At 62.6% G+C, this 113,954-nt stretch carries 101 protein-coding genes and 1 pseudogene (2 of these 102 only partly in view); 60 read left to right on the top strand and 42 right to left on the bottom strand.

All coding sequences use genetic code 11. From position 1 onward, the window contains the following. The 8 genes and pseudogenes from gspD to PSH66_RS19470 form a co-directional block, all read left to right on the top strand. Positions 1-935, top strand: partial view of a type II secretion system secretin GspD gene (gspD, locus tag PSH66_RS19505; protein ID WP_305427478.1) — the 3' portion only. It extends 1,288 nt beyond the left edge of the window; 935 of the gene's 2,223 nt are visible here — the last part of the coding sequence; its start codon lies beyond the left edge, outside the window; it ends in the stop codon at positions 933-935. A gap of 591 nt (positions 936-1,526) precedes the next feature. Beyond that, positions 1,527-1,791, top strand: a pseudogene (locus PSH66_RS30230) (DUF6124 family protein). A 580-nt stretch (positions 1,792-2,371) separates the two neighbouring features. Next, on the top strand, positions 2,372-4,765 hold the full coding sequence (locus PSH66_RS19495) for a TonB-dependent siderophore receptor (RefSeq protein ID WP_141063180.1): 2,394 nt from the start codon (positions 2,372-2,374) through the stop codon (positions 4,763-4,765). A 16-nt stretch (positions 4,766-4,781) separates the two neighbouring features. Next, positions 4,782-5,747, top strand: coding sequence for an amino acid ABC transporter permease (locus tag PSH66_RS19490; protein ID WP_003174945.1), 966 nt, complete (start codon positions 4,782-4,784; stop codon positions 5,745-5,747). Next, positions 5,740-6,513, top strand: coding sequence for an amino acid ABC transporter ATP-binding protein (locus PSH66_RS19485; protein WP_003174944.1), 774 nt, complete (start codon positions 5,740-5,742; stop codon positions 6,511-6,513). The genes PSH66_RS19490 and PSH66_RS19485 overlap by 8 nt, the downstream gene beginning before the upstream one ends. Positions 6,514-6,531: 18 nt before the next feature. Beyond that, on the top strand, positions 6,532-7,458 hold the full coding sequence (locus tag PSH66_RS19480; RefSeq protein WP_003174943.1) for an ABC transporter substrate-binding protein: 927 nt from the start codon (positions 6,532-6,534) through the stop codon (positions 7,456-7,458). A gap of 12 nt (positions 7,459-7,470) precedes the next feature. Next, complete coding sequence (locus PSH66_RS19475) at positions 7,471-9,054, top strand: FAD-dependent oxidoreductase (RefSeq protein WP_305427477.1); 1,584 nt, start codon at positions 7,471-7,473, stop codon at positions 9,052-9,054. 11 nt (positions 9,055-9,065) lie between these two features. Continuing rightward, positions 9,066-9,488 carry a RidA family protein gene (locus PSH66_RS19470; protein ID WP_003174941.1) on the top strand — a complete coding sequence of 141 codons (423 nt, stop codon included), beginning with the start codon at positions 9,066-9,068 and terminating at the stop codon, positions 9,486-9,488. Between the two features lie 114 nt (positions 9,489-9,602). On the opposite strand, the gene PSH66_RS19465 is transcribed toward PSH66_RS19470, so the two are convergent. The 4 genes from PSH66_RS19465 to PSH66_RS19450 all read right to left on the bottom strand — a co-directional run bounded on the left by PSH66_RS19465 (position 9,603) and on the right by PSH66_RS19450 (position 14,136). Then, positions 9,603-11,066: an aldehyde dehydrogenase family protein gene (locus PSH66_RS19465; RefSeq protein WP_305427476.1), complete on the bottom strand. Its 1,464-nt coding sequence runs from the start codon at positions 11,064-11,066 to the stop codon at positions 9,603-9,605. Positions 11,067-11,457: 391 nt separating this feature from the next. Continuing rightward, positions 11,458-12,606, bottom strand: a complete 1,149-nt coding sequence (locus PSH66_RS19460) for an FAD-binding oxidoreductase (RefSeq protein WP_305427475.1) — start codon at positions 12,604-12,606, stop codon at positions 11,458-11,460. After that, positions 12,603-13,010, bottom strand: a complete 408-nt coding sequence (locus tag PSH66_RS19455; RefSeq protein ID WP_003174938.1) for a RidA family protein — start codon at positions 13,008-13,010, stop codon at positions 12,603-12,605. The genes PSH66_RS19460 and PSH66_RS19455 overlap by 4 nt, the downstream gene beginning before the upstream one ends. Next, positions 13,000-14,136: a DSD1 family PLP-dependent enzyme gene (locus tag PSH66_RS19450; protein WP_003174937.1), complete on the bottom strand. Its 1,137-nt coding sequence runs from the start codon at positions 14,134-14,136 to the stop codon at positions 13,000-13,002. Before PSH66_RS19450 ends, PSH66_RS19455 begins: the two co-directional genes overlap by 11 nt. A gap of 95 nt (positions 14,137-14,231) precedes the next feature. Here PSH66_RS19450 and PSH66_RS19445 point away from each other — a divergent pair, with 95 nt between their 5' ends. Then, positions 14,232-15,116 (top strand): LysR family transcriptional regulator, encoded by an 885-nt coding sequence (locus PSH66_RS19445; protein ID WP_305427474.1) that lies wholly within the window; start codon positions 14,232-14,234, stop codon positions 15,114-15,116. Position 15,117: 1 nt separating this feature from the next. Here the strand turns inward: PSH66_RS19445 and PSH66_RS19440 are convergent, their stop codons facing one another. Next, complete coding sequence (locus PSH66_RS19440; protein WP_305427473.1) at positions 15,118-15,831, bottom strand: cupin domain-containing protein; 714 nt, start codon at positions 15,829-15,831, stop codon at positions 15,118-15,120. A 22-nt stretch (positions 15,832-15,853) separates the two neighbouring features. Continuing rightward, positions 15,854-16,705, bottom strand: coding sequence for a GNAT family N-acetyltransferase (locus PSH66_RS19435; RefSeq protein WP_305427472.1), 852 nt, complete (start codon positions 16,703-16,705; stop codon positions 15,854-15,856). Between the two features lie 754 nt (positions 16,706-17,459). Between PSH66_RS19435 and PSH66_RS19430 the strand changes: the two genes are divergently transcribed. The 12 genes from PSH66_RS19430 to PSH66_RS19375 all read left to right on the top strand — a co-directional run bounded on the left by PSH66_RS19430 (position 17,460) and on the right by PSH66_RS19375 (position 31,488). Next, positions 17,460-18,128, top strand: a complete 669-nt coding sequence (locus PSH66_RS19430) for a haloacid dehalogenase type II (protein WP_003174933.1) — start codon at positions 17,460-17,462, stop codon at positions 18,126-18,128. Between the two features lie 19 nt (positions 18,129-18,147). Next, positions 18,148-19,422: an FAD-binding oxidoreductase gene (locus PSH66_RS19425; protein WP_003174932.1), complete on the top strand. Its 1,275-nt coding sequence runs from the start codon at positions 18,148-18,150 to the stop codon at positions 19,420-19,422. A 95-nt stretch (positions 19,423-19,517) separates the two neighbouring features. After that, positions 19,518-21,155 (top strand): ABC transporter substrate-binding protein, encoded by a 1,638-nt coding sequence (locus PSH66_RS19420; RefSeq protein ID WP_003174931.1) that lies wholly within the window; start codon positions 19,518-19,520, stop codon positions 21,153-21,155. Positions 21,156-21,168: 13 nt separating this feature from the next. Then, the gene (locus PSH66_RS19415) at positions 21,169-22,125 is read left to right on the top strand and encodes an ABC transporter permease (RefSeq protein WP_305427471.1); all 957 of its coding nucleotides are present in this window, start codon (positions 21,169-21,171) and stop codon (positions 22,123-22,125) included. Then, positions 22,122-22,997 carry an ABC transporter permease gene (locus PSH66_RS19410; protein WP_141063168.1) on the top strand — a complete coding sequence of 292 codons (876 nt, stop codon included), beginning with the start codon at positions 22,122-22,124 and terminating at the stop codon, positions 22,995-22,997. The genes PSH66_RS19415 and PSH66_RS19410 overlap by 4 nt, the downstream gene beginning before the upstream one ends. A gap of 1 nt (position 22,998) precedes the next feature. Further along, positions 22,999-24,840 (top strand): ABC transporter ATP-binding protein, encoded by a 1,842-nt coding sequence (locus PSH66_RS19405; protein WP_305427470.1) that lies wholly within the window; start codon positions 22,999-23,001, stop codon positions 24,838-24,840. Further along, positions 24,837-25,145 carry a (2Fe-2S)-binding protein gene (locus PSH66_RS19400; protein WP_141063166.1) on the top strand — a complete coding sequence of 103 codons (309 nt, stop codon included), beginning with the start codon at positions 24,837-24,839 and terminating at the stop codon, positions 25,143-25,145. The genes PSH66_RS19405 and PSH66_RS19400 overlap by 4 nt, the downstream gene beginning before the upstream one ends. After that, positions 25,127-26,506 carry an NAD(P)/FAD-dependent oxidoreductase gene (locus tag PSH66_RS19395; RefSeq protein WP_305427469.1) on the top strand — a complete coding sequence of 460 codons (1,380 nt, stop codon included), beginning with the start codon at positions 25,127-25,129 and terminating at the stop codon, positions 26,504-26,506. Before PSH66_RS19400 ends, PSH66_RS19395 begins: the two co-directional genes overlap by 19 nt. After that, the gene (locus PSH66_RS19390; RefSeq protein WP_305427468.1) at positions 26,503-27,657 is read left to right on the top strand and encodes an FAD-binding oxidoreductase; all 1,155 of its coding nucleotides are present in this window, start codon (positions 26,503-26,505) and stop codon (positions 27,655-27,657) included. The genes PSH66_RS19395 and PSH66_RS19390 overlap by 4 nt, the downstream gene beginning before the upstream one ends. Then, positions 27,654-28,811: an acetylornithine deacetylase gene (gene argE, locus PSH66_RS19385; protein ID WP_141063164.1), complete on the top strand. Its 1,158-nt coding sequence runs from the start codon at positions 27,654-27,656 to the stop codon at positions 28,809-28,811. Before PSH66_RS19390 ends, argE begins: the two co-directional genes overlap by 4 nt. Positions 28,812-28,928: 117 nt before the next feature. Further along, positions 28,929-30,389, top strand: coding sequence for an NAD-dependent succinate-semialdehyde dehydrogenase (locus tag PSH66_RS19380; protein ID WP_141063163.1), 1,461 nt, complete (start codon positions 28,929-28,931; stop codon positions 30,387-30,389). Positions 30,390-30,402: 13 nt separating this feature from the next. After that, complete coding sequence (locus PSH66_RS19375) at positions 30,403-31,488, top strand: tartrate dehydrogenase (protein ID WP_305427467.1); 1,086 nt, start codon at positions 30,403-30,405, stop codon at positions 31,486-31,488. Positions 31,489-31,567: 79 nt separating this feature from the next. Here the strand turns inward: PSH66_RS19375 and PSH66_RS19370 are convergent, their stop codons facing one another. Next, positions 31,568-32,494 (bottom strand): glyoxylate/hydroxypyruvate reductase A, encoded by a 927-nt coding sequence (locus tag PSH66_RS19370; protein ID WP_305427466.1) that lies wholly within the window; start codon positions 32,492-32,494, stop codon positions 31,568-31,570. 195 nt (positions 32,495-32,689) lie between these two features. Between PSH66_RS19370 and gabT the strand changes: the two genes are divergently transcribed. From gabT to PSH66_RS19355, 3 genes are read left to right on the top strand one after another with little or no spacing between them, the layout of a single operon-like run. Next, complete coding sequence (gabT, locus tag PSH66_RS19365; RefSeq protein WP_141063161.1) at positions 32,690-33,982, top strand: 4-aminobutyrate--2-oxoglutarate transaminase; 1,293 nt, start codon at positions 32,690-32,692, stop codon at positions 33,980-33,982. 48 nt (positions 33,983-34,030) lie between these two features. Further along, a complete protein-coding gene (locus PSH66_RS19360) occupies positions 34,031-34,675 on the top strand; it encodes an HAD family hydrolase (RefSeq protein WP_003174919.1) in 645 nt (214 codons plus the stop codon). A 44-nt stretch (positions 34,676-34,719) separates the two neighbouring features. Then, positions 34,720-35,208, top strand: coding sequence for an Lrp/AsnC family transcriptional regulator (locus PSH66_RS19355; RefSeq protein ID WP_003174918.1), 489 nt, complete (start codon positions 34,720-34,722; stop codon positions 35,206-35,208). A gap of 12 nt (positions 35,209-35,220) precedes the next feature. On the opposite strand, the gene PSH66_RS19350 is transcribed toward PSH66_RS19355, so the two are convergent. Then, the gene (locus PSH66_RS19350; RefSeq protein WP_305427465.1) at positions 35,221-36,429 is read right to left on the bottom strand and encodes a DUF1835 domain-containing protein; all 1,209 of its coding nucleotides are present in this window, start codon (positions 36,427-36,429) and stop codon (positions 35,221-35,223) included. 151 nt (positions 36,430-36,580) lie between these two features. Then, positions 36,581-36,823: a hypothetical protein gene (locus PSH66_RS19345; protein ID WP_305427464.1), complete on the bottom strand. Its 243-nt coding sequence runs from the start codon at positions 36,821-36,823 to the stop codon at positions 36,581-36,583. Positions 36,824-37,246: 423 nt separating this feature from the next. Between PSH66_RS19345 and PSH66_RS19340 the strand changes: the two genes are divergently transcribed. Genes PSH66_RS19340 through PSH66_RS19330 form a run of 3 tightly spaced genes read left to right on the top strand, consistent with a single transcriptional unit; the run spans position 37,247 to position 39,014 of the window. Beyond that, entirely contained in the window at positions 37,247-37,564 is a 318-nt protein-coding gene (locus tag PSH66_RS19340) for a helix-turn-helix domain-containing protein (protein ID WP_003174915.1), read from the top strand. Then, positions 37,557-38,843, top strand: coding sequence for a type II toxin-antitoxin system HipA family toxin (locus PSH66_RS19335; protein WP_003174914.1), 1,287 nt, complete (start codon positions 37,557-37,559; stop codon positions 38,841-38,843). Before PSH66_RS19340 ends, PSH66_RS19335 begins: the two co-directional genes overlap by 8 nt. 42 nt (positions 38,844-38,885) lie before the next feature. Further along, positions 38,886-39,014, top strand: a complete 129-nt coding sequence (locus tag PSH66_RS19330) for a PLDc N-terminal domain-containing protein (protein WP_269745208.1) — start codon at positions 38,886-38,888, stop codon at positions 39,012-39,014. On the opposite strand, the gene PSH66_RS19325 is transcribed toward PSH66_RS19330, so the two are convergent. Together PSH66_RS19325 and PSH66_RS19320 are read right to left on the bottom strand one after the other, a co-directional pair. After that, complete coding sequence (locus PSH66_RS19325) at positions 39,011-40,063, bottom strand: L-idonate 5-dehydrogenase (RefSeq protein WP_003174912.1); 1,053 nt, start codon at positions 40,061-40,063, stop codon at positions 39,011-39,013. The genes PSH66_RS19330 and PSH66_RS19325 overlap by 4 nt on opposite strands. 13 nt (positions 40,064-40,076) lie before the next feature. Continuing rightward, positions 40,077-40,850: a glucose 1-dehydrogenase gene (locus tag PSH66_RS19320; protein ID WP_305427463.1), complete on the bottom strand. Its 774-nt coding sequence runs from the start codon at positions 40,848-40,850 to the stop codon at positions 40,077-40,079. Positions 40,851-40,997: 147 nt separating this feature from the next. On the opposite strand from PSH66_RS19320, the gene PSH66_RS19315 reads away from it, so the two are divergent. After that, positions 40,998-41,870, top strand: coding sequence for a LysR family transcriptional regulator (locus tag PSH66_RS19315; RefSeq protein WP_003174910.1), 873 nt, complete (start codon positions 40,998-41,000; stop codon positions 41,868-41,870). A 45-nt stretch (positions 41,871-41,915) separates the two neighbouring features. On the opposite strand, the gene PSH66_RS19310 is transcribed toward PSH66_RS19315, so the two are convergent. Then, positions 41,916-42,215, bottom strand: a complete 300-nt coding sequence (locus PSH66_RS19310) for a hypothetical protein (protein WP_141063156.1) — start codon at positions 42,213-42,215, stop codon at positions 41,916-41,918. A gap of 826 nt (positions 42,216-43,041) precedes the next feature. Between PSH66_RS19310 and PSH66_RS19305 the strand changes: the two genes are divergently transcribed. After that, positions 43,042-43,785 (top strand): ABC transporter permease, encoded by a 744-nt coding sequence (locus PSH66_RS19305; RefSeq protein WP_141063155.1) that lies wholly within the window; start codon positions 43,042-43,044, stop codon positions 43,783-43,785. Continuing rightward, positions 43,785-44,495 carry an AAA family ATPase gene (locus tag PSH66_RS19300; protein WP_003174908.1) on the top strand — a complete coding sequence of 237 codons (711 nt, stop codon included), beginning with the start codon at positions 43,785-43,787 and terminating at the stop codon, positions 44,493-44,495. The genes PSH66_RS19305 and PSH66_RS19300 overlap by 1 nt, the downstream gene beginning before the upstream one ends. Here the strand turns inward: PSH66_RS19300 and arnT are convergent. Together arnT and PSH66_RS19290 are read right to left on the bottom strand one after the other, a co-directional pair. Continuing rightward, positions 44,467-46,149, bottom strand: a complete 1,683-nt coding sequence (arnT, locus tag PSH66_RS19295) for a lipid IV(A) 4-amino-4-deoxy-L-arabinosyltransferase (RefSeq protein WP_305427462.1) — start codon at positions 46,147-46,149, stop codon at positions 44,467-44,469. The genes PSH66_RS19300 and arnT overlap by 29 nt on opposite strands. A gap of 188 nt (positions 46,150-46,337) precedes the next feature. Further along, a complete protein-coding gene (locus PSH66_RS19290) occupies positions 46,338-47,012 on the bottom strand; it encodes a histidine phosphatase family protein (RefSeq protein ID WP_141063152.1) in 675 nt (224 codons plus the stop codon). A 276-nt stretch (positions 47,013-47,288) separates the two neighbouring features. On the opposite strand from PSH66_RS19290, the gene PSH66_RS19285 reads away from it, so the two are divergent. The 5 genes from PSH66_RS19285 (at position 47,289) to PSH66_RS19265 (ending at position 57,741) form a co-directional block, all read left to right on the top strand. Then, entirely contained in the window at positions 47,289-47,957 is a 669-nt protein-coding gene (locus tag PSH66_RS19285; RefSeq protein WP_042944977.1) for an ABC transporter ATP-binding protein, read from the top strand. Between the two features lies 1 nt (position 47,958). Continuing rightward, on the top strand, positions 47,959-50,421 hold the full coding sequence (locus PSH66_RS19280; RefSeq protein ID WP_305427461.1) for an FtsX-like permease family protein: 2,463 nt from the start codon (positions 47,959-47,961) through the stop codon (positions 50,419-50,421). Further along, complete coding sequence (locus PSH66_RS19275) at positions 50,411-51,472, top strand: lipocalin-like domain-containing protein (RefSeq protein ID WP_305427460.1); 1,062 nt, start codon at positions 50,411-50,413, stop codon at positions 51,470-51,472. Before PSH66_RS19280 ends, PSH66_RS19275 begins: the two co-directional genes overlap by 11 nt. 114 nt (positions 51,473-51,586) lie before the next feature. Then, positions 51,587-53,053: an acid shock protein gene (locus PSH66_RS19270; protein ID WP_141063149.1), complete on the top strand. Its 1,467-nt coding sequence runs from the start codon at positions 51,587-51,589 to the stop codon at positions 53,051-53,053. A gap of 416 nt (positions 53,054-53,469) precedes the next feature. Further along, the gene (locus tag PSH66_RS19265) at positions 53,470-57,741 is read left to right on the top strand and encodes a hypothetical protein (RefSeq protein ID WP_305427459.1); all 4,272 of its coding nucleotides are present in this window, start codon (positions 53,470-53,472) and stop codon (positions 57,739-57,741) included. 24 nt (positions 57,742-57,765) lie between these two features. Here PSH66_RS19265 and PSH66_RS19260 read toward each other — a convergent pair whose 3' ends face one another. Further along, a complete protein-coding gene (locus tag PSH66_RS19260; RefSeq protein WP_003174895.1) occupies positions 57,766-58,629 on the bottom strand; it encodes a LysR family transcriptional regulator in 864 nt (287 codons plus the stop codon). Positions 58,630-58,760: 131 nt separating this feature from the next. Continuing rightward, complete coding sequence (locus PSH66_RS19255; RefSeq protein WP_141063148.1) at positions 58,761-59,507, bottom strand: alpha/beta fold hydrolase; 747 nt, start codon at positions 59,505-59,507, stop codon at positions 58,761-58,763. Positions 59,508-59,839: 332 nt separating this feature from the next. On the opposite strand from PSH66_RS19255, the gene PSH66_RS19250 reads away from it, so the two are divergent. The 3 genes from PSH66_RS19250 (at position 59,840) to PSH66_RS19240 (ending at position 63,294) form a co-directional block, all read left to right on the top strand. Further along, positions 59,840-61,177, top strand: coding sequence for a lysine N(6)-hydroxylase/L-ornithine N(5)-oxygenase family protein (locus PSH66_RS19250; RefSeq protein WP_141063147.1), 1,338 nt, complete (start codon positions 59,840-59,842; stop codon positions 61,175-61,177). A 66-nt stretch (positions 61,178-61,243) separates the two neighbouring features. Next, positions 61,244-62,464, top strand: coding sequence for a putative DNA modification/repair radical SAM protein (locus tag PSH66_RS19245; RefSeq protein ID WP_003174892.1), 1,221 nt, complete (start codon positions 61,244-61,246; stop codon positions 62,462-62,464). After that, the gene (locus tag PSH66_RS19240) at positions 62,461-63,294 is read left to right on the top strand and encodes a TIGR03915 family putative DNA repair protein (protein ID WP_305427458.1); all 834 of its coding nucleotides are present in this window, start codon (positions 62,461-62,463) and stop codon (positions 63,292-63,294) included. Before PSH66_RS19245 ends, PSH66_RS19240 begins: the two co-directional genes overlap by 4 nt. A 121-nt stretch (positions 63,295-63,415) precedes the next feature. On the opposite strand, the gene PSH66_RS19235 is transcribed toward PSH66_RS19240, so the two are convergent. The 7 genes from PSH66_RS19235 to ctlX all read right to left on the bottom strand — a co-directional run bounded on the left by PSH66_RS19235 (position 63,416) and on the right by ctlX (position 69,312). Beyond that, positions 63,416-63,913 carry an Lrp/AsnC family transcriptional regulator gene (locus PSH66_RS19235; RefSeq protein ID WP_017527026.1) on the bottom strand — a complete coding sequence of 166 codons (498 nt, stop codon included), beginning with the start codon at positions 63,911-63,913 and terminating at the stop codon, positions 63,416-63,418. A gap of 5 nt (positions 63,914-63,918) precedes the next feature. Then, the gene (locus PSH66_RS19230; protein WP_042944974.1) at positions 63,919-64,749 is read right to left on the bottom strand and encodes an ABC transporter ATP-binding protein; all 831 of its coding nucleotides are present in this window, start codon (positions 64,747-64,749) and stop codon (positions 63,919-63,921) included. A 3-nt stretch (positions 64,750-64,752) separates the two neighbouring features. Next, positions 64,753-65,466, bottom strand: coding sequence for an ABC transporter permease (locus PSH66_RS19225; protein WP_305427457.1), 714 nt, complete (start codon positions 65,464-65,466; stop codon positions 64,753-64,755). After that, positions 65,463-66,164: an ABC transporter permease gene (locus PSH66_RS19220; protein WP_003174887.1), complete on the bottom strand. Its 702-nt coding sequence runs from the start codon at positions 66,162-66,164 to the stop codon at positions 65,463-65,465. Before PSH66_RS19220 ends, PSH66_RS19225 begins: the two co-directional genes overlap by 4 nt. Positions 66,165-66,289: 125 nt before the next feature. Further along, on the bottom strand, positions 66,290-67,069 hold the full coding sequence (locus PSH66_RS19215; protein ID WP_305427456.1) for an ABC transporter substrate-binding protein: 780 nt from the start codon (positions 67,067-67,069) through the stop codon (positions 66,290-66,292). Between the two features lie 258 nt (positions 67,070-67,327). Then, a complete protein-coding gene (locus PSH66_RS19210; protein WP_003174885.1) occupies positions 67,328-68,374 on the bottom strand; it encodes an ornithine cyclodeaminase in 1,047 nt (348 codons plus the stop codon). 11 nt (positions 68,375-68,385) lie between these two features. Next, positions 68,386-69,312, bottom strand: coding sequence for a citrulline utilization hydrolase CtlX (gene ctlX, locus PSH66_RS19205; protein ID WP_141063143.1), 927 nt, complete (start codon positions 69,310-69,312; stop codon positions 68,386-68,388). A 239-nt stretch (positions 69,313-69,551) separates the two neighbouring features. Between ctlX and PSH66_RS19200 the strand changes: the two genes are divergently transcribed. After that, positions 69,552-70,445, top strand: a complete 894-nt coding sequence (locus PSH66_RS19200; protein ID WP_305427455.1) for a GNAT family acetyltransferase — start codon at positions 69,552-69,554, stop codon at positions 70,443-70,445. A 67-nt stretch (positions 70,446-70,512) separates the two neighbouring features. Here PSH66_RS19200 and PSH66_RS19195 read toward each other — a convergent pair whose 3' ends face one another. The 5 genes from PSH66_RS19195 to PSH66_RS19175 form a co-directional block, all read right to left on the bottom strand. Beyond that, positions 70,513-71,532 carry a branched-chain amino acid aminotransferase gene (locus tag PSH66_RS19195; RefSeq protein ID WP_003174882.1) on the bottom strand — a complete coding sequence of 340 codons (1,020 nt, stop codon included), beginning with the start codon at positions 71,530-71,532 and terminating at the stop codon, positions 70,513-70,515. Between the two features lie 103 nt (positions 71,533-71,635). Beyond that, positions 71,636-73,015 (bottom strand): dihydrolipoyl dehydrogenase, encoded by a 1,380-nt coding sequence (gene lpdA / locus PSH66_RS19190; RefSeq protein ID WP_305427454.1) that lies wholly within the window; start codon positions 73,013-73,015, stop codon positions 71,636-71,638. A gap of 4 nt (positions 73,016-73,019) precedes the next feature. Beyond that, the gene (locus PSH66_RS19185; RefSeq protein ID WP_305427453.1) at positions 73,020-74,276 is read right to left on the bottom strand and encodes a dihydrolipoamide acetyltransferase family protein; all 1,257 of its coding nucleotides are present in this window, start codon (positions 74,274-74,276) and stop codon (positions 73,020-73,022) included. Further along, the gene (locus PSH66_RS19180; protein ID WP_065903963.1) at positions 74,277-75,335 is read right to left on the bottom strand and encodes an alpha-ketoacid dehydrogenase subunit beta; all 1,059 of its coding nucleotides are present in this window, start codon (positions 75,333-75,335) and stop codon (positions 74,277-74,279) included. It lies immediately after the preceding gene. Position 75,336: 1 nt separating this feature from the next. Beyond that, on the bottom strand, positions 75,337-76,572 hold the full coding sequence (locus PSH66_RS19175; protein ID WP_003174878.1) for a 3-methyl-2-oxobutanoate dehydrogenase (2-methylpropanoyl-transferring) subunit alpha: 1,236 nt from the start codon (positions 76,570-76,572) through the stop codon (positions 75,337-75,339). Positions 76,573-76,766: 194 nt separating this feature from the next. Here PSH66_RS19175 and bkdR point away from each other — a divergent pair, with 194 nt between their 5' ends. Next, positions 76,767-77,255, top strand: a complete 489-nt coding sequence (bkdR, locus tag PSH66_RS19170) for a Bkd operon transcriptional regulator BkdR (protein ID WP_003174877.1) — start codon at positions 76,767-76,769, stop codon at positions 77,253-77,255. A gap of 60 nt (positions 77,256-77,315) precedes the next feature. Here the strand turns inward: bkdR and PSH66_RS19165 are convergent, their stop codons facing one another. Continuing rightward, positions 77,316-78,179, bottom strand: coding sequence for an MBL fold metallo-hydrolase (locus tag PSH66_RS19165; protein WP_141063140.1), 864 nt, complete (start codon positions 78,177-78,179; stop codon positions 77,316-77,318). 94 nt (positions 78,180-78,273) lie between these two features. Between PSH66_RS19165 and PSH66_RS19160 the strand changes: the two genes are divergently transcribed. From PSH66_RS19160 to PSH66_RS19135, 6 genes are all read left to right on the top strand, one after another. Continuing rightward, positions 78,274-78,609, top strand: a complete 336-nt coding sequence (locus PSH66_RS19160) for a helix-turn-helix transcriptional regulator (protein WP_003174875.1) — start codon at positions 78,274-78,276, stop codon at positions 78,607-78,609. A 51-nt stretch (positions 78,610-78,660) separates the two neighbouring features. Continuing rightward, positions 78,661-79,905 carry an FAD/NAD(P)-binding oxidoreductase gene (locus PSH66_RS19155; RefSeq protein ID WP_003174874.1) on the top strand — a complete coding sequence of 415 codons (1,245 nt, stop codon included), beginning with the start codon at positions 78,661-78,663 and terminating at the stop codon, positions 79,903-79,905. Beyond that, a complete protein-coding gene (locus PSH66_RS19150) occupies positions 79,906-80,718 on the top strand; it encodes a sulfite exporter TauE/SafE family protein (RefSeq protein ID WP_305427452.1) in 813 nt (270 codons plus the stop codon). Between the two features lie 157 nt (positions 80,719-80,875). Next, entirely contained in the window at positions 80,876-82,051 is a 1,176-nt protein-coding gene (locus PSH66_RS19145; protein WP_305427451.1) for a porin, read from the top strand. Between the two features lie 171 nt (positions 82,052-82,222). Beyond that, positions 82,223-83,368, top strand: coding sequence for a nitric oxide-sensing protein NosP (gene nosP, locus PSH66_RS19140; RefSeq protein ID WP_305427450.1), 1,146 nt, complete (start codon positions 82,223-82,225; stop codon positions 83,366-83,368). Then, positions 83,310-85,253, top strand: a complete 1,944-nt coding sequence (locus PSH66_RS19135; protein WP_370694811.1) for a NahK/ErcS family hybrid sensor histidine kinase/response regulator — start codon at positions 83,310-83,312, stop codon at positions 85,251-85,253. Before nosP ends, PSH66_RS19135 begins: the two co-directional genes overlap by 59 nt. A 129-nt stretch (positions 85,254-85,382) precedes the next feature. Here the strand turns inward: PSH66_RS19135 and PSH66_RS19130 are convergent, their stop codons facing one another. The 6 genes from PSH66_RS19130 to PSH66_RS19105 all read right to left on the bottom strand — a co-directional run bounded on the left by PSH66_RS19130 (position 85,383) and on the right by PSH66_RS19105 (position 90,410). Then, the gene (locus PSH66_RS19130; protein WP_003174869.1) at positions 85,383-86,048 is read right to left on the bottom strand and encodes a response regulator transcription factor; all 666 of its coding nucleotides are present in this window, start codon (positions 86,046-86,048) and stop codon (positions 85,383-85,385) included. Between the two features lie 27 nt (positions 86,049-86,075). Beyond that, a complete protein-coding gene (locus tag PSH66_RS19125; RefSeq protein ID WP_305427449.1) occupies positions 86,076-86,615 on the bottom strand; it encodes a PQQ-dependent catabolism-associated CXXCW motif protein in 540 nt (179 codons plus the stop codon). A 107-nt stretch (positions 86,616-86,722) separates the two neighbouring features. Continuing rightward, positions 86,723-87,514, bottom strand: coding sequence for an ABC transporter permease (locus PSH66_RS19120; protein WP_003174867.1), 792 nt, complete (start codon positions 87,512-87,514; stop codon positions 86,723-86,725). Beyond that, entirely contained in the window at positions 87,511-88,251 is a 741-nt protein-coding gene (locus tag PSH66_RS19115; RefSeq protein ID WP_305427448.1) for an ABC transporter ATP-binding protein, read from the bottom strand. The genes PSH66_RS19120 and PSH66_RS19115 overlap by 4 nt, the downstream gene beginning before the upstream one ends. Next, on the bottom strand, positions 88,248-89,207 hold the full coding sequence (locus PSH66_RS19110; protein ID WP_003174865.1) for a YVTN family beta-propeller repeat protein: 960 nt from the start codon (positions 89,205-89,207) through the stop codon (positions 88,248-88,250). Before PSH66_RS19110 ends, PSH66_RS19115 begins: the two co-directional genes overlap by 4 nt. 30 nt (positions 89,208-89,237) lie before the next feature. Beyond that, entirely contained in the window at positions 89,238-90,410 is a 1,173-nt protein-coding gene (locus tag PSH66_RS19105; protein ID WP_305427447.1) for an ABC transporter substrate-binding protein, read from the bottom strand. Positions 90,411-90,578: 168 nt separating this feature from the next. Here PSH66_RS19105 and PSH66_RS19100 point away from each other — a divergent pair, with 168 nt between their 5' ends. After that, positions 90,579-91,841: a histidine kinase gene (locus PSH66_RS19100; RefSeq protein ID WP_305429632.1), complete on the top strand. Its 1,263-nt coding sequence runs from the start codon at positions 90,579-90,581 to the stop codon at positions 91,839-91,841. Beyond that, a complete protein-coding gene (locus PSH66_RS19095) occupies positions 91,838-92,464 on the top strand; it encodes a response regulator transcription factor (RefSeq protein ID WP_003174862.1) in 627 nt (208 codons plus the stop codon). Before PSH66_RS19100 ends, PSH66_RS19095 begins: the two co-directional genes overlap by 4 nt. 125 nt (positions 92,465-92,589) lie before the next feature. On the opposite strand, the gene PSH66_RS19090 is transcribed toward PSH66_RS19095, so the two are convergent. Together PSH66_RS19090 and exaA are read right to left on the bottom strand one after the other, a co-directional pair. Beyond that, positions 92,590-93,237, bottom strand: coding sequence for a pentapeptide repeat-containing protein (locus tag PSH66_RS19090; protein WP_003174861.1), 648 nt, complete (start codon positions 93,235-93,237; stop codon positions 92,590-92,592). 74 nt (positions 93,238-93,311) lie between these two features. Further along, positions 93,312-95,216: a quinoprotein ethanol dehydrogenase gene (exaA, locus tag PSH66_RS19085; RefSeq protein WP_305427446.1), complete on the bottom strand. Its 1,905-nt coding sequence runs from the start codon at positions 95,214-95,216 to the stop codon at positions 93,312-93,314. 253 nt (positions 95,217-95,469) lie between these two features. Here exaA and pedF point away from each other — a divergent pair, with 253 nt between their 5' ends. The 12 genes from pedF (at position 95,470) to PSH66_RS19025 (ending at position 109,478) form a co-directional block, all read left to right on the top strand. Continuing rightward, entirely contained in the window at positions 95,470-95,931 is a 462-nt protein-coding gene (gene pedF, locus PSH66_RS19080; RefSeq protein ID WP_003174859.1) for a cytochrome c-550 PedF, read from the top strand. Between the two features lie 3 nt (positions 95,932-95,934). Beyond that, positions 95,935-96,810, top strand: a complete 876-nt coding sequence (locus tag PSH66_RS19075; protein WP_305427445.1) for an ABC transporter substrate-binding protein — start codon at positions 95,935-95,937, stop codon at positions 96,808-96,810. A 9-nt stretch (positions 96,811-96,819) separates the two neighbouring features. Then, entirely contained in the window at positions 96,820-97,569 is a 750-nt protein-coding gene (locus tag PSH66_RS19070; protein ID WP_003174857.1) for a quinoprotein dehydrogenase-associated SoxYZ-like carrier, read from the top strand. A gap of 16 nt (positions 97,570-97,585) precedes the next feature. Beyond that, the gene (locus PSH66_RS19065) at positions 97,586-98,518 is read left to right on the top strand and encodes a quinoprotein relay system zinc metallohydrolase 1 (protein ID WP_141063131.1); all 933 of its coding nucleotides are present in this window, start codon (positions 97,586-97,588) and stop codon (positions 98,516-98,518) included. Between the two features lie 115 nt (positions 98,519-98,633). Then, the gene (locus PSH66_RS19060) at positions 98,634-100,409 is read left to right on the top strand and encodes a PQQ-dependent methanol/ethanol family dehydrogenase (RefSeq protein ID WP_003174855.1); all 1,776 of its coding nucleotides are present in this window, start codon (positions 98,634-98,636) and stop codon (positions 100,407-100,409) included. A gap of 121 nt (positions 100,410-100,530) precedes the next feature. Then, a complete protein-coding gene (locus PSH66_RS19055) occupies positions 100,531-102,051 on the top strand; it encodes an aldehyde dehydrogenase family protein (RefSeq protein WP_003174854.1) in 1,521 nt (506 codons plus the stop codon). A gap of 179 nt (positions 102,052-102,230) precedes the next feature. Then, positions 102,231-102,302, top strand: coding sequence for a pyrroloquinoline quinone precursor peptide PqqA (pqqA, locus tag PSH66_RS19050; RefSeq protein ID WP_074750225.1), 72 nt, complete (start codon positions 102,231-102,233; stop codon positions 102,300-102,302). A 103-nt stretch (positions 102,303-102,405) separates the two neighbouring features. After that, entirely contained in the window at positions 102,406-103,569 is a 1,164-nt protein-coding gene (ercA, locus tag PSH66_RS19045; protein WP_042944966.1) for an alcohol dehydrogenase-like regulatory protein ErcA, read from the top strand. Continuing rightward, positions 103,553-104,923: a hybrid sensor histidine kinase/response regulator gene (locus PSH66_RS19040; RefSeq protein WP_305427444.1), complete on the top strand. Its 1,371-nt coding sequence runs from the start codon at positions 103,553-103,555 to the stop codon at positions 104,921-104,923. Before ercA ends, PSH66_RS19040 begins: the two co-directional genes overlap by 17 nt. Before the next feature lie 77 nt (positions 104,924-105,000). Then, entirely contained in the window at positions 105,001-106,464 is a 1,464-nt protein-coding gene (locus tag PSH66_RS19035; RefSeq protein WP_003174851.1) for a DASS family sodium-coupled anion symporter, read from the top strand. Positions 106,465-106,692: 228 nt separating this feature from the next. Beyond that, positions 106,693-108,336, top strand: coding sequence for an MFS transporter (locus PSH66_RS19030; RefSeq protein ID WP_003174850.1), 1,644 nt, complete (start codon positions 106,693-106,695; stop codon positions 108,334-108,336). After that, positions 108,333-109,478 (top strand): HlyD family secretion protein, encoded by a 1,146-nt coding sequence (locus PSH66_RS19025; protein ID WP_305427443.1) that lies wholly within the window; start codon positions 108,333-108,335, stop codon positions 109,476-109,478. Before PSH66_RS19030 ends, PSH66_RS19025 begins: the two co-directional genes overlap by 4 nt. Positions 109,479-109,573: 95 nt before the next feature. Here the strand turns inward: PSH66_RS19025 and PSH66_RS19020 are convergent, their stop codons facing one another. From PSH66_RS19020 to PSH66_RS19000, 5 genes are all read right to left on the bottom strand, one after another. After that, entirely contained in the window at positions 109,574-110,440 is an 867-nt protein-coding gene (locus tag PSH66_RS19020; protein WP_003174848.1) for an aldose 1-epimerase, read from the bottom strand. Continuing rightward, the gene (locus PSH66_RS19015) at positions 110,440-111,720 is read right to left on the bottom strand and encodes a TRAP transporter large permease (RefSeq protein ID WP_003174847.1); all 1,281 of its coding nucleotides are present in this window, start codon (positions 111,718-111,720) and stop codon (positions 110,440-110,442) included. The genes PSH66_RS19020 and PSH66_RS19015 overlap by 1 nt, the downstream gene beginning before the upstream one ends. Position 111,721: 1 nt before the next feature. Continuing rightward, positions 111,722-112,249, bottom strand: a complete 528-nt coding sequence (locus PSH66_RS19010) for a TRAP transporter small permease (RefSeq protein WP_003174846.1) — start codon at positions 112,247-112,249, stop codon at positions 111,722-111,724. 62 nt (positions 112,250-112,311) lie between these two features. Continuing rightward, complete coding sequence (locus PSH66_RS19005; RefSeq protein WP_305427442.1) at positions 112,312-113,283, bottom strand: TRAP transporter substrate-binding protein; 972 nt, start codon at positions 113,281-113,283, stop codon at positions 112,312-112,314. A gap of 51 nt (positions 113,284-113,334) precedes the next feature. Beyond that, positions 113,335-113,954: the 3' portion of an SMP-30/gluconolactonase/LRE family protein gene (locus PSH66_RS19000; RefSeq protein WP_003174843.1), read on the bottom strand. 256 nt of this gene lie beyond the right edge of the window; 620 of the gene's 876 nt are visible here — the last part of the coding sequence; its start codon lies beyond the right edge, outside the window; it ends in the stop codon at positions 113,335-113,337.

Here is a 113,954-nt window from a genome sequence, read left to right as displayed (position 1 = left end):
CCCCGGCCAAAAGCCTCGACGCCGGCACTCGCATCACCGCGCAAAAAAGCAGTAACCAACTGCTGGTGCGCACCCGCCCGGTGCAGTGGAAGGAGATCGAATCGGCGATCAAACGCCTCGATAATCCGCCGCTGCAAGTGCAGATCGAAACTCGCATCCTCGAAGTCAAACTTACCGGCGAACTGGACCTGGGCGTGCAGTGGTACCTGGGCCGCCTGGCGGGCAATTCCACCAGCACCACCGTGGCCAACGCTTCCGGCAGCCAAGGCGCGCTGGGCCGTGGCGGCGCCGGGTTGGGCGCGGCGGATTCGTTGTTCTACTCCTTCGTCAGCTCCAACCTGCAAGTGGCATTGCATGCGCTGGAAACCAACGGCCGCACCCAGGTGCTGTCGGCGCCGTCGCTGGTGGTGATGAACAACCAGCCGGCGCAGATTCAGGTGGGGGACAACATTCCCATCAGCCAGACCACGGTGAACACCGGCACCTCTGACACTACGTTGAGCAGCGTCGAATATGTGCAGACCGGGGTGATCCTGGATGTGGTGCCGCGTATCAACCCGGGCGGGCTGGTGTACATGGATATTCAGCAGCAGGTCAGTGATGCCCAGGACCAGGCGTCCACCAACGGCGACACGCCCGCCAATCCCCGTATTTCCACGCGGTCGGTGTCGACCCAGGTGGCGGTGCAGAGCGGGCAGACGGTATTGCTGGGGGGGTTGATCAAACAGGACAACGCCGACACGGTGAGCGCCGTGCCGTACCTGGGCAAGATTCCGGGGTTGCGCTGGTTGTTTGGGAGCACCAGTAAGTCCAAGGACCGTACCGAATTGATTGTGTTGATTACGCCGAGGGTCATCACCAGCAGCAGTCAGGCAAGGCAGGTGACGGATGATTATCGGCAGCAGATGCAGCTGTTGCGGCCGGAGAAAAACTGAAGGAATGCGGTTGGAAAGGTGGGCGGGGGGCCTGATGCCAGTCAGTTAAGCGATAGAGCGGGAGAACACTGTACCTGTGGCGAGGGAGCTTGCTCCCGTGACGGCCTGACAGCCGACCTGGATGTTGGATCAGATCGAGTACATAACCATTTCTGCGGTAACGGCCACTTAGGGTTACGCCCTTACGGGGCGCCTGATATCAAGATCAAAAGCCAGAGCAACAGCAACAACAGCGCGGGAGCAAGAGCAAGCAGATCGCAGCCACCTACGAAACGGACTTCCGCATTTCCGAGTCTCGGATTTTTCCGACAAAGCTTTCAGGTTGTCGCTCGGAACTGCGCCGAATAACCTCCTGGCCGTCGCTGCCAATTCAGCGACCGGATTTGACCGTCCGACCTTACCAGTGCGTTACAGCACCCAGACCTATATCAGGCGTTTTTTCTACGCTTGATGTATCGTGTCGCGGCAGCTGTGCGCGGGATACCTTAGGGTATGCCGGGTTCCTGGTACCGGTCGGTCAACCCGCGTACAGCTGCCACCCCACTTCGTTTGACCGCGAGTGATGGCGGCTCCACTATCAGGAGTTACACCATGATCAAAGACAGCCCAACCCCCCCCAAGCTCTCCAAACGCTAGCACCCGTGACGGGCTCTTCACCGTACGCGCCGATCTGGACACGGAAACCTTACTGGTCAATGCCACCCAGGACTTGGCCTCTATCAGCAACATCGCCACCCATCTGGCCTTTGAAATCGACGGTGCCCAACGCAATGTCGCACTGGGCATGTGTCGAATGCTTGAAGGCGTGCAACTGTTGGTGGACAGGGCATTGGATAAGACCCACCCGGCTGTATGAGAGGTGGGAGCGGCTGCTGCTTGGCGTTGATCCTGATGGTTGCCCGGGCGATCCTCAGATGCAGCTTTTACGCCCGGCGAAATACTGAAGGAACGCGGTTAAAAATGTGAGAGGGGGCTTGCTCCCGATGAGGGAGTTGTCAGTGATGCATCTATGACTGACCCACTGCCATTGGGAGCAAGCCCCCTCCCACACGTTGATCTGCACAGATCAGGTAGGCCTCCGTCTAAGCTAAAGGCCAATATCAAAATATATTATTTATATCAATAAAATAATAAAAGTAGAGAATATTAGCTTATACCAAAACAGCATTATATTTTCAAAACCCATTCCGTTATGTTTGATCGCAACAGCCTACCCCTGACCTCGGATGGTACCCAGCGTAATCAAGATTCTGCGCGCCATAACCGGGTGATCATCCCCGCGGCAGAATCGTTGGAAGGGAGCTCAACGTATGTTGCCGATTCAACCCCCACGCCACACCTAGCGCCAAATCGCCGCAACACCCCTGAAAAAAACCGAGCACCGCGCACGCCCGTGTGCCTGCCCGACTTCGCGATTTGCAATGCTGGGAGTAGCTATGAAGCAAGTCTTGCAACCCACCACCGTATTGGCACTGGCGATCCTGGCGAACACCGCGCAGGCCCAGGACGACAGCACGCTGTCCACCGTCGTCGTCACCGGTAACCGAGGCGCCGAACAACGTACCGTCACCAGCAGCCCGGTACCGATCGATGTGGTCAGCGTCCGGCAATTGCAAAGCACCGGCAAGCCCGGTTTGATGGAAGCCTTGAGCGCGGTGATCCCGTCGCTGACCCTGCCGGAAAAGACCGGTTGGGACGCCAGCGGCATTGCCCGGGCGCCCAACCTGCGCGGCTTGAGCGCCGCCGAGGTGCTGGTGCTGGTCAACGGCAAGCGCCGCCACACCGCTGCCACCTTGAACATTAACGGTATCAACACCGGTGCGGCGCCGGCCGACCTGGACCTGATCCCCATCAGCGCCATTGACCATGTGGAAGTGCTACGCGACGGCGCCGCCGCGCAATATGGTTCCGACGCCATCGCCGGTGTGATCAACGTGATCCTCAAGGCCGACACCAGCGGCACTTCGGTGACCAACGCCGGCCTGGGCTATGACGGCAAAAAGCAGACCGTGCAACAAAGCCTCAACAAGGGCTTCGAGATCGGCAACGGCGGCATCGTGCAACTGGCGCTGGATGCGCGCAGCCAGAACGATGACAACAAGGCCAGTGCCAACGGCTACACCTACGCCCAAGCCTATGAACAGGCCGGCCGTGCCACCTATGGCGGCTACGGCACGCCCAAGACCAACCTGCTGACCCTGGGCTACAACGCCGAGCTGCCCATCGACGACAGCTTCAGCCTGTACTCCTTCACCACTTACTCCCGACGCAAGGCCGAGCAGGGCCAGAATTTCCGCCTGCCGACCATCACCAACACTATCACCACCGGTCCTAATGGCTACCCCGGCGGCTATACGCCGACCTGGTACATCGACGAGGACGATTTCCAGGCCGCGTTCGGCGGCAAGGGCACGGTCGGGGCGTGGGACTGGGATTTGTCCACCACCTACGGGCGCAACGAAGCGGAGCAGGGCACTACGCATAACCAAAACCCGTCCCTGGGCGAGGCCACGCCGAACAGCTTTACCTCCGGCACCTGGATCAGCACCGAGCTGACCACCAACCTCGACTTCAAGCGCGGCTTCGATGTGGGCCTGCAAAAGCCGTTGGACCTGAGCTACGGCTTTGAGCATCGGCGGGATACCTATGAGGTGCAGGCCGGTGACTACGCGTCCTATGCCGATGGCGGCTACTGCGTGGCGCCGGGCAATTGCGCGTCGTCCGGGGCCCAGGTCACCAACGGCATTTCGCCGGAAGAAGAGAGCAGCGCCTCGCGCAACAGCCTGGCCAGTTACGTGGATGTGGGCTTCAACCCGCTGCCGGACTGGTACGTGGGCACCGCGTTTCGCTACGAACACTACAACCAGGGCGTCGGCGCCACCCGCAGCGGCAAGCTGACCACCCGCTACGACTTCACCCCGCAATTTGCCGTGCGCGCTACCGTCAGCAATGGCTTCCGTGCGCCGTCCCTGGCCAACAGCCTGTTCAGTGCGCGCTCCACCACCTATGGCGTGGTGAACGGGGTGTATCAGTCGATCAACTACGGGGTGCTGCCGGTGGGTTCGGCGGCCGCCAAAGCGCTGGGCGCCGAGGAACTCAAGCCCGAGCGCTCGACCAACTTCAGCCTGGGTTTGACCCTCACGCCCACCGACCGCCTGAACTTCACCGCCGATGCCTACGTGATCAACCTGCGTGACCGCATCACCCTGACCGGCACCTTGCTCGGCCCCGAAATCACCCAGGTGCTGCAAGGCAACGGCATCACCTCCACCTCCGGCGGCCAGTACTTTATCAACGGCGCCGACACCCGCACCAAAGGTCTCGATGTGGTCGGCAACTACAGCCAGGACCTGGGCCAATACGGCGCGCTGAAGTGGACCGCGGCGTTCAACTGGAACCAGACCAAAATCCTCAACTACAAAGCGTCCACCACGATCCTCGGCACCGCCTACGACCTGATGGACCGCCAGGCGCGCAACCTGATCACCGGCGTGCAACCGAGCACCAAGCTGATCCTCGGCGGTGACTGGCGCATCGACCGCTTCAACCTCAACCTGGCCCTGACCCGCTATGGCTCGTACAAGGAGGTCAACGCCTCTGCCGACCGCAGCCTCGACCGGGTCTACAGCGCCAAGTGGATCACCGACCTCGATCTTGGCTACGACCTCACCAAAGACCTCAATGTGGCCGTCGGCGCCAAGAACCTGTTCGACATCTACCCCAAGAAACAAGGCGTGCCCAGCAGCACCATGCTCAGCAGCTACGGCACCTATTCGCCCTACGGTTTTACCGGCGGGTACTACTACACCCGCCTGACCTATGCCTTCTGAGGCCGAGGAATACAGCATGCCTATCGTCGCCAAATCCTATGACCTGATCGACACGCCCAGCCCGGTCCGCCAGGCGCGTATCTGCACACCGATCAAAGCCCTGCAGGTGGTGCCGGCCCGGCATCCGTGGCGCTGGGCCGGGTCGATCTTCGCCGCGCTGGTGCTGCTGGCCATCGTGCATTCCCTGGCTACCAACCCGCGCTGGGAGTGGGGCGTGTTCGGCCAGTGGTTCTTCTCGCCGTCGGTGCTGCGCGGCCTCGGCCAGACCTTGTTGCTGACCCTGCTGAGCACGCTGTTCAGCGTCATCCTCGGCACTGCGCTGGCCCTGGCGCGGCTGTCGGGCTCGCCGCTGCTGGCGGCCCTGGCCTGGGGGTACATCTGGTTTTTCCGCTCGATGCCGGCGCTGCTGGTGCTGATCATCCTGTACAACTTCGCCTACCTGTATGACCACATCGTGCTCGGCGTGCCGTTTACCGAGGTGGTCTTCGCCGAGTGGTCGACGGTGGATGTGCTCAGCCAGTTCACCACGGCGGTGCTGGGCTTGAGCCTGATGCAGGCGGCGTACGCGGCGGAGATCATTCGCGGCGGCCTGATCGGTGTCGACGCCGGCCAGCATGAAGCGGCAGCGGCCCTGGGGCTGCCGGCCTCGCGACGCATCTTCCGCATCATCCTGCCGCAGGCGTTGCGCTCGATATTGCCCTCGGGTTTCAACGAAATCATCGGCCTGGTCAAGGGCACCTCCATCGTTTACGTGCTGGCCTTGCCGGAGCTGTTCTACACCGTGCAGGTCATCTACAACCGCACCCAGGCGGTGATTCCGCTGCTGATCGTGGCCACCGTGTGGTACCTGATCATCACCACCGTGCTCACCAGCGCGCAGTACTACGTCGAGCGTCATTTCGCGCGGGGCACCGCACGGGTGCTGCCGCCCACGCCGTTGCAGCGCGTGCGCCGCTGGCTCAAGGAGAAACACCATGGGTGAAGCACGCGCCGGGCGCATCCAGATCCAGGGCGTGGGCAAGCGCTTTGGCAACCAGCAAGTGCTCAAGGACATCGACCTGACCATCGACCCCGGCAAGGTCACGGTGATTCTCGGGCCGTCCGGCTCGGGCAAATCCACCTTGCTGCGTACCATCAACCACCTGGAGAAGATCGACAGCGGGCACATCACCATCGACGGTGAATACGTCGGCTATCGACGCAAGGGCGACCTGCTCTTTGAGCTCAAGGAGCGCGAGATTCTCAAGCGGCGCATCGACGTGGGCTTCGTGTTCCAGAACTTCAACCTGTTCCCGCACCTCACGGCCTGGGAAAACGTCGCCGAAGCGCCCCTGGCCCACAAGCGCTGGCGCAAGACCGAGGCGCAGGCCAAGGCCGGCGAGCTGCTGGCCAAGGTCGGCCTGGCGGACAAGATTGATGCCTACCCTCGCCAACTCTCCGGCGGCCAGCAACAACGCGTGGCCATTGCCCGTGCTCTGGCGCTGGACCCGAAAGTGCTGCTGTTCGATGAACCCACCTCAGCCCTCGACCCGGAACTGGTGGGCGAGGTGCTCGACGTAATCAAGGGCCTGACCCAGCTGGGCGTGACCCTGGTGATCGTCACCCACGAGATCGGTTTTGCCCGCGAGGTGGCCGACCACGTGGTGTTTCTCTGCGACGGCCAATTGATCGAAGAGGGCCCGCCCGAACAGATCTTTCGCCAACCCCGACATCCCCGCACCGCCGCCTTTCTCGGCAAGGTGCTTTAGTTAACGGAGTGACTGTCCATGTCTATCAAAACCGCCCGCGTGGCCTTGCTGACGCTGGCCCTGAGTGCCGCGCACAGCGCATTCGCCGCCGTGCAACCGGTGGATCTGAGCCCTGACCGCGCGCGCATCCACGCGCCGCGCAACGAGGCGGCCATCGCGCAGATCCCGCCGGGCTTCAAGTTCGCCCAGCCGGGCAAATTCACCGTGGCGGTGTCCGGCGTGGCCGGGCCGCCCCTGGCACTGCTGGCCAGTGACGACAAAACTACCATCGGCAGCGAAGCCGACACCGCGCAGTTGATCGCTGACAGTCTGGGCTTGCAACTCAACGTCGTGCAAACCAGTTGGGAAGACTGGCCGCTGGGCGTCAGCTCGGGCAAGTACGACGCAGTGATCAGTAACGTCACCGTGACCGAGGCGCGCAAGAAGCGCTTTGACTTCGCCACCTATCGCCAGGATGTGCTCGGCTTCTACGTCAAGAGCACCAGCAAGATCGTCGAGATCAAACAGGCGGCGGACATCGCCGGGCTGAAGATCATCGTCGGCTCCGGCACCAATCAAGAGAAAGTCCTGCTGGCCTGGAACGACGCCAATGAAAAGGCCGGCCTCAAGCCCGCGTTATTGCAGTACTTCGACGACCAGGCCGCCGCGCAACTGGCGGTGCAGTCCGGGCGCAGCGATGCGCTGTTCGGGCCCAACTCGGTGTACGCCTATTCGGCGGCGATCACCGGCGGCATCAAGCGTGTCGGCACGGTCAATGGCGGCTGGCCGTTGCAGGCGGATATCGCGGTGACCACGCGCAAGGACAATGGTCTGGTGCAGCCGATCCACACCGCGTTGCAAGGCACGATTGCCGGCGGCCAATACGACCAGGTGCTGCAACGCTGGGGCCTGGACGTGGAGCGCGTCGACGCGTCGTTGATCAACCCACCCGGCCTGCCGGACTGAGGAGTAACGAACATGGGACTGACACGACGTGAAGCGCTGTCGAGCATCGCTGCGGTCGGCGGTGAACAGGCGGTCAAGGATGCACTGGCGGCGTTGGGCCTGGGGCCGTCATCGCACCGCCGGCCGCAACCGTTGCAACTCAAGGAGGGCCTGGGGCAGGGGACCCGTGTGCTGGTGTTGGGTGCGGGGATTGCCGGGTTGGTCACCGCCCTGGAACTCAGTCGCGCCGGGTTCGACGTGCAGGTGCTGGAGGCGCGCGACCGCGTCGGCGGGCGCACCTGGACCCTGCGCCAGGGTGATCGCGTGGACTACACCAACGGCCGCACGCAAACCGCGGCCTTCGATCCGGGCCTGTATTTCAACGCGGGCCCCGCCAGGATTCCCAGCCAGCACCGCACGCTCCTCGACTATTGCAGCGAACTCGGCGTGCCCCTGGAAGTGCTGGTCAACAGCAGTCATGGCGCCCAGGTGCGGCCCGACCTGCAGCAACCGGCGTTCACGGTCGGCCAGGCGATCAACGATGCGCGCGGCCATGTGTCTGGCTTGCTGGCCAAAGCGGTGCAACGCGATGCCCTCGACGATGTACTGAGCGGCGAAGAGCGCACGCGCTTGCTGGGGTTTTTGCAGGTGTACGGCGACTTGTCCCAGGAGCTGGCCTTTGAGGGCACGATTCGCTCGGGGCACCTTGAGTCGCCCGCGCATCCCGGTGCCTTGCCGGCCAGCCGCGCACCGCTGGGGCTGGATCAGTTGCTGCATCCCGAGCTGTGGGGCGCGTTGCTGCACACCGAGTTCCCGGAATTTTCCGCCACCATGTTCCAGCCGGTCGGCGGCATGGACCGCATCACCGACGCCTTCTACCAGCGCGTGCGTGACCACGTGCAGTTAGGGGCCGTGGTTCGCCAGATCCGCCAACTGGACGACGGCGTGGCGGTGACCTACCACGACCGCAGCAGCGGCCGCGAACAGGTGGTACGCGCCGATTACCTGGTCTCGACCCTGCCGTTGCCGCTGCTGGCCAGGCTCGACACCGACTTCAGCGAGCCCATCAAGACCGCGCTGCTCAGCACCCGCAGCGACCAGGCGACCAAAGTGGCCTGGCAGTCTCCGCGCTTCTGGGAAACCGACTACCGCACCTATGGCGGCCTGTCGTGGATCGAACACCCGGCGCGCCTGCTGTGGTACCCCAGCAACGACCTCAACACCCGCGAAGGCGTGCTGGTGGCGGGCTACGTGACCGGCGAAGGCGCCGATGCGTTCGGCGTCAAACCCTTTGCCGAGCAATACGCTAGCTCCAAGGAAGCCGTGGAGCTGCTGCATCCAGGCTATTCAAAACACCTGCGCAACCCGCTGGCCGTGTCCTGGGAACAGATCCCCTACAGCGAAGGCCCCTGGCTGCAACGCGAACACTTCCCGGCCGATGCCAGCACCTTGCTCGAAGCCGGCCACGGCCGCGTGTACTTCGCCGGTGACGGCCTGGTGCAAAGCGGCGTGGGCATCTGGCAGGAGTCGGCGGCCAACTCGGCGCGGCATGTGATCGCGCAATTGGCTGAACGGGTTACCCAACAACGACAGATCGCGGCATTGGCCGCTTCTTAAGGAGATTGATCATGAGCGATAGCATCCAACGTACCAGTGTCGGCACTTTCCCGATCTCGCAGACCGTCACCGTACCGGCATCCGCCAGCCTGATTTTCGTCAGCGGCACCTTGCCGGACCTGGCCGATCCAAACGTGCCAGGGGTGTTCGGCGATACCGAAGTGCAGACGGTGTCGGTGTTCAACAAACTGCGCCAGATCCTGCGGCAACAACACCTCGACCTGGGCGATATCGTGCAGTTACGGGTGTTTCTGGTGGGGGCCGAAGAGACCCAGGGCAAGCTGGATTTTGCCGGGTTGCAGCGTGGCTATACGCAATTTTTCGGCACACCCGAGCAGCCGAACAAACCGGCGCGCACGGCGTTGCAAGTGGTGGCGCTGCCGTTGCCGGGGGCGTTGGTGGAGGTCGAAGCCATCGCCGCCCGGACTGCCTGATTCAGCGAGGGGCGACGCTTGGACTTGCCCGCTATCGCGGCGTGGTCTCTACACATCGTTAGCGAACCCCCTCTAGGCATTATCCTGTTGAAGGTGTTTGGATACCCATTTGGCTCAGTCACCAAACCCCACAATAGCCTTGGTCTCCAGATACTCCTCGAAACCCACCACCCCATACTCCCGACCATTCCCCGAGCGCTTGTAGCCGCCAAACGGCGCCAGCGGGTTCCACGCGGGGTAGTTAAGGTGCACTTGCCCGGCGCGAATCCGCGATGCCACGGCACGTGCCTGTGTCAGGTCGTGCCCCTGGACGTGGGCGCCCAGCCCGTAGACGGTGTCGTTGGCGATGGCGACCGCTTCGTCCAGCGTCTCATAGGCAATGATGCACAGCACCGGGCCGAATATTTCTTCCTGGGCAATGCGCATGGCGTTGTCCACGTTGGAGAAAACAGTCGGTCGGGTATAGAAACCCGTGTCAAACCCCGCCACACGCCCAGGCCCACCGCACACCAGTTTGGCGCCCTCGTCGAGGCCGGCCTGGATCATGGCCTGGACGCGATGGAACTGGGCCTCGTTGGCAATCGGGCCCAACTGGGTGTCCGGCGATTGCGGGTCGCCGACGATGAGTGCATTAGCGGTGGCTGCGGCCAGGGTTTCGACTTCGGCCAGGCGGTTTGCGGGCACGATCATTCGGGTCGGCGCGCTGCACGATTGCCCGACGTTGCGAAACGCCGACATCACGCCCAGCGGCACGGCCTTGGCGAAGTCGGCGTCGGGGAGCAATACATTCGGCGATTTGCCGCCCAGCTCCTGGGTCACGCGCTTCACCGTCGGCGCGGCCGCTTGTGCAACCAGTGCGCCGGCGCGGTTGGAGCCGGTGATCGAAATCATGTCGATATCCGGATGGGCTGCCATCGCCGCGCCCACCTCGGCGCCGCTGCCATTCACCAGGTTGAACACGCCAGGCGGCAGGCCGGCGTCATGCACCAGTTGGGCAAACAGCAGGGCGCTCAGCGGTGACAGCTCGCTGGGTTTCAACACCACGGTACAGCCGGCGGCGATGGCCGGGGCGACCTTCGCGGTGATCTGATACAACGGCCAGTTCCACGGCGTGATAAGGCCGCACACGCCGATGGGCTCGCGCTCGATGGCAGTGCCGCCTTCGACGGTCTGGAAACGATAACTGGACAGCAAGTCGCGGGCGACCCGAACGTGTTCGGCGGCCAGCGGCACCTGCATCGCCCGAGCAAAACCGATGGCGGCGCCCATTTCCAGGCAGAGCGCCTGCGCGAGCTGCTCTTTGCGTTCAAGGATCAACTCATAGATTTTCCCCAGCACCTGCGCTCTTGCGGCGGCGGGGGTGGCCGACCAACCGGCAAACGCTGCGCGCGCGGCTGCCACGGCCCGGTCAACATCCTCGGCAGAACCGCGCGCAACCTGGGCCACCACCTCCTCGGTCGCCGGATTGACCACCGGTAAACTGGCCGCAGTGGCCGGGTACACCCAGCGGCCGTCGATGTAAAACTGCTGCGACGTTGGCGAATCAAGGCTGTCGCTGAGCGATGTGTGAGTGGTCATCCAACTGGCTCCCTGGAGCGGTAATAGGCGCTGCGCGCGGCACGGCCCGGTGTCTGGCTAAGCTAGCAAAAGGTGTCAGGCCAAAGATGCCGTTATTCAACCCTGCAAGGGAGAATCTGCTGAATCCGGCCGGCTGCCATACTTCTTTGTGGCAACCGTGCAGTTGTGGTGAGCGGGGCTTGTCCTGATGCCAGTCAGTTAAGGGCGAACACTGTACCTGTGGCGAGGGAGCTTGCTCCCGTTGGACTGCGCAGCAGTCCCATTCTTTGTAGACAAAGAGCGGGGCCGCTTCGCGGCCCAGCGGGAGCAAGCTCCCTCGCCACAGGTCACTTTTTACCCTTTCAACTTCTTAACTGACAGGCATTAGGGCTTGCCCCGCTCACTACGACCGCTAGCTGATCCATGTCTTCGACGGTTGGGTAAACCGCCGGATATCGAACGGGCTGATCAGGGTACGGGTGCTGCCTGTACTGATCAGTTCGGCCATCACATCCCCCACACCGGGGCCCAGCTGGAAACCGTGGCCGCAGAAGCCGAAGGCGTAAAACAGCCCATCCACGACGCCGCTCGGGCCCATCACCGGCAGGGAGTCCGGGGTGTAGCTTTCGATGCCGCTCCACACGCGGATGATGTTCAGTTTTTCGGCGCCCGGCAGCAGTCGCTTCATCTGGCGCATCTGGTTGAGCAGGCTCTCAGGCTTGAAAAACGCGCGTCGGTTGAGCATGTCCGGTGTGCAGCGGGCACCGCCGCCGATGATGATGTTGCCGCGTGGGATCTGGCGGAAGTAGATCACCTCTTCCTTGATCTTGGTGAACACGCCGATCACCGTCTTCAACGCGTAGGGCACCGGTTCCGTAACCGACATCTGCGGGCCGTTGGGCTCCAGCGGCACCGGTTCGCCAAAGCGCTCGGACAAGCGCGCGGCCCAGGCACCGGCGCTAATCAACAGCTGTTCGGCGACGAACAGTTGCCCATCGGTGGTGGTGACGTGGAACAGGCCGTTGACCTTTTCCACGTCGGCGACTTCGATTTTTTCCTTGATTTGCGCACCGAGGCGCCGAGCGGCGCGGGCAAATGCCGGTGCGGCCAGGCGTGGGTTGGCGTGGCCGTCGTGGGGCGCGTAGGAGCCGCCCTTGACGTCCGGGCCGAGGAAGCCGAAACGCTGATGCAGCTCGGCACCGCGATAAATCTTCAGGTCCAGTTGCGCGGCTTCCGGCGCCGCGGCGTAGGCCTCAAGCTCGGCGATTTCATCGTCGCGATAACACACGCGCATGTGGCCGCTGGGGATAAATTCCAAGTCATCGTCGATCAGTTCCGGCAAGCGTTTCCACAGCGCCCAGGAACGATTGGCCAGCGCCAGTTGCCCCAGATAGCGGCCCTGGCGGCGCACGTTGCCGAAGTTGACGCCGCTGGCGTACTGACCGATCTGGTCGCGTTCCAGCAGCGTGACCGAGCAGCCGCGCCGCCGCAGGAAAAACGCCGACGAGGCGCCCATGATGCCGCCGCCAATGATCAGCACGTCGCTTTTCTGTGGGGTCATGGGCACTGCTCCTGTGCAATACGGGCCACGGCGTCGATTTCGATCAGGTAACCATGATGCAGCGCCGGCACAGGCACCACGGCGCGCGCCGGTTTGTGCTCGCCCAGGTAGCGCGCGTAGATCCGGTCAAAGGCCGGCCAGTGTTGTATGTCGACGACGTACACCGTCACTTTGAGCAGGTCGCGCTGGCTCAGGCCCGCTTCGTCCAGGATCGCCAGCAGGTTATCCAGGGCAATCGATGCTTGAACCTCGAACGGCTGCCCGCTGCTGTGCTCGCCATTGGCGCGCACCGGCAGTTGCCCCGAAACATACAGCACGCCTGCGTGCGCGACCGCCTGGGTATAGTGCCCGCCCGGCGCTGCTGCGTGGGCGCTGAAGATCGTGTGGAGGTGATTACCAGCCATGCAGGCGACTCCAGGTATGCAGCGTGCCATCGGCGGCCACGGCGTGATAGTCCGGGAACTGCGCACCGGTGGCGCAGGCGTGATTGGGCAGGATGCGCAGCCGACTGCCGATGGGGAATCGCGTGACAAGCGTCTCGTGTTCGGCTGCACCCAGGCTGATGATGCCGTGCTCCTGGTTGGCGCCGCTGAACTGCGCGCCTTCGATCCAATCGCCCGCTTCGTTGCACACCTGGCCATAACCGAAGTCGTGGCGCTGGCGCTGCGTGCCGCGGTCACGGCTCATGGCCATCCAGCCGGCATCGGTGATGATCCAACCTTTGTCCGGTTGATGGCCGATGACGCTGGTTAATACGCTCAGCGCCAACTCGTCGGCCTGGCACACACCGATGTTGTGCATGACCAGGTCGAAGAACACGTAGACGCCGGCGCGTACTTCCGTGACGCCGTCCAGGTTCAAGGCCGAGAGGGCGGTAGGGGTCGAACCGATGCTGACCTCAGCACACGCCACCCCGGTGGCGCGGATGTTTTCTGCCGCGCGTACGCAGAGCCGGCGTTCCTGTTCGGCCAGCGCTTGCAGGGCTTGCGGGTTGTCCAGCTCGTAGCTGGAACCGGCGTGGGTCATCACGCCACGCAGGTGCATGCCGCCGTTGCTGAGCGACTGCGCGACCTCCAGCAGTGCAGGGGCGTCGGCGGCCAGTCCGGAGCGATGGCCGTCGCAGTCGATTTCGATCCACATGTCGAAGCGTTCATCCTGCTGCTGTGCAAACGCGACGATAGCCTCGGCGCCTGCAACACTGTCGGTCAGCAGGCTGAGGTTGCAGCCTTGGCGGCGCAGGGCCAGGGCCTGGGGCAATTTGCCCGGTGCGATGGCGACGGCATAGAACACGTCGCGGATGCCGGCGGCGAAACAATGCTGCGCTTCCTTGAGGGTGGACACCGTAACGCCGCTGGCCCCGGCGGCTATCTGTGCGTGGATCACCGGCAGGCATTTGCTGGTCTTGATATGCGGGCGCAAACGCACGCCCAGGTCGTTCAGGCGCTGTTGCATACGCTGGATATTGCGCTGCATTCGCGGGATATCGATAAGTGCGGCGGGCGTGTCGAGGGAAGCAATCGGCGTGGACATGGCGAAGCTCGCGTGGCTGGGTACTGGTTGCACTCTACTCAGCTGTCGTTAACCTGTGGTTCAATCAGGTTTAATCAATCCTTAAGTAAAATTGAATGATTTCCATCGAAGACCTGCGCCTGGCGGTCACCCTGGCGCGCTCCGAGTCATTGAGTGCCGCGGCCAGAACCCTGAATGTCTCGCCGCCGGCGCTGTCGATGCGCTTGCGTAAGCTGGAGACGCTGCTCGGGCTGACCCTGGCCAATCGCGATGCGCGCCGCCTCAGCCTCACGGCAGAGGGTGAGCGCTTCTCGCGGGAAAGCGCGCTGTTGCTGGAACAGTTGGAGGCGCTGCCGGAGTCGTTCCGGCAGAAGGATGAAACACTGGTGGGCACTTTGCGGCTGGCGGCACCCTTTGGTTATGGTCGGCAGCGCATCGCACCGCTGTTGGCGCGGTTTGCCAAACTGCATCCGCAGCTGTGCCTGCACCTGGATTTGCGCGAGACACCCTGGCCGGATCGGCATGACAGCGATGCGGTGATTCACATCGGCCATCTCAATGACAGCCTGTGGACCGCGCGGACACTGACGCTCAACGAGCGCTGGCTATGCGCGAGCCCGGCCTACCTGCAAGCGCACGGCGTGCCGTCTTCGCCGGACGAGCTGGCGTCCCATCGCTGCATTTGCATTCGTGAAAATGATGAAGACATCACCCTGTGGCACCTGCGCAAGGGGCAGGGCCGCAAGACACTGCGCGTGCAGCCGGCGTTGTTGAGCAACGACGGCAGCGTCGCCCGGCGTTGGGCCGAGCAAGGCTTGGGGTTGGTGCTGCGTTCGCAGTGGGACGTGAGCGACGCGGTGGCCAGCGGTAGCCTGGTGCGCGTGTTGGCGCACTGGAGCTTTGATAGCGCGCCGATCCTGCTGCTGGTGCCGTCGCGCAAACTGCGCAGTCCGCGTGTCCAGGCGTTGGTGGCGTTTCTGGAAGAGGCACTGAAAACCTGAGTTACTTCACGGCGTAGACCTTGCGCACATACACCCTGCTGGTCCAGGCACACGGCGCGCCTTTGGCCACGAACACCGTGTCGCCGGTATTGACGGTGACCTCGCCACCCGCGTCGTCATGCAGAGTGACGGCACCTTCGAGCAGGTGCATCAATTCATGCAATTTGTGCGGCCGGCCGTGGCGGGCGTAGGGCGTCGAATCCCAGATGCCGACGCGCAGTTCGGTCACGGCATCGTCGAACAGATTGAGCGCGCGGCACTGTGGGGCGGGGCCGATCAGGATGGCCGGTTCCGGTGCGGCGGACGGGTTGAGCTGGGGGTAAGGTTCGAGCAGGGTCAGCCCCGGGCAGGTGGGGGCATCGGCTTGGTCGACGGCACAGAACGCCCATCGGCTGCCCGCACTCGCCTGCACCTTGAGGCGGGTGCCACGACCGATCACGGCGCTGCCGCCGACATCCAGTTTCAGCGTCTGTTCCGCACTGCTGAGCAGCACCTGCCCTGCGTGCACCACCAGGGTTTCGCTGTGGGGGAAATCGTCGATCACCGCTTCGCCGCTGAACGGCACCAGGCCTGCGCACACGCCATCGTCGCCGCGCCAGGCGAGTCGGCGGCTGTCGCCGAACGGGTCCGACGCGCTCAGGGCACCGGGGGTGAACGACGTCGCAACGCGGCTGCCGTCGGCGCGTGCCAACAGCAGGATACGGGGAGATGACATGGGCAATGCTCCGGGAGAAAAGTCAGCCGATCGCCTGGGTGATCAAGGCAAAGGGGTATACGCCTTGGCTGGGCTGGGGCGGTGTGCCCATGGCCATCTGCGCGACGGTGTCGATGTTTTTCAGGCCCGCGTTTTCCAGCCAGTCGTTCAGACCGCAACTGACGGGAATGTCGATGCGGACAAAGGCGTCCTGCAGCGGGGCCAGCAATGTGCCGATCAGACACTTGGCCTGCTCGATGTTTTCGGCCACCACCGGGCCGATGCAGCGCCCACGCCCAAACGGTCGCAACAGCGCGAAGCCGCGTAGCTGACCATCGCGCTCGATCCCCACGGCGTGCTCCACCTGCACGTCACGCAGCACGTCACGGCGGTCCAGCCCGCTGGCGGCCTTGGCCAGTGCAAGCAGGGCGGTGTGGTCGTTCGCGTCAAGCGCGCGGCAGCTCTCGCCCTGGGCCAACGCCGACAACGCGGGAACCTGCACCGGGCCCTGATGTTGTTGCACATGACCGAACTCGACAAACCCCTGGCTGGCATACAAGGGCGCACCGGCTAGGGTCGCATTGAGCACCGGCGTGCGCGAGCCGCAAGCGGCAATGGCCTTCTCCATCAAGCGGCGGCCGATGCCCTGGCCTTGATAGTCATTGCTGACGATCACCAGGCCGATGGTGGCGTAATCGCCCTGGGGGCAGGTGAAGGCACTGCCGATCAGCCGCTCGCCGTCCATCACCACGAAGCCATCGCTGACCCGCTGCAACATCGCCCAGTCTTCCTGGCGGTGGGGCCATTTGAGTTGCACCGACAAGTCGTGAGCGGCGGGCAGGTCGGCCGGGGTCATTGGGCGATAGATATAAGAGGGATGTGGCAGGGCGGACATGGCGAGCCTCCATAAATCGGTGTTTTTCAGAGCGAGGAGGCTTGTATCCCATCTGGTTTGAAGGCTGGCAAGAGGGACATGAATATTCGGTAGATTCCTGGGGCCGTGAGGGGGTGAGGCCACAGGTACTACTTAATTTTTGTGGGGCGGCGGCAGTAAATGCCATGAGGCCTTTCTGATAACGCGGCGGCCTTGGAACCTTCAAATGAGGGAGGGACTTGCCCCGATGAGCATGGGTATCTACACGACTGCCTGCTGTTGCTCTGGCCGTGGCTCTGCTCTGGCTTTTGATCTTGATCTAAGGCGGCCCCCCAAATCAATGTCGGATTACGGGCACACCGAGCCTAAGCGAGGTGCCGAGTGTTGGGGCAAGAGCGTTTTGCTTACTTTTGACTGGGCCGGCATTCCGGCTGTTCAAAAGTGAGCCGCTGTAAAAGCGGAACCAATAGCAGCCGTTACCGCAGAAACGGATATGCACTCAATACTTTCTGCCGCCCACACCCCCCATCCTTGAGCCTCCCCACCTCGTAAGCCCTCTAAAAGCGCACAAACAAAGGCTCTGCCCAAGCCTGGCGCGCACCGCAAAGTCTGCTGAGCCCAGCCACCAAAACGGTGGTTTGTATTGAGCGCGGGTCGTTTTAGACGGCATATGCTGATTTCACAGTGGTGTAATGAAGCTGTGCTGCAACGAGGCCGACGCGCCGCCAGGGCAGCGAACGCTTGTCTCCTTAAACGACCTTCAGGACCGCACTCCATGAGCTTTCTTCGTCCCAAATTCATCACGTTCGACTGCTACGGTACGCTGACCAACTTCCATATGGGCACCATGACCCGCGAGCTGTTCGCCGATCGCATCAAGCCTGAACAGATGGATCAGTTCGTCAAAGACTTCTCGGCCTACCGCCTCGACCAGGTCATGGGCGACTGGCGCCCCTACGATGAAATTCTCAAGACCGCCCTGGCCCGTACCTGCAAACGCTGGGGTATCGATTACCGCGAGGAAGGCCAACTGTATTACGACGCCGTGCCGACCTGGGGCCCCCATGCGGATGTGCCGGCCGGTCTGTCGAAGATTGCCGACAAGATTCCTCTGGTGATTTTCTCCAATGCCAGCGACAGTCAGATCATGTCCAACGTCGACAAGCTCGGCGCGCCGTTCCACAAGGTGTTCACCGCCGAACAGGCCCAGGCCTACAAGCCGCGCCTGGCGGCCTTCGAGTTCATGCTCGACAACCTCGGCTGCGGCCCGGAAGACATCTTGCATGTGTCGTCCAGCTTCCGTTATGACCTGATGCCGGCCCATGACATGAAGATCAAGCACAAGGCATTCGTTGCCCGTGGCCATGAAGTCCCGGGCAATGCCTTCTTCGGTTACCAGCAGATCACCGATATCGGTGGGCTGCCGGCGCTGGTCGGTCTGTAACACACACAAGGGGCACGACATGGGCAGCGAATCCTATTGGCTCGACACCGCACCGGCGTTTACCGGTGCCCAGCTGGGCGGCTTGCCCAAGCAGGTCGATGTGGCCGTGGTCGGTGGCGGTTTCACCGGCCTGGCGGCGGCGCGGGCGCTGGCGCTCAAGGGCGCCAGTGTGGTGGTGCTCGACGCCGGTCGCGTGATCGGCGAAGCCTCGGGGCGCAACGGCGGACAGTGCAATACCGGCGTCGCCCAGGATTACGCCGGGTTGCATGCCAGCCTCGGTGCCGCCAGGGCGCGTGCCTATTACCAGGCCTATGAAAGTGCCGTGCAGACGGTGGTGTCGCTGGTCGAGCAGGAAGGGATCGCCTGCGACCTGGTGCGCAACGGCAAGCTCAAGCTGGCGGCCAAGCCGATGCATTACGAAGGCCTGGCCCGCACCTGCGAGCTGATCCGCCGGGAGGTGGATGCCAACGTCGAGTTGCTCAGCGCCGAACAGACCCAGACGGAAGTCAATTCGGCACAGTTCCACGGTGGCTTGCTGCAACGCAACGGCGTGCAGATGCATGTCGGTCGCTTTGGTGTCGGCTTGGCCGAAGCGGCGGCGCGGCGTGGGGCGATGATTTACGAACACACCCAGGTCAAGGACTGGCAGGCCAGGGCCGGCGGCTATCAGGTCAACACCGCCAAAGGCTCGCTGCATGCCGGGCAAGTGTTGCTGGCCACCGGCGCTTGCCAGCATGGCGACCTCGGCTGGTATCGCCGGCGCATAGTGCCGGTGGGCAGTTTTGTCATCGCCACCGAAGTCTTGCCACAGGCCCTGATCGACCAGTTGCTGCCCCAGCACCGGGCTTATGTGACCAGCCGCATGATCGGCAATTACTTCCGCCTCACCCCGGACAACCGCCTGCTGTTTGGCGGACGTGCACGGTTTGCGATGTCCGACAGCGTCTCCGACGCCAAGAGCGGCAAGGTGCTGCAGGCGGCGATGCTGAACATGTTCCCGCAGTTGGCCCAGGTAAAGATCGACTACTGCTGGGGCGGCCTGGTGGACATGACGTCCGACCGCCTGCCCCGCGCCGGCCAGCATGGCGGCGTGTTCCATTCCATGGGCTACAGCGGCCATGGCGTGCAGATGTCGGTGCACATGGGCCAGGTGATGGCCGAGGTGATGGCCGGCAATGCCGCGGCCAACCCCTGGCGAGACCTTGAGTGGCCGGCGATTCCCGGGCATTTCGGCAAACCCTGGTTCCTGCCCTTTGTGGGTGCCTATTACCGCTTCCAGGACTATTTGCACTGAGTTGCCGTTGTTGCGTCACCGTCGTTTGCGTTTCCAGGACGCTCCGGACATCCGTGAGCACTCGATTCTTCCGATTATCGACAGGTAGCCTTGCTATGACTGACAACAAAAACACCCCCGAGCTGATCTCCGGCGCAGACAGCCTGCGGGTCTTCGAAAGCCTCAATCGCGGCATGTCACGCCGCCACGCCTTGCAGATGCTCGGCGTGGCCGGTGTGGCCGCCGCCGGTGCGGGCAGCCTGTTCGGTGCCGCCGGCAAGGTGTTCGCCGATGAAGCGACAGCGGCCGGCAAAGGCAAGCCCGGCGGCAAGATCCGGGTGGCGGGCATGTCCACCTCCACCGCCGACACCCTCGACCCGGCCAAGGGCGCGCTGTCCACCGACTACGTGCGCCACTACATGTTCTACAACGGCCTGACCCGCTTCGATAAGCACCTGGTGCCGCAACTGGAACTGGCCGAGCGCATCGACAACACCGACGCCACCCTGTGGACCATCACCTTGCGCAAGGACGTGACCTTCCACAACGGCAAGCCACTGACCGCCGCCGATGTGGTGTTCTCCCTGGTCCGTCAGAAGGACCCGATCACTGGTTCCAAAGTCATGGCGCTGCTGGAGCAGTTCGCCGAAATCAAGGCCAGCGGGCCGAACGAAGTGCAGATCCGCCTCAGCGCGCCCAACGCCGAGTTGCCGTCGATCCTCGCCGTGTCGCACCTGTTGATCGTGCCCGAGGGCACCACCGACTTCAATAAAGGCATCGGCACCGGCCCGTTCACCGTCGGCGAGTTCAAGCCCGGTGTGCGTTCGGTTGCGGTGCGCAACAAGAACTACTGGAAGCCAGGCCTGCCGTACCTCGACGAGATCGAGTTCATCGCCATCGGCGACGAGCCGTCGCGGGTCAATGCGCTGTTGTCGGGCGATGTGCACATGATCAACGAGGTCAACCCACGCTCCACTACGCGTATCAAGGCCAGCGCCAAACACCGCGTCGTCGATGCGCCGTCGGGCAACTACACTGACTTGATCATCCGTCAGGACCAACTGCCCGGCAAAAGCCCGGAATTCACCCAGGCCATGAAGCTGTTGCTGGACCGTGAGCAGGTCAAGTCGGCGGTGTTCCGTGGCTTTGCCGTGGTCGGCAACGACCATCCGATCGCGCCGGGTTCGCGTTACTTCAACACCGACCTGCCGCAGACGGTCTACGACCCGGAAAAAGCCAAGTTCCTGCTCAAGAAGGCCGGCATGGAAAGCATCACCATGCCGCTGATGGCGTCACCGGCCGCGACCGGTTCGGTGGACATCGCCGTGCTGTTGCAGCAATCGGCGAAGCAGGCCGGGCTCAAGCTTGATGTGAACCGCCTGCCCAGCGACGGCTACTGGTCCAACCACTGGATGAAGCACCCCTTGAGCTTCGGCAACATCAACCCACGGCCGAATGCCGACGTGATGTTCTCGCAGTTCTTCCAGTCCAAGGCACCGTGGAACGAGTCCGGCTGGCAGAACGACCAGTTCGACCAATTGCTGATGCTCGCCCGTGGCGAAACCGATGACGCCAAGCGCGCCAAAATGTATGGCGACATGCAGACCCTGGTGCACGATCACTGCGGTATCGGCGTGCCGGTGTTCATCAGCAACATCGACGGCGTGGACCAACGCATCAAGGGTTATGACAGCAACCCGCTGGGCGGCTTCATGGGCTACATGTTCGCCGAGCAGGTGTGGCTGGACGCTTGAGGAGGGCAGTGCGATGAATAGCAAGACACTGTGGTTGATCGGCCGGCGCTTCGGCGCAGGGGTCGTGACCTTGTTGATCGTGTCCATGGTCGTGTTCGCGATCACGGCGGTACTGCCGGGGGACGCGGCGCAACAATCCCTGGGCCAGTTCGCCACCCCTGAACAGGTGGCGGCCCTGCGCCTGAAACTGGGGTTGGACCAGCCCGGTGTGTTGCGTTACCTGCACTGGTTGATGAGCCTGCTCACCGGCGACATGGGCGTGTCGGTGTCCAACGCCATGCCCGTGGGTGAACTGATGGCGGGCCGGGTGCCCAACACCCTGATGCTCGCGGGCGCCACGGCACTGGTCTCGGTGCCGGTGGCACTGGTGCTCGGCATCGGCTCGGCGATGGGCCGGGGTGGGCGCATCGACAGCTGCCTGAGCTTTGTCACGCTGGCGATGGTCGCCGTGCCGGAGTTTCTGGTGGCGACTCTCGCGGTGCTGATTTTCGCGGTCAACCTCGGTTGGCTGTCGGCGCTGTCTTACGCCAGCGACATCAGCTCACCGCTGCAATTCATGCGCACCTATGCCTTGCCGGTGATGACCCTGTGCTGCGTGATCGTCGCGCAAATGGCGCGCATGACCCGCGCCGCCGTGATCGACCAGCTCGACAGCGCCTACGTGGAAATGGCGCATCTCAAGGGCGTCAGCCCGATCCGCATCGTGCTGCGCCATGCCTTGCCCAATGCCATCGGGCCGATTGCCAACGCCATCGCCCTGAGCCTGTCGTACCTGTTGGGCGGGGTGGTGATCGTCGAAACCATCTTCAACTATCCCGGCATTGCCAGCTTGATGGTCGATGCCGTGACCAATCGCGACATGGCGCTGGTGCAAGCCTGCACCATGTTGTTCTGCGCCGCTTACCTGGGCCTGGTGCTGTTGGCCGACCTGTGCGCGATTCTTTCCAACCCGAGGCTGAGAAACCAATGAACAACCTCATTGCGAAGTCCAAGCCGGTGTCCTCCGCGCTGGCCCTGGCCAAGGTCTCCAGCGGCCCGTCCTGGCTGGGGCTGGTGGGTGGCGTGGTGTGCGTGGCCTGGCTGCTGGTGGCGCTGTTTGGTCCGTGGCTGGCGCCACATCCGGTGGGCGAAGTGGTCTCGGACAACATCTTCGAAGGCTTCAGCCTCGCGCATCCCTTCGGCACCGATTACCTGGGGCGCGACATGCTCAGTCGCGTGCTGGTGGGCGCGCGCTTCACCGTCGGGCTGGCGTTGGTGGCGGCCTTGCTGGCCAGCACGTTAGGCACCGGTTGTGCGCTGTTGTCAGTGGTCTCGCCCAAGTGGCTGGACGAAATCATCAGCCGCATCATGGACGCCTTCATTTCGATCCCGAGCAAAATGCTCGCCTTGATCATGGTCTCGGCCTTCGGCTCATCGGTGACGCTGCTGATCTGCACGGCCGTGATCAGTTATATCCCCGGCTCGTTCCGCGTGGCGCGCAGCATGGCGGTCAATATCGAGGCGCTGGAATATGTGCAGGTCGCGCGCACCCGAGGCGAGCGCCGCTTGTACGTGGCGTGCAGGGAGATCCTGCCGAACATGCTCAACCCGGTATTGACCGACCTGGGCCTGCGTTTCGGCTACATCGTGCTGCTGCTCAGCGGCATGAGCTTTCTGGGCCTCGGTGTGCAACCGCCGGATGCCGACCTCGGCTCGCTGGTGCGGGAAAACATCGGCGGCCTCAACCAGGGGGCGCTGGCGATCATTATTCCGGCGCTGGCCATCGGCACGCTGACCATCGGTGTGAATCTGCTGATCGACTATTTGTCGTCCAGACGCAGTCGACGCACGGGAGGCCATTGAAATGAGCGAATTGATTCGCGTCGAAGACCTGCGCGTCGTCGCCTGTGGCGAGCGCGGCGAGGTAGAGATCGTCAAGGGCGTGAGCTTTGCCCTGGAAAAAGGTGAAGTGCTGGCGTTGATCGGTGAGTCCGGCTCGGGCAAGACCACCATCGCCCTGGCGCTGCTTGGCTATGCGCGGCGCGGCTGTCGCCTGTCCGGCGGCGTAGTGCGGGTCGGTGAGCACGACATGCTCGCCCTGAATGAAAAACAGCTGCAAGGCCTGCGCGGCAACCGGGTTTCCTATATTGCTCAAAGCGCGGCGGCGGCGTTCAACCCGGCCAAACGACTGATCGACCAGGTGGTGGAGGGCGCATTGATCCATGGCCTGGGCACCCGGGCCGAGTTGTACGCCAAGGCGATCGGGCTGTTCCGCGACCTCGCGCTGCCGGGCCCGGAGCGCATTGGTCAACGCTACCCGCACCAGGTCTCCGGCGGGCAACTGCAACGGGTGATGGCGGCGATGGCGCTGATCAGCGACCCGCTGCTGGTGGTGCTCGACGAGCCGACCACGGCGCTGGACGTGACCACCCAGATCGACGTGCTGCGCGCGTTCAAACGCGTAGTGCGCGAGCGCGGCGCCACGGCGGTGTACGTGTCCCACGATCTGGCGGTGGTGGCGCAGATGGCCGACCAGATCGTGGTGCTCAACGGCGGGCAGATCCTTGAGCAAAGCGCCACCGCGCCGCTGCTCAAGGCCCCGGCCCACGCCTACACCCGCAGTCTGCTGGCGGCCGCACGCCCGGACACCACCATTCGCCCGCCGTGCGGGGTGGCCGGAGACGTACCGCTGCTGACCATCAGCGGCCTGACCGCCGGCTACGGCAACAAGAACCTGCAAGGCATGCCGAGCATTCGGGTGCTCGAAGACATCGAGCTGACCGTGCGACGCGGCCAGGCCATTGGCGTGATCGGTGAGTCGGGCTCCGGCAAATCCACCCTGGCGCGTGTGGTGGCCGGGCTGCTGACCCCGGCCCTCGGCGGTTTGACGTTCGACGGCCAACCGCTGGGCGGCAGCCTTGCCGAGCGCACCCCGGAACAATTCCGCCGCATCCAGATGGTGTTCCAGAACGCCGACACCGCGCTCAACCCCATGCACAGCGTGGCGGCCATCATCAGTCGGCCGTTGAAAATGTATTTTGGCCTCAAAGGCGCGGCGCTGCAGGCGCGTATCGGCGAGTTGCTCGACCTGGTGCGCCTGCCACGCGACCTCGCCGAACGGCGCCCCAACGAGTTGTCCGGCGGGCAAAAACAGCGGGTCAACCTGGCCCGCGCACTGGCGGCCAAGCCGGACCTGATCCTGTGCGATGAAGTGACCTCGGCCCTCGACACCGTGGTGGGCGCGGCGATCCTCGAACTGCTGCGCGACCTGCGCCAACAACTGGGCGTGTCCTACTTGTTCATCAGCCACGACATCTCCACCGTGCGTGCGCTGTGCGACGACATTGTGGTGATGTACAGCGGCCACAAGGTGCAGGCCGGCAGCCGCGAGTCGTTTGCCGAGCCACCGTTCCACCCCTACACCGACCTGTTGATTCACTCGGTGCCCGAGTTGCGCCAAGGCTGGCTGGAAACCTGCGGCACGGCGTGCGACAGCCTGCCGGCGCTGGGCGAGCGGGCGAATGTGGCGCAACTGTGCACCTTCCTCAATCGCTGCCCGGTGCGTGTCGACGGCCTGTGCAACCGCACCGCGCCACCCCGGCGCAACCTGGACAACGGCAGTGAAATCCTCTGCCATCACGACGGCGCCCAGTTGCTCGATACCCAGCACGGCGTCACCACCATGAACTTGGGAGCCTATGCATGAAAGGGCGTTTTGTGAGGCTGGCCGAACAGGGCCGGCCGACGGTCAGCCTGACCGTGGATGGCGCGGCCGTCGAGGCCCTGCAGGGCGACACCCTGATGGTCGCGCTGCTGACCCACGGCAACGCGTTGCGCCAGTCGGAATTCGACAGCGGCCGTCGCGCCGGTTTCTGCCTGATGGGCGCATGCCAGGACTGCTGGGTGTGGACCCGCAGCGGCGAACGCCTGCGCGCCTGTTCCAGCGAAGTCCGCGATGGGCTGGACATCGTCACCACACAACCGGAGGCAACATGGCCACTGCACGGGTAGTTATCGTGGGCGCCGGCCCGGCCGGCGTGCGTTGCGCCGAAACACTGCTGGCGGCCGGGATCAAGCCGATCCTGATTGACGAAAACCGCCGCGACGGCGGGCAGATCTACCGCCGTCAGCCCGACGGCTTTACCCGCGACTACAGCACCCTCTACGGCAGCGAAGCCGCCAAGGCCCAGGCCTTGCACCAGAGTTTCGACCGCCTGCGCGGTGCCATCGACTATCGCCCCGACACTCTGGTGTGGAACCTCACGCCGGGGCAGTTGTGCTGCGTGAGCCAGGGCCGCCACAGCACGGTGGACTACGACGCGCTGATCCTCTGCACCGGCGCCACCGACCGCCTGATGCCCATTGAGGGTTGGCAACTGGCGGGCACCTACAGCCTGGGCGGGGCGCAGATCGCCTTGAAAAACCAGGCCGTGTCCATCGGCCATCGCGTGGTGTTCATGGGCAGTGGGCCGCTGCTGTACCTGGTCGCCAGCCAATACGTGAAGGCTGGCGCCGAGGTGGCGGCGGTGTTGGATACCTCGCCGTTGAGCCTGCGGATCAAGGCCTTGCCCAAGCTGCTGGCGCGTCCGGGTGTGCTGTTCACCGGGATCAAGCTGCTGGCGCAGTTGTACCGGGCCAGGGTCGCCGTGCACCTGGGGATCAAGCCGTTGCAGGTGCTGGGCGATGCGGCCACTGGCGTGATGGGCGTGCGATTCAGCACTGGCAGCGGCCGCACCGAGACGGTCCAGGCCGATGCGGTGGCGCTGGGTTATCACCTGCGCCCGGAGACTCAATTGGGTGACCTGGCCGGTTGCGCGATGACGTTTGATCACGCTTCCAGCCAATGGTGGCTGGCCACCGATGACGCCGGTCGCACCTCGGTGAAGGGCGTGTACGCGGCCGGGGACGGCGCGAAGATTCGCGGAGCCGACGCCGCCGAGCACGCCGGGCGCCTGGTGGCCCTGGCGCTGCTGGAAGACCTGGGGCAGCCGCTGGACAGCGGCCTGCGCGATGAACAACAGCAGGCACTGGCGGTGATGGACCAGTTTCGCCTCGGCCTGGCCCAGGCTTTCCCGTGGCCCGGCGAACAGGCCAAGGCGTTGCCCGACAGCGCCATTGTGTGCCGCTGCGAGATGATCAGCGCCGGCGAACTGCGCCGTACCGTGAGTGAGAAGGGCGCCTGCGAAGTCAACCGCGCCAAGGCGTTCAGCCGGGTCGGCATGGGCCGCTGCCAGGGCCGTTATTGCTCCCAGGCCGGGGCCGAAGTGATTGCCGCCGCTGCCGGCGTGCAGGTGCAGGAGGTCGGGCGCCAGCGTGGTCAGGCGCCGGTCAAACCGTTATCGATGCTGATCACCGAGGAGGTCTCGCCATGAGCGTGCAAAAAGCTGATGTGGTGATTGTCGGCGGTGGTGTGATGGGCTCGGCGACCGCGTTTTTCCTGCGTCGGCGCGGGCAGACGGTGATCCTGCTCGAGCGCGACCAGATCGGCCAGTACGCCAGCGGCGTCAACTTCGGCAATGTGCGCCGTCAGGGCCGCTTCCTGGGGCAACTGGCCCTGGCCAACCGCTCCTGGGCGTTGTGGAAACGCTTGCCGGAATTGATCGGCGACGACCTGGAATTTATTCCCAGCGGGCATATGCGCGTGTGTTATCGCGACGATGAAATCGCCGAGCTTGAGGCCTACGCGGCCGCGCCGGAAGCCGAGCAACTGGACCTGAAGATTTATCGCGGTGCCGAGCTGCGTCAGCGTTTCGGTTTCCTCGGCCCGGACGTCAAGGGCGGCTCCTACGCCCCCCACGATGGCCACGCCAACCCACGCCTGGCGGCGCCGGCCTTTGCCCGCGCGGCGCGGCGCCTGGGTGCGCAGATTGAAGAACGTACCGAGGTGGCCGAGGTGGGCAAGGTCGGCGCCGACTTCCAGATCACCACCACCGACGGCCGCCAATTCCAGGCCGCGCAGCTGTTGATCACCGCCGGCGCCTGGGGCCAGAAACTCTCGGCGCAGTTCGGCGAGCCCGTGCCGCTGGACACCCACGGCCCGCAGATGGCGGTGACCGAACCGGTGCCCTATGCCCTGCCTACAGTCATCGGCGTGTACACCAAAATCCCCGAAGAAGTGATCTACTTCCGCCAGATCCCGCGCGGCAATATCGTCATCGGCGGCGGTTATCGCAGCAAACCGGACATGCTCAACCGCCGCGCTTATGTGGAACCGCGCAGCATCCTCAACCAGATCAGCCAGATGCGCCGCCTGCTGCCGGGGGTGGGCAACCTCAATATCATCCGCGTGTGGAGCGGCATCGAAGGCTACCTGCCGGACTCGCTGCCGGTAATGGGCGCCAGCGGCACGGTTGACGGGTTGTACTACGCGTTCGGTTTTTGCGGGCATGGTTTCCAGCTCGGCCCCGGCGTGGGCGATGTGATGGCCGAACTGCTCGCCACCGGCAGCACCAGCACGCCGATCACAGCGTTTTCCATCAGCCGTTTTGCCCTTTCTGCCGCGCAACGGAGCCAGGCCTCATGAAGCCCCGCGTACTGGATATCCTGAAAACACTGATGGCGTTCGACACGGTGTCGTCCGAGTCGAACATGGCCTTGATCGAGTACGTGCGCGATCTCTTGCTAAGCCACGGCATCGAGTCGCTGATCGTCAAGGACGAGAGCGGCAAGAAGGCCAACCTGTTCGCCAGCACGGGGCCCAAGGACCAACCCGGTGTGCTGCTCTCCGGGCACACCGACGTGGTGCCGGCGGCGGGGCAGGCGTGGACCGTTCCCGCGTTCGCCGCCACCGTGCAGGACGGGCGCATCTATGGACGTGGCAGTTGCGACATGAAGGGCTTTATCGCCCTGGCCATCGACGCCTTGCTCGACGCCGCCGGCCACAGGTTGAACCGTCCGTTGCAATTGGCGTTGTCCCATGACGAGGAAATCGGTTGCGTCGGTGTGCGGCGCCTGCTCGATGTGCTGCACCTGGCGCCGGTGCGCCCGTTTCTGTGCGTGATCGGCGAACCAACCAACATGCAGTTCGTGCTGGGCCACAAGGGCAAGGGTTCCTACCGCACCTATTGTCGCGGCCTGGAAGCACATTCGTCGCTGGCGCCGCGCTCGGTCAACGCCATCCATGTGGCCTGCGACTTTATCGCCGCCCTGCGCGACAGCCAGCAGCAACTGCAACGCCACGGCGCCCAGGACACCGACTACGATGTACCCTACAGCACCGTGCATGTAGGGCAGATCGTCGGTGGCAAGGCGCTGAACATCGTGCCCAACCTGTGCACCCTGGATTTCGAAGTGCGCAACCTGCCCGCCGATGACCTGGACGCGTTCCTGGAGCAGATGCGCGAGCGCGCCGAAGTCATCGTGCGTGAGGCGCAGAAGCTCTCCAGCGTGGCGGCCATCGAGATCGAAACCCTCAATATCTACCCCGGCCTGGACACCCATCCCAGCGTCGAAGCGGTGCGTTTTCTCAAGCAATTCGCTGCGCCCGGCACAGGGACTTCGAAGGTCTCGTTCGGCACCGAAGGCGGCTTGTTCAAGCAGCGCCTGGACGTACCGGTGGTGGTGTGCGGGCCCGGTTCCATCGAGCAGGCGCACAAGCCCGATGAGTTTATCGAGATCAGCCAGATGGACGCCGGTGAGCGCTTTCTGCAAGGCTTGCTCGGCTCGCTTACGGCGTAGCAGAGCCTGCCGTCCGCGGCTCAATTTCAGCACGGCACACTGCCTGGATCGCGCTTTCGGCATCCTCATCCGTGGCACCTCCCTAGACTGGAGCGTGTCTCGGATCAGGACTCGACCATGCTCACGACTCGCTTGCAAGACCCCAGCCTGTTGGCTGAACTCGCCTATGTGGATGGCCAATGGATCGCCGCCGACAGCGGCGCGACTTTGGATGTCCACGACCCCGCCACCGGCCAGTTGCTGGCACGGGTGCCGGCCATGGACGCGGTGGACACGCGCCGCGCCATCGTTGCCGCCGAACGCGCCTGGCCGGCCTGGCGCGCGCGCCCGGCCGCCGAACGCGCGGCGCTGTTGGAGCGCTGGTACCAGGCGATGCTCGATAACCTCGATGACCTCGCACTGATCATGACCTGTGAACAGGGCAAGCCGCTCCATGAAGCCAAGGGCGAGGTGCGCTACGGCGCGGGCTTCGTCAAATGGTTCGCCGAGGAAGCACGACGGGTCTACGGCGAAACCATGCCGGCGCCCAGCGGCGACCGCCGCCTGCTGACCCTCAAGCAGCCGGTGGGCGTGTGCGCCGCCATCACCCCGTGGAATTTTCCCAACGCGATGATCACACGCAAATGCGCACCGGCCCTGGCCGCCGGCTGCCCGATCATCGTCAAACCCTCGGACCTCACGCCGTTGTCGGCCCTGGCCCTGGCGGTGCTGGCCGAACGCGTGGGGATTCCTGCCGGCGTGTTCAATGTGATCACCGGGTTGCCCGCCGGCATCGGCGGGGAACTGACCGGCAACCCGGCGGTGCGCAAGATCTCTTTCACCGGCTCCACCGCCGTCGGCCGCCTGCTGATGCGCCAGAGCGCGGAACACATCAAGCGCCTGAGCCTGGAGCTGGGCGGCAACGCGCCGTTTGTGGTGTTCGATGACGCCGACCTGGAGCAGGCGGTGGCCGGGGTGATGATCAGCAAGTTTCGCAACGCCGGGCAAACCTGCGTGTGCGCCAACCGCATCCTGGTGCAGGCCGGGATCTACGAACGGTTCGCCGCGCGGCTGGTGCAGGAGGTGGGCAAGCTCAAGGTCGGCAATGGCCTGGAGGAGGGCATGACCATCGGCCCGCTGATCAACCCCGCCGCGGTGAGCAAAGTCGCGCGACATATCGACGATGCCCTGGGCCAGGGCGCCACCTTACTGTGCGGCGCGATCCCCACCGGTGACAGCCCATTCGTGCAACCCACGGTGCTCGGTGACTGCCACGCCGGCATGCTGCTGGCCAACGAAGAAACCTTCGGCCCGGTGGCACCGCTGCTGCGCTTTACCGATGAAGCCGAGGCGCTGGCCCTGGCCAATGCCACGCCGTACGGCCTGGGCGCTTACTATTTCACCCAGGACCTGCAACGCTCGTGGCGCTTCGGCGAGGCCCTGGAGTTCGGTATGGTCGGGCTCAATACCGGGATCATTTCCATGGAGGTCGCGCCGTTTGGCGGCGTCAAACAGTCGGGGCTGGGACGTGAGGGCAGCAAGTACGGTCTGGATGAATACCTTGAAATCAAGGCGTTCCACATTGGCGGGTTGAACTAGCGAGGCAGGCTCCATGAGCAAAACATTCAGAATCGCCGCGATTGCCGGCGATGGCATCGGCAAGGAAGTCTTGCCTGAAGGCCTGCGGGTTTTGGAACGGGCCGCCAAAGTCTGGGGCCTGAACCTGAGCATCGACGTGCTCGACTGGGCTCACTGCGACTACTACCTGGCGCACGGGCAGATGATGCCCGACGACTGGTTCGAGCAGCTCAAGGGCTATGACGCGATCTACTTCGGCGCGGTGGGCTGGCCGGACAAAGTCCCGGATCACATCTCACTGTGGGGGTCGCTGCTCAAGTTCCGCCGCGACTTCGACCAGTACGTGAACATCCGCCCGGTGCGCCTGTTCCCCGGCGTGCCGTGCCCGCTGGCCGGGCGCGAACCGGGGGACATCGACTTCGTGGTGATCCGTGAAAACACCGAAGGCGAATACTCATCGGTAGGCGGCAAGATGTTTGAAGGCACCGCCCATGAATTCGTGCTGCAGGAGTCGGTGTTCACCCGGCGCGGCGTCGACCGTATCCTCAAGTTCGCCTTCGACCTGGCCCAGACTCGTCCGCGTAAAAAACTGACGGCGGCGACCAAGTCCAACGGCATCTCCATCAGCATGCCTTACTGGGATGAGCGCACCGCGTTGATGGCGGCGAACTACCCCGAGGTGAGCTGGGACAAGCAGCACATCGACATCCTGTGCGCGCGCTTTGTGCTGCAGCCGGACCGCTTCGATGTGGTGGTGGCATCGAATCTGTTCGGCGACATCCTCTCCGACCTGGGGCCGGCCTGTGCGGGCACCATCGGCATTGCGCCGTCGGCCAACCTGGATCCCGAACGGCGCTTCCCATCGTTGTTCGAACCAGTGCATGGTTCGGCGCCGGATATTTATGGGCAGAACATCGCCAACCCGATTGCGATGATCTGGTCGGGGGCGTTGATGCTGGATTTTCTCGGCCATGGCGACGAGCGTTACCGGGCCGCGCATGATGGGATTTTGCAGGCGATTGAAGGGGTGATTGCGGCGGGGCAGGTGACGCCGGATTTGGGGGGGCGGGCCTCAACCCAGGAGGTGGGTTTGACGATTGCCGAAAGGCTCCAGCCCTAAAAGCGGGCACGCTTCAAAATGTGGGAGGGAGCAAGTCGAATCGTCGCACCGCCCCTCCCACTTTTTTGATCTCCAGGCATCAGTAGCCTTTGTGGCGATCCACTTCGCCCACCATCGCCTCACCGCGCTCGAACCGCCGGATATTTTCCAGCAACACCCCAAACGCACTCGCCGGCTGGGTCATCGCGGCGATGTGCGGTGTGAGCAGGATCTGCGGGTGATCCCAGAAAGGATGCGCGTGCGGCGCCGGTTCTTCCTGCAGCACATCCAGCACCGCAGCGCTCAATTGCCCGCTGCCCAGCGCCTCGAGCAGATCCGCCTCCACCAGATGCCCACCACGGCCCATGTTGATCAATGCGGCGCCACGGGGCAGTTGGTCAAACAGACGCCGGTTGAGAATGCCCTGGGTCTGCTCGGTCAACGGCAGCACGCACAGCAAAATATCGCACTGGCTGAGAAACGCCGGCAGTTGTGCCTCGCCTGCGTAGCACGTCACGCCCGCCAATTGGTGCGCACTGCGCGCCCAGCCCGATAAGGCAAACCCCAGCGGCGCCAAGGTCGTCAGAATCTGCTGGGCTTGTGTCCCCAACCCCATCACACCGATGCGCCGATTCGCCGCCGGCTGCAGCAGGTGCGCCTGCCAGCAGCGCGCAGCCTGTTGCTGGCGGTAGCGCAGCATGTCGCGGTGCAGGCTGAGCACGGCCCAACTGGCGTATTCGCACATGCCACGGGTGATGCCGGGATCGAGCAGGCGCACCACCGGCAGTTCGGGGGGCAGGCGCGACAGGTCCAGTTGGTCGACGCCGGCCGATAAGGCAAACAACACTTTCAGATTGGGCAGTACCTGCTGCACGTCGTCCGGTGCCTGCCAGGCGGCCAGGTACTCGATGTCGGCGCGGTTGCCGATGTCCGGCCAGGCGCGCCATTCGATATCGGGCGCGTGTTCGGCGAACAGCGCCTGCCAGTGTTGGCCGCGCACCGGGTCGGCTTTGTAGAGCAAGGCCATGGGCATTTCCTGCTGGATGAAAGAAGACGCTCATGATCACCCAAAGCCCGGCGCAGGATCTGTTGAAAGGCCAGGGCAAAACAGTCGATCCGCATTTCTCACGGGCCAAGTTCGGCGTAGTTGGTTGCCCGCACGCCGTACGCTGGACAGCATCGCAACCACCTTCCGGTTGCCGCATTCACGATGGGAAATGCCATGAACAGCAAAGTCGACGAAACCCCTCATTTGCTCCGTCAGCGCGAGCAATTCGTGCCCCGAGGCCTGATTACCGCGCACCCGCTGGTGATCGACCGCGCCCAGGGCGCCGAACTGTGGGACGTGGATGGCAAGCGCTACCTGGATTTTGTCGGCGGCATCGGCGTGTTGAACATCGGTCACAACCATCCCAAGGTGGTCGCGGCGGTGCAGGCCCAATTGCAGAAGGTTTCCCACGCGTGTTTCCAGGTGGTGGCCTACTCGCCTTACCTTGATCTGGCCCAGCGCCTGTGTGAAATGATCGGTGGACAGGAGGCCTATAAGGCGGCGTTTTTCACCTCCGGCGCCGAGGCGGTGGAAAACGCGGTAAAGATCGCCCGTGCCCACACCAATCGCTCGGCGGTGATCGCTTTTCGTGGCGGTTTCCACGGCCGCACGCTGCTGGGCACAACACTCACCGGCATGAGCCAACCCTACAAACAGAACTTCGGGCCGTTTGCGCCGGAGGTGTTTCACACGCCGTATCCGAACGCTTATCGCGGCGTGACCAGCGAGCTGGCGCTCAAGGCGCTGGATGAGTTGTTCGCGACCCAGGTAGCGCCGGAGCGCGTGGCGGCGATCATCATCGAGCCGGTGCAGGGCGATGGCGGTTTCCTCACCGCGCCGCCAGCGTTTCTTCAGGCCCTGCGCGCTTTGGCCGACAAGCACGGCATTGTGTTGATCCTCGATGAAATCCAGACCGGTTTCGGCCGCACCGGCACCTGGTTCGGCTTCCAGCACGCCGGGATCCAGCCGGACCTGGTCACCGTCGCCAAGAGCCTGGCCGGTGGCTTGCCGTTATCCGGCGTGGTTGGCAAGGCGCACATCATGGATGCACCGCTGCCCGGCGGCCTGGGCGGCACCTATGGCGGTAACGCCCTGGCATGCGCGGCGGCATTGGCAGTGATCGAGGCTTTCGAACAGGAACACTTGCTGGCCCGCAGCCAAGCGCTCGGCGAGCGCCTGCGCCACGGCCTGCTCGGTTTGCAGGCCCGCTATCCGCGCATCGGCGATGTACGCGGCACCGGCTTTATGCTGGCCATCGAGCTGGTCAAGGATGACCCGGCGCGCACGCCCGATGCCGACCTCAACCAACGGGTGATCGACGAGGCCCGCGCCGGTGGCTTGCTGGTGATCAAATGCGGCGTGCACCGCAACGTGCTGCGCTTCCTCGCGCCGTTGGTGACCACCGAAGCCCAGGTCGACGAAGCCGTGAAAATTCTGGATGGCGCCTTGGCACGGGTCTTGAACTGAGCCTGTGCCTGTTCAAGGTGAACTGCATCATTGGAGGCTTGACCGCACATGGGACTGACAGATTATCGAGCGCTGCTGATCGATTGCGATGAAGTGCTGGTGGACCGCGATTCGGGGGTATGGGCCGCCTTGCAACCACTGCTCGACAGTCGCGGCGGGCAGCCGCCCAGGGAGCAGGTGCAGGTCGAATACAACGCGGTGGTCGCAGCCTTATACCCGCGCTTCGCGGAGCTGGGCTTCAGTGGCGTGCTGTGTTTCGCCCATCGCCAGCTCGCCGAGCGCTGGGGGGTACACGCCAGTTGGGAGGAGGGCATGAGCTTTGCCCGGTCGGTGGGTAATTGGTCACTGTTCGAGGACGCGCCGGGGGCTATGCTGTATCTGCGCAAGTTCTACCGGTTGCTGGTGCGTGGGGACCGTGATGCGCAAGATCGCGGCGTGTTGTGCGAACGGCTGGGCATTGCACCGGAAGATTTCATTTCCCTGGCCGATGACCTGCAATGGCTCAATGATCCGGCGCAAGAGGTGCAACCGGTGCTGCATGTGACCGGCCCGTCGGTCGGCGCACAAGGCTCGCTGGACCGCTGTTTGATCGGCCGCCACCGGGCCCGGCAGCCTTCGCCCTGCGCGGCGCAGTACTGCATCAACAGCATGGCGGACCTGGTGGCGCAGCATCAGCTGTCTTTACGGCGCTGATTTTGCTAGAAGATTGCTTACAAACGGCAGTCAAGAGGTACGCAATGGAAGGGCTAGTCAAGCTGGACCGGATCGACATCAGCATTCTGGTTGAACTGCAAAAAGACGGCCGGATGACTAACGTCAGCCTCGCCGACGCCGTGGGCCTGTCGGCCAGCCCATGCCTGCAACGGGTCAAGCGGCTGGAATCGGCGGGGTATATTTCCAGCTACAAGGCGCACTTGAACCTGGCCAAGATCACCGACTCGGTCACGGTGTTCACCGAGATCACCCTCAGCGACCACAAGCGCGAAGACTTCGCCAAGTTCGAGTCCAACATCCGCCTGGTGGACGAAGTGCTCGAATGCCACTTGATCAGCGGTGGCTACGACTACCTGGTGCGCTTCATGACCCGCAGCATCCAGCATTACCAGGAAGTGGTGGAAAGCCTGCTGGACAAGAACATCGGCATCTCCAAGTACTTCAGCTACATCGTGATCAAATCGCCGGTGCTCAAGGATGGCGTGCCGCTGCGCAAGTTGCTGCGGCACTGAGGGGGTGTGTCGCTAGCGGTCACGCCACACCGGCTTGAGGTTGCGATCCAACGCCCAATGAGCCTCACCCGGCCGCGTGCACACACCACCTACCCATCGCTCGTGGCAGGTGTGCGCTATCCAGTTGGCGTTGCCGCTCAGTACGTCCTTTCCCAATGGCGTCAACGCCAACCTTCGCTGAGGCCATTGCAGATGGGCCTCGGTTTCCAGCAGCAATGGCTGTTCCCCGTCAATCAACGGCCGCAGCAGCGCATGAAACATCATGTCGCCCAGAAACGGCAGCGGCTCGCGCTTGGCCATCAACTCGGCGAACACCCGGCCGAACGCTACCGGCCCGGCTTCGGCGATGTAGGTGAGCGCAAGGCGTTCGGTCAGCGACAGGCCATCCTCAAGCCCCGGCAGCTCCTGCAACTGACGCAGCAGTGCCGGTGCCAGCAAGGGCAGGGCGGCGTGCTTGCCGTGGGCCAATTGCGCCCAGGCGAGGGGTGAACTGTCGCAATACGCCGCCCAGGCCTGTTTGGCCAGGTGCACCGCGGCGGCATCGATCACGCGCCGTTGCGGCCACAACCACGCCAATACATCCGGCGCCAGTTGGCCGATGCCGATAAAACGCTCGACACCGGGGATGCGCTCCACTTCGACCAGCTCCAGCCTGACCGGCGCCTGTTCGAGGCCGGCCAGTGCGCGGATCAGGAACAGTTGGTCATAGGCATCGGCCTCGCACCAGAGCACGCTGTGTTCGGCGCTGGCCAGGGTTTCAAGTTGGGTGTATTCGTCGGCCACGCGGCGCGCTGTGTCCGTTTCGTCCATGGCGAAGGCCCGGCTGATGAACGCGCTGCGCATGTCACGGAATGCCTGGCGGGGCAGGTCACGCACCGGGCCCATGCACAGCGGGTCGGTGAGCATCCGGAAGTGGCCCTTGAACCCTGCCAGCTTCAGGCTGTGGGCGATGTCACTGCCGCAGCGCCAGTGGCTGGTGCGCGCTTCATCGCTGGCGTCGAAATCCGGGTGGCGAGCCGCGAAGTCGAGGGCGTCGATATGCGCCTTGAGCTTGGGCCAACTGCTGAAACCCAGCTGTTTGGCGAGCTGCCATTGGGCCTGGGACAGGGTGGCGTTTGGGTCCTGGGTCTTGAGGTGCGCCAACAGTTCCTTGGCGCGCTTGCGCTGCTGCTCAAGGTTCAGACGGCCGTCGGTGTTGGAGGATAAAGGACGTTGCGACATACGAGCTCCTTGCACAAACCTTTTCCGCTTCAAGGTTGGGAGTCGTAGAAATAAGAGGGTGCTTCACTGTCTTGGGCGCAGCCCTTTCCGCGGAAGGTGGCGTAGAGAGCGCCAGGCGGCAAATATAGGCAGTGCGGTGGGCGTTTGCAAATCAGGCGTGTACGTCGGGCTTGCGATCAATCCAGTGAGTCTTGATGCCCTTGGCCCACGCCACCGTATAGAAACAGCTGAGCAACACGATGCCCCATTGCTCGGCATTGATCGAGGACCAGAACCAGAACGGCTGGCCCGCCATGCCGAACAGGCACGCGTAGCGGCGCACCTTCAAGCGTTTGCTCTGGCTGAACCAGATGGCGATAACGCCCAGCGCGGCGATCATGATTTGTGCGATCAAAGGTGGGCTCCTGTCTTGAGGTTTCATAGTGACCAAAGGTGGGGGCCGGCGTGCGATGGCGGTGCGGCAGACCCTGAAGGTCTGAGCCGCGCAGGTTGCGATAGTTTGATTTTTTTGAATGAAAAGGTCGCACCACCCGCCTCACCAGTGCGCCTGAGCTGATCAGCAGGTCGATAAACCCCGGCTATGCTCTGCGAACGCCAAGCGTTGTTTGGCGCTCAAGGAGAGTGACTGATGAAAGTCGGATATTGGCTGGTGGGCTTTACGGTATTTTTTCTTTCCGCCCCCCGATGTTCTTTTTCAGGAAAAACCGCAGAGGCGACAACTATCCTGACACCGGGGAAATAACGTCGCTTGATAGGGCTCTAGGTTAATTCTATAATTTTGTGAGTTAACTGGCACAGAATGGGCTGGATACACACTATGTTGGATTTAAGCTTCAGCAAGCCGGGTGAGGTCGTCAAGCGCCTCTGCGATCGCTTGCGCACAGAGCGCTTGGCGCTGGACATGACACAAGCCGACTTGGCCGGGCGTGCCGGCATCGGCACCAACACCGTGTCCAACCTTGAAGCCGGGCGCAATGTCGGGTTCGAGAACGTGGTCCGGGTGGCGATGGCCCTTGGCCGTACCAAGGAACTCGAAGGCCTGTTCCTGCCAAAGCTGGAAAGCATCGAGGATATTCGGCGCTACGAAAACAGTGCCAATCGTCTTCGTACAAAGAGGAAGTCCGGCAATGCTTGAGCAGGTGAACGTCTTCTACGAAGGCTGGGGTGAGCGATGGCAATGGGGCACGCTGGTCTCCACGACCGCCCTGACCGGTCGCCCGCTGATCGTGTTCGAGTACCGCAATGAAGCCAGGCAAAGGGGCTTGGAACTGTCCTCCTACACGCTGCCGCTGGAGGGGGCTCAGTTGCGCCGAGACTTTCCAGACCACCAGCTGTACTTGCCAGGGCCTGTTTACGACTCGTTGCCGGATGGGTGGGGCATGTTGCTGATGGACCGTATGTTCAGGCGCCGCGGGCTCACCACTGCGCGCATCGGCTCACTGGAACGGCTAGCCTACATCGGTAGCAATGCGATGGGTGCCATGACGTTTGAGCCCGTGGCGCCCGAAGGTCAGGAATCTGAAGTCCACATCCCGCTGGAACAGCTTGCTGGCGAAGTGCAGGAAGTGCTCCATGGAGACGGTGGCGAATTCCTGCAGACGTTGCTGCTGGTGGGCGGCTCGCCTCAAGGTGCAAGGCCTAAGGCCCTCGTCTATCGCGATCCCGAAACTGGCGGGTTTACCACTGCCGTCACGCCGGGCTTTGAAGCCTGGTTGATTAAGTTCCCGGCCAAAGAAGAACATGCCGAGGTGTGCGCTATCGAAATGGTCTACGCCGAGTGCCTGCGCATGTGCGGTATCGAAACCCCTGACACGCAGTACTTCAGTCTGCCTAATGGGTTGGCAGCGTTTGCCAGTAAGCGATTTGACCGCCGGGATGGTCTGCGCGTACCCATGCAAAGCCTCGCGGCCTTTACGGGGGCAAATTACCGGTCTCCGGGGGTGTTGGACTACGTCAACTTCTTGCGGGCAACACAGATGTGCACCAACGACGTGCGCGAGATGGCGGTGGCCTTCGAACGTGTCGTCTTCAATGTTGCGTTCAACAACCGAGACGATCACCCCAAGAACTTTGCCTACATCATGTCGCAGGACGGTCAGTGGAGACTGTCGCCGGCTTACGACGTGACCTTCTGCGAGGGGCCGAGTGGATATCATCAGATGGATGTGATGGGGGAAGCCCTGTCGATTTCTCGCACGCAAATGCTTCGGCTTGCCGAGGAAGCTGAGGTGGCTCCGGACGCAGCAGGCAGAGTGATTGACGGCATTTGTGATGTGGCGAGCCAATTTGCAACCATCGCCGAGAGCTTATACCCACAGGTTATTACTCGAGACACCTTGCGAACGATCCAAGACCGCATCGATCAGAACGTAGCCCGGTTACACCAGAGGCACGCGGGCAGCGGTCGCCGTTGAAGATTGGGAGGACCTGGCGACTCTCATGATCGATGCTGCCGTGTGCTTCAAACACTTAGGGCCCTGTGCCGCCGCAGCCATAAAACTGTGGGAATAAAAGCAGCTTGGGCTATCGGTCTGATCATCTTCCCGCTGCTAGGACTAATTGTCTGGGGGCTTGCCGGGGGTTAGGGTCGTTCCGGTACGCCAAAATCCAACACCACCTTCATCGCCTGGGTCTTGTCCGCCGCCAACTCAAACGCCTGCACCGCCTGCTCGAATGGCACGGTGTGCGAGATCACCGGCCGTACATCAATGATCCGGCGATTCAATAAATCCACCGCCTGGGCAAACTCCGGATGAAAGCGGAAGGTGCCGCGCAGGTCGATCTCGCGGCTGACCAGCAGGTTGAGCGGCAGCGTCACATCGCCGCCCAACCCGACCGTCACCAGCACACCACGTGGCGCAATGCATTCCAGGCCGTTGCGCAAGGCCTGGGCGCTGCCGGAGACTTCGAACATCACATCGAAGTAGCCTTTTTCGGTGGTGTAGCGCTTGAGCGCGTCGTTGCCGTCGGCAAGGTTGTGGGTGCGGCTGGCGCCCATTTTTTCGGCGCAGGCGAGGGCGCTGGCCGACAAGTCCACGGCAACGATTTCAGCCGCGCCGGCTGCCCGCAAGCTGCCGATCAAAAGATTGCCGATGGGGCCGCAGCCGGTCACCAGCACGCGTTTGCCGAACACCGCGCCGGCGCGTTGGATCGCGTGCAAACCCACCGACAACGGCTCGGCCAGCGCACCTTCGGCGAGGCTCACGTGGTCGGCCAGGCGATGGGCCTGGTGCGTCTCGATCACCAGGCTCTGGCGAAACGCACCCTGGATATGTGGAAAGGGCATGGCGCTGCCGTAGAAACGCATGTCCAGGCAATGATTCGGCAGGCCCTGATGACAGTAACGGCAAGCGCCGCAGGGACGTGACGGCGAGACCGCGATGCGCTGGCCGACCTTGAACAACCCGGTGTCCGCGCCCACGGCGTCGATCACCGCCGACACTTCATGACCCAGCACCATCGGTTCGCGCAGGCGCACGGTGCCGAAGCCGCCGTGCTGGTAATAATGCAAATCCGAACCGCAGATGCCGCCCCGGGCGATGCGCACGCGCAGTTGGTCGGGGCCGAGGGTTTGCGGTTCATCCTGAGGGCTCACCCGCAGGTCTTTTGAAGCGTGGCAGACGATAGCGTGCATGATGTTCTCCGGGTTACAGCGATGCGGTGATGCCACCGTCGACATACAGGATATGGCCGTTGACGAAACTGGCCGCGTCACTGGCCAGGAATACCGCCGCGCCGGCCAGTTCGGCCACGTCGCCCCAGCGTCGGCTCGGGGTGCGTTGCACCAGCCAGTCGCTGAATTCGGGATTGGCCACCAGGTTGGCGTTCAGTTCGGTCTTGAAATAACCGGGGCCGATGCCATTGACCGTCAGCCCGTGCGGGCCCCAATCAATCGCCATGCCCTTGGTCAGCATCTTCAGCGCGCCCTTGCTCGCCGCATACGGCGCAATGCCCGGACGGCCCAGCTCACTTTGTACCGAGCAGATGTTGATGATGCGGCCACGCTTGCGCGGGATCATCGCCCGCGCCACGGCCTGGCCGACCAGGAACGCGCTGTCGAGGTTGGTGCTGATCAGCTCGCGCCAGTGCTGCTCACTGTAGTCTTCCAGCGGCCCACGGCGTTGCATGCCGGCGTTGTTCACCAAAATCTCCAGCGGGCCGAGGCGCTCCTCGATACTCGCCACGGCGGTCTGGATCGCCGCGCTGTCGGTCACATCGAACGCCTGGGTGTGCACCTCCAGGCCCTCCTGCGTGAGCAGCTCGGCCGCGTCACGCAACGTGCTGCGGTTGCGCCCATTGAGCACCACCCGCGCCCCGGCCTGGGCCAGCCCACGCGCGATGGCCAGGCCGATGCCGGCACTCGAACCGGTGATCAACGCGAGGCGGCCGTCGAGGCGGAAGTTATCTAAAACGCTGTGCATGGGCCCTGTCTCCTGACGTGCTTATTGTGATAAGCCAAACTCATTGTTAACGCTCGTTAGTAACCTTAGTTCACCCTAGGGTGCGGGGAGAGGCCAATATTCATTTATGATCGGCTGATCAATATCCGTGATCACCGAGGAGGTCCGATGGAGCTCAAGCACTTGCGCGCCTTTGTGGTGCTGGCCCAGGAGCTGCACTTCGGCCGGGCGGCGGCGCAGTTGTCGATCGTGCAGCCGGCGCTGAGCATGCAGATCAAATTGCTCGAAAGTGGCTTGGGTGTGCGCCTGCTCGACCGCAATCGCCACTCGGTGACGCTGACCGAAGCCGGCCGCGTGTTCTTGCCCGAAGCCCAGGCCACCTTGCACCAGGCGGCGCGGGCGGCGGACGCGGCGCGGGCGTCCAACCGTGGCGAAATCGGGCGTGTACGCCTGGGCTTTGTGTCGTCGGTGCTGCCGCAGTTGCTGCCCGAGTTGATCCGCGCGGTGCACCAGCGCTACCCGCGTATCGAGCTGGAACTCAAGGACATGCCCGGGCCCGATCAAGCCGCCGCATTGAAAAGCGGCCTGCTGGATTTTGGCCTGATGCGCCTGCCCGCCGCGCATGCGGGGGTGCAGACGCGTGTGGTGTTGCGGGAGAGTTTCTGCGTGGCGTTGCCGGCGGATCACCCCTTGGCGGCGCAGGCATCCATCTTCCCCGCCGATTTGCGTGACCTGCCGGTGTATATCCTCGCGCGCCGTTATGCGCCAGGGTTCTACGATGAGTTTATCCAGGCACTGGGCGTGCCCTTGCGGGTTGCTGCCGAGCTGGGCGAGTTCACCACCATGCTGGCACTGGTCTGCGCCGGACTGGGCATTGGCGTATTGCCCCAGCAGGCAGCGCGGGCGTTGCCGGCCAACTGTGTGTCGCGGCCTCTGGAACTCGGCGCGTTCCAGGCCAGCACCGGGTTGGCCTGGACCGAGCTGGACAGCGCGGTAAAGAGCACGTTGTTCAATTTGATTGGGGAGTTGTTTGGTGGGTGATCGCGTTGGAGGGGCGGTGCGATGCCCCTCCGACATTGACCGCGTTCAGGCTGAGGGTTTCAGGCAATCAATCGAACGATCCACCGTGGTCTTGGCAATCTCCAGCAAATGCCACACCGCCAAAATCTTCGCCCGTTCGGGGTTTGCCAATTGCTCGCCACAATCGAGCGCGGTGGCCGAAGCGCTGTCGAGCAGGCTGGCGGTATAGAGCAGGGCATCTTCGAAGCTCAGGTCTTCGTTGACGGTGTGAAAACCTTGGGTGGGCAGGTAATGGTCGATGGCGCGGTTGAAGGCGGCGCGGTCTTTGGCGGGGTCGATAGGTGGATCGGGTAGGGCTTTGTTCATGGTGTAGCTCCGCTTTAGATTGGGAGTCGACACACATCGCGACTAAACGAAGGGTGGCGGCTGTACGCAGGTTAGTCGACCGGCCAACGCGGAAAAACCGGCGCACCCTAAGGTGCCCTGCACACAGCCACCATAAAACTCATGGAGCACTATGCGCGCGTTGAAGGTCGGGCGACTAAACCCGATCACTGATAAGCAGTGACGGACCGCAGACTAGCCACCGATTCCAGCAGGCGCAAGGCGGCAGGGATTGTCTCGGAAACGTCCTGCAATTAAAAGGGATGCAGCCTGCTGGCCTTTTACAAAGCATGACCAAATGCCAGCGACGCCGCTGTTAGTCCCCGGTTTCTGGTCCTCAGTGAAGGCTCTTGCCCCGTGACGGTCTGACAGCTGGCAGACATTTACTTGAAGCCCCCGCGATCCAAATGTGGGTAATTACGCATTCTGGGTGAGCCCTGAAAGAGTCTAAGGTTTGCCATTTGTCGGATTAATCATCTGCATCTTTGAGGGGAAAACCTTTTCCTAAAGAAAACGTCTGCGCAGGCGCCTATTGCTTCTTATAGTTTGATTGTGCGTAACTTATTAATTTAGTAAAGAAACAAGTTTTTGATGCGCGGCGAGAAGTGGTTTTTAGTGTTTTTCGCAACTATTGATCGTCCGAAATTGTTGAGTGAAACTTCCCAATGCTTGAGGTTAAATTTCCTATATGGATTTTTTATAGATATTGCGATTTTTTTCTCAGGGGCTAGATTTGATTTTGTCGGTTTAAGTCCTCGATACGCCAGTCTGGCTTGGCAAAGATGGTTCCGTTTTCATGAGGTGAATCATGACCCTGTATTCCCTGTCGAAGCCCTTTCTGTTAGCACTGTTGTTTATCAAAGAACAATTAAAAGAACCTGTCGCGTTATTTTGGACGGTGATTTCCCCAGTCGTTACCTACTACCTGATTACCTACACAAGGGCACCGGTAACTGAGGTATCTACCGATTATTTGTCCAGTACTTCCTGGTTCTACGCTTTTGTCGCTTCAAGTGTTGCATTGTTCGGGTTGGCATTTTACATAGTGGGTCGCAGAGAAAGTGGTTTCCTACGATCCTTCGTTTACACAGGTCGGACGAAAATTATTTTTCTTGCTGGACAGTTTTTTGCTTATTCGATCGTTTCCATGCTGTATTGCTCTGTCTTCTACGTAATGACACGTCATTCCTCCGGAGTCGCCGGTCTTGCCGAATATCTCGTTATTGTTGGGCGGTTTTATGTTTGCTTTCTGCTGTTCTCCATACCTGCGCTTTTGTTGACGCTGGTTCCAGTGGGTTTTCAGAATGCAAGTACGCTTTTTTCCATGTTGTCCCTGACGATGTTGGCGCTTGGTATCGTAAGCATCGGTTCCCTAAATCCGATGCTTGCCATCGTCAGGTTTTTTAATCCGATGTGGTGGGCAAATAGAATTATGTTGGTAGGGGTGGCGGAGTGTGGGTGGGTTGTTGTGGTAGTGGTCATTTGCCTCGTACTTTCATTGTGGGTGATGTTTCGCTTTTTACTGATTAATCCCGTTTGGAGTCGTTATTGATGGCACGGCTTATTGTGGACTCGCTTGATGTTCGATATGCATCTCATATCGTGCTTCATAACGCCTCGCTGGAGGTTGAGGCTGGTTCGATCTCAGGTCTGCTGGGGCCTAACGGTTCCGGTAAAACCACGTTTTTTGACGTGCTTTGTGGCCTGAAGAAAATCGATGGCGGCGAGATAAACAGCTCTTTTTCGAAGCTGCTTTACCTCTCCCAAATCATCAGCACGCCGGCTGTATTGCGTATGTTCGACATCTTCAAGATGACCATGCTGTTTTGCGCCGAAACGAAGGTCACCCAACAACATGCGCTCGATCAAATCGAGAAATGGAGCCCTGGCATTGCGCAGCGTTACTGCGAACTCTGGAACAAAAAGTCCTCCCTCTGCAGCTACGGGGAAAAGCGTTGGTTTTTCACCTTGTCGCTGCTCTGCGCCAATGCCGATATTGTGATACTGGATGAGCCCACCGCAGGGGTAGATCCTGAGTTTCGCTATCACATCTGGCAATGCCTGGAGGGGGCGGCGGCGGACGGTGTCGCGGTGCTGGTTTCATCGCACAACGTCGATGAGATCGTCACGCACTGCGATGATTTTTACATGCTCAGCCAGCGGCGCTTCAATCGCTTCAATGACGCGCAAGGCTTTATGCGTGCCTACGAGGCAAAGAGTCTGGATGAGGCTTTTATTCAGGCGGCGAGCCTGCGTTCGTAATGGGCAATTGCGGATACACAATCAACGCCAACACCCCCTTGGAATACCGCTTGCCCCCCGGCGGCAGTTGCCCGACCTCGCGCATTTCGCTGGTGCTGCCGACCCGCATCAGCACGCCGACCGGGCCGTGTTGGCGGGCGTCCTTGAGCCAGGTCTGTACTTGGTCCAGATTGACTTTGCGTTGAACCGAATCGGCATATTGCAGGCCATAACGCAGTTCGCCCTCGGTGTCATACAGCGTCACCTGCGGGCGTTGCAGGCGCCAGGACAGGGCGGCGGCGAGGCTCAGGTCGTTGCTGAGCAGGGCGTGGGTTTCCTGCAGCAGTTGCTGATGTTCCAGGACGAACGTGTCGGGCATTTCGTTATCGGCGATCGGCGCGGGCATGCTCGCCGGCAGCAGGATCACTAGCACGCCAATCCCCAGCGCCGGCATCGCCCACAACGTGAGGGGACGGAAGGCTTGCAGCAGGTTGGCGAGTATCCACGCCAACAACACGATAAAGCCCAGGGACAGGCTGAACATCTCGGCGTGGCTGTTGCCGTACACGGGCCTGGCGATTTGCAGGTAGATCAGGCCGATCATGCCCGCCATGCCGAATACGAAGTTGAAGAGGCCGTTGAGGCAGATCGGGCGGGCGCGGTGCAGGCGTAGCAAGTCGCTCAAGGTATGCCCCATCAGCAAGGCCAGCGGCAGCAGGCACGGCATGATGTAGGTCGGCAGCTTGCCGTTGCTCAGGCTGAAGAACCCCAGCGGCAGCAGCAGCCACAGGGCCAGGAAGCTGATCTGCGGTTGACGTCTCTGCTGCCAGGTGGCGCGCAGGGTGCTGGGCAACAACCCGGCCCAGGGCAGGCAGGACACCGCGATGATCGGCAGGAAGAACCACCACGCCCGCACGTGCTGCGCATCGTCGGCACTGAAGCGGCGGATGTGTTCATTCCAGAAGAAGAAGCGCCAGAAGTCCGGCTCCTGGTTGTGGATCGCCAGCACCCAGGGCAAGCACACCAGCACCGCGACGCCCACCGCCAGCGGGCCATAGCGCAGCAGCTCGCCCAGGCGCCGTTGCCAGAGCATATAGGGCACGGCAATCAGTACCGGCAGCACCCAGGCCAGGAAGCCCTTGGTCATGAACCCCATGGCACAGGCGAACCCCAGCACCACCCAGGCACCCAGGCGGCTGCGCGGGGTGCTGCTGTCGAGGGCAAACCACAACGCTACCAGGCTGAGGTTGACCCACAACGTGAACTGCGGATCGAGGTTGGAATACCCGGCTTGCCCGGCGACCAAGCCAAAACTCAAGTACAGCAAAGCACAGGCAAAGCTTTTGCGCGGGTCGTTCCACAGACGCCGGGCGATGAGATAGGCCAGCAGTACGCTCAAGCCGGTGGTGAGGGCCGAGGCGATGCGTACGCCGAACAGGTTCTGACCGAACGCCGCCTGGCCAAGCGCAATCAGCCAATAGCCGCCGGCGGGTTTTTCAAAATAGCGGATGCCCATGAAGTGCGGCGCCACCCAGTTGCCGCTGAGCAGCATTTCCTGGCTGATCTGGGCGTAGCGGGTTTCATCCGGCGTCCACAAACCGTGCAGGCCCAGGGGCAGTAGATAAAACGCGGCGAAGGCCAGCAACAATAACGGCAGGGGTTTCAGGCGGCTCATGAACACGTCGCTTCTTGACGTTCATATTCATCATGTTCAAGTAGCGAAGTATTAACGTAAGCGGTCACGGTATTCACTGAATAACAGGAGGTCGTCATGACGTCCTTGATTGAAAGAGGCAACTCAACATGCCAGAACAGGGCTGTCTTTTTGCTGAACATGGACCGAGGCTGTAATGGCCAGGGGGGTTAGAGTTGCTTGAGTGCGGCCGGCCAGTCGGGGTTGTTCATGATGCCCAGGGCCTTGAACTTGCCGTTGGGCAGCACTTGTACGAACAGGGCGCTGCCGTACTCGGGGAAACGGGCACGGGGGTAGCCCAGAGCGGTTTCGAAGTCGGCGATGCAACCGCTGTGGGTGACGAAGACCAGGTTGCGCCCCGGCTGCTTGTGGCTCAGCAATTCTTCGCCCATGGCCGCGCCGCAGACTGCTTGCTGGCCCGAGGTGACGTCGCTCTTGCCGAACATGAAACGTGAAGTCTGGGCGGTGCGAATGGCGGGGCTGGCGAGGATGTCGCTGCCGTCCATGCCCAGGCTTTTAAAGGCTTTGCCGAGGTTCTGTGCCTGTTGGCTGCCGTTGATGGTCAGACCTTCTTCCGGGCCCAGGCACGGGTTGGTCGAACGGTCGCAGCGTTCTTCATGGCGCACCAGGACGATCAAGTCGCCGTCGCGCCACAGGGGTAAAACCTCGGAGGTCAGCAGGCGATCACCCACCCCCAGGTTGCGCGGCGAGTTCGGCCAGAACACGCTGGCGGTCAGCAGCAGGGCGATCACGGCAATGCCCAGTCCCCGGCGTCGCAGGCGTTTGAGCGCAGCCCGACGCGAGCGTGGTTTGGTCAGGGTAAGGTCAACCACTTCATTCACCATGGGCGCTGTTGGCAATGTTGTATTAATTGGGCGCAACGTAATGGCAAGTCACCGCAGTGAAGCGCGAGGCTGTCACAGCGCTGCTGTCTTTTCGCTGAATAGGTCGCGCTTAAAAAGTTGCCAGGCGTGGTCACTGAAAAGTTACCGACGCGTGACGCTTGGGTCGGAACTTTAGAGTTCGGTGGGTGGGCAACCGGTGAAATCCATGTGAAAAATTTGCGTGGCTTCAATCCGCAGCCGTTATTCTCGATTGCCGCCCATCAAATGAGTGTTGCCATGTTGCAGGTGCAAGGAGTGTTCAAAAGCTATGCCACGCCGCAGGGCCCGTTGGCGGTGTTGGCGGGTGTGGATTTGCACCTGGCCGCACGCAGCAGCCTGGCGTTGATGGGGGAGTCGGGCAGTGGCAAGAGCACCTTGCTGCACCTGGTGGCCGGGCTCGACCGGGTGGACGGCGGCAGCATTCGCGTCGGCGAGCAGCGCCTCGACCGGCTGAGCGAGCCGCAGCTGGCCCACTGGCGGCGTACCGAAATCGGCCTGGTGTTCCAGCAGTTCAACCTGATCGGCAGCCTGCGCGTCGACGACAACCTGGCCTTCCAGGCGCGCCTGGCGCGGCGCTTTGACCCTGCGTGGCAGGCGCAATTGGTGGAACGCCTGGGCCTGGGCGACTTGCTCAAGCGTTATCCGGAACAACTCTCCGGCGGCCAGCAACAACGCGTCGCGGTGGGACGGGCCCTGGCGTCGCGCCCGCGATTGTTGTTGGCCGACGAGCCCACCGGCAACCTCGACGAAGCCACCAGCGACGAGGTGCTGCAACTGCTGCTGGAGGTGCTGCGCGACAGCCCCACCAGCCTGTTGATGGTCACCCACAGCCCGCGCATCGCGGCACGCCTGGACCGCCAGATGGTGCTGCATCGCGGCCATGTCATGCCCACGGACGCGCACTGAGATGGCGGTGTTTTATTGGGCGCTGCGTGCACTGCTCAGCCATTGGCGGCGCCACCCGGTGCAGTTTTTCAGCGTACTGACCGGCCTGTGGCTGGCCACCGCGCTGTTGACCGGGGTGCAGGCGCTTAATAGCCAGGCACGTGACAGTTATGCCCGCGCCAGCCAACTGATCGGCGGCGAACCCCAGGCCAGCCTCACCGCGCCGGACGCTGCGCGTTTGCCGCAAAGCCTGTTCGCCCAGTTGCGCCGAGCGGGCTGGCCGGTGTCGCCGGTGGTGCAGGGGCGTGTGCAGCTCCAGGGGCAGGCGGATGTACGCTTGCAATTGATGGGTATCGAACCGCTGTCATTGCCCGGCAGCGGCGCGGTGGCGGGGCAGCGCTTGAGCCAGGCGCAACTGTTGGCGTTCTTCGAGCCGCCGGGCCGCACCTGGATCGCCGTGCAGACCCTGCAGGCCCTGGGGCTGCGGGAGGGCCAGCAACCGCAGTTGCTCAATGGGCAACGCCTGCCGCCGCTGCAGGCGCAAACGGACATGGCGCCGGGCCTGTTGCTCACCGATATCGGCTTCGCCCAACCGTTGCTGGAGATGCCGGGGCAGGTGTCGCGCTTGCTGCTCGACAACGCCTTCGCCGCCGGCCACCCCACGCCACCTGCCGGGCTGCAATTGCAGCAGGGCGAGGACAACAACCTTGCGCGTCTCACCGAAAGCTTTCACCTGAACCTCGACGCGCTGGGTTTTTTATCCTTTGTGGTGGGGCTGTTTATTGTGCATGCCGCCATTGGCCTGGCCCTGGAGCAGCGACGCGGGCTGTTGCGTACGTTGCGCGCCTGTGGGGTGAGTGCGCGCTTGCTGATTCTCAGCCTGGGCGTGGAATTGGGGGCGTTGTCGCTGCTGGGAGGCGTGCTTGGCGTTGCCAGCGGTTACCTGCTGGCCGGCGCGTTGCTGCCGGATGTGGCCGCCAGTTTGCGTGGGCTGTATGGGGCTGAGGTGCCGGGGCAATTGAGCCTGAGCCCAGGGTGGTGGCTGGCGGGGTTGGGCTTGAGCCTGCTGGGTGCGCTGCTCGCCGGTGCCGGCAGCCTGTGGCGCGCGGCGCGTTTGCCGTTGCTGGCGCTGGCCAATGCCCAGGCCTGGCATGAGGCCCATGGGCGCTGGTTGCGACGTCAGGCTTGGGTGGCGGGCGCGGCATTGCTCATCGCGCTGCTGGCGCTGTGGCTGGGCGATAGCCTGGTCGCAGGCTTTGTGCTGATGGCGGCGTTACTGCTCGGCGCAGCCCTGGGCTTGCCGGTGCTGCTCAACGGTTTGCTCAAGGCCGTGCTGGGACGCAGCCGTTCGGTGCTCGGCCAGTGGTTTCTCGCCGATTGTCGCCAGCAATTGCCGGCGCTGAGCCTGGCCTTGATGGCGCTGCTGTTGGCCCTGGCCGCGAACATCGGTGCGGGCTCCATGACTTCCGGCTTCCGTTCGACCTTCAACCACTGGCTGGAACAACGCCTCACCGCCGAGCTGTACCTGAACCCGCAAAGCCCGGCCCAGGCGGAGCAACTCAGCCGCTGGCTGACGCAACAGCCGTTGGTGCGCAGGGTACTGCCCACCTGGCAGGTCGACGTGCAAGTGCGCGGCTGGCCGGCGGACATGTTCGGGGTGGTCGACGACCCGACCTACCGTCAGCACTGGCCGTTGCTGGCGGCGGTGGACGAACCGTGGGACCGGTTGCATAAAGACGACACCCTGATGCTCAGCGAGCAGCTGGCGCGCAGGTTATCCATCACGCTCGGCGATACGCTCGACATTCCTACGCCCCAGGGCGTGTGGTCGCCGAGGATCGTGGGGATCTACGCCGATTACGGTAATCCCAAGGGCCACCTGCTGGTCAACGCCGAGCACCTGCTGGCGCATTGGCCGAACCTTTCGCCGGCGCGTTTCAACCTGCGCGTCGCGCCGACCGATGTGGCGCCGCTGGTGCGTGAGGTGCAGCGCGCCTTTGCTCTGGAGGACAGCCGCATCGTCGATCAACAGCAACTCAAGGGCTGGTCGAGCCAGGTGTTCGAGCGTACGTTCGCCGCGACCAGTGCCCTTAACAGTCTCACCCTCGGCGTTGCCGGCGTGGCGCTGTTCATCAGTTTGCTGACCCAGAGCCAGAGCCGCCTGGGCCAACTCGCACCGCTGTGGGCGCTGGGCGTGACGCGCCGGCAATTGATGCTGTTGAACCTGGGGCAGACCTGGTTGCTGGCGGTACTCACCTTGGCGCTGGCGGTGCCGTTGGGCCTGCTGCTGGCATGGTGCCTGGATGCGGTGATCAACGTGCAAGCCTTTGGCTGGCGCCTGCCGTTGCAGGTATTCCCGTGGCAGTTGGCGCAGTTGCTCGGGCTGGCATTGCTGGCGACATTGCTGGCATCGGCGTGGCCGCTGTGGCAGCTGTACCGCAGCCGTCCGGCGGACTTGTTGAGGACGTTCGCCCATGAAGATTAAAGCCTTGCTGTGCGCGGTGTTATTGCTGGCCGGCTGCGACAAAGCCCCCGCGCCGGCGCAGAGCTTCGCGGGTCTGGGCAGTGATGCGGCGGATTTTGCCCAGGTGGTGCCGGGCAAAGTCTTCAGCTTTCCCGAAGATCACGGGCCCCATGATGGCTTTCGCATCGAGTGGTGGTACGTCACCGCCAACCTCAAGGATGCCCAGGGCAATGAGTTCGGCGTGCAATGGACGCTGTTTCGCAACGCGCTCAAGGCCGGGCCGACGCAAGCGGGCTGGCGTGACTCCACCGTGTGGCTTGGCCACGCCGCCGTCACCTCTGCCAGCCGCCACTACGCCGCCGAACGCCTGGCCCGCGGCGGCGTCGGCCAGGCCGGCGCCGAGGCGGTGCCCTTCAACGCCTGGATCGACGATTGGAGTTTTGCCAGTCGCCCCGGCGCCGCCAGTGCCTTGGCGGATATGCAACTCAAGGCCAGCGGTGCGCAATTCGCCTACGATCTGCACCTGACCTCCAGCCGTCCGCTGGTGCTGCAAGGCGACAACGGCTACAGCCGCAAATCCGACCAGGGCCAGGCGTCGTACTACTACAGCCAGCCGTTCTTCAGCGCGAGCGGCAGCCTGAGCCTGGCTGGCAAGGTGTACCAGGTCACCGGCCCCGCCTGGCTTGATCGCGAGTGGAGCAGCCAACCCCTGAGCGCCAGCCAGACCGGTTGGGACTGGTTCTCCCTGCACCTGGACAGCGGGGCGCAACTGATGCTGTTCCGCGTGCGTCAGCAGGACGGCGCCGGCTATCTCACCGGCACCTGGATCGACCCGCAAGGCCATGCGCAGACGTTGCACAACGCCGATATTCAACTGGCACCGCTGGCAACCACGGCCATCGAGGGGCGCATCCTGCCGACGCGCTGGTCGCTGAAGATTCCCGGCAAGCAGTTGGATATCACCACCGAGGCCGTCAACCCGAATGCCTGGATGAACCTGAGTGTTCCGTATTGGGAAGGGCCGGTGCGGTTCGACGGTGGGGTGGGGTATCTGGAAATGACCGGGTATTGAAGAGGTAAAATTTCCTACAAAAATACTGGACATGCATACAGTTGTTGGCTAGATTCCATCCCAGGTGACCGGATGTCACCTGACCTTCAGTTTTTAACTATGGATGGATAAAAAATGAAATCGAAAAAAGCCTTTATGCTGGGCGCGGCCATGGCGGCCTCCTGCTTCGTTTCGGCCTTTGCCCTGGCCGAGCAGTACCCTTCGCAACCCACCCCCAAGCTGAGTGCGCAGGCGGTCAAGCAGGCCGCGCAAAAAGCCCTCAAGGCGGGCGGCACGCTCCAGGCCAAGCCCGTCTCCGCGCAGTTGCAACAAAAACTCAAGGCGGCGATGGCGGTCAAGGCGGCCGGAAAATCCAAGGCCGTGGCCAGTCAACCGGCCAAAACCACCCAGGTTGCCAGCGCTGACAGCGAGTTGAAGAAACCCGCCCAGGACCAGCTGAAAACGGCGGTTGCCGAGTTCGTGCCGCTGTTCCCGACGCTGGACGTCAACACCCTCTACACCATCACCGATGTGCAGACAGGCCAGGAATTTCCCTACCACTTCAACCTGCCGCAAAGCGCTCGCGTGCTGGTGCAACTGATCGATCAAAGTGCCGGTGCCAATATGTCGCTGAGCCTGTTCCGGGATGACGGCCAGGGCAATCCGCAGCTGGTCGATACTTCCGACAACGCGGGCAATGCCGATGAGTTCCTGGGCGGCGTGCTGCCGGCGGGGGATTACTACTGGTACATGGTGGCCAACGAGGCGAGCAACGCGCAGTTCAGTTTTGGCGTGGCGGTGGACACCAACATCGACGCCTACGAACCCAACGACACCCCGCAAGCCTCGTTCGTGCTGCCCGACGCGTTGAACAAGGTGACCGGCAACCTCGATAACCCCAACGATGTCGACTATTTCGCGTTCCAGGCCACCCGTGGACAGAACGTGGCGATGTCCCTCAGCGATGACAAGAAAGGCGTCCGTGACCAGTGGATTTTCGAGCGTCTGGAAGGTAACAACTGGGTCCAGGTACCGGCCGGCGATAACCTGGTTGCCTCCGGTCTGGCGCCAGGCGCTGTGGCGCAGGTGCGCATCCGTGCCAACCCTGGCGTCACCCAGGACCCGAATGCCCAATACAAACTGACCCTGGGGTCGGCGCCGAGCTTGAAGAGTTTCGATGTGAAGGGCGACCACATTGTGCGCGTGCCGGTGTCGGTGTTCCCGCTGGCAACACAGACTGCGCGTACGCTGAACTGGTCGACCCAATGGGCCGATTCCACGGGCGTGCCGTTGCTGGGTGTGACGCCGATCCTGCGCGTCGACAAGCGTTTTGACGGTGCCGAGTTCCATTGGACCGACTTCAAGGCCACCACCAACAGCGCGGGCGCGACCCTGGCCAGTGCCGGCCTGGGTGAGTGCTTCGGCGATTACCGTGTGGTGATCCCGGACAGCAGCACCGGCGTGGCGTACAACTGGGACACCACCTTCAACTTCGGCGGCTGGCGGATCGAGCTGGACGAGTTCCCAGGTGTGGGGGTGGGCGGTGATAACGTTCCCTACGTGAGCCTGGGGCATATCTGCACCCAGGACATCAAACACTGATACAGCGCGGTAAATGAAAAGGGGCAGCCTGAACCGGCTGCCCCTTTTTTATTCAAATTGTCTCAAGACCCATGGCGTTACTCGGATGCGTCTCACAGGAAGTAGACGCTGCCGAAAAAGCGGTGGAGCAGGCCCGCACTGATTTCAAACTTTTGGCGTTGGCACAGGCTGCACCGCAATGCACGTTTCAAGTTTTGCCGGATAAGTCTGATAGTTTGTTTTTTCACTGAGTTGATACGTTTGCCTGGCAAGGATGCTCACTGCGTCAAGGATGCCTGGATTGATAGTCTTGCATTAGGGCAGATGTATCCATGAATTCAATTACCGTTCAGCCTCCGATACCGACTTCTCTGCCGCCCCCCGCCCCGGTTGTCGACACGTTGACATCACCCCAAGAGCAGCAAGACCCTCCGGTCATGGATCGCACCCGCAGGCAAGTGCCGCGCGCGCAAGGGCCTGGGCAGCCGGCTTTTACCGCAGGCATGTCGGATGAGGAGGTTCTCATGATTTATCAAGCCAAGATGAGTCAGGGCAAGTTAGGGGTTAAAAGCCAAGACTACAGAAACGGCTATGAGACACCCTCCTCAGTCAATCTGCCTGGCTACGTCAAATCGATGAATGACGTGCAGCTCATGAGGTTGGCGCTGGATCAACACTTCAGTCCGGAGCAATTGGGTGCTCTGCAGCGCATCGTCGAGCAGCGTATTATCTCCAGCGTTCAAAATAATGTCCGCGTGTTCTCGAAGATTGTGTCGGGCGAAGGGGTCAAGCTGACCCCTTTACCTCAAAGCTACTTTCTGAGCATGGTCAATCAGTTGTCCGGTGGGGAATGCGCAGGGTTCTCACATCTGCTGTCGTTGGCCGTGGCGGAAGGTAAACATCACACGTTCATGAGCAACGCTTATCAGGCGATCGCTCACCCGGACACTCCCGAATCCCAAGCGTTTTTCAACGAGATAGCCAAGGTCCAGAGCCGAGTCAAGGAGCGTGGTATCGCACATGATCCTGCGACGGTGAAGCTGGAAGCCTATGCCACCATCGCTTCGCGATTGCAGGACGCGCCCGCCACCCAAACATTATTGATCAGCAGCAAAGGCCACCGCTTGTCGGCCGGTGTAATTGTCGACCCGCAGGGTAAACGCACTTACTACTACAGCGATCCCAATATAGGTTTGGTTGAGTTTTCGTCTCTCAAAGCCTTTGAGCAAGGGTTGAAAAAGATATTTACCAGTCCCGAACTTAGTCATCTGACCTCTCCTGTACAAAGCGGACCGGGCGGCCCCAAGTACTTGATCAGTGTGTTCAATTCCAACCATGTCCCTGAGGTGAACGGTGCCTCCAACAGCATCAAATTCATGTACGACGCTCCCCTTGCAGGGCTCGATACCGTCAAGGTGATCGATGCTTCCCGCCTGCCTACGCTTGACGAGTTTCGTGCCCAGTCGCCGGCCCCTGAACCTGCGCAAAAGGCCGATTACGATCGTGTGACACAGGGACTGAAAAAGCTGCACGACGCCAAGGGGATGCCCCAGTTTCACCAAGCGTTGGAGGTACTCGACTCGGTCAAGACTTTTATTGCCAGTTACCCAAACTCCCCGCTTGTATCTGTCACGAAAAATCTTCAACAACGCTTGGTCAATGTGATCAACGAGTCCGCCGCGCCCGCGCAATACCCTTTTGTATTCGAGCGTATGGAGCGCGAGCGCACAAACCTTGCCCGCGACAGTATTCATGAGCCAAAACGGTTCCATGTGGAGGATATCGCGGGGGTCAAGGTTCAGATATCAAGCCATCATGACGGCGACCCGAACCGGCCAGAAAAAGTGACCGATGCCATTCGGGCAGCGCTATTGAAACTTCAACACAGTGACCCCGACGCAGCCAAGTCTGTGGGTAAAGAGATCAAGGTGATCATTGCCAACCCTGGTGATCAACCGCAGTCGCAGCTGCGTCTGGACAACCCTCCCACGTTAATTGTGGGTGACGATTTCTTTGCCCCTGCCTCTGCACGCGGCGACACTGTTGCTGATCGAGCCGGCTCCGAGGCTCTGGCCAAGGGCGCTGACGGTACGGCCCAAAAGCAAGCCGCGATGATCGCCGGCAAGCTGGGAATGGTGGGTTACTACAAGGCCACGCCCAAAGAATTCCTGAGCGCGATGAATAACACTGAACCGTTTCGCGACGGCGGCCATCAACTCAGTGCTCGGGCCTCCAGAAGTCAGTTTGATTTTTTGGAGGAGTCTTTCGTCGCCGGTCTTTACGATGGAAAGCTCGACAGTTCTGCCGAGGAATCACGCAAAAAACTATTGTCCCCTCGCGCAGAAAAAGACCCGAAGCCAGTTCCGGTAAAACCAACGACCCCTGGAGTGGTTCCGATTGACGAAGCGCAAGTGAAGCATCTACAGAAACTCGATGCGAGCCACGGCCCTCTCCGAATCGGCGAGTTGGACGTCAGCCGTGTCGAGCTCTACAAAATGGGGGGCAGTATCAACGGCCGTCCGGTTGAAGCTGCACTGGCCGGTGACACCGATGGCAGCAAGCTGATCAGCCAGTTGCAGATCGACTATCCCCGTTTTGCGGCCCACCTGCGAGCGGAGCCGGGTGAGGCCGCCGATCGTGTGGCCAATGTACTCGCCGAGATCGCGGCGCACCGTTCACCGGTCTCGGAACCGCTGATCCAGCGGGGCGATGGGTCGACGATCGCTGAGGCATTGCAAAAGCAAGTCCATGAACTGCGCGAGCATCACGCTTCGATAAAGGCGCTGAAGCACAGTAAACAACCGATGCCTGAGCATTTTTTCTCTTCGGGTAATCCAGGTCCACAGGCAGGTAGCAGGGCGGGCGGACTCGCCTTTCAGGCGTTCAGCAGTTTTCAGGGACTGCGCACTTCCATAGAGGCGCTTCAGCGTGGTGATACGACGGCAGGCGCACTAGGTCTGGGCGCAGTGGCATCGGATTTTGTCGGGGCAGGGATAGAGGTTGGCGCGAATAAGTTGGCGCAGAAGGTGGTCAACGCCAGCGCGTCGACCGTGCTCGACTTCAAGTCGTCCAGTTTTGGCAAGATGATCGGTAAAATCGCCGGCGTTGCCGGAGCCGCCATCAGCATTCCCTTTGATGCCTACAATGCCATCGATTCATTCAATAAAGCGGGCCGCAGCACCGGCAAGGAAGCTCAGGATCATTATGTCCACGGAGCTTCTGCGGTCGCCAACGCAGTCACGTCGATTGCTCTGGGGGCTGCATTTTTGGCCGGTGCCGGTGCAGCAGGACCGGCGGGACTTATCGTGGCGGGCACTTTGATGGCTGCCCAAGCGATTTACTCGGCGGTGCGTACGGTTGAGGACATTGATGAACATACACCGCTTACGGATGAGCAGAAATTCTCGATTGGCATGAAGTCATTTCTTGGATTTGAGCCGGGCTTCGACATCATAAAACCCTATCTGGAAGCGAAGTATTCCAAGGAACACGAGTCTCGAAACTGGATTCGCCACAAAACATTCTTGAAAGGCCCGGCCGGCCAGCATTTTGAACGCGTTGTCTTTGGTTCCACCGACGTCGAGGCAAAGCTGGTCCCAGGCAAAGTTCCGCTGACGCCCTTCCTCTGGTACTCACCCATTACTTGGGTGCTGAACCTGGGCGAAATTGACGGCGAGGTGCCGAGTGTTGGCATCACTGGCGGCAACGACCATATTTCAAGTCCTTTCAAATCATGGAACGGTAAGCCTGTTAACGCCGTTGAAGGCGAACCGGGGGAGAACAAGGCCACGCTCTGGGATCTGGGCGACGGCGATGACTGGGTCACAGGCATGCAGAAAAAGCCAAATTACTTTTTATTGGGAGCAGGCAAGAAAGGAATTAACGGAGGGGACGCGGACGACACGGTGGTCCTCAATGCCGATGCGCGGCAGGTACTTGAACAGGCTCAGCAAGTCTCTGAAACCGAAAAGGCGGGCTTCAGCCCACGGCAAACTTCACTCAATGGCGGTGGGGGACGCAATACGCTGTCTTTTTCGGGCGCTTTGAGTGTCGATTATGAGGAGAATGGCGAGAAAAAAGCGGCGAGGTACCAGGGGCATGTGATTGATATGAATAACAATACGGTATCGGTTAAAACCGAGCGTTCAAATACACAGGGCGTGAAAAAAATCGCTCATTTCCAATCCTTCTCCAATGTGGCTACGGTTGAGAAAGGGGAAAGCTACATCCAGGGCAATCATGAGAATAATTGGTTTGTCCTCAACGGCACTAAGGATGAGGTCTTTACGGGCCAAGGCAACAACCTCGTGACTATAAACGGCGGCGCCCATGTCACCGGGCAGGGCGGGACAAATACTTATATCGTCAACAAGCACCACGAGGCGGTGACAATTGATGACCCTGGCAGCAGTACGGTCAAACTGGATTATTCCGCTGAGCAGGTTACAGGTTGGAGCGTTTCGCCCTCTGGCGATTTGACCGTCAAATTGACTGTGGATAGTGATCTGGATACAGGCCCGCAGGAGCGAGCACTGACCTTTAAAAATGCGTTCTCCACTAGCCTCGAAGGCGGCAATATGGCGCGGCCGACCTTCATAACCAATGATGGGGTGATGATGTCAGTTACCGCTCAACGAAAGACTGGCTCATGGGTGAGTATTCCTGGGGTGAGTCGCATGAAAATTGACCTCGGCAAACCTGCAACGTAGGCACTGTGGTTCGGGCTATGGGGCTCACATCAGCGGGTCCCAGCGTTGCGACCAGTCACTTTCGGCCTTGACCACCCCGCGCAGCAATTCCAGCGCACGCTGCAACACCGCCGAATCCCGCGCCCGCGAGTACACCAGGTACGTCGGGAAACTGAACTCCGGGGCCTTGGGCACACGCCGCATCACGCCGCTGTCCAGGTAGCTTTGCACCACCCGTGTGCGGAAGTAACCGGCGCCGCCATTTTCCAGGATGTACTGCAACGCCAACGGCCCCAGGTTGAAACTCACCGCCGCGCGAGCTTTGTCGGGCAGGGCGGCGTCATGCTGTTGGCGAAAGCCCGGGCCCCAATCGATGTACACGTAGGGCTCGGGCTGGCTCACCAACTGCACCAGGATCAGTTTTTCTTCCAGCACCTGCTCCACCTGCAACCCCGGCCAGTATTGCGGCTGGAACACCAGCGCGGCGTCGAGCACGCCCAGCTCCAGCTGGCGCAGCAGGTATTCGCCTTCGCGGATTTCCGTGCGCAGCGCATGCCCGGGGATGTGTTCGCGCAGGGCCTGGGCCCAGCCGAGCATCAACGGGTTGCACAGGCTCACCTCGCCACCGATATGCAGCACATTGCGATAGCCATCGGGCAACGGCAGGTCGCGGCGCGCTGCTTCCCAGGTTTGCAGCAACTGATTGGCGTACACCACGAAGGCCTCGCCGTCGGCCGTCAGCCGGGCGCCGGCGCGGTTGCGCACGAACAGCGTACAGCCCAGCTGGTTTTCCAGGTTCTTGACGCGTGCGGTGATGGCGGTCTGGGTGACGTGCAGTTTCTCAGCCGCCGCGGCCAGGCTGCCGCAGCGGGTGATTTCGAGGAAAGTGCGTGCCAGTTCGATGTCCATGAAGCCCCCGGAGAAGAATGGGCGACAGTGTAAAGGTTAGGAATTGGAATGCTACACGCAAGGCTATAGGGAGCACGTTGCGTAAAACTCCGGAAAACGTTGATGGCGCGAGAACCGCGCTGAGCCAGGTGTCAACGCAGGGTGTCGTTTCCACCACCCGAATCCAGGCAGCGCGTGGACGGCGGCGGCTGTTTGCCGTAGGCGAGAAAGTCGCCGATCCATTGCATGACGCAGTTGTTGGCGCCCTTGAGATGCACCTGTTGCACCTGTGCGGCGCTGGGGGCGAAAGGGGCGGCGTTGACCAGCACCATGCGCGCCACGCGTTCGGAAAACAGCTCGGCGTAGCGGCTGCCCAGGCGAGTCGCCTCGGCGTTGCCCAGGTAATGCAGTTGCGCGTCACCCAGTTGGGCGCGTACGAACTCCATGTCTTGCGCGGCCTGTTCCACGGCGTTGGCCTGGTCGAGGTTGCGCGGGTCGAGTTCGATGATGTCGTAGCGGTTGAGCAGGGTGCGATAGGCCTGGGTGGCGTAGCTGCCCCAGCGGCTGGCCAGGTGCACGGCGAAGGTACCGGCTGTTTTGTTTGACGGTGCCTCGCCGGCCTGGACGAATATCAGGCCCTCGCGGCTCAGCGGCTGGCGCGCGCCGACGCGGGTCACCCGCAGGCGCAGGTTGCCTTGCCCTGGCGCGGCGTAATTGCGCGGCACGCTGACCAGGCCGCACTGGGTGCGCTCCAGTACGCTTGGGTCCAGGCGTTCAACGCCAGGCAGCGAGCAATCCAACTGCCAATCGATAGCGGTGGGCTTGATCAGCGGCTCGGCATGACCAAGGCTGGCTGCCAGCCAGAGGCCGCTGCACGCGAGGTGTTTTGCAAGCGTCATCAAAAGGTCCAGGGCGGCCGTGTGGTGGCGGCTTTTTTACCAAGTACCCTGGGCGGTGAATGTAGGCTTAGCAGGCGACTGATGTACGAAAACGGATTTTTGTTTATCGGATTCAGCTTTGCCAGCCGCCACCCGATGCCTTGTACAAAGCGATGCTGGCCGGCACATGCTCAAACTGCCATTACGCAATGGGCGAATCGGACGCGCGCTGATGAGCCGTTAGTTAAATTTTATTTCGCTGTCCTCGTTTCCTATCAACACATGATCTGTTTTGCAGGTCTTGAAGGTATTCCCGCCCCGACCGCCATGGGGCTTATCCAGAGGACACTGGAATGACACAGGCAATTGCTTCGCCCGCGGTTCACGACCTGATCGGTATCGGTTTCGGCCCTTCGAACCTGGCGCTGGCCATCGCCCTGCAGGAGCGTGAAAAGGCGCAGGGCAAACTGGACGTGCTGTTTCTCGACAAACAGGCCGACTATCGCTGGCACGGCAACACCCTGGTCACCCAGAGTGAATTGCAGATTTCCTTCCTCAAGGACCTGGTGACCCTGCGCAACCCCACCAGCCCGTACTCCTTTGTCAATTACCTCAAGGCCCACGACCGTCTGGTGGACTTCATCAACCTGGGCACCTTCTACCCGTGCCGCATGGAGTACAACGACTACCTGCGCTGGGTGGCGGGGCAGTTCCAGGCCCAGAGCCGCTACGGTGAGGAAGTGCTGGCCATCGAGCCGATCCTCCATCAGCAGCAGGTCGAGGCGCTGCGCGTGATTTCCCGCGATGCCCTGGGTGAGCAGCATGTGCGCACCACCCGTTCGGTGGTGGTCAGTGCCGGCGGTACACCGCGCGTTCCCGAGGCATTCAAGGCGCTCAAGGGCGACAGCCGGGTATTCCATCACTGCCAGTACCTGGAACGCATGGCCGCCCAGCCCTGTGTCGACGGCAAGGCGATGCGCATTGCGATCATCGGCGGTGGCCAGAGCGCGGCCGAGGCCTTTATCGACCTCAATGACAGCTTCCCGTCGGTGCAAGTGGACATGATCCTGCGCGGTTCGGCATTGAAGCCGGCGGATGACAGCCCGTTCGTCAACGAAGTGTTCTCGCCGGCGTTTACCGACCTGGTGTTCCAGCAAGTCGGTGCCGAACGTGAGCGTCTGGTGGCCGAGTACCAGAACACCAACTATTCGGTGGTGGACCTGGACCTGATCGAACGCATCTACGGGATTTTCTATCGCCAGAAAGTTTCCGGCATCGCCCGCCATGCCTTCCGCACGATGACCGTGGTCGAGAAAGCCACCTCCGGCCCGCTGGGCATCGAACTGGTGCTGCGCAACAACGCCACCGGCGCCACCAGCACCCACCACTACGACGCAGTGATCCTGGCCACCGGCTACGAGCGCCGGATGCACCGTGAATTGCTCGCCCCGCTGCACGCCTACATGGGCGACTTCGAGGTGGCGCGCGACTACCGCATCGTCACTGACGAGCGCTGCAAGGCGGGCATTTACATTCAGGGCTTCAGCCAGGCCAGCCATGGCTTGAGCGATACCTTACTGTCGGTATTGCCGATTCGCGCCGACGAAATTGCGGCGTCGTTGCACGCATTGGACCGTGGGCGTGACAAGGCGCGTGCGATGCAGGACCTGCTGCTGGCCACCGCCAGCTGACAGACTGCACTTGTGACCCACAGGGCTGCCTGATACTGTACAAAAAACCAGTATCGGTAGCCCTTAATGCAGTTGATCGAAAAACTCAGCATCCTCGCCGACGCCGCCAAGTACGACGCGTCCTGTGCCAGCAGCGGCGCGCCCAAGCGCAGTTCCGAGGGCAAGGCGGGGCTGGGGTCCACCGACGGCATGGGCATCTGCCACAGCTACACGCCCGACGGCCGCTGCGTATCGCTGCTCAAGGTGCTGCTCACCAACTTCTGTCTCTACGATTGCCAATACTGCGTCAACCGCCGCTCCAGCGACGTGCCCCGTGCGCGTTTCAGCCCGGAAGAGGTGGTCACCCTGACCCTGGATTTCTACCGGCGCAATTGCGTCAGCGGGCTGTTTCTCAGCTCGGGCATCATCCGCTCGGCCGACTACACCATGGAACAACTGGTGCGGGTGGCCCGGCTGCTGCGCGAAGAACATGACTTTCGCGGCTATATCCACCTCAAGACCATTCCCGAAGCGGACCCGGCACTGATTGCCGAGGCCGGGCGTTATGCCGATCGCCTCAGCGTGAATATCGAGTTGCCCACCGACGCCAGCCTGCAGACCCTGGCGCCCGAGAAGCAGATCGGTTCGATCAAGCAGGCCATGCAGACCATCTACACCGGCGAGCAGACCGTGCTCAACGAGCCCCGCGCCCCGCGGTTTGCCCCGGCCGGGCAGAGCACGCAGATGATCGTCGGCGCCGACGACACCGACGACAGCACCATCCTCCATGGTGCCGAGGCGCTGTACGGCAACTTCAAGCTGCGTCGCGTGTACTACTCGGCGTTCAGTCCTATCCCCAATAGCCCGAAAAGCGTGCCGTTGGCCGCGCCGCCGCTGATGCGCGAGCATCGTCTGTACCAGGCGGATTTCCTGTTGCGCAGCTACGGCTTCAGCGCCAATGAACTGTTCGAAGGCCCCGGCCACCTGGCGCTGGATATCGACCCCAAGCTGGCCTGGGCCTTGGAGCATCGCGAGGTGTTCCCGCTGGACCTGAACCGCGCCGAACCCACCCTGATCGCGCGAATCCCCGGTATCGGCCTGCGCACCACCCAGCGTCTGGTGGACCTGCGCCGCGAGCGCAAGATCCGCTTCGAAGACCTGGCGCGCATGCGTTGCGTGCTGGCCAAGGCCAAGCCGTTTTTCATCACCAGCGACTACCATCCGCAACAGGCTGAAAGCACCAGCGTGCTGTTGCGCGAGCAACTGCGCGACCGTCCGCAGCCGCAGCAGATGGGGTTGTGGGGATGATCAGCCTGGAATGCGACAACCTGTTCAGCACCTGGCGCGAACAGGCGCGCTGGCTGCTCAGCCATCAGGTCGACCCCAGCCAGGTCAGTTGGGGCGAGGCCGAAGTGGCGGACCTGTTTGCCACCGACGAGCCGATACCCACCGGGCTTGGGCCGTTCCAGGCACGTATTCCCAAGGCGCTATTGGAACTGCTGGAGTCGGCCGCCTGTTATCACGGTGACCAGCGCTGGAGCCTGTTGTATGAAGTGCTGTGGCGGGTCAGCCATGGCGACCGCACGGCCATGCTGGCGGGCGACAAACTGGGCAGCGAGTTGCAGCGGCGTATCAAGCAGGTGAGCCGTGAAGCCCATCATTTGCATGCGTTTGTGCGGTTTATTGCGCTGCCGCCCGAGGCGGGGCCTGAGTTGCCGGAGTATGTGGCCTGGCATGAGCCGGCCCATGACATCCTGAAGTCCGCCAGCCAGCATTTTGTCGGGCGCATGGGGCGTCATCGCTGGATGATCGCCACGCCACTGGACGGGGTGTATCACGACGGTGAGCAATTGATTCATCAGCGCCAATGCCCTGAGGCCTGGCGCCAGTTGGCGCAGAGTGTCGAAGACCCGCACAGCGCCATGTGGTTGACCTACTACAGCCATATTTTCAACCCGGCGCGGCTCAATCCCAAGGTAATGGAGGGGCACCTGCCGAGCCGGTTCTGGAAGAATCTGCCGGAGGGTAAGTTGATCCCGGGGTTGATCAGCGAGGCCCGCACGGGCAAGCAGAAGGATGGGCAGGCGAAGCTGATTGGCACTAAACCCGGCAAACGTATTTCAAGTGGGCACGGTTAAACATGTGGGAGGGGCTTGATCTAATGCCAGTCAGTTAAGGGTGGCCCGCTCCACCTCTTAACTGACAGGCATTGTGGCTTGCCCCTCTCACATTAAATTTCCAGTGTTTTGGGAAAGGCCATCAGGTCAGTTCAGTGGCGGTGTTCTTGACCACCGCAAGCTCCGGATGCGCCACCAGCTTGTCGATATGCAGCTCATCATTGTTCAGCCAGGTCTCGGTCAGCACCCGGTAATGCTCCATGTCCCGACAGCGCATCCTCAGGCTGTAGTCAAACGGCCCGCTGATCAGCTGGCATTCGAACACCTGGGGGCAGGCTTTCACGCAGGCTTCGAACGCCCTCTGCGCCGAGCGCCCGCTTTGGTTGGACAAGGCCACCAGTACCAGCAGCGACAGCCCTGGCGAAACCATCTGCACATCGATGATGGCCCCGTACCCACGGATCACCCCACGTCGCTCCAGCTTGCGCACCCGCTCCAGGCAGGGGCGTGGCGTGAGGTGCACCAGCGACGAGAGTTTTTCGTAGGTGATCCGACCCTGATGCCGCAGCACTTCGATGATCGCCTCATCGATGCGGTCCAGCGCGGGGGAGGTATGGGGTCCGTTGGCCTTGGTATCCATGGGTTTCACTTCAAACGGTTGGAAAGAAATTGCTGCAAGCGCTCGCTGTTGGGGTGGTCGAGGATTTCGGCGCCACCTTGTTCTTCGACACGGCCCTGATGCAGGAACAGCACTTGGCTGGACACCTGGCGGGCAAAGCCCATCTCGTGGGTGACCATCAGCATGGTACGACCTTCCTCGGCCAACGTCTGTATGACTTTGAGGACTTCTCCTACAAGTTCCGGGTCCAGCGCTGAGGTCGGCTCATCGAACAGAATGATTTCCGGCTCCATCGCCAGGGCGCGGGCGATGGCCACGCGCTGTTGCTGGCCGCCGGACAGGAATGCCGGGTATTGGTCCGCCACGCGGCTCGGCAGGCCGACCTTGTCCAGGTACAGCCGCGCGCGTTTCTCTGCTTCGGCGGCGCTCACGTTCAGCACCCGGCGCGGGGCCATGGTGATGTTTTCCAGTACAGTCATGTGGCTCCACAGGTTGAAGTGCTGGAACACCATCGCCAGGCGTGTGCGCAGGTTCTGCAATTGCGCCTGGTCCGGCGCGCGGGTGCCGGCGCGGCCTTGCTGCATTTCGATGCTGATGCCGTCCAGGGTGATCACCCCGGCGTCAGGCTGTTCCAGAAAGTTGATGCAACGCAGCATCGTGCTTTTGCCCGAGCCGCTGGCGCCGATCAGGCTGATCACATCGCCGTGGCGGGCGTTGAGGGACACGCCCTTGAGCACTTCATGTTCGCCGTAGCGTTTATGGATGCCTTCGACTTGAAGCTTGACGGCAGCGGTTGCGCTGTTGGCAACGGGAGTATCGACAGGATAAGCGGCCAGGGCCTGCGCGGACTGATTCATGGGTTAGCCTCGGGTAGGAACGAGAAAGCGCATCCAGCGACGTTCGGCCAGTCGAAACAGGCCCACCAGTGCAAAGGACAGCAGCATGTACAGCAGGGCCGCGATACCGAAGGCCTGGAAGGTCAGGAAGGTTTCGGCATTGGCGTCGCGGGCCACTTTGAGGATGTCGGCGACCGTGGCGGTGAACGCCAGGGAGGTGGCGTGCAGCATCAGGATCATTTCGTTGCTGTAGGCCGGCAATGCGCGACGCAAGGCCGCCGGCACCACCACAAACAGGTTCAACCGCCAGCCGTGCAGGCCATAGGCGCGCGCGGCTTCGATCTCGCCATGGGGAATATTGCGGATCGCCCCGGCGAAGATTTCCACGGTATAGGCACAGGTGTTGAGCACAAAGGCCAGCAGGGTGCAGTTCAATGCATTGCGGAAAAACTGGTTGAGCAGGGCGTTGTCCTGCACCACTTCCAGGCTGTACAGCCCGGTGTAGCAAATCAGCAATTGGATATACAACGGCGTGCCACGGAACAGGTAGGTATACATCTCGACCGGCCAGCGCAGCCAGAAATGCGCCGAGACCCGGGCCAGCGCCAAAGGGATCGACAGAAAGAAGCCGAGCACCACCGAGATAATGAACAGCCATAGGGTCATGGCCACGCCGGACAACCCCGCGCCGTCGCTGAACAGGTAGGCCAGGCCGTATTGCTGGAACAGTTCGATCATCGCGCCATCCCCTTGATGCCGAGGTTGTAGCGCCGTTCGAGGCGCTTGAAGATGCGGTTGGAAAGGGTGGTGATCACCAGGTACACGAGGCCTGCAAGGATCAGGAAGTACAGCGGCTCGCTGGTGGTCTTGCCGGCGTTTTGCGCGGCCTTGACCAGGTCCGACAGGCCGATGATCGACACCAGCGCCGTGGACTTGAGCAGCACCAGCCAGTTATTGCCCAGGCCCGGCAGCGCAAAGCGCATCAACTGCGGGAACAACACCAGGCGAAAACGCTGCCAGCGACTCAGGCCATAGGCGGTGGCGGCCTCCAGTTGGCCGACCGGCACGCTGAGAATCGCGCCACGGAAGTTCTCGGTGAAATACGCGCCGTAGATAAAGCCTAGGGTGATCACCCCGGCGGTAAACGGGTCGATCTCAAAATAGTCCCAGCCGAAGGTTTCGGTCAGGTCGTTCAGCCACAGTTGCAGGCTGTAGAAAATCAGTAGGATCAGCACCAGGTCCGGCACGCTGCGGATCAGCGTGGTGTACAGCGTGGCGGGTACCCGTAGCCATCTGGCGGCGGACAGCTTGGCGCCGGCGGCGATCAGGCCCAGGGTGAGGCTCAGGGCCAGTGCGAGGAACGCCAGCTTGAGCGTCATCCAGGCACCCTGCGCCAGCATTGGGCCGTAGCCGTGCAGGTTGAGGAGGTCGTTCATCGGGGATATCTCTAAAAGGAAGGCGCGGACAGTCCGTGTCGGAGCAGGCTTGTGTGGGAGGGCGGTGCGACGATTCGACTTGCCCCCTCCCTCATAAGCCACCTCACACAGGGAATTGTGAGGACTTACTCGTGGTAGATGTCCTGGTCGCCGAAGTACTTCTTCTGGATCTGCGCATAAGTGCCATCGGCCTGTACGGCGGCGATGCCCTTGTTGATCAGATCGCGCAGTTCCTGGTCGTTCTTGCGCAGGCCCATGGCGATGTCCAGCGGCAGGGTCGGGTCCTTGAAGGCCGGGCCGGTCTTGAAGTCGGCGCCTTCAGGCTTGGACAGGAAGTTGAGCTGGGCTTCGAGCTTGTCGGTCAGGGTGGCATCGAGGCGACCGTTCTGCAGGTCGGCGTAGTTCTGGTCCTGGGACTGGTACGCCTTGACTAGGGCACCGAGCTTGGCCAGATGCGCACGGGCATAGGCTTCCTGCAGGGAGCCTTGCAGTACGCCGACCTGCTTGCCCTTGAGAGATTCCGGGGTGTCACCGAAGTCGGCGCCTTTGCGGGTGATCACGGACGTCGGGCTGAGGAACAGGCGGTCGGTGAAGTCGATCTGTTTTTCGCGGGCCGGGGTCACGGCCATGGACGACATGATGGCGTCGAACTTGCGTGCGCGCAGGGCCGGGATCATGCCGTCGAATTCGTTGTGCACCCAGGTGCATTTCACTTCGAGCTTGGCGCAGATCGCATTGCCCAATTCGATATCGAAACCTTGCAGGCTGCCGTCGGCGGCGACGGATTCGAAGGGAGGGTATTCGGGGAACACGCCGAAGCGGATTTCTTTCCATTCCTGGGCGTTGGCGGCGGTGGCGCACAGTGGCAACAGCAACGCAGCGAAGAGTGATCGCAATGGAGTCATGGTGTAGTCCCTATATTTTGTAATTGATGTCAGGGCAGTAAAAAAGGGTGCGGCATGCATTCAGTGGGTGACGCTTTGGCCGGGCTCAGAATGCTTTATGATGGTGCGTTTTTTGTGTCGTTTACCCGGTGCGCAAAGTGCTAATTGCGCTGTTAAAAAGCGCAATGCAGCGGAATCGGCTGCCGCACGCGCTAAATCGGCTTTTTACGCATCGAAATCTGCCCTGGCCTGGGCGCAAAGCGGCAGGCCAGAGCGGTCTCAGGCGCGCTTTTTGTGCTGTGCGCCCGGCTGGTGGGCCAGGCGTGCGAACAGGTCCTTGGGGTCGGCGAGGTCAGGCACCAGTTCCAGCTCGCTGCCTACATCCAGGGCCTCGGCCACGTCCAGCACGTAGCGCAGGGCCGAGTAGTCTTCGATGGCAAAGCCCACCGAGTCGAACAGCGTGACCTGGCGCGCGTTTTCGCGGCCGGGTTGCTGGCCATTGATCACCTGCCAGAGTTCGGTTACCGGCGAGTCTTCCGGCATATGCTGGATTTCACCTTCGATGCGGCTTTGCGGTTCGTACTCCACGATCACACGGGCGCGTTCGACGATGCGGCGGTCCAGCTCGGTCTTGCCCGGGCAGTCGCCGCCGACGGCGTTGAGGTGCATGCCGGGTTCGATCATGTCGTCGGTGAGGATGGTGGCGTAGGCCTTGTCGGCGGTGACAGTGGTGACGATGTCCGCGCCTTTGACCGCTTCGGCCACGCTGGCGGCCAGGATCACTTTGATCGCCGGGAACGCCTTGAGGTTGGCCGCCAGCTTGGCGGTGGCCTTGGCGTCGATATCGAACAGGCGAATCTCATTGATGCCGAGCATGGCGTGGAAGGCCAGGGCCTGGAATTCACTCTGCGAGCCGTTGCCGATCAACGCCATGCTGCGGCTGTTGTCGCGGGCCAGGTAGCGTGCCACCAGCGCCGAGGTCGCGGCGGTGCGAATGGCGGTGGTCAGGGTCATTTCCGCCAGCAAAACCGGCTTGCCGGTGTCGACATCGCCCAGCGCGCCGAAGGCCATCACGGTGAGCATGCCAGCCAGGGTGTTCTTCGGATGACCGTTGACGTACTTGAAGGCGTACAGCGACGCGTCGGACACCGGCATCAGTTCGATCACGCCATCCGGCGAGTGGTTGGCCAGGCGTGCGCATTTTTCGAAATCCTGCCAGCGCAGGTAGTCGGCGTGGATGTACTCGGCCATCTCGGTGATGCAGGTTTGCAGGCCTTTTTGCGAAACCAGGTAGCTGAGGTCGTTGACGTCGATATAGCGGGTCATGGCAAGACTCCTTATTGAAATGAGGGGCGGGCGGGTAAATGCACTTCCGCCAGCATGCAGCGAGCACTGCCGCCGCCGATGCGTTCGATGTTGTCGATATTCACCACCACCGGTCGCGTATGGCGCTCCACATGCTGGCGCTGCGTCGGTTGCAATGCGCCCCAGGCGCTGGCGGACATCACCAGCAGCGGCTGGCCGTCGCGGTCGTGCACTTCGAGCATGTTGCCGGCGAAGGCTTCCAACTGGTCGAAGTCGAGGGCGAGGATGTCCTTGCCGGTGTCGCGCAGGGAGCGTTCCAGAGCCAGGCGTTCAGCTTCGTCCGGCAGCGCTTGCAGGCACACCACCGAGAGATCGCGGCCGACGCTCATCATCACATTGCTGTGGTAGATCGGCGCGTCATGGCGGTCGACCGCGTGGAATACGCACAACTGGTAGTCGAGGCGTTCGGCGAATTGGCGCAGGGCGTCGTGGTGGGTGCGCCCGGAGTGGCACGCGTAACTGATGCGATGCTGGCGATCGAGGACCATGCTGCCGGTGCCTTCGAGAAAGATGTCGTGCTGTTCCAGATGGCTCAGGTCAATGGTGTTCTTGACCATAAAACGCTGCTCCAGCACTTGCAGCACACCCTTGTTGCGCTCCAGGCGTCGGTTCTGGCCTTCCATCGGGTACAGCACCAGGCTGCCGTCGGCGTGACTGCTCCACCAGTTGTTGGGGAAGATCGAGTCGGGGGTGTGGGGCGCCGGGGTGTCCTGCACCACCAGTACTTCCACGCCGTGCCGGCGCAGGGTGTCGACGTAACCGTCGAATTCTTCCAGCGCTTTCTGCTGCGCGCTGAGCGGGTCCAGGGGCGGGCGCTGGAAACGGTTGTTGATCGCGGTGTCCGGGTTGAAGGCAAAGCGCGCCGGGCGAATCATCAGGACGGTATTGGTGGTTTGCATGGGGGCACGGGTCCATGGGGGATCTTGTGCCGCTATTCTGGGCGTTATACGGGGTGAATCCCGGCTGAAAAAGCGAAGTGGCTCAGCCGGGAAAGCTGAAACGGTGGGTTCGGCGGCCGAATCGGCTGCCGGATTGAAATGCCGTCAAACTGTGGGAGGGGGCAAGTCGAATCGTCGCACCGCCCCCTTCCACATTGGTACAGTGGCCACTGTAAAAGTGCCGTCAGCCTGGAGGAGTCATGTCTACCGCCGTTCGTCTCGCTCAGCCCACCGATGCCGAGGGAATCAGCCAAGTCATCCTCGCGGCCCTGCACAGCAGCAATGCGCGGGATTACCCGGCGCAGGTGATCGCCCGAGTGGCGAGCAACTTCACCGCCGACGCTGTGCTGGAACTGCTCAAGCGCCGTGTCGTACTGGTAGCGATCCAGGATCAATTGATTGTCGCCACGGCGGCCCTCGATGCGAACGTGGTGCGCTCGGTGTTCGTCAACCCGGCGCTGCAGGGGCAGGGCATCGGTCGGCTATTGATGATTGAAATCGAATTGCGTGCCCGCGAAGCCGGGGTGACGGTACTGAGCGTGCCGTCCTCGCTGACGGCCGAGCCGTTCTACGCCAAGCTGGGGTTTCATACGGTGCGTGACGTTTACCACGGCAACGAGCGCACGCTGGTGATGGAAAAGACGCTGCTGTCGCGCCATCCCATCGGGCCGTATCGCGACCGTCAACACCGCGCACAGGTGGTCGCGTTGTGGCAGGAGGCGTTTGGCTATGACACCGCCCATAACCTGCCGAGCCTGGCGATCGATAAGAAGTTGGCGGTCGATGATGGGCTGTTCTTTGTTGCAACCGATAAAAAAACCGTGATCGGCACAATTCTCGCCGGGTACGACGGGCATCGTGGCTGGCTGTATTCGGTGGCGGTGCACGCCGACTATCGGCGTCATGGCCTGGGGTCGTCGCTGGTGCGCTATGCGGAGCAGGTGTTGACGGCGTTGGGCTGCATGAAGATCAACCTGCAGATCAGCGGCGGCAATGAGGCGGTGGTGGGGTTTTATGAGGCGCTGGGGTATGGGGTGGAGCCGAGGATCAGTATGGGCAAGAAGATTGCGGAGAATATCCCCAAACGGTCTTGAAGACGCAGGCGATCCAATGTGGGAGGGGCGGTGCGACCCTCCCACAGGGTATTGCAGTGTTGCTGGGTTAGACTTTTACGATCCAGCCGGCTGGCGCTTCAACATCGCCGGTCTGCACACCGGTCAGCTCTTTGTAGAGCTTCTGGGTGACCGGGCCCACTTCGGTTTCACTGTGGAACACGTGCAGTTGGCCGTTGTACTGGATACCGCCGATCGGCGAGATCACCGCTGCGGTGCCGCAGGCGCCGGCTTCCTTGAATTGATCCAGCTTGTCGATGAACACTTCGCCCTCGACCACTTCCAGGCCCAGGCGGGTCTGGGCCAGTTCGATCAGTGACAGGCGAGTGATGCCTGGCAGCACCGAAGGCGACTTCGGCGTGATGAACTTATTGTCGTGGGTGATCCCGAAGAAGTTGGCCGAACCGACTTCTTCGATCTTCGAGTGGGTCATCGGGTCCAGATAGATCGCGTCGGCGAAACCGGATTTCTTCGCCTCCGAGCCCGGCATCAGGCTGGCGGCGTAGTTGCCACCCACTTTGGCGGCGCCGGTGCCTTGTGGGGCGGCGCGGTCGAAGGTGGAGATCTGGAAGTTGTGGGGCACCAGGCCGCCCTTGAAGTAGGCGCCGACCGGGATGCAGAACACCGAGAAGATGAATTCCGGCGCGGTGCGCACGCCGATATTGTCACCGGTGCCGATCACGAACGGGCGCAGGTACAGCGCGCCGCCGCTGCCGTACGGCGGGATGAAGCGCTCGTTGGCCTTGACCACTTGTTTGCAGGCGTCGATGAAGTCTTCGGTCGACACGTGCGGCATCAGCAGGCGGGCACAGCTGCGCTGCATGCGCGCGGCGTTCTGGTCCGGACGGAACAGGTTGATCGAACCGTCCTTGCAGCGATAGGCCTTGAGGCCTTCAAAGCACTGCTGGCCATAGTGCAGGGCGGTGGAGCCCTCGCTGATGTGCAGCACGTTGTCGTCGGTCAGGGTGCCAGCTTGCCATTCGCCGTTTTTCCAGGTCTGGAGAAACCGCTTGTCGGTCTTGATGTAGTCAAAACCCAGCTTGTCCCAATTGATGCTTTCGTTACCCATGACACCCTCTATCTCTGGTCAAGTCGGATTTTTTCTGAATGGGCGCAACAATACTTCATTCGCTGGCCCGTTCGCATCCCCTGTAGCGCCCTCGCCACAAAAGCTACAGATGAAGCGCGTGGCCCAACGCCCGGAGTGCGGCTTCCTGCACCGCTTCACCCAACGTCGGGTGAGCGTGAATGGTGCCGGCCACATCTTCCAGGCGCGCACCCATTTCCAGGCTCAGTCCGAAGGCGGTGGACAGCTCGGACACGCCGGCGCCGACCGCTTGCCAGCCCACAATCAGATGGTTGTCGCGTCGCGCCACCACCCGCACGAAGCCGGTTTTCGACTCCAGGGTCATGGCCCTGCCATTGGCGGCGAACGGAAAGCTCGACACGATGCAGTCCAGTCCGGCGGCCTTGGCTTCGTCCGGGGTCTTGCCGACCACCACCAGCTCCGGGTCGGTGAAGCACACTGCCGGGATCGCCGCGGGGTTGAATTCGCGGTGTTGACCGCTGATCAGTTCGGCCACCATTTCACCCTGGGCCATGGCCCGGTGCGCCAGCATCGGCTCGCCGCTCAGGTCGCCGATGGCATACACATTGCGCATGCTGGTCTGGCAACGGCTGTCGATCCTGATTGCCGCGCCGTTCATGTCCAGGTTCAGCACTTCGAGGTTCCAGCCCTGGGTGTTGGGTTTGCGACCAACGGCCACCAGCACTTGATCCGTTTCCAGCGACAAGGTGTCGCCATTCGGGTCGCGCACTTGCAGGCAGTGGTCGGCAAAACCGGTGACGCTGTGTTTGAGGTACAGCTTGACCCCCAGTAGTTTGAGGGATTCGCTGACCGGCTGCGTCAGCTCGGCGTCGTAGGCCGGCAGGATGCGATCCTGCGCCTCGACCACGCTGACCTCGGCGCCCAGTTTGCGATAAGCGATCCCCAGTTCCAGGCCGATATACCCGCCGCCCACCACGATCAGGCGCTTGGGCACCCGCGTCGGCGCCAAGGCTTCGGTGGACGAGATGATCGGCCCGCCAATCGGCAGCATTGGCAGGTTGACGCTGGTCGAACCGGTCGCCAGCAGCAGGTGTTCGCACTGGATGCGCTGGTCGCCGACGTCGACGGTCTTGCCATCGACTATCTTGGCCCAGCCGTGGATCACCTGCACTTTGTGCTTCTTGAGCAGCGCGGCGACGCCGGTGGTCAGGCGGTCGACGATGCCGTCCTTCCATTCCACGCTTTTGCGGATGTCCAGGGTCGGCACGTCGACTTCGATGCCCAGTTGCGAGCCTTGGCTGTGGTGCACGGTCTGCTGGAATTGCTCGGCCACGTGGATCAAGGCCTTGGACGGAATGCAGCCGATGTTCAGGCAGGTACCGCCCAACGCCTGGCCTTCCACCAGGACGGTCGGGATGCCCAGCTGGCCGGCGCGGATCGCCGCCACATAGCCGCCGGGGCCGCCACCGATAATCAGCAACGTTGTTTGCAATGTCTGGGTCATGCCCTTACTCCAGGAACAGGCTGGCGGGTTGTTCGAGCAGGCCGCGAATGGCCTGGATGAATTGCGCCGCGTCCATGCCATCGACCACGCGGTGATCGAACGAACTGGAGAGGTTCATCATCTTGCGCACCACGATCTGGCCCTTGATCACCATCGGCCGCTCAACGATGCGGTTGACGCCGACAATCGCCACTTCCGGCAGGTTCAGCACCGGCGTGCTGACGATGCCGCCCAAGGCGCCCAGGCTGGTCAGGGTGATGGTTGAGCCCGACAGCTCATCGCGGCTGGCCTTGCCGTTGCGCGCGGCCGTGGCCAAACGCGCGATTTCCTCGGCATTGCCCCACAGGCTGCGTGCCTCGGCGTGACGCACCACCGGCACCATGAGGCCGACGTCGCTCTGGGTGGCGACGCCCACATGCACCGCGCCGAGTCGGGTAATGACCTGGGCTTCGTCGTCGTAACGCGCGTTGATCTGCGGGAAGTCGCGCAACGCCACGACCATGGCCCGTACGATAAACGGCAGCAGCGTCAGCTTGCCGCGTGTGGCGCCGTGTTTCTCATTGAGGTGTACGCGCAGCTCGTCCAGCGCGGTGACGTCGATCTCTTCCACATAGCTGAAATGCGCGGCGCGGCGGGTGGCGTCCTGCATGCGCTGGGCGATCTTGCGGCGCATGCCGATCACCGGGATCTGTTCTTCGTCGTTGCGTTCGGCGTAGGGGTTGGCCGCTGTGGAGGGCGTGGATGAGCCTTGTTGCAGATAGGCCTCAAGGTCTTCATGCAGAATCCGGCCCGCCGGGCCGCTGCCTTGCACCAGGCGCAGTTGAATCCCCGCATCCAGCGCATGCTTGCGCACCGCCGGCGAGGCCAGCGGACGTTCATCGGCTGCACGGGCCTGCGGCGCCTGGGCTTTCACCGCGACCGGCGCGGGTTTGTGTTCGACCGGTGCCGGTCTGGCTTCAACCACAGGCGCGGCCTTCGGCGGCTCAGCCGCCACCGGCGCGTCCTTGGCGTTACCGGCGCCTTCCACTTCAATGCTGATCAGAATACTGCCCACGGCCATGACCTCGCCCGGCTCGCCACCGAGGGAAATCACCTTGCCGTGCACGGGCGAGGGAATGTCCACCATCGCCTTGTCGGTCATCACATCCGCCAGCACCTGGTCTTCGACGACCAGGTCGCCGACCTTCACATGCCACTGCGACAATTCAACTTCCGCGATGCCTTCGCCGATGTCCGGCATCTTGATAACGTGCGTGCCCATTCAGACCTCCATGACCCGTTTCAACGCCGCGCCCACTCGGGACGGCCCTGGGAAATACGCCCACTCCTGCGCGTGCGGGTAGGGGGTGTCCCAGCCGGTGACGCGTTCGATCGGCGCTTCCAGGTGGTGGAAGCAATGCTCCTGCACCAGCGACACCAACTCGGCGCCAAAACCGCAGGTACGCGTGGCTTCGTGCACCACTACGCAACGGCCGGTCTTCTTCACCGACTTGACGATGGTCTCCAGGTCCAGCGGCCACAGGCTGCGCAGGTCGATGACCTCGGCGTCGATGCCGGTTTCTTCGGCGGCGACTTGCGACACATACACGGTGGTGCCGTAGGTCAGCACCGTCACGGCCGACCCCGGACGCACGATGGCGGCCACGTCCAGCGGCACGGTGTAGTAACCGTCCGGCACTTGCGCTTGCGGGTGTTTCGACCACGGGGTTACCGGGCGGTCGTGATGGCCGTCGAACGGGCCGTTGTACAGACGCTTGGGCTCCAGGAAGATCACCGGATCATCGTTTTCGATGGAGGCGATCAACAAGCCTTTGGCGTCATACGGGTTGGATGGCATCACCGTGCGCAGGCCGCAGACCTGGGTGAACACCGCTTCGATACTCTGGCTGTGGGTCTGGCCGCCGTAGATGCCGCCGCCGCAGGGCATGCGCATGGTCAGCGGCGCGGTGAACTGGCCGGCCGAGCGGTAACGCAGGCGCGCGGCTTCGGAGATGATCTGGTCGGTGGCGGGGTAGACGTAGTCGGCGAACTGGATTTCGGCCACCGGACGCAGGCCATAGGCACCCATGCCCACGGCCACGCCGATAATGCCGCTTTCGGAAATCGGTGCGTCGAACACCCGCGAGCTGCCGTACTTGGTCTGCAAGCCTTCGGTGCAGCGGAACACGCCGCCGAAATAGCCGACGTCCTGGCCGAACACCACCACGTTGTCGTCGCGTTCGAGCATCACGTCCATGGCCGAGCGCAGGGCCTGGATCATGGTCATGGTGGTGGTGGTCATGGCGGTTTCCAGTTCGATACTGTTGTTGTGATCGTTCATGTCAAACCCCCAGCTCTTGACGCTGGCGCTTCAAGTGCTCCGGCATCTCTTTGTAGACGTCCTCGAACATGGTCGCGGCGCTTGGAATCTGGCCGCCGGCCAGGGTGCCGTACTGTTCGGCCTGTTTTTGCGCCGCGATGACTTCGGCTTCAAGTTCGGCGGTGACTGCCGCGTGTTCCTCTTCGGACCACTGGCCAATCCTGATCAGGTGCTGTTTGAGGCGCGCAATCGGATCGCCCAACGGGAAGTGGCTCCAGTCGTCGGCGGGGCGGTATTTGGACGGATCATCGGAGGTGGAATGCGGGCCGGCGCGGTAGGTGACCCATTCGATGAGGGTCGGGCCGAGGTTGCGGCGCGCACGTTCGGCGGCCCAGGCGGAGGCAGCGTACACCGCGATAAAGTCGTTGCCGTCCACGCGCAAAGAGGCGATGCCACAACCGACGCCGCGTCCGGCGAACGTGGTGGCTTCACCGCCGGCGATGGCCTGGAAGGTGGAGATGGCCCATTGGTTGTTGACCACGTTGAGAATCACCGGCGCCCGGTACACGTGGGCGAAGGTGAGGGCGGTGTGGAAGTCGGACTCGGCGGTGGCGCCGTCGCCGATCCAGGCCGAGGCGATCTTGGTATCGCCCTTGATCGCCGAGGCCATGCCCCAGCCCACACCCTGTACGAATTGAGTGGCGAGGTTGCCGGAAATGGTGAAGAAACCCGCGTCTTTCACCGAATACATGATCGGCAACTGGCGGCCCTTGAGCGGGTCGCGTTCGTTGGACAGCAACTGGCAGATCAGGTCCACCAGCGGCACGTCGCGGGCCATCAGGATGCTTTGCTGGCGGTAGGTGGGGAAGCACATGTCGTCGATGTTCAAGGCCAGGGCCTGGGCGCTGCCAATGGCTTCTTCGCCAAGGCTCTGCATGTAGAACGACATTTTTTTCTGACGCTGGGCGACCACCATGCGGTTGTCGAAGATGCGCGTCTTGAGCATGGCGCGCATGCCCTTGCGCAGGATGTCTACCGGAACCCCTTCGGCCCATGGGCCCAGGGCCTGGCCCTGATCGTCGAGCACACGGATCAGGCCCTTGGCCAGGTCGGCGGTGTCGGCGGGTTCTACGTCGATGGCGGGTTTGCGCACCAGGCCGGCGTCGGATAGGCGCAGGTAGGTAAAGTCGGTCTTGCAGCCTGGTCGTCCCGAGGGTTCGGGGACGTGCAGGCGCAATGGTGCATACGGCTGGTTCATGGCTTCTACGCTCGATCTTGTGAATTTCTTGTAGTGGGCGCGCTAGCTGACAGTCAGTCTTCGGGTAGAAGAAATCCTGTCCTACAACAATCATAGGCGGGGCGTAGAAGAATATTTATCTGTGTTTCGTTGCGCTTGGGATCATTTGCGGATAAAAAAACTGCATAAACATAATAAACAGGTGATTTTGTCTCATGCGCAAACTGGACCGTACCGACATCGGCATTCTCAACGCTCTGCAGGAGAATGCCCGCATCACCAACGCCGACCTGGCCCGCTCGGTCAACCTGTCGCCCACGCCGTGCTTCAACCGGGTCAAGGCGATGGAAGAGTTGGGGCTGATTCGCGAGCAGGTCACCCTGCTCGACGCCGATCTGCTGGGGCTGCACGTCAACGTGTTCATCCACGTGAGCCTGGAAAAGCAGAACGAGCTGGCGTTGCAGCAGTTCGAAGGGGCGATTTCCGACCGCCCCGAGGTGATGGAGTGCTATTTGATGGCGGGCGACCCGGACTATTTGATCCGTGTGCTGGTGCCGACGATCCAGTCGCTGGAGCGCTTCATGATGGACTTTTTGACCAAGGTGCCGGGGGTGGCGAACATTCGGTCGAGTTTTGCGCTCAAGCAGGTGCGCTATAAAACCGCGCTGCCCCTGCCGGCCAACGGCATCAGCCTCGGTTCCTGACTCAACTCGGTTAAAAACTGTGGGAGGGAGCGAACCCCCTCCCACAGTTTTAACCGCATTTCAAAGTTGGTTGAGCGGGATCTTCAGGTAAGTCACGCCGTTCTCTTCTGCTGGCGGCAGATTCCCCGCCCGCACATTCACCTGGATCGCCGGCAGCAGCAACGTCGGCATCCCCAGCCCTGCATCCCGCTGGGTGCGCATCGCCACGAACGCGGCCTCATCCACACCGTCATGCACATGAATATTCCCCGCGCGCTGCTGCGCCACGGTGGTTAAGCATTGGGCCTCGCGACCTTCGGGCGGGTAGTCATGACACACGTACAACCGCGTCTCGGGCGGGAAGGCCAACAGTGTGCGCATCGACGCATACAACTGCCGGGCATCGCCACCGGGGAAGTCGCAGCGGGCGGTGCCCACGTCGGGCATGAACAGCGTGTCACCCACCAGAATCAAGCGCCCGTCGATCAAATAGGCCATGTCGGCGGGGGTGTGTCCCGGAACATGCAGGGCCTGAGCCTTCAAATTGCCGATGTGGAAGACCTCATCCGGCGCGAACAGGTGATCGAACTGCGAGCCGTCGACGCGAAATTCCGGCTCCAGGTTGAACAGGTGCTTGAACACGTCCTGCACCTTGCTGATGCTCTGGCCGATGGCGATCTTGCCGCCCAGGGTGCGACGCAGGTACGGCGCGGCCGATAAGTGGTCGGCGTGGGCATGGGTTTCCAGCAACCACTCGACCTGCAGCTGGTGTTCGCGGACAAAGGCAATAACCTTGTCGGCCTGGCGCGTGTCGGTGCGCCCGGAGGCCGGGTCGTAGTTGAGCACCGAATCGACGATGGCGCAGGGGCCGCCGTGTGTTTCATAGACGACGTAGGTGTAGGTCGACGACGCCTCGTCCAAAAAGGAATGAATCAACGCTGACATGACGGCTACCCCTGCTGCGGAAAAAAGTGATTACAATCACTTTACATTTACACATAATGTTTCGAGCTTAAGTGACGCAAAGGACCCGAGGCAAATGGAATCTACTCTGAGTGAAGGCGAAGTCGCCCAGTTGCGTGCGTCGGCGTCCAAGGCCTGCGCGTTGCTCAAGGCGTTGGCCAATGAGGACCGCTTGCTGATCCTGTGCCAGTTGACCCAGGGCGAGCGCAACGTCGGCGAGCTGGAAGCCCTGACGGGCGTACGCCAGCCCACGCTGTCGCAACAGTTGGGCATTTTGCGCGATGAAGGGTTGGTCGCCACCCGTCGGGAAGGCAAATACATTTTCTACGGATTGGCCAGCCACGAAGTGATTCAAGTGATGAAGACCCTGTCCGGCCTGTACTGCGGCGCGGTGATAAAAAGCTGGGCGTGACGCCATACGGCAGCGACCCTTGTGTGCATTGACGATAAAAGGCAATAGACCATGACCGACCAACACTGGGGCCCAACCATCAGTGGCGATATCGTTGTCATCGGCGGCGGTTCGGCGGGCATCGGCCTGCTGGCCAGCTTGCTCAAGCGCGACCCGCACCTGAACATCACCCTGATCGAACCGAGCGACTATCACTGTTACCAGCCGGCCTGGACCCTGGTCGGCGGTGGCGCCTATGACGTGAAAAAGACCCGTCGCCCCCTGGCTGACGTGCTGCCCAATGGCGTGACCTGGGTGCAGGCGGCCGTCACTGAGCTGCTGCCGGACGAGCAGACCCTGGTGCTCGACAGCGGCCAGCGCGTCACCTGGAACAACCTGATTGTCTGCCCCGGCCTGCGCCTGGCCTGGGAAAAAATCGAAGGCCTGGAAAACGCCCTGGGCCAGCACGGCGTCACATCCAACTACAGCTACGAACACGCGGCCTACACCTGGCAACTGGTGCGGCAACTCAAGGGCGGCAAGGCGCTGTTTACTCAGCCGGCGATGCCGATCAAATGCGCCGGTGCGCCGCAAAAGGCCATGTACCTGTCCTGCGATCACTGGCTCAAGCAGGGCAACCTCAAGCACATCGACGTCGAATTCAACCTGGCCGGCGCGGCGTTGTTCGGCGTGGCGACCTTTGTGCCGCCGCTGATGAAGTACGTGGAAAAATACAACGCGCGCCTGGCGTTCAATTCCAACCTGGTGAAGGTCGATGGCCCGGCGCGCAAGGCCTGGTTCGAGGTGAAGGATGCCGAAGGCAATGGCACCGTCGAGGAGAAATCCTTCGACATGCTGCACGTGGTCCCCCCACAGGTGTCTCCGGATTTTATCCGCCACAGCCCGCTGGCCGACGCCGCCGGTTGGTGCGACGTGAACCCCCACAGCCTGCAACACCTGCGTTACCCGCACATTTTCGGCCTGGGCGATGTGTGCGGCACCACCAATGCCAAGACTGCCGCCGCCGTGCGCAAGCAAATCGTGGTGGTTGCCGAAAACCTGCTGGCCCTGCGCAAACAGGCGCCGCTGCCGCTCAAGTACGACGGCTACGGTTCCTGCCCGTTGACGGTGGAGAAGGGCAAGGTGGTACTGGCCGAGTTCGGCTACGGCGGCAAGTTGCTGCCGACGTTCCCCCTCGATGCGACCCGTGCGCGGCGTTCGATGTGGTTCCTCAAGGCCACCTTGCTGCCGTGGTTCTACTGGAACGGCATGCTCAAGGGCCGCGAGTGGCTGACCCGCCTGAGCAAGGTGGACTGAATGCTGCTGGCCAGTGTGTTGGGGTTGTTGATGGGCCTGGTCATGGGCCTGACCGGTGCGGGCGGCGGCATCCTCGGGGTGCCGGCGTTGGTGCTGGGCCTGGGGTTGAGCATGACCCAGGCGGCGCCAATCTCGCTGCTCGCGGTGGGCGCGGCGGCGGCCGTCGGGGCGATTGACGGCTTGCGCCATGGCCTGGTGCGTTACCGCGCCGCGTTGTTGATCGCGTTGCTGGGCGGGCTGTTTTCGCCGCTGGGCGTGTTCTTTGCCCACCAATTGCCGGAACCACTGCTGATGGGCCTGTTCAGTGCGCTGATGGTGCTGGTGGCCTGGCGCATGCTGCAGCGCGAAAAGCTCGAGGTCGGGCCGAGCGACCACGGCGCCGCGTCCTGGGGTCAGAAGAACTGCATGCTCAACCAGCAGACCGGGCGCCTGGCCTGGACCGCCAAGTGCAGCGCCACCCTGGCCGCGTTGGGCGCCGTGACCGGTGCGGTGTCCGGCCTGCTCGGCGTGGGTGGCGGTTTCCTGATCGTACCGGCGTTCAAGCAGCTCACCGACGTGCAGATGCGCGGCATCGTCGCCACGTCGTTGATGGTCATCAGCCTGATTTCGCTGATCGGCGTGGCGGGGGCGTTGCGTGCGGGCGTGCGCATCGAGTCGGTCGGGTGGATGTTCATCGGCGCCAGCATCGTCGGCATGCTGGTCGGCCGACGCCTGTGTTCGGTGATTCCCGCGCGCGCCTTGCAGGTGGGGTTTGCCGGCCTCTGTGTACTGGTTGCCGTGGGCATGTTGGCCAAGGCCGGTCTTACGCATTAAGTGCCGGGCCTGCGAGCGGGCCCGTCTTACGCCAGAATTGCCGGGCACCCGCTGCCCACCCAAAGCACCTTCAAACCACGGCCAAGGCAGCGTAGGCCGTGGCCTGGCGCCTTTCGATAATCGCCTCCGACATCAAGTCCCCGTTGCGGAGCGCGTTATGCATAACAATAAAAATGTCCCCCTGCGTCTGTTACCTGCGTTTATCGTCGGCCTGAGCCTCAGCCCGTTGGCTGGCGCCGAAATCATGCTGTACGACAAGGACGAAACCACCTTTTCCACCGACGGCTACATCAACGCTTTCTACGTCAACAGCGATGTGGACCGCGCCGGCGACCAGTACGACCGCCGTCAATCCCGCGTGAAGATGGGCTTCCTGCCCAACTACCTGGGCTTCAACATGAGCAAGCAGGTCGACGACCTCAAGCTCGGCGCCCGCGCCTCGTTCTGGGTCACCATCAACGACAGCGAAACCAACGGCACCGACACCGCCATCGACGTGCGCCAGTTCTACGGCACCGTGGCCAACCCCGAGTGGGGCGAAGTGCTGATCGGCAAGGACTTCGGCCTGTTCGCCCGCTCCAACATCCTGCTCGATGAACTGCTAGCCGGTTACGGCCAGGTCAGCGACAGCCTCGGCCTGGTGGACGGCGGCGGGGTGTCGTTCGGCAATATCGGCAGCGGTTACCCATACCCGTTCCCCACCTCGCAGATCACCTATCGCACTCCGGTGATGGACGGCCTGCGCGTGGCCGTCGGCATCATGGACCCGGTCGACACCAACGACAGCAGCGCCGTGGGCAAGGCCTACCAGGAGAACCCGCGCACCGAAAGCGAGGTCACCTACCAGTTCGACCTGGGCGGGGCGAAGATCTACAGTTGGCTCAACGGCAGCTACCAGACCTCCGATAACACCGACTCCTCCGTGGCCTCGGTCACCTCCAAGGGCCTGGGTTATGGCGTGCAAGCCAAAATGGGCGGCTTGTCGCTGATCGGTTCCGGCTTCCAGGCCAAGGGCATCAACCCGTTCTTCACCAACAATGCCGGGGAGGCCACCCTGCGTAATGTGGACAGCAACGGCTACCTGGTGCAGGGCTCGTACAAACTGGGCAAGAACCGCCTGGCGCTGTCCTACGGTAAAACAAAGGATGACGGCAACGGCGTGGTGGGCAGTGGCGCGGATTATGAGACGCGCGGGGTTGCGCTGTTTCATGACGTGAACGACAACCTGAAGCTGGTGGCCGAGTACAACCAGTTCCAGATCAAGGGGCATGACACCAGCGCCCAGAATGAAGACACCGATACCTTCGCCGTCGGTGCTGTCTTGACTTGGTAATGCGGTTAACTGTGGGAGGGGCGGTGCGACGATTCGACTTGCCCCTCCCACATTTTGATCTCCATCAGTCTTGAGAGAGTCATCCCATCGCATCCCCCTACCCAGTACACAAGTAGCATAGGTCCCGCCCCCAGCCCTTCGTACACTCATGCCTCAGAGGGGGAACCAACGATGCATAACAGTGAAGGCGTAGTCAGCGCCATGTCCCAGGCCACCGACGCGGGGCAGGCGGCTGAGGAGTTGGCCCGCCAACTGCTGCACCCCTACCTGGGGTTTGTGCTGTTTTTCTGTTCGGCTTCCTACGATTTGCAGGCGTTGGGCCAGGCCTTGCAACAGTGTTTCGGCAATGTGCGCGTGGTGGGTTGCACCAGCGCCGGCGAGATCACGCCCCAAGGCTACGGCCGCAATTGCATTACCGCGATGGGTTTCAACCATGCGCACTTTTCCATCGCCACCGAGCTGATCGACCAGGTCGAGCACTTCAGCCTGATCGACGCCCAGCACATGGTCGAACGGCTGGTCGGCGGTTGCCGCAGCAATACCCTGGCCCCCATCAAAGGCAACACGTTTGCCCTGACCCTGCTCGATGGTCTGTCCAGCCGCGAAGAGATGGTGCTCGCCGCCCTCAGCGCCGCCCTTGGCGATATCCCGCACTTTGGCGGCTCGGCTGGCGATGACAACTTTCTCACCCACACCCACGTTTACTTCAACGGCGCGTTCCACAGCGGCGCGGCGGTGGTGGTGTTGGTCAATACCTGGCTGGATTTCGAGGTGTTCACCACCCACCACATCCTGCCGCGAGCGGAGAAACTGGTGGTGACCGGTGCCGACAGCCCCTCGCGCCGGGTTTATGAGCTCAACGCCGAACCCGCCGCCGAAGAGTATGCGCGGCATATCGGCGTGGCGGTGGCCGACCTCGACCACCGCACCTTCGCCGCCCACCCGCTGGCGGTGCGTATCCATGACCAGTACTACGTGCGCGCCATCCAACAGGTGCACGCAGACCTGAGCCTGAGTTTTTACTGCGCGGTGGAAAACGGCATCGTGCTGACCGTGATGACGCCCGGCCCGATCCTGCCCAACCTGGAAAGCCTGTTCGACGGCCTGCACTCACGCCTTGGCGACCTGCTGCTGACCCTCGGCTGCGACTGCTTCCTGCGCCGCCTGGAGCTGGAAGACGCCGGCGACCTGGAACAGATCGGCAGCTTCCTGCAAGCCAAGCGGGTGATGGGTTTCAACACCTACGGAGAACAGTTCAATGGCATGCATATCAACCAGACCTTCACCGGGGTCGCCATTGCCCGCGGCCGGCGCTGAACTGCTCGCCCAGTTGGCCCAGCTGCGACAGGACAACCACAAGCTGGCGCGGATCAACGCGGCGCTGATCGAGCGCATCGAGTCCGGCATGAGCCAGGGTAATAATCCGTACACCACCTTCCAGCATTCGGTGGTACTGGCCGAGCAGGTGCGTGAACGCACCGACGCGCTGAACCAGGCGATGGCCGAACTCAAGGCCAGCAACCACTTGTTGATCAACGCCCGACTGCGCGCCGAAACCCTGCGCGGCGAACAGGTGGCGGCGCAGAAAGCCCAGGAAAGCGAACGCTGGATCCGCCTGATCACCGATAACGTGCCGGCATTGATCGGCTACCTGAATGCCGACCTGGTCTACGAGTTCACCAATAAAGTCTATGAAGAATGGTACTGCTGGCCGCGCGGCATGATGCTCGGCCAGAGCCTGCGTCAAGTGCACAGCGAGCAGCACTGCCGGCGCCTGGACGCCTACGTCGCGCGCGCCCTGGCCGGCGAGAGCGTGACCTTCGAGTTCGCCGAGACCAATATCAATAACCAGGAACGCTACATGCTGCGCTCCTACGTGCCGAACATGCTGGCCAGTGGCGAAGTGGTGGGGATCTTTGTGTTGATCCGCGACATCACCGAACGCCGCCGCACCGCTGAAGCGCTGCATCAGGCCTATCAGCACCTGGAACAGCGTGTCGCCCAGCGCACCTCGGAACTCACGGCGCTCAATGACCAATTGCTCAAGGAAATCGACGAGCGCCGGCGCATGGAAAGCCGCCTGCGCGAGGCCAAGCTGGAGGCTGAACAGGCCAACCTGTCAAAAACCAAATTCCTCGCGGCCGTCAGCCACGACCTGCTGCAACCGCTCAACGCCGCACGGCTGTTCACCAGCGCCTTGTTGGAGCGCCCGAGTGAAAAACTGGTGCGCAACGTGAGCAATTCCCTGGAAGACGTGGAAAACCTGCTGGGCACCCTGGTGGATATTTCCAAGCTGGACGCCGGGGTGATCAAGGCCGATATCGCGCCGTTCGCCTTGAGCGAATTGCTCGATAACCTGGCCGTCGAGTACACCGAATTGGCCCGCAGCGAAGGGCTGGAGCTGCACTTCATCGGCTGTTCCGCGCTGGTGCGCAGCGACATCCAGCTATTGGCGCGGATCCTGCGCAACCTGCTGAGCAACGCGATCCGCTACACCTATCAAGGGCGCATTGTGCTGGGGTGTCGACGCCAGCATCAGCGCTTGTCGATCCAGGTGTGGGACAGCGGCATGGGCATTGCCGAGGAGCGTTTGGAGGAGATTTTCCAGGAATTCAAGCGCGGCGATGTGCAGCGCCCGGACCAGGATCGCGGTTTGGGCCTGGGGCTGGCGATTGTGGAAAAAATCGCCGGCATTCTGGGGCACCGCATCACAGTCAAATCCTGGCCGGGCAAGGGCTCGATGTTTGCAGTGGAGGTGCCGTTGAGCGCCACCGCGCCCAAGTCATTGCCCCTGCCGTGCATGAGCGAGGCGTTGCTGGAGCGCTTGCAGGGCGCCCGGGTGTGGGTGCTGGATAACGACGCGGCGATCTGCGCAGGCATGCGCACCTTGCTCGAAGGTTGGGGCTGCCAGGTCGTGACGGCGTTATCCGAAGAAGACCTGGCGCGGCAGGTGGACAACTACCATGCCGAGGCGGATTTGCTGATTGCCGATTACCACCTCGATGACGACCAGAACGGCGTCGACGCCGTGGCCCGCATCAACGCCCGGCGCGCCAGCGCGATCCCGGCGATGATGATCACCGCCAACTACAGCAACGAGCTCAAGCAACAGATCCGCGAGTTGGGGCACACCTTGATGCACAAGCCGGTGCGGCCAATGAAGCTCAAAACCGCCATGAGCCACCTGCTCGGCCGTCCCTGACAAACGCAAAACCAGTGTGGGAGGGGGCTTGCTCTCGATAGCAGGGTGTCAGTCGACATCTAATCGGCTGATGCACCGTCATCGGGAGCAAGCCCCCTCCCACATTTGAGCGGTGTTGTTGCTGTGGGCTTAGCGGCGCAGGTACGAGCCGAAATCGATATCTCCGGCACTCAATATCGCCTGCACGCGGTTATGCACATTCAGCTTGCGCAGGATCGCCGACACATGGGCCTTCACCGTGGTCTCGGCAATTTCCAGGGTGTACGCGATCTGCTTGTTCGACTCGCCCTTGGTCATGCGCTCCAGCACCAGCAACTGCTTGCGCGTCAGGGCCTGCAACAGTTCAGGGGCAAAGCCCGGGTTTTCGTTGAGGCGCCTGTGGGTGCCGGTTTTCTGGGTGCGGATGATGTCGGGCGGCAAGTACACATTGCCGTTGAGAATCTGCTGGATCGCCTCGGTCATTTGCACGCGTGGCGAGGACTTGGTGATAAAGCCCACCGCGCCATAGGTGATGGCTTGCAGCACGATCTGCTTGTCCTGCTCGGCCGAGACGATCACCACCGGGATGGTCGGTGCCTCGTTGCGCAGGTTGATCAAACCGTTGAGGCCGTGCATGCCGGGCATGTTCAGGTCCAGCAGGATCAAATCGAGGTCATCGTGTTCCTGGGTCAGGACAAGGGCGCTGTCCAGGTCGGCGGTTTCCATCACCTCGCTGCCGGGGAAGCCGTCGCTGATGACGTTGTGGATCGCCTCGCGAAACAGCGGGTGATCGTCGGCTATCAGGATTTTGTACATGGCCGTTCACCTTCTTGTTGTGGGTTTTTATTGAAAAGGCTCGGGTGTCGCAGCCGTCACCGGCAGCTTTGCCGCTTCCCACGCGTCCAACCCATCGCGATACCAATACACAGAGGTATAGCCCAGGTTGGCGGCACGTTTTACCGCGTTCCAACTCAGCCAGCAATCGGAGCGGCAGTAGAACACCAGCGGGCGTGCGAGGTTGCCGCCGGTGAGCCTGTACAGGTGGCGCATGAAGTAGCCTTGCCACTCGGGCGTGAGGTTGCCATCGCCGGTGTTGGCCAGCCAGTGGCTGCCGGGCAGGTTGGCGTGGGGTTGGTCTTCGATGAAGCGACCTTGCAGCCACTGGCGGCGGTACACGTCGATCAGCACCGGTGGCGGCGTTTGGTTGAGCAGGGTTTGCAGGGCAGGGGTGTCGACAATCGTGGCGCCCGGCAGGTGGTCGGGCGTGGGGCTGCGGTACAGGCCGATGCGATAGCCGTCGATGGAAAACAGCGGGGTGTCGGCCTGAGCGTTGACGCAGAGCAGGCACAGCAACGCCAACAGGGGCAGTCGTGAAGGCAGCATGACGGTGTAGTCCTTATCGTTATGCCGCCATTACACGTGAGTCGCGCTGCCTTGGGAATGCGACGATAGACAGCAAAACCAGTACTAAAGTAGTAGTTTTGCCGCCCTCAACCTTTTTTGCGCAGCGCCGCGTGCTGGGGGTTGAAGGTCAGCACCGCCAACAGCGTGAACAGCACGGTCAGCCCCAGGCACACCGCCAGTGCCAGCCCGGCGAAGCGCTCATACAGGGCAAAGCGCACCAGCTCCACCGCATGGGTAAACGGGTTGATCGCGCACAGCCAGTACAACCACTCGCTGGAGTCGCGCATCTTCCACAGCGGGTACAGCGCCGAAGACAGGAAAAACAACGGGAAGATCACGAAGTTCATCACCCCGGCGAAGTTTTCCAATTGGCGAATCGCGTTCGACAGCAACAAGCCCAGGGCACTGAGCATCAACGCCACCAGCAGCAACGCGGGCAGGGCGAGCAACAGCCCCATGGCCGGCGGTTGCACGCCATACACCCAGGCAATCGCCAGGAAGCCGTACACCTGCAACAACGAGATCAACGCTGTGGCCAAGAGTTTGCCGCACAGCAAAAACGTACGCGGCAACGGGCTGGTCAACAGCACGCGCATGCTGCCCATCTCGCGGTCGTAGACCATCGACAGCGAACCTTGCATGCCATTGAACAGCAAGATCATGCAGGCCAGGCCGGGGATGATGTAGACCTCGTAGGGGATGTAGGTGTCGTAGGGCTCGATCACCGAGATACCCAGGGCCGCGCGGAACCCGGCGGCAAACACCACCAGCCACAGCAGCGGGCGCACCAGGGCGCTGAGAAACCGCGTGCGCTGCAACACAAAGCGCAGCCATTCACGCAGCACGATGCCGCGCAGGCATTGCCAATAAGCGCTCATGCCGCGGCCCCCGTGGCGTTGGGACGGGTCAGCCGGGCGAACAGGCTGCCCAGGTCGCTGCCCTGTTGCTGTGTGAGCAGGGCGACTTGCCCGCTGGCTACCAGGCGGCCCTGGTGCAGAATCATCAAGACGTCCTCGGCCTGCACTTCATCGAGCAGGTGAGTGGTCCACAGCACACTGATGCCGTGTTCGGCGCACAGGCTGCGCACATGCTGGTTCAGGGCCAGGCGGCTGGCGGGGTCGAGGCCGACGCTGGCTTCGTCGAGCAGCAGCACGCGCGGCTCATGCAGCAACGCCCGGGCAATTTCCACGCGCCGACGGTGCCCGCCGTTGAGTTCGCGAACCTTCTCGCGTCGCCGCTCGGTGAGGCCCTGGCGCGCCAGTTCGGCCTCGACCCGTGCGTCGGTCCGGCGCCGCGACAAGCCGTGCAGCGCGGCGTGGTAGCGCAGGTTCTGTTCCACGCTCAAGTCCAGGTCCAGGGTGCTTTGCTGGAACACCACGCCCAGTTGGGGGAGGGCGGCACGCGGTGCCTCGCGCAAGGAATGCCCGCCCACGCGGATATCGCCGGTCTGCAGGTCATACAGGCGGGTCAGCAGGGCAATCAATGTCGATTTACCCGCGCCGTTGGGCCCCAGCAATGCCGCAAACTGTCCCGCGGCCAGGCTGAAACTCACCGCGCTCAAGGCCTCGCGCGAGCCGTAGGCGAAACTCAGCGCACTGACCTCCAGGGCACTCATGGCGTCACCACCACGCCCCAGGGGTAGCGCCCGACTTTCACCGACTTGATCACCTTGAGGCTGTCCACGTCGATCACCGACACGTCACCGCTCACGCCGTTGGTGGCCAGCAGTTGTTTCTGGTCCGGGGTAAACGCCATCTGCCACACGCGGCGGCCCACCAGCAGGTAGTCGAGGATCTCGAACGTCTTGGCATCGATCACCGCCACATGGTTGGCCGGGCCGAGGGCGACAAAACCGTATTTGCCGTCGGCGCTGAGCTTGATGCCTACCGGCTGCACCTTGTCCGGGTGCACGCCTTTGATGGCGAACGTCAGGGTCTTGAGGACCGCGCGGCTGGCCACGTCGAGAATGGTCACGGTGCCGCCGATTTCCGCCGACGCCCACAGCTGCGAGCCGTCGTGGTTGAACTCGACAAAGCGTGGGCGCTGGTCCACCAGGGTGCTGTCGGCCAGGGTCTGGGTGCTGGTGTCGATCCAGTGCAGCATGTTCGTGGTTTCGCTGGTGTTCACCGCCCACTTGCCGTCCGGGCTCACCGCCATGCCCTCGGGCTCGACGCCGACGTTGATCTGGCCGAGCACCTTGGCGGTCTCGGTGTCGATCACCGTGACCAGCGCATCGTCTTCGTTGGACACATACAGCCAGCGATTATTGGGGTGCAGGGCAAACTGCTCGGGGTCTTTGCCGGAGGGCAGTTCCTTGATGATCTTGCGCGTGGCCACGTCCATCACCTGCACGCGGTCCGAGTCGCTGGCGCAGATGTACAGCAGCTTGTTGTCATGGGACAGCAGCAGGCCCCGCGGGCGCTGGCCGACCTTGAGCGTGTCGGTGACTTGCAGGGTCTGCAGGTCGATCAGGCTCAGGCTGTTGTCTTTCTCGTTGGAGACCCAGGCGGTGCTGGCCACCGCGTGCCCGGCGGCGAGCAGCAGGGCGCATGAGAGCAGGGTGCGGCGCATGGCGGATTCCTTATTATTGTGGGACGGCGATCAGGGAAAGCGGCAAGTCACCTCGGGCTTGTCGTAGCCCAGGCTGTCCATTTCATTGGTGGGGTGCAGGAAACCGTCCTGGGGTGAGGTGCTGACCAGGGCGCGCGGTTGTACGAGGGGTATCGGTTGGCGCAGCTCGCCGTTCCAGGGGCGGTAGCTGAGCTTGCGGCCCTTGAAGCCGTCCAGCGGCAGGTGTTCGCTGAGCGCCAGTTGGCGGATCGCCATGGCATCGGCCTGGCGCAACCGGCTCACCGCGCTGGCGACGCTGCGCACGGCCATCCAGGCGGCGAAGTCGCGGTCGTTCATCCAGCGCCCGGCCAGGGCCTCGAAGCGTTTTTGCAATTGGGCCGCGCCGTAGGTCTCGACGGTTTTGTGCCAGCCGGTGGGCGTCAGGCCCTGGGTCCCGGCGACGGGACGCGGGTACCAGGTTTGATAGGGCACGTACTCGCCGAAGTCGCCGCGTTCGTCGGCCACCAGCACCACATCGTATTCGGCGGTCTGGGTGAACAGTGGCATATCCGCCTGGGCGCTGCGGCGTTGGTCGTTATCGAAACGCCAGGATTTTTCCGCCACCAGTTGCACACCGAAGCGTCTGGCGGCGCGGCGCAGGGCGGCGGCATAGGCGTGGTCATCGTCGGTGGGGCCGACGATCAGCAGCGCCTTTTGCCATTTGCGCAGCACCAGAAACTGCGCCAGGGCATCGGCGAGCATCGCGCGGCTGGGCAAGGTATGCAGCACATTGTTCAGGCAGTCGGTGCTGCGCAGGCTGTCGTCGGGGCTGCCGGCGTTGAACAGCAGGCTGTCGGGCAGGGCGGCGCTGAGTTGGCGCAGGCTGGCGGCGGGGGCGTTCACCACGAACAGGCGCAGGCCCTGGTCGTGTTGGGCCTTGGCGGCGGCGAGCAGCGCGTCGGCCGTGTCCACCGTGGCGGTGGCCAGGCTGTAGCGTTGATTGAGAAAGGCGCCGGTGCTGTTGCTGTCGATGATCGCCAGTTCGGCGCCGCGTTGCCCGGCATCGGCGGGTTCGGCAATCACATTCGACAGCAGCGGCCCAGGGTCAGGTCGATAGCCCAGGTAGCCGATCTGCACCTGCAACGGCGTCTCGGCGGCCTGGCCGGTGGTGGCCCAGGCGATCGCCATCAGGCAGACCACGGCATAAGGGGCGAGCTGGCGCATAAGGCACTCCATGACAGGTAGCGCCAGCATAGGAAGCCTTGGGGGCGCTGCAAATATGCAGAAAGTACCGCCGGGCCAGTACCAAGGTAGTAGCCCCACGCGCACCGTGCGGTTTTAGCATGGAACACCAGAGGCCCTTTTCACAGGAGTGACACCAGCATGCGCGTCTTGTCGGCCTTGTGGCGGATCAACCTGTGGGTGTGCGGCTTCTTCGTCCTGGTCACCTGCGCCTGCACCGCGCTGTTGTTGCACCAGGCGCTGGCGGACGTGGAGCGCGAGTTGCAGTCGGCCGAAGCGGTGGTGCACTACCTGAGCGAGACCGCCGCGCGCGACCCCGCCAGCCTGCAACCCAAACTCACCGCCAGCCTGCGCCATGTGCGCGTGCACTGGCTCAAGCCGGGCGAGACCGTGCGCACGCCCACGGCGCAGGGCCTGGATGCCTGGCTCGGGCGCCTATTGTTCGTCGAGGCCCGGCGCACGGCCCAGGTGCTGGACTTGCCGGACGGTCGGCGCGTCGCCATCGCGGTCGACCCACGGGATGAAATCGACGAGGTCTGGGACTCCCTGCAGCAACTGCTGGGCCTGTGCGTCATGGCGCTGGCGCTGAGCCTGTTGACCATCCGCTGGGCGGTGCGCCGTGGCATGGGCGTGCTGGACGAACTGCTGCGCGCCCTGCAACAGGTGTGCGCCGGCCGGCTCAATGTGCGCTTGCACACGCATGGCTCGCCGGAAGCGCGGCAACTGGCACTGCACTTCAACCGCATGACTGACGCCCTGGAACAGGCGCGCACCGACAACACCCAACTTACCCAAACCTTGCTGGCGGTGCAGGAACAGGAACGTACCCACTTGGCCCAGACCCTGCACGACGACCTCGGCCAGTACCTGGCCGGTATCCGCGCCCAGGCGTGCCTGTTGCGCCTGGTGGCCGATCAGCCTCAGGTGCTTACGCGCACGGTAGGGCAGCTGGAGGAACACTGCGAACAGTTGCAGCAAGGGTTCCGCGCGCTGGTCCACGACCTTTACCCGGTGGCCCTGCAACACCTGCCGATGGCCGAGGCGTTCGCCATGCTGGTCACGCAGTGGCAGGCCAGCCACGGCATCCCGTGCCGGTTGCAGGTCAGTAGCGACTTGCCGACGTTATCCGGCGCCAGCAAGACCCACCTGTATCGCCTGCTCCAGGAAGCCCTGACCAACATCCTGCGGCATGCCAACGCCAGCCAGGTGCACGTGCGCCTGCAGCATCGCGGTTCGCGTCTGCGCCTGTGGGTGCGCGATAACGGGCGCGGTGCACAGACGCCCCAGCGTCCGGGCGTGGGCCTGTATTCCATGGCTGAGCGCGCGCGCTGCCTGGGCGGCGAATTGAAGATCCTCAGCCACCCCGGCGCCGGCTGGGCGTTGGCAGTGAACATGCCGTTGGAGGCCACATGAATATTCTGTTGGTGGATGACCATGCGGTGGTGCGCCAGGGCTACGCCAGCCTGTTGCGCGCATTGCTGCCGGCTATCGAGGTGCGCGAGGCGGCCAGTGGCGAAGAGGCCTTGAGCCGAGTACAGGAAGCGGTGCCGAACCTGGTGATCATGGACTTCGGCCTGCCGGGCATCAGTGGCCTGGAAACCACCCGCCGCCTGCGCCAGCGCCTGCCGCAGTTGCGTGTGCTGTTTTTCAGCATGCACGACGAATTGCCGCTGGTACGCCAGGCTCTGGACGCAGGGGCCTCAGGCTACCTGACCAAAAGCTCGGCGCCTGAGGTGTTGATTGAAGCGGTGCGGCGCATCCTCGACGGCCACGCCTACATCGAACAGGCGCTGGCTACCGAACTGGCCTATACGCCCAGCGATCAACGCTTGCAGGGCATGACGCCGCGGGAGTTGGAAATTTTCCTGATGCTGGCCAGGGGCACGCCTACCCGAGCGATTGCCGACCGGCTGAATATCAGCAGCAAGACCGTGTCCAACCACCTGACCCTGCTCAAGAGCAAGTTGCAGGTGAGTTCCCATGCTGAGTTGGTGCATTTGGGGATCGACATGGGGGTGGTGCGGGTGGCTGGATAGGCGGGCCAGTGCGTAACGCCTGTGGGAGGGGGCTTGCTCCCGATAGCGGTGGGTCAGTTGACGTATCGGCAACTGATGTACTGCTATCGGGAGCAAGCCCCCTCTTTCATTTGAATGGCGGTGTGCTAACGGTCCCAGGTGGTGGGGCAGTCCATGCAGCCTTCCATATTGGCGTCCTGAAAGTTCGCATAGTGCTGGCGACTGCCGGTGAGCTTCGCATTTTCCAGGTTGCTCTCACCAAACTTGGCCTCCTGCAAATTCGCATCACTCAGGTCGGCCCCCTGCAAATCCGCCTTGCTCAACCACGTCATTTCCAGATCCGCCGCACGCAGGTTGACCTTGTGCATCTTCGCTCCCGACAGCCGCGCAAATTGCAGGTACGCCGCGCTGAGGTTGGCGTTTTCAAACTGCGCGCCCTGGGCAAACAGGCCCCAGCCTTGCACCGCCATCAACGTGGCGCCGGTGAAGTCGGCCAGGCGCAGGTTGCTTTGTTGCAGGCTGGCGCGGGTGAGGTTGGCGCCTTGCAGCTGGGCTTTTTCCAGGTTGGCCAGGTCGAGGTTGGCGTGGCGCAGGTCAGCTCCGCGCAGGTCGGCGCCGGCCAGGTTCATCTTGCCGAGGTTCTGGTTGCGCAGGTTGGCGTCCTTGAGGTTGGCGCCGGGGCATTGGCTGTGTTCGGCGATGGTGCAGCCGTTGATGATCAGCGGGGCGTCGTCGCCATCGTCGGCGTGCGCCAGGGGCAGGGAGAGCAGGAGTAACAAGGGCAGGTAGTTCATCGTGAGATCTCTGTGATACCTGTGGCGAGGGAGCAAGCTCCCTCGCCACAAAAGCCGCTCCGCATGATCCAGAGCTATTTTTGGGCGGTTTTCTGATCCCAGCTCGGAATCTTGAACACCCAGAACGACCCGCCTTGCGCCACCGGTTTGGTCAGCTCGGCCATGTCGCCACCCCACAGCGGCACCGCGCCGCCATAGCCGACGGTCACGCCGACATACTGCTCGCCATCCTGCTCCCAGGTGATCGGCGGCGAGACGATGCCGCTGCCGGTCTGGAACTTCCACAGTTCCTTGCCGGTTTTCGCGTCGAAAGCCTTGAAGAAACCATCGCCGGTGCCGGTGAACACCAGGTTGCCCTTGGTCGCCAGCACGCCGGCCCACAGCGGCAAGGCTTCCTTGTGCTCCCACACCACCTTGCCGGTGGTCGGGTTCATCGCCCGCAGGGTGCCGACGTGGTCGTCATACATGCGCTTGATGCGAAAGCCCATGCCCAGGTACGCCGAGCCCTTCTTGTAGTTGACCTCTTCGGTCCAGTATTCCTCTTTCCACTGGTTGCCCGGGATGTAGAACAGCCCGGTGTCCTGGCTGTAGGCCATGGGGTTCCAGTTCTTGCCCCCCAGGAACGGCGGCGAGACTTCCACCGGCTTGCCCTTGGTTTCACCCGGCAATGGCTTGGCCGGGCGCTGGCCGGGGTTTTCCACGGGGCGACCGGTCTTCAGGTCGATATGGCTGGCCCAGGTGATGTTGTCCACGAACGGGAAGGCGTTCTGCAGCTTGCCGTTGTTGCGGTCGACCACGTAGAAGAAACCGTTGCGGTCGGCGTGGCCGGTGGCCTTGACCACTTTGCCGTCCTTGCCCTTGTAGTCGAACAGCACCAGTTCGTTGTTGCCGGAGAAGTCCCAGGCGTCGTTCGGGGTGTGCTGGTAGAACCACTTCACTTCGCCGGTGCTCGGGTCGACACCCACTTGGCCGGAGGTGTAGAGGCTGTCGAAGTCGTGGGGGTTGCCGTCCTTGGCGGTGCGCGCCCAGGTGTTCCACGGGCCGGGGTTGCCGGCGCCGACGATAATAGTGTTGGTCTCGGCATCGAAACTCGCGCTCTGCCAGGGCGCGCCACCGCCATGGCTCCAGGCCTCGACCTTGCCGGTTTCGGTGGTCGGGTCGTCCGGCCACGACGGTGCTTTTACGTCGCCGGTCGGCGTGCTGTCCTTGCCGTTCAGACGGCCCATATGGCCCTCCACGAAAGGGCGCATCCACACTTCTTCGCCGGTGTCCGGGTCGCGCGCATACAGTTGGCCGACCACGCCGAATTCATCGCCGGAGCTGCCGTGGATCAGCAACACCTTGCCGCTGACTTTGTCTTTGATCAGTACCGGCGCGCCGGTCATGGTGTAGCCGGCGGCGTGGTCGCCGAATTTCTTGTTCCACACCACTTTGCCGGTGTTTTTGTCGAGGGCGATCAGGCGCGCGTCGAGAGTGCCGAAGTAGATCTTGTCGCCGAAGATCGCCGCGCCGCGGTTGACCACGTCACAGCACGGGCGAATGTTGTCGGGCAAGCGGTGGTTGTAGGTCCACAGGCGCTTGCCGGTCTTGGCGTCGAGGGCAAACACGCGGGAGTAGGAACCGGTGACATAGACCACGCCGTCGCTGACGATGGCCTGGGATTCCTGGCCGCGCTGCTTCTCGTCGCCGAACGAATAGGACCAGGCCGGGGTGAGCTTGAACACGTTCTTGTCGTTGACCTGGGCCAGCGGGCTCCAGCGCTGGGCGTTGGTGCCCATGCCGTATTGCAGCACGTCCTTGGTCGTCAGGTGGTCGTTGGCGATGTCTTCCCAGGTGACGTTGCGCGTCGGTTTTTGAGTAGAAAGGGTCGGTTCGGCGGCGGCGAAGCTTGTCGCACTCAACGACAGGCTGCCGACCAGCAGCAAGGCCTGCAGGGCAAGGCTCAACGGTGAAAGGGCGGGTAGCGATCTTATTGTCATGGTTGCAGTTCCCAGTGGAGGTTTTGGCCTGCACAGGGTGGAGCGCGCGGCATTGGGCGGATACGGAAAAAGTCCCGCTGTGGCCGGGAAGACTTCCCGGACCGCCGCTGTTTTAGGCGTGCCCCACAAGCCCTACTACCAAGGGAGGAGAGGGCGGCCACCAAAGCAGCATACGGGCCATGCCCAGGGCTTTCTAAGATGGTTGCCATAGCCTCTGCAATGAGGTTTTGCGTGCAATCCTGAGGGCAAAATAATGACAACAAAACACAATGCCTGGCTCGTGGCTGGCCTGTTGGTGGGTGCGATCGGTGCCGGCTCCGCCTGGGCCCATGGCAACGTCGTTCCGCAAGCGGTGGAAACCAAGGGCCTGACCTCGGTCAAGGACGCCGGAGTACCGGTGGACGCCGATGGCTGGGCGGCGGTGAACCCGTACCGCACCTCGCCGGAACATGACAAGGCAGTGGAAATCGGCTCGTCCGCCTACAACCAGAACTGCGCCGCCTGCCACGGCCTGGAAGCCAAGTCCGGCGGTATCGCCCCGGACCTGCGCATGCTGGATGCGGGCGAGGCCGGCGATGAGTGGTTTGTCGAGCGCGTGCGCCATGGCGCCGTGCGCGACGGCCGGGTGTACATGCCGAAAATGGCCGACTACCTGAGCCAGGAAGCCTTGTGGGCGGTGCGTACCTATCTGGACTCCGTGCGCGTCGAGGAGTAAGCCATGCGCCTGTTCGCGTATGTGCTTGGCCTGGCCCTGCTGTGTTGCCAGACGGCACAGGCGCAGGTGCGCAGCTACGACCAGATGATCGCCGCCGGTGAGATCAAGGTGGCGGTCTATAAGGATTTTGCCCCCTACAGCTTCCAGGACGGCGGCACCCCACGGGGTGTCGACGTGGAGCTGGCCCAGGCCTTGGCCAAGGCGCTGGGGGTGCAGCTCACACTGATCTGGGCGCCGGCTGGCGAGAAGCTCGACGACGACCTGCGCGACTACATCTGGCGCGGCAGCCCGTTGCACAACCAGCAATTGGCCGACCTGATGATGCGTGCCCCCTACGACCACGCCTATGCGCAAAAGCGTAATGACCAGGGCGAACTGGAAAACGGCCATGTGGTGATGTTCGGGCCGTACCAGAACGAACAATGGCAGGTGGCCTACGACCGTCGACGGCTGGACAAGGTCGCCAGCGTGGCGGTGTTCGAGCAGCACCCGATTGGCGTCGAAGTCGACAGCGTGCCGTCGTTCTACCTCACCTCGGTGTTCAACGGCATGCTCGCCGGCAAGACCCGCCACTACCCCGACGTGCCCCAGGCCTTTGCGGCGATGAAGGCCGGCGAGGTCGACGCGGTGATGGCCATGCGCGGTGAAATCGACTGGCAGGTGCACGAGGCCCACGACCCGCAACTGGCCCTGGCGCAAAACGCCTACCCCAATATGGGCAAGCAGCGCTGGGAGATCGGCATGGCGGTGCATGAGAGCAATCGCCAGTTGGCCTATGCGGTAGAGGAGGCGCTGGAAGGCCTGATCCGCGACGGTGCGGTGCAAGCGATCTATGCCCGTTACGGCCTGCAGTACGAAGTGCCGCAGATGTATCAATAGGAGCAGGCGATGAACTGGCGATTGAGCTGCATCCTGGCTTGCTGGCTGCCGCTGGCGGCTCACGCCGTGGAAGTCGACCCGGTGCCGTCGGTGATGTGGGCCTTCTACCACAAGCAGTTCCTGGCGGATGCGCCGTTTGTGTTCGATGAGCGGGTCAAGCTGTTGGCGCCACCCTTCGCCGAAGATGCGCGCCAGGTGCCGCTGGAAATCGACGCCCGTGCGTTCAAAGGGCAGGTGGTGAAAATCCTCGCCTGGGCCGAACTCAACCCATTGCCGAAAATCGTCGACTTCCAACCCAAGGCCGGTGTGTTGCCCTGGCTGTCGATCCGCATCCGCATCGAACAGGCCACGCCGTTGCGCGCGGCGGTGCTCACCGAGGATGGGCTGTGGCACGTCGGTTCTACCCTGATCGACGCCGCCGGTGGTGGCTGCACCGCACCCAGCGTGGTGCGCACCCAACCCGGGTGGGAGGAGCATATCGGCGAAGTGCTCGGCGGCCGTTACCCGCGTGGCGAATTCAGCCGGGTGCGGGTCCAGGTGGCTCACCCGATGGACAACGGCATGGTCAGCGGCATTCCGGAATTTTTTATCAACCATGCGCAACTGCGTGGCCAGGACGATCAGGTGCTGGCCGAGCTGGAGCTGTTCCCGGCGGTCAGCGAAAACCCCAACCTGGCCTTCGATATCGATGCTCCAGGGCCCACCCGCCTGGTGCTGCGTGACAACAGCGGCAACCAGTTCGACGCCGCCATCCCCTGACCAGAAGGAGCGCGGCATGCGCTGGATCCTCTTGCTGTGCCTGGGCCTGAGCCTGCCCGTCCTGGCGGACCTCGACTACGCCCTCCAGCCACGGTTGATCGCCGACGATACCTGGCTGCTCGAAGGCAGCACCGACAACTTCGCCAAGGCCAACGGCGGCAATATCGTCAACACCGCTTTTATCGTCACCGAAGCCGGCGTGGTGGTGATCGACACCGGCCCGTCACGGCGCTACGGCGAAGCCCTGCGCCAGGCGATCGCCAAGGTAACGGCCAAACCGGTGGTCCAGGTGTTGATCACCCACCATCACCCCGACCACGCGCTGGGCAACCAGGCCTTCAAGGACGTGCCCATCGGCGCCCTGGCCGACACTACGCGGCTGCTGCGCGAGCAGGGCGACGGCATGGCGGAAAACCTCTACCGCATGGTCGGCGACTGGATGCGTGGCACCGAAGTGGTGTTGCCCACCCAGGTGCTGACACCCGGCGTGCTCAGCGTGGGCGGCCACGACCTGCGCTTGCTCGCACTCACCGGCCACACCGGCGCCGACCTGGCGATTCTCGACCCGAGCACCGGCGTGCTGTTTACCGGTGACCTGGTGTTCTATCAGCGCGCCCTCACCACCCCCAATAGTCCAGGGCTGGCGGCATGGCTGGCCGATCTCGACACCCTGCAAGCCTTGCCCTGGACCCTGGTCGTGCCCGGCCATGGCCCGGTGGCCAGCGACGCCCAGCCTTTCGTGCAGATGCGCGACTACCTCACCTGGCTCGACCAACTGCTGCGCGACGGCGCCGCCCATGGCAGCGACATGGCCGAGATGATCCGCAGCCCCATCCCCGCGCGTTTCGCCGCGATCAGCCTGAGCCGCTACGAACTGATCCGCAGTGTCAGCCACCTGTACCCGCGCTACGAGCGCGCGCAGATGCAGCGGCTGGATACCCGCTACTAAGGAACTAGCAATCTCGATACTGCGGTCAATTGTGACAATGCCCCCAGCGCCCAAGAATCGGCACCAGACCGGGAAAATTTCCCGGGTATAACAAAAAACCGCAGAGGTAGCCGTCATGACCCAACCCGCACGTCGCCAACCCTTCGCCTTGAGTGTGTTGCTCGGTGCCATCCTGTTATCCGGCCAGGCCATGGCCTCGGTCACCGATGAGGACATCCTCCAGGACCCGAAAAACCCCGGGCAGATCGTCACCAATGGCCTGGGCGTGCAGGGCCAGCGCTACAGCCCGCTCGACAGCCTGAACGTCGACAACGTCAAGGACCTGCGCCCGGTCTGGGCGTTTTCGTTTGGCGGCGAGAAACAGCGTGGGCAGCAGGCACAGCCCATGGTCAAGGACGGGGTGATGTACCTCACCGGTTCCTACTCGCGGGTGTTTGCGGTGGACGCGCGCACCGGCAAGAAGCTCTGGCAATACGATGCGCGCCTGCCCGATGACATCCGTCCGTGCTGTGACGTGATCAACCGGGGCGTGGCGCTGTATGGCGACCTGGTGTTCTTCGGCACCCTCGACGCCAAGCTGGTGGCCCTGAACAAAGACACCGGCAAAGTGGTGTGGAGCAAGAAGGTCGCCGACCACAAGGAAGGCTACTCGATCAGCGCCGCGCCCTTGGTGATCAACGGCAAACTGATCACTGGCGTGGCCGGGGGCGAGTTCGGTGTAGTGGGCAAGATTGAAGCCTATGACCCGAAAAACGGCGACCTGTTGTGGAGCCGTCCGACCGTCGAAGGCCATATGGGCTACGTCTACAAGGACGGCAAGGCGGTGGAAAACGGTATCTCCGGTGGCGAGGCGGGCAAGACCTGGCCCGGCGACCTGTGGAAGACCGGCGGTGCGGCCCCTTGGCTGGGCGGCTACTACGACCCGGAAACCAACCTGCTGCTGTTCGGCACCGGCAACCCGGCCCCGTGGAACTCGCACCTGCGCCCCGGCGATAACCTCTATTCCTCCTCGCGCCTGGCGCTGAACCCGGACGACGGCACGATCAAGTGGCATTTCCAGAGCACGCCCCACGACGGTTGGGACTATGACGGCGTGAACGAGCTGGTCTCCTTCAACTACAGCGAAGGCGGCAAGGAAATCAAAGCGGCGGCCACCGCCGACCGTAATGGTTTCTTCTATGTGCTCGACCGCACCAACGGCAAGTTCATCCGTGGTTTCCCGTTTGTCGACAAGATCACCTGGGCCACCGGTTTGGACAAGGACGGCCGGCCGATCTACAACGAAGCCAGCCGTCCCGGCGCGCCGGGCAGCGAAACCAAGGGCACTTCGGTGTTCGTCGCGCCGGCGTTCCTTGGCGCGAAAAACTGGATGCCGATGGCCTACAACCGCGACACCGGGCTGTTCTATGTGCCGTCCAACGAGTGGGGCATGGACATCTGGAACGAAGGCATCGCCTATAAGAAAGGCGCGGCGTTCCTGGGCGCGGGCTTCACCATCAAGCCACTGAACGAAGACTACATCGGCGTGCTGCGCGCCATCGACCCCAAGACCGGCAAGGAAGTCTGGCGCCACAAGAACTTCGCGCCGCTGTGGGGTGGCGTGCTGACCACCAAGGGCAACCTGGTGTTTACCGGCACGCCGGAAGGTTTCTTGCAGGCGTTCAACGCCAAGACCGGCGAAAAAGTCTGGGAATTCCAGACCGGTTCCGGCGTGCTCGGCTCGCCCGTCACCTGGGAAATGGACGGCGAACAGTATGTGTCGGTGCTCTCCGGCTGGGGCGGCGCGGTGCCGTTGTGGGGCGGCGAAGTAGCCAAGCGCATCAAGGACTTCAACCAGGGCGGCATGCTCTGGACCTTCAAGCTGCCCAAAGAGCTGGTCGCCAAACACTGAATCTACGACCAAATGACTGTTACCCCCCTGCCAACGGCGCATTCGCCCGGCAGCGGGGGCTCTTTACTATCGGGTCATCGCCTGTTGACCGACAGGCCCGGACCCAGACAGAGGCTTCAACATGATCTACGCACAACCTGGCACCCCTGGCGCTATCGTCAGCTTCAAGTCGCGCTACGGCAATTTCATCGGCGGCGAGTTCGTTGCACCGCTCAGCGGCGAATACTTCACCAACACCTCGCCGGTCACCGGTGAAGCGATCGCCGAGTTCCCGCGCTCCAACGCCGCCGATATCGATAAGGCCCTGGATGCCGCCCACGCCGCCGCCGATGCCTGGGGCAAGACCTCGCCCCAGGACCGTTCCCTGGTGCTGCTGAAAATTGCCGACCGCATCGAGCAACACCTCGAAGTGCTGGCCGTGACCGAAAGCTGGGACAACGGCAAGGCCGTGCGCGAAACCCTCAACGCCGACGTGCCGCTGGCCGCCGACCACTTTCGCTACTTCGCCGGCTGCATCCGCGCCCAGGAAGGCGGCGCCGCCGAGATCAACGAACACACCGCCGCCTACCACTTCCATGAGCCGCTGGGCGTGGTCGGGCAGATCATCCCGTGGAACTTCCCGCTGTTGATGGCCGCCTGGAAACTCGCGCCGGCCCTGGCCGCCGGTAACTGCATCGTGCTCAAGCCGGCCGAGCAGACGCCGCTGTCGATCATGGTGTTTGCCGAACTGATCAATGACCTGCTGCCACCGGGCGTGCTGAACATCGTCCAGGGCTTTGGCCGCGAAGCGGGGGAGGCCTTGGCCACCAGCAAGCGCATCGCCAAGATCGCATTTACCGGCTCGACCCCGATCGGCGCGCACATCATGCATGCGGCCGCCGAGAACCTGATCCCGTCGACCGTGGAGCTGGGCGGCAAGTCGCCGAACATCTTCTTCGAAGACATCATGCGGGCGGAGCCTGCATTCATCGAAAAAGCCGCCGAAGGCCTGGTGCTGGCGTTCTTCAACCAGGGCGAAGTGTGCACCTGCCCGTCGCGGGCGCTGGTGCAGGAGTCGATCTACGACGACTTCATGAAAGTGGTGATGAAGAAGATCGTCAAGATCAAGCGCGGCAACCCGCTGGACACCGAGACCATGGTCGGCGCCCAGGCGTCCGAGCAGCAATACGACAAGATCCTCTCTTACCTCAAGATCGCCCAGGAAGAGGGCGCCGAGCTGCTCACCGGCGGCGCGGCCGAGCGTTTGGACGGCGACCTGGCCAGCGGTTATTACATCCAGCCGACCCTGCTCAAGGGGCACAACAAGATGCGTGTGTTCCAGGAAGAAATCTTCGGCCCGGTGGTGGGCATCACCACCTTCAAGGACGAAGCCGAGGCCCTGGCGATTGCCAACGACAGCGAGTTCGGCCTGGGTGCCGGTTTGTGGACCCGCGATATCAACCGCGCCTACCGCATGGGCCGGGCGATCAAGGCCGGGCGCGTGTGGACCAACTGCTACCACCTGTACCCGGCCCACGCGGCGTTTGGCGGGTACAAGAAGTCGGGGGTGGGGCGTGAGAACCACAAGATGATGCTGGATCATTACCAGCAGACCAAGAACCTGCTGGTGAGCTACGACATCAATCCGCTGGGGTTCTTCTGATCCCTTGATTACAACGCGGTCCCCTGTGGGAGGGCGCAAGCCCCTCCCACATTTTGTTCTATGTACATTCGCGACTAATGCAGTGCATTCACTCCTTCGAAAGTAGCATTCGCTCCCTCATCCGCTCATGCATTAATGCCTCTACCGGAACCCTCCGGCACAACAAGAGGACTACCCCCATGTGGACTAAACCGACCTACACCGACCTGCGTATCGGCTTCGAAGTGACCATGTACTTCGCCAGCCGCTGATCGCGGGCACTGCACGGAGGATGCCTCTTTGGTCTGATTGCATTCGCAGCCGGATCGGTTAGTGTGGAGCGCATCTTCCAAAATAATAACAACAGGCTTTCCAATGAGCCCCAATCTGAGCCTCCTGCGTAAATTCGTCTCGCCTGAAATCATCTTCGGTGCCGGTTGCCGGCATAACGTCGGCAATTACGCCAAGACCTTCGGCGCGCGCAAGGTGCTGGTGGTCAGCGACCCCGGCGTGATCGCCGCCGGCTGGGTGGCGGATGTGCAAGCCAGCCTGCACGCCATCGGCATCGACTATTGCCTGTACAGCGCCGTGTCGCCCAACCCCCGTGTCGAAGAAGTGATGCTCGGCGCCGAGGTGTATCGCGAAAACCATTGCGACGTGATCGTGGCCATCGGCGGCGGCAGCCCCATGGACTGCGCCAAGGCCATCGGCATTGTCGTCGCCCACGGGCGCAGCATCCTTGAATTCGAAGGGGTGGACACCATCCGCGTGCCGAGCCCCCCGCTGATCCTTATCCCCACCACCGCCGGCACTTCGGCGGATGTGTCGCAGTTCGTGATCATTTCCAACCAGCAGGAACGCATGAAGTTTTCCATCGTCAGCAAGGCGGTGGTGCCGGACGTGTCGCTGATCGACCCGGAGACCACGGCCAGCATGGACCCGTTCCTGTCGGCCTGTACCGGCATTGATGCGCTGGTGCATGCCATCGAGGCGTTCGTGTCCACCGGCCATGGCCCATTGACCGACCCCCATGCGCTGGAAGCCATGCGCCTGATCAACGGCAACCTGGTGCAGATGATCGCCAACCCCAGCGACATCGCCCTGCGGGAAAAAATCATGCTCGGCAGCATGCAGGCGGGCCTGGCGTTTTCCAATGCGATCCTCGGCGCGGTGCACGCCATGTCCCACAGCCTCGGCGGCTTTCTCGATCTGCCCCACGGGCTGTGCAACGCGGTGTTGGTGGAGCATGTGGTGGCGTTCAACTACAACTCGGCGCCCGAGCGCTTCAAGGTGATTGCCGAGACCTTCGGCATCGACTGCCGCGGCCTCAACCATCGGCAGATCTGCGGCCGGCTGGTGGAACACCTGATCGCGTTGAAGCACGCCATCGGCTTCCACGAAACCCTCGGCCTGCATGGGGTGCGTGTGGCGGATATACCGTTTTTGTCCGAGCATGCGATGGACGACCCGTGCATCCTCACCAACCCCCGTGAGTCCAGCCAGCGTGACGTCGAGGTCGTGTATGGCGAAGCGCTCTGACGAGCAGCAACGCGCCCTCGCCGGGCTGCTGGGGCTGGGCGACCAATCGGCGCGCAAGAGCCACTACCCGGAGCTGACGGCGCGCCTGGATGAGTTGGAGGACGAGCGCAAGCGCTACATCCGGCTGAACGATGAACTGGAGCAGCGCGTGGCCGCGCGCACCGACGAGCTGCTGGAAGCCAACCGTAACCTGCAACAACAGATCGCCCAGCGCGAACAGGTCGAGCAGGCCCTGCGCGACGCCCGCGATGCCGCCCAGGCCGCCAACCGCAGCAAGGACAAATACCTCGCCGCCGCCAGCCATGACCTGCTGCAGCCGCTGAATGCGGCGCGGCTGCTGATCGCCACGTTGCGTGAGCGCAGCTTGCCCAGCGTCGAACAGGTGCTGGTGGAACGTACCCACCAGGCCCTGGAGGGCGCGGAGGATTTACTGACGGACTTGCTGGATATCTCGCGACTGGACCAGGCGGCGGTCAAGCCCGATGTGGCCCTGTATCGGCTGGAAGAGGTGTTTGCGCCGCTGGTCTCGGAATTTCAATCGGTGGCCCAGGCCGCCGGGCTCAACCTGCGGGTGCGCATGGGGCACTACGCGGTGCGTACCGACCTGCGCCTGCTCACACGCATCCTGCGTAACTTCCTCAGCAACGCCTGCCGCTACACCGACGAGGGCTGCATCCTGCTCGGCGCACGTCGTCGCGGTGATTGCCTGCGCCTGGAGGTGTGGGACACCGGGCGCGGCATCGCGGCCGACCGGCTGGAGGCGATTTTCCTCGAGTTCAACCAACTGGACGTGGGCCGAGCGTCCGACCGCAAAGGTGTAGGGCTTGGCCTGGCGATTGTCGAGCGTATCGCCGAGGTGCTCGGCTATTGCATCGCCGTGCGTTCGTGGCCGGGGCGTGGCTCGATGTTCAGCATCGAAGTACCGCTGAGCGCCGAGATGCCGGCGGCGATCAGCCAACTGCCGGTGCAACCGACCACGGGTAACCCGCTGCCGGGCCGGCGGTTGCTGGTGATCGACAACGAAACCAGCATCCTCGAAAGCATGCGCGCCTTGCTCGGCCAGTGGGGCTGCGACGTGGTCATCGCCACCGACCAGGCCGGCGCGTTGCTGGCGTTGCAGGGCAGGGCGCCGGAGCTGATCCTGGCGGACTATCACCTGGACCACGGAATGCTGGGCTGCCAGGTGGTGCGGCAGTTGCGCGAGCATTTCGCGCAGAAGATCCCGGCGGTGATCATCACCGCCGACCGCACCGACCAGTGCCGTCGCGCACTGCGCCGGCTGGATGCGCCGCTGTTGAACAAACCGGTCAAGCCCGGCAAGTTGCGGGCGGTGTTGAGCCAGTTATTGGGCTAGCTCATTGACACCTGTCAACACGCGGCGCGGCGCTTTGCCTCATGCTCAAGGCCTGATCTAGAGCCTTGGAGCACCCCATGAGCGCGGCATCCTTCAAATTACCCCTGGGCCTGGTGGTCGCCGTGCTGGTGATGACCGGAGTGCTGCTGTTGCCGCTGCCTGCCGACTTGCCGGTGGCGGGGCAGAGGATGCTGGCGATCCTCGCGTTTGCGGTGGTGGTGTGGATCACCGAAGCGGTGTCCTATGAGGCCAGCGCGATCATGATCACTTCGCTGATGGCGTTTTTGCTTGGCACCGCGCCGTCGCTGCAAGACCCTGCGCACCTGATCGGCAGCAGCCCGGCGATCAGCATGGCCCTCACCGGGTTTTCCAACCCGGCGCTGGCGCTGGTGGCGGGCGCGTTGTTTATCGCCGCCGCGATGACCCACACCGGCCTGGACCGGCGCATCGCCCTGGTTACCTTGAGCCGCGTCGGCACCAGCACCCGGCGCATCCTGCTGGGGGCGATTGCGGTAACGATCCTGCTCAGCCTGGTGGTGCCCAGCGCCACCGCACGCAGCGCTTGTGTGGTACCGATCATGATGGGCGTGATCGCCGCGTTCGGCGTCGACAAACGCTCGAACATCGCCGCCGGGATCATGATCGTGGTGGCCCAGGGCACCAGCATCTGGAACGTCGGCATCCAGACCGCCGCCGCGCAGAACCTGCTGACCGTGGGCTTCATGGACAAAATGCTCGGCCAGCGCGTGTCGTGGATCGACTGGCTGATCGCCGGCGCGCCGTGGGCGCTGATCATGTCGGCGGTGCTGCTGTTTCTGGTGCTCAAGTTGCTGCCCCCGGAAACCGACAGCATCCCCGGTGGCAAGGAGGCGGTGGCGCAGTCCCTGATCGACATCGGCCCCATGACCGGCCCACAGAAACGCCTGCTGAGCGTGTCGCTGTTGCTGCTGCTGGCCTGGGCCACGGAAGGGCGCCTGCATCATTTCGACACCACCTCGACCACCTACGCCGGGTTGGTATTCCTGCTGCTGCCGGGCATCGGCGTGATGACCTGGAAGGACGTGCAGTCGCGGATTCCGTGGGGCACGGTGATTGTGTTCGGCGTGGGCATCAGCCTGGGCACGGCGTTACTGACCACCCAGGCCGGGCAGTGGCTGGGGGCTACGGTGGTGGCCCACACGGGGCTGGATCAGGTGGGCCCGTTGGGGGTGTTTGCGATCCTCGCAGCGTTTTTGATCGTGATTCACCTGGGGTTCGCCAGCGCCACCGCCTTGACCTCGGCGTTGCTGCCGATATTGATTGCGGTGCTGCAGACCTTGCCCGGTGATTTCAGCCGGTTGGGGATGACCATGCTGCTGGGGTTTGTGATGAGCTACGGGTTTATCCTGCCGATCAATGCGCCGCAGAATATGGTGTGCCTGGGCACGGGGACGTTTACGGCGCGGCAGTTTGCCAAGGTGGGCATCCTGGTGACGCTGATCGGGTACGGGTTGATGTTGGTGTTTGCGGCGACCTACTGGAGTTGGCTCGGTTGGGTCTGATTTGGAATGCGCTTTAGACACCGATGATATCCAGTGTGGGGGAGGGGCAAGCCCTCCCACAATTTTGATCTCCATACATCAGATCGGCCTCAGTCTGGCTCTGGCTCTGGCTCCGGCTTTTGATCTCAATTCCATCCCCAACATGACAAGATGAACTCCACTCAGGTTTACTACTCCCTGAGTAAAGCCCCCCGGCGACCCAACCCGCCGGCTCATCCAGGTCATCGAATGGACAAATACACCCCCCACACCTGGGAACCCCACGAGCGTCCGAGCTTGCCGGGTTCGCCGTCGACGCCGTTGCACCCCACGCATAAGCGTTGGCTGTATGCGCTGGTGGGTGTGCTGGTCGCCATCACCGGCGGCCTGGGTAATGCCCTGGTGATCGCCAACCTGCAATACCTGCAAGGCGCCCTCGGCGCGACCACGGCGGAAATGGCCTGGCTGCCCGCCGCCTATGTGATGACCAACGTGTGCATGAACCTGCTGCTGGTGAAGTTCCGCCAGCAGTTCGGCCTGCGTGCGTTCACCGAGGTGTTCCTGGTGCTGTATGCACTGGTGACCTTCGGCCATTTGTTCGTCAACGATCTCAGTTCAGCCATCGCAGTGCGCGCGGCGCATGGGATGGTGGGGGCGGCGCTGAGTTCGTTGGGCTTGTACTACATGATCCAGGCGTTCCCGGCGAAGTGGCGCTTGAAGTCGCTGGTGCTGGGCCTGGGCACGGCGCAATTGGCGTTGCCGCTGGCGCGCCTGTTCTCTGAAGACCTGCTGCAAATCGCCGAATGGCGCGGTTTGTATCTGTTCGAACTGGGCCTGGCGCTGATCTGCCTGGGCTGCGTGTTCTTGCTCAAATTGCCGCCCGGCGACCGCTTCAAGACCTTTGAAAAGCTCGACTTTCTCACTTTCGCGATTCTCGCCAGCGGCGTCGCGCTGCTCTGCGCGGTGCTGTCCCTGGGGCGTATCGACTGGTGGCTGGAAGCGCCATGGATCGGAGTCGCCTCGGCCTGTTCGCTGGTGTTGATCATGGCCGGCCTGGCCATCGAACATAACCGCGCCAACCCGATGTTGATGACCCGTTGGCTGGGCAGCGGCACCATGATTCGCCTGGCCTTGGCGGTGATCCTGATCCGCATGGTGCTGTCCGAGCAATCCACCGGAGCGGTGGGGTTCATGCAGATGCTGAACATGAGCTACCAGCAGATGCACACGCTGTACGTGGTGATGCTGGCCGGCGCGATCAGTGGCTTGGTGGTCAGCGCGTTGACGATTAACCCGGCGCATCTGCTGATGCCGCTGGTGATTTCCCTGGCGCTGATGGCAACCGGCTCGGTGATGGACAGTTTCTCCAGCAACCTCACCCGGCCGCAGAACCTGTACATCAGCCAGTTCCTGCTAGGCTTTGGCGGCACGTTCTTCTTGGGGCCGACCATGGTGCTGGGCACGAAAAACGTATTGGCCAACCCGCGCAACCTGGTGAGTTTTTCAGTGATGTTCGGCATCTGCCAGAACCTCGGCGGGCTGATTGGCGCAGCCTTGCTCGGTACTTTCCAGATTGTGCGCGAGAAATATCATTCCAGCATGATCGTCGAACACCTCAGCCTGCTCGATCCGCGTGTGGCCGCGCGAGTGCAGAGCGGTGGCTCGGCCTATGGCGGCATTGTCGCCGACCCGGAACTGCGCAACCTCATGGGCATCCGCAGCCTGGCCACGGCGGCGACGCGTGAGGCGAACGTGATGGCCTACAACGATGTCTTCATGTTGATCGCGATTATCGCGATGCTGACCATGACCTGGATCTTTATCCGCAGTCTGTGGCTGATGAGCACCACCCGAGCAACCACTCCCGTTCAACCCAGCGGCGCCCCTTCATGACCGAACCCACGACCACGACCACCAACGCCATCGCTTCCACCCCGGAAGGCACTACACCGCCGGGCGCGACGGTCACCGAGCCGCGTTCGCTGCGGGTGCGTATTCTCTCGTCCCTGGGCTTTGCCGCGATTGCCGTCGTCGGCGTATTGATTGTGCTCTATGCCTGGCAACTGCCGCCGTTCAGCAGCGCGGTGGAAACCACCGAAAACGCCTTGGTGCGCGGCCAGGTGACGATCATCGGCCCGCAGCTCAGCGGTTACGTGTTCGAGGTGCCGGTGCAGGACTTCCAGTACGTCAAGGCCGGTGATCTGCTGGTGCGCCTGGACGACCGCATCTACAGGCAGCGCCTGGACCAGGCCCTGGCACAGTTGGCGGTGCAGAAGGCCGCGCTGGCCAATGTGGTGCAGCAACGCAACAGCGCCGAAGCCACCATCAAGCTGCGCCAGGCGGCCTTGGTGGACAGCCAGGCTCAGGCGCGCAAGAGCACCGCCGACTTGCGCCGCAACGAAGAGCTGATCAGCGACGGTTCGGTGTCCAGGCGCGAGCTGGACGTGACCCGTGCCGCCAATGCGCAGACCATTGCAGCGGTGGCCCAAGCCCAGGCCAGCCTGGAAATTGCACGGCAGGACTTGCAGACGGTGATCGTCAATCGCGGCTCCCTGGAAGCGGCGGTCGCGAGTGCCGACGCGGCGGTGGAGCTGGCGCGCATCGACCTGTCCAACACGCGCATTACCGCGCCGCGTGACGGGCAACTGGGGCAGATCGGCGTGCGTCTGGGGGCCTACGTCAATTCCGGCGCGCAGTTGATGGCACTGGTGCCGAAGCAACTGTGGGTGATCGCGAACATGAAAGAAACCCAGATGGACAACGTGCAGGTCGGCCAACTGGTGACCTTCACCGTGGATGCGCTGAGCCACCGCAAGTTTCACGGCACGGTGCAGCATATTTCCCCGGCCACAGGTTCGGAGTTCAGCCTGTTGCAGGCGGACAACGCCACCGGCAATTTTGTGAAGATTGCTCAGCGGGTGCCGGTGCGGATTACCGTCGACCCGGATCAGGCCGAGAGCGAACGGCTGCGGCCGGGGTTGTCGGTGGTGGTCAGTATTGATACAGCGGGGCGCCTGAAAAACAGTCCGCCCTGATACACGCAGGAGCAAATTGTGGGAGGGGCGGTGCGACGATTCGACTTGCTCCCGATAGCGGTATGTCAGTCAGCTGATGTATGACTGATTCAGCGCTATCGGGGGGCCCCTCCCACATTTGGAATGTATTTCAGGTTGAAATCGAGTTGGACCGATTGATTGTGTTCTAACAGTTTCAGGCCCGGCCGCCCCGGCAAGTGATGGGCATTCACCGGATGACTCACCGGCTCGATGCAAAAGAACCCCAGCCCCGGCGGGCAGTACAGCAGGAAGTAATCGGCGCCGCTGGCCTGGCATTCCAGGGCGTAACCCAACTCCGGCTGTTCGATCCGGCAATGGCCGTCCCACTGGCAGAAGCCGTTGTCCACCAGGCCTTCGGGCAGCTCGCTCAATACCTGAAAATCCCATTCGGGCGGTACTGGCGCCAAGCCTGTCGGCAACTTCGTGCTATCACTCAACCACACCTGCGCCGCCGACGCCTGCAATCGTGTGTCCGGCCGTCGCGGGAAGTAGGGATGCAACCCCAGCCCGTGCCACGCGGCTTTCTCCGCCAGGTGGGTGACGCGCAATTCGATACTCAATGTCCCGTCGCTCAACCGAATCCGCTGCTCGGCGCGATAGGTAAACGGTGTCTCGCACAGCACCTCAAGCACCACTTCATCCGTCGTTTGACTGACCACCTGCCACGCTTGCTGCCAGGCCGAGCCGTGAATCGGAAACGGGTCGTTGGGGCTGTTGGGCGCAAGGGCCAGCCAGCCGTGGGGGTTGTCGAACCCTTCTTCGGCAATACGGTTGGACCAGGGCACCAAGGGATAACAGCCCAGCTTTCCGGGCAGCTCGCTGTGCGGGTCGTTAGGCCGCAACAACGGTTGCCCGCTGGCGCGCACGGTCCAATTGACCAGGCTGCCACCCACGGCCGGTTTAAGGCTGAGGTGGGTCAGGTTATCTTCAAGTTCAATCATTACAACACCACGCTCGGCAACCACAGCGACAGGGCAGGGATGTAGGTCACCGCCATCAGGATCAGGAACAGCACCGCATAAAACGGTACCAGCGCCTTCACGGTTTTCTCGATAGTGGTCTTGCCCACCGCCGCGCCGACGAACAGCACCGCGCCCACCGGCGGGGTGATCAGGCCGATGCCGAGGTTGACCAGCATGATCATGCCGAAGTGCACCGGATCGACGCCAATACCGAGCACCACCGGCAACAGGATCGGTGTGAGGATCAGGATCAGCGGCGCCATGTCCATCACTGTGCCGAGCAACAGCAGCATGACGTTGATGCACATCAGGATCACGTAGCGGTTGTCCGACAGGGTCAGGAACAGCGTGGTGATTTTCGCCGGGATCTGCATCAGGGTCATGATGTAGCCGAAGCTGGCGGCAAAGGCGATCAGGATCATCACGATGGAAATGGTGCGCACCGTGCGGTGCATCAGCTTGGGCAGTTCGCTCCATTTGTAGTCGCGGTAGATGAACATGGTCACGAAGAACGCCCACAACACGGCAATCGCGGCCGATTCAGTGGCGGTGAAGATCCCGGAGAGGATGCCGCCCAGGATGATCACCATGGCCATCAGGCCCCAGAGCGCATCGGCGGCAATCTTCAACGCCTGCTTGAGGGGGATGACTTCGCCCTTGGGGTAGTCGCGTTTCTTGGCGAAGATCAGGCACAGCACCATCAGGCACGCGCTCATTAACAGCCCCGGCACTACGCCGGCCATGAACAGCGAGGCGATGGACACCGTGCCGCCGGCCGCCAGGGAGTAGAGCACCGAGTTGTGGCTGGGCGGCGTCAACAGCGCCTGCACCGAGCCGCTGACCGTCACCGCCGTGGCGAACTCACGGGGATAACCGCGGCGTTCCATCTCCGGGATCAGCACCGAGCCGACCGAGGCGGTATCCGCCACCGACGAGCCGGAGATGGCGCCGAAAAAGGTCGAGGCGACAATATTCACCAGGGACAGGCCACCGCGCACAAAGCCCACCAGCACCCCGGCAAACGCCACCAGGCGCCGCGACATGCCGCCTTCGGCCATGATCGCCCCGGCCAGTACAAAGAACGGGATCGCCATCAGCGAGAACTTGTTCACCCCGCCGGCCACCTGGATCATCAGGGCCTGGAAGGGGATGTCGATCCACCACGCGCCGATCAGCGCCGACAAGCCCAGGGCGTAGGCCACCGGCATGCCGATCAGGATCAAGGCGATAAAGCTGCCCAACAGAATCAATGCGTCCATATCAGGCAGCCCCTTCGCTTTCTTCCACCAGGTCAAAGCGCACCACGCGCCGGTTGCTCTGGTCACCGAGCAGGAGTTTTTCCACCACGAAGATCAGCGTCAGCACGCCGCCGATCGGGATCGGCATATAGGTGATGCCCACGCGCAGGGTGGGAATGGCGCTCATGAACTGGTTCCAGGTGGACAGGCACAGCTTGGTGCCCCAGATCGCCATGAACAGGCAAATGGTGCCCATCAGCAGTTGCGAGAAGATGCCGACGATGCGGCGTTGGGTGGCCGGCAGACGGTCAACCACCATCGCGACCGACATATGCGCGCCGGCGCGATAGCTGGCGGCGGCGCCGATAAAGGTAAATACCAGCATCAGCAGGATCGCGGTGGGCTCCGGCCAGCTGGAGCCGGTGCCGAGGACGTAGCGGGCGAAGATGCCCCAGGGGATGATCAGTGCGACGCCGAGAACCGAAAGGCCGGCGACCCAGATGCAGGTCATGTAGATGCGGTCGTTGATGCGCAGCAGTAAATTCTTCATGGCGTTCACCGTAACCAGGCGCGTCAGTACCTGCCGCGCCGGGCCTTGTCAGGAGGAGGGCGTTACTGCACCGCGTCGATACGCTTGATCAGGTCGGCATAAGGCGCGCCGTATTTGGCACGTACCGCTGCGGTGGCGTCGTAGAAGGGTTTTTTATCGACAGTGATGAACTCGACGCCGGCCTTCTTGAGTTTTTCCTCACTGCTGGCGGACTTGGCGTCCCACAGCGTGCGCTCATCGGCCTGGGCGGCCTTGGCGGCTTTTTTCACCATGTCCTGCTGGGCGGGGGTGAGTTTGTTCCAGGTGATTTTCGACATCACGATGGGCTCGGGCAGGATCAGGTGTTCGGTGAGGGTGTAGTACTTGGCGTTCTGGTAGTGGTTATGCTCAAGCATGGTCGGCGGGTTGTTCTCCGCGCCGTCGATGACGCCTGTCTGCAAGGCGCTGAAGATCTCGCCGGTGTCCATGGCGATGCCGTTGGCGCCCATTGCGTTGAAGGCTTCGATGAAGATCGGGTTGCCTTGTACGCGGATCTTCATGCCCTTGAGGTCTTCGATCTTACGCACCGGTTTCTTGGTGTAGAGGTTGCGCGTGCCGCCGTCCATCCAGGCCAGGGCCACCAGGCCGAACTCGGAGTTGGTGATCTTGGCGAGGATCTCGTCACCGATTTCACCGTCGATGATCTTGCGCATGTGCGCCTGATCACGGAATACGAACGGCAGGTTGAACACGTTCACGTCCGGCACCACCGGGCCGACGATGCCGAGGCTGACGCGGGTCATCTGCACGGCGCCGACCTGGGCCTGTTCGACCACCTCTTTCTCGGAGCCGAGCACACCGCCCGGGAAATACTTGAAGGTCAGTTCGCCGTTGGTTTCTTTTGTCAGAGCCTTGCCCATGTTCTCTTCGGCGACCACCGTGGGGTAACCGGCGGGGTGGATGTCGGCGAATTTGATTTCCAGCGCGTGGGCGGCGCTGGCGAAGACGAACGAGAGTGGAAGTGCGGCGGCCAGCAAGGTGCGTTTGAAGTCCATGGGGGGTGTCTCCTGTCTTGTTATTTTTTTATTCAAGGCACAGCGATGCAGCTAGAGGGTGAACCTAGGCTCCGGCAATCCGGTAACGCCGGGGTTGAGGGCGAACACGCCGCCGGCGATGGACTGGGCGCTCTGGTCGTCACGAATCGAGGTGACGAACAGCGTGTCCAGGCGACTGCCGCCGAAGGCGCACATGGTGGGTTTTTTCACCGGCACGCTCAGGGAGCGGTCCAGGCGACCGTCAGGGGTGAAGCGGTGAATCAAACCAGCGTCGTTGGCGCAGATCCAGTAGCAGCCGTCGGCGTCCACTGCTGCGCCGTCGGGGCGGCCGAGGTGGTGGTGCATATCGACGAACACGCGGCGGTTGGACGGCGTGCCGGTGTCGATGTCGTAGTCGAAGGCCCAGATCTGTTGCACCAGCGGGTGCGAATCGGAGGCGTACATCGTGCGGCCATCGGGGCTGAAGGCCAGACCGTTCAGGGTGATAAAGCCATCCAGCTGGGCGTGGGGCGCCGCGCCTGACGCATAGCGGTAGAGGATGCCCTCGGCCGCATTTTCGCCCATGTTCAACACCATGCTGCCGGCCCAGAAGCGACCCTGGCGATCACAGCGGCCATCGTTCAGGCGCATGTCTTCGCGCGGGTGCTCGACACTGGCCAGGGGCGCGGTGT

This window comes from Pseudomonas sp. FP597, assembly GCF_030687435.1.
In the GTDB taxonomy this organism is placed as follows: domain Bacteria; phylum Pseudomonadota; class Gammaproteobacteria; order Pseudomonadales; family Pseudomonadaceae; genus Aquipseudomonas; species Aquipseudomonas lactucae.
Note: the sequence above shows the minus strand (reverse complement) of the source record. Positions and strands in the feature narration are given on the sequence as shown.

What these genes read in the sequence shown, in the direction of transcription:
- PSH66_RS19250 (WP_141063147.1), top strand. Translation starts at nt 59,840, where the DNA reads ATGACACAGGCAATTGCTTCGCCCGCGGTTCACGACCTGATCGGTATC.
- PSH66_RS19230 (WP_042944974.1), bottom strand. Translation starts at nt 64,749, where the DNA reads ATGAATCAGTCCGCGCAGGCCCTGGCCGCTTATCCTGTCGATACTCCC.
- bkdR (WP_003174877.1), top strand. Translation starts at nt 76,767, where the DNA reads ATGCGCAAACTGGACCGTACCGACATCGGCATTCTCAACGCTCTGCAG.
- PSH66_RS19160 (WP_003174875.1), top strand. Translation starts at nt 78,274, where the DNA reads ATGGAATCTACTCTGAGTGAAGGCGAAGTCGCCCAGTTGCGTGCGTCG.
- PSH66_RS19105 (WP_305427447.1), bottom strand. Translation starts at nt 90,410, where the DNA reads ATGCGCCAGCTCGCCCCTTATGCCGTGGTCTGCCTGATGGCGATCGCC.
- PSH66_RS19440 (WP_305427473.1), bottom strand. Translation starts at nt 15,831, where the DNA reads ATGTCATCTCCCCGTATCCTGCTGTTGGCACGCGCCGACGGCAGCCGC.
- PSH66_RS19305 (WP_141063155.1), top strand. Translation starts at nt 43,042, where the DNA reads ATGACCCTGTATTCCCTGTCGAAGCCCTTTCTGTTAGCACTGTTGTTT.
- PSH66_RS19325 (WP_003174912.1), bottom strand. Translation starts at nt 40,063, where the DNA reads ATGCACGCTATCGTCTGCCACGCTTCAAAAGACCTGCGGGTGAGCCCT.
- PSH66_RS19465 (WP_305427476.1), bottom strand. Translation starts at nt 11,066, where the DNA reads ATGACCACTCACACATCGCTCAGCGACAGCCTTGATTCGCCAACGTCG.
- PSH66_RS19425 (WP_003174932.1), top strand. Translation starts at nt 18,148, where the DNA reads ATGGGCAGCGAATCCTATTGGCTCGACACCGCACCGGCGTTTACCGGT.
- PSH66_RS19005 (WP_305427442.1), bottom strand. Translation starts at nt 113,283, where the DNA reads ATGGACTTCAAACGCACCTTGCTGGCCGCCGCACTTCCACTCTCGTTC.
- PSH66_RS19035 (WP_003174851.1), top strand. Translation starts at nt 105,001, where the DNA reads ATGAGCGCGGCATCCTTCAAATTACCCCTGGGCCTGGTGGTCGCCGTG.
- PSH66_RS19490 (WP_003174945.1), top strand. Translation starts at nt 4,782, where the DNA reads ATGCCTATCGTCGCCAAATCCTATGACCTGATCGACACGCCCAGCCCG.
- argE (WP_141063164.1), top strand. Translation starts at nt 27,654, where the DNA reads ATGAAGCCCCGCGTACTGGATATCCTGAAAACACTGATGGCGTTCGAC.
- PSH66_RS19415 (WP_305427471.1), top strand. Translation starts at nt 21,169, where the DNA reads ATGAATAGCAAGACACTGTGGTTGATCGGCCGGCGCTTCGGCGCAGGG.
- exaA (WP_305427446.1), bottom strand. Translation starts at nt 95,216, where the DNA reads ATGACAATAAGATCGCTACCCGCCCTTTCACCGTTGAGCCTTGCCCTG.
- PSH66_RS19130 (WP_003174869.1), bottom strand. Translation starts at nt 86,048, where the DNA reads ATGTACAAAATCCTGATAGCCGACGATCACCCGCTGTTTCGCGAGGCG.
- PSH66_RS19475 (WP_305427477.1), top strand. Translation starts at nt 7,471, where the DNA reads ATGGGACTGACACGACGTGAAGCGCTGTCGAGCATCGCTGCGGTCGGC.
- PSH66_RS19395 (WP_305427469.1), top strand. Translation starts at nt 25,127, where the DNA reads ATGGCCACTGCACGGGTAGTTATCGTGGGCGCCGGCCCGGCCGGCGTG.
- ctlX (WP_141063143.1), bottom strand. Translation starts at nt 69,312, where the DNA reads ATGCAAACCACCAATACCGTCCTGATGATTCGCCCGGCGCGCTTTGCC.
- PSH66_RS19470 (WP_003174941.1), top strand. Translation starts at nt 9,066, where the DNA reads ATGAGCGATAGCATCCAACGTACCAGTGTCGGCACTTTCCCGATCTCG.
- PSH66_RS19360 (WP_003174919.1), top strand. Translation starts at nt 34,031, where the DNA reads ATGGGACTGACAGATTATCGAGCGCTGCTGATCGATTGCGATGAAGTG.
- PSH66_RS19410 (WP_141063168.1), top strand. Translation starts at nt 22,122, where the DNA reads ATGAACAACCTCATTGCGAAGTCCAAGCCGGTGTCCTCCGCGCTGGCC.
- PSH66_RS19145 (WP_305427451.1), top strand. Translation starts at nt 80,876, where the DNA reads ATGCATAACAATAAAAATGTCCCCCTGCGTCTGTTACCTGCGTTTATC.
- PSH66_RS19350 (WP_305427465.1), bottom strand. Translation starts at nt 36,429, where the DNA reads ATGTCGCAACGTCCTTTATCCTCCAACACCGACGGCCGTCTGAACCTT.
- PSH66_RS19155 (WP_003174874.1), top strand. Translation starts at nt 78,661, where the DNA reads ATGACCGACCAACACTGGGGCCCAACCATCAGTGGCGATATCGTTGTC.
- lpdA (WP_305427454.1), bottom strand. Translation starts at nt 73,015, where the DNA reads ATGACCCAGACATTGCAAACAACGTTGCTGATTATCGGTGGCGGCCCC.
- PSH66_RS19430 (WP_003174933.1), top strand. Translation starts at nt 17,460, where the DNA reads ATGAGCTTTCTTCGTCCCAAATTCATCACGTTCGACTGCTACGGTACG.
- PSH66_RS19040 (WP_305427444.1), top strand. Translation starts at nt 103,553, where the DNA reads ATGGCGAAGCGCTCTGACGAGCAGCAACGCGCCCTCGCCGGGCTGCTG.
- PSH66_RS19320 (WP_305427463.1), bottom strand. Translation starts at nt 40,850, where the DNA reads ATGCACAGCGTTTTAGATAACTTCCGCCTCGACGGCCGCCTCGCGTTG.
- PSH66_RS19355 (WP_003174918.1), top strand. Translation starts at nt 34,720, where the DNA reads ATGGAAGGGCTAGTCAAGCTGGACCGGATCGACATCAGCATTCTGGTT.
- PSH66_RS19265 (WP_305427459.1), top strand. Translation starts at nt 53,470, where the DNA reads ATGGATCGCACCCGCAGGCAAGTGCCGCGCGCGCAAGGGCCTGGGCAG.
- PSH66_RS19185 (WP_305427453.1), bottom strand. Translation starts at nt 74,276, where the DNA reads ATGGGCACGCACGTTATCAAGATGCCGGACATCGGCGAAGGCATCGCG.
- PSH66_RS19290 (WP_141063152.1), bottom strand. Translation starts at nt 47,012, where the DNA reads ATGGTGAATGAAGTGGTTGACCTTACCCTGACCAAACCACGCTCGCGT.
- PSH66_RS19025 (WP_305427443.1), top strand. Translation starts at nt 108,333, where the DNA reads ATGACCGAACCCACGACCACGACCACCAACGCCATCGCTTCCACCCCG.
- PSH66_RS19135 (WP_370694811.1), top strand. Translation starts at nt 83,310, where the DNA reads ATGGCATGCATATCAACCAGACCTTCACCGGGGTCGCCATTGCCCGCG.
- PSH66_RS19095 (WP_003174862.1), top strand. Translation starts at nt 91,838, where the DNA reads ATGAATATTCTGTTGGTGGATGACCATGCGGTGGTGCGCCAGGGCTAC.
- PSH66_RS19055 (WP_003174854.1), top strand. Translation starts at nt 100,531, where the DNA reads ATGATCTACGCACAACCTGGCACCCCTGGCGCTATCGTCAGCTTCAAG.
- PSH66_RS19390 (WP_305427468.1), top strand. Translation starts at nt 26,503, where the DNA reads ATGAGCGTGCAAAAAGCTGATGTGGTGATTGTCGGCGGTGGTGTGATG.
- PSH66_RS19310 (WP_141063156.1), bottom strand. Translation starts at nt 42,215, where the DNA reads ATGAACAAAGCCCTACCCGATCCACCTATCGACCCCGCCAAAGACCGC.
- pedF (WP_003174859.1), top strand. Translation starts at nt 95,470, where the DNA reads ATGACAACAAAACACAATGCCTGGCTCGTGGCTGGCCTGTTGGTGGGT.
- PSH66_RS19125 (WP_305427449.1), bottom strand. Translation starts at nt 86,615, where the DNA reads ATGCTGCCTTCACGACTGCCCCTGTTGGCGTTGCTGTGCCTGCTCTGC.
- PSH66_RS19015 (WP_003174847.1), bottom strand. Translation starts at nt 111,720, where the DNA reads ATGGACGCATTGATTCTGTTGGGCAGCTTTATCGCCTTGATCCTGATC.
- PSH66_RS19115 (WP_305427448.1), bottom strand. Translation starts at nt 88,251, where the DNA reads ATGAGTGCCCTGGAGGTCAGTGCGCTGAGTTTCGCCTACGGCTCGCGC.
- PSH66_RS19030 (WP_003174850.1), top strand. Translation starts at nt 106,693, where the DNA reads ATGGACAAATACACCCCCCACACCTGGGAACCCCACGAGCGTCCGAGC.
- PSH66_RS19210 (WP_003174885.1), bottom strand. Translation starts at nt 68,374, where the DNA reads ATGACCCGCTATATCGACGTCAACGACCTCAGCTACCTGGTTTCGCAA.
- PSH66_RS19495 (WP_141063180.1), top strand. Translation starts at nt 2,372, where the DNA reads ATGAAGCAAGTCTTGCAACCCACCACCGTATTGGCACTGGCGATCCTG.
- nosP (WP_305427450.1), top strand. Translation starts at nt 82,223, where the DNA reads ATGCATAACAGTGAAGGCGTAGTCAGCGCCATGTCCCAGGCCACCGAC.
- PSH66_RS19270 (WP_141063149.1), top strand. Translation starts at nt 51,587, where the DNA reads ATGAAATCGAAAAAAGCCTTTATGCTGGGCGCGGCCATGGCGGCCTCC.
- PSH66_RS19420 (WP_003174931.1), top strand. Translation starts at nt 19,518, where the DNA reads ATGACTGACAACAAAAACACCCCCGAGCTGATCTCCGGCGCAGACAGC.
- PSH66_RS19175 (WP_003174878.1), bottom strand. Translation starts at nt 76,572, where the DNA reads ATGAACCAGCCGTATGCACCATTGCGCCTGCACGTCCCCGAACCCTCG.
- PSH66_RS19275 (WP_305427460.1), top strand. Translation starts at nt 50,411, where the DNA reads ATGAAGATTAAAGCCTTGCTGTGCGCGGTGTTATTGCTGGCCGGCTGC.
- PSH66_RS19375 (WP_305427467.1), top strand. Translation starts at nt 30,403, where the DNA reads ATGAGCAAAACATTCAGAATCGCCGCGATTGCCGGCGATGGCATCGGC.
- gabT (WP_141063161.1), top strand. Translation starts at nt 32,690, where the DNA reads ATGAACAGCAAAGTCGACGAAACCCCTCATTTGCTCCGTCAGCGCGAG.
- PSH66_RS19405 (WP_305427470.1), top strand. Translation starts at nt 22,999, where the DNA reads ATGAGCGAATTGATTCGCGTCGAAGACCTGCGCGTCGTCGCCTGTGGC.
- PSH66_RS19220 (WP_003174887.1), bottom strand. Translation starts at nt 66,164, where the DNA reads ATGAACGACCTCCTCAACCTGCACGGCTACGGCCCAATGCTGGCGCAG.
- arnT (WP_305427462.1), bottom strand. Translation starts at nt 46,149, where the DNA reads ATGAGCCGCCTGAAACCCCTGCCGTTATTGTTGCTGGCCTTCGCCGCG.
- PSH66_RS19065 (WP_141063131.1), top strand. Translation starts at nt 97,586, where the DNA reads ATGCGCTGGATCCTCTTGCTGTGCCTGGGCCTGAGCCTGCCCGTCCTG.
- PSH66_RS19225 (WP_305427457.1), bottom strand. Translation starts at nt 65,466, where the DNA reads ATGATCGAACTGTTCCAGCAATACGGCCTGGCCTACCTGTTCAGCGAC.
- PSH66_RS19315 (WP_003174910.1), top strand. Translation starts at nt 40,998, where the DNA reads ATGGAGCTCAAGCACTTGCGCGCCTTTGTGGTGCTGGCCCAGGAGCTG.
- PSH66_RS19150 (WP_305427452.1), top strand. Translation starts at nt 79,906, where the DNA reads ATGCTGCTGGCCAGTGTGTTGGGGTTGTTGATGGGCCTGGTCATGGGC.
- PSH66_RS19180 (WP_065903963.1), bottom strand. Translation starts at nt 75,335, where the DNA reads ATGAACGATCACAACAACAGTATCGAACTGGAAACCGCCATGACCACC.
- PSH66_RS19060 (WP_003174855.1), top strand. Translation starts at nt 98,634, where the DNA reads ATGACCCAACCCGCACGTCGCCAACCCTTCGCCTTGAGTGTGTTGCTC.
- PSH66_RS19245 (WP_003174892.1), top strand. Translation starts at nt 61,244, where the DNA reads ATGCAGTTGATCGAAAAACTCAGCATCCTCGCCGACGCCGCCAAGTAC.
- PSH66_RS19450 (WP_003174937.1), bottom strand. Translation starts at nt 14,136, where the DNA reads ATGTCCACGCCGATTGCTTCCCTCGACACGCCCGCCGCACTTATCGAT.
- PSH66_RS19110 (WP_003174865.1), bottom strand. Translation starts at nt 89,207, where the DNA reads ATGCGCCGCACCCTGCTCTCATGCGCCCTGCTGCTCGCCGCCGGGCAC.
- PSH66_RS19195 (WP_003174882.1), bottom strand. Translation starts at nt 71,532, where the DNA reads ATGGGTAACGAAAGCATCAATTGGGACAAGCTGGGTTTTGACTACATC.
- PSH66_RS19260 (WP_003174895.1), bottom strand. Translation starts at nt 58,629, where the DNA reads ATGGACATCGAACTGGCACGCACTTTCCTCGAAATCACCCGCTGCGGC.
- PSH66_RS19255 (WP_141063148.1), bottom strand. Translation starts at nt 59,507, where the DNA reads ATGACGCTTGCAAAACACCTCGCGTGCAGCGGCCTCTGGCTGGCAGCC.
- PSH66_RS19435 (WP_305427472.1), bottom strand. Translation starts at nt 16,705, where the DNA reads ATGTCCGCCCTGCCACATCCCTCTTATATCTATCGCCCAATGACCCCG.
- PSH66_RS19340 (WP_003174915.1), top strand. Translation starts at nt 37,247, where the DNA reads ATGTTGGATTTAAGCTTCAGCAAGCCGGGTGAGGTCGTCAAGCGCCTC.
- PSH66_RS19215 (WP_305427456.1), bottom strand. Translation starts at nt 67,069, where the DNA reads ATGACTCCATTGCGATCACTCTTCGCTGCGTTGCTGTTGCCACTGTGC.
- PSH66_RS19455 (WP_003174938.1), bottom strand. Translation starts at nt 13,010, where the DNA reads ATGGCTGGTAATCACCTCCACACGATCTTCAGCGCCCACGCAGCAGCG.
- PSH66_RS19480 (WP_003174943.1), top strand. Translation starts at nt 6,532, where the DNA reads ATGTCTATCAAAACCGCCCGCGTGGCCTTGCTGACGCTGGCCCTGAGT.
- PSH66_RS19380 (WP_141063163.1), top strand. Translation starts at nt 28,929, where the DNA reads ATGCTCACGACTCGCTTGCAAGACCCCAGCCTGTTGGCTGAACTCGCC.
- PSH66_RS19165 (WP_141063140.1), bottom strand. Translation starts at nt 78,179, where the DNA reads ATGTCAGCGTTGATTCATTCCTTTTTGGACGAGGCGTCGTCGACCTAC.
- PSH66_RS19070 (WP_003174857.1), top strand. Translation starts at nt 96,820, where the DNA reads ATGAACTGGCGATTGAGCTGCATCCTGGCTTGCTGGCTGCCGCTGGCG.
- ercA (WP_042944966.1), top strand. Translation starts at nt 102,406, where the DNA reads ATGAGCCCCAATCTGAGCCTCCTGCGTAAATTCGTCTCGCCTGAAATC.
- PSH66_RS19285 (WP_042944977.1), top strand. Translation starts at nt 47,289, where the DNA reads ATGTTGCAGGTGCAAGGAGTGTTCAAAAGCTATGCCACGCCGCAGGGC.
- PSH66_RS19075 (WP_305427445.1), top strand. Translation starts at nt 95,935, where the DNA reads ATGCGCCTGTTCGCGTATGTGCTTGGCCTGGCCCTGCTGTGTTGCCAG.
- PSH66_RS19020 (WP_003174848.1), bottom strand. Translation starts at nt 110,440, where the DNA reads ATGATTGAACTTGAAGATAACCTGACCCACCTCAGCCTTAAACCGGCC.
- PSH66_RS19120 (WP_003174867.1), bottom strand. Translation starts at nt 87,514, where the DNA reads ATGAGCGCTTATTGGCAATGCCTGCGCGGCATCGTGCTGCGTGAATGG.
- PSH66_RS19235 (WP_017527026.1), bottom strand. Translation starts at nt 63,913, where the DNA reads ATGGATACCAAGGCCAACGGACCCCATACCTCCCCCGCGCTGGACCGC.
- PSH66_RS19200 (WP_305427455.1), top strand. Translation starts at nt 69,552, where the DNA reads ATGTCTACCGCCGTTCGTCTCGCTCAGCCCACCGATGCCGAGGGAATC.
- PSH66_RS19090 (WP_003174861.1), bottom strand. Translation starts at nt 93,237, where the DNA reads ATGAACTACCTGCCCTTGTTACTCCTGCTCTCCCTGCCCCTGGCGCAC.
- PSH66_RS19485 (WP_003174944.1), top strand. Translation starts at nt 5,740, where the DNA reads ATGGGTGAAGCACGCGCCGGGCGCATCCAGATCCAGGGCGTGGGCAAG.
- PSH66_RS19460 (WP_305427475.1), bottom strand. Translation starts at nt 12,606, where the DNA reads ATGACCCCACAGAAAAGCGACGTGCTGATCATTGGCGGCGGCATCATG.
- PSH66_RS19300 (WP_003174908.1), top strand. Translation starts at nt 43,785, where the DNA reads ATGGCACGGCTTATTGTGGACTCGCTTGATGTTCGATATGCATCTCAT.
- PSH66_RS19370 (WP_305427466.1), bottom strand. Translation starts at nt 32,494, where the DNA reads ATGGCCTTGCTCTACAAAGCCGACCCGGTGCGCGGCCAACACTGGCAG.
- PSH66_RS19335 (WP_003174914.1), top strand. Translation starts at nt 37,557, where the DNA reads ATGCTTGAGCAGGTGAACGTCTTCTACGAAGGCTGGGGTGAGCGATGG.
- PSH66_RS19400 (WP_141063166.1), top strand. Translation starts at nt 24,837, where the DNA reads ATGAAAGGGCGTTTTGTGAGGCTGGCCGAACAGGGCCGGCCGACGGTC.
- PSH66_RS19280 (WP_305427461.1), top strand. Translation starts at nt 47,959, where the DNA reads ATGGCGGTGTTTTATTGGGCGCTGCGTGCACTGCTCAGCCATTGGCGG.
- PSH66_RS19010 (WP_003174846.1), bottom strand. Translation starts at nt 112,249, where the DNA reads ATGAAGAATTTACTGCTGCGCATCAACGACCGCATCTACATGACCTGC.
- PSH66_RS19240 (WP_305427458.1), top strand. Translation starts at nt 62,461, where the DNA reads ATGATCAGCCTGGAATGCGACAACCTGTTCAGCACCTGGCGCGAACAG.
- PSH66_RS19445 (WP_305427474.1), top strand. Translation starts at nt 14,232, where the DNA reads ATGATTTCCATCGAAGACCTGCGCCTGGCGGTCACCCTGGCGCGCTCC.